Origin of the sequence: Luteibacter flocculans (assembly GCF_023612255.1) — a bacterium.
Lineage (GTDB): Bacteria > Pseudomonadota > Gammaproteobacteria > Xanthomonadales > Rhodanobacteraceae > Luteibacter > Luteibacter flocculans.
The window spans coordinates 3,317,933-3,433,275 of record NZ_CP063231.1; the positions used below are offsets into that span (position 1 = coordinate 3,317,933).

Consider the following 115,343-nt stretch of genomic DNA (forward strand, 5'->3'; position numbering starts at 1 on the left):
AGCGCTTCTGCCCAGCCGGCGTCTACGAGATCGTGCAGGACGACGCAGGCCGCCGCCTGCAGATCAACGCCGCGAACTGCGTGCACTGCAAGACGTGCGACATCAAGGACCCGTACCAGATCATCACCTGGGTCACGCCCGAGGGCGGGTCCGGGCCGAATTATCAGAACCTCTAAGCATGCGCGTTCGCCTGGGATGGCTTGGTTGGTGGGTTCTGGTTGCGGCATGTATCTGGTTGCCGTGGCACGCGCTGTACGAAGGTAGCGGTCCGTTCGTCCGCCAGCTATCGCGCTCGCTGGCGTGGAAGAGCATGGCGGAATGCCTGCTGCTGTTCGGCACGGTATATGGGAGCCTTCGCCTGCCGCGTGGCGGGGCCTGGCTAGCGGCAGTGTGCGCCGAGGTGTATGCGCGTCGGCATGGGATCGACATCACGCTTGTTCTGCTCGGCGCCTACCTTGCAGGCATTCACGGACTTGGCCGATGCTGCAATCGGCTCCTGGGTCTGCAAGCCGGCAACACGCTTACGCTACATCTGCGTCACACGCTGCTTGGTCTCCTGACGTGGTCGGCCATCATCTGGCTCGCTTCATTTGCCGGATGGGGCGATCTCTCGTCGCTACGCACGCTCGCCATCGTCGTCCTTGGTACCGCCCTCGTCGTTTCGGCATGGCGATGGCATTCGACGTGGGAACTGCCGGAACGACCCGGTACGCACGGCGGAGCAATGCTGTTGGCCGCTTTCGTCACGGTCACGCTGATGCTGGGCGCCAAGGCGGCCGCCTCGGCCGACAGCGATGCGCTCTGGTATGGATTGAACGCCGACCGCATGCTGTTCGGCAAAGGCAACCTGTTCGACGCGCAGGGCCTCATTGCCCACGTGCACTTCTACCCGAAGCTGGCCGAGGCGCTGCAGGCACCTTTTCTCGGCTTGGGTAGCGCCAGCCTTGTCACGGGATTCAGCCTGATCTGCTGGCTGCTGCTAGCTATGACGGTGCGAGAACTGCTTGGGAATCTTGGGGTGGCATCCCGTCACGCGTGGCTGGGCGCACTGCTTTGCTGCGCCGTGCCCGCCGTAGCGGCTTCAGCAGTGACGCCGAAAGGCGAACTGCTTGCCGCTTGGCTGTGTGCTTTCGGCATGCTGGCGGGGCTCAAGCTGAAAGACGACGCGACAAGCCGAGGATGGTTGGGCATTGGCGTTGCCGCGGTGGTGCTCGCGCCACTGGCTCGCCTGACCGTACTGCCATACGCAGCGGCCATTTTCCTCTTCCTGATGGCCTTCGCGTTCACACGGCCGAATCGACGCGCGTTGCGCACCGACATCGCACCGGTCGTTCTTGCCATGCTGACGGCTGGCCTCGTCTGCCTCCGAACCTTCGAACAAACCGGCGTCGCATTCGTGTCGCCCGACGTACTGCTGGATCTGCAAGCCTTGATCGGCTGGCATTTGCACGACGACATTGGTCGCTACGTACCCACCTTCCGCACGCCCTTTCCGGGTGGCTTGATCGACTCTCTGTTCGGACCCGCCGCGTACATCCACCAGGCGCTGTTCTGGATGGGCAATGGATGGCTACCACTGTTGGTGGCGGCGATAGCGATACGCGGCTGGCGCTGGATGCTCAAACCGGTCACCGTCTTCCTGTTGATCGTCGGCTTATCCATGTACGTGCTGCTCTACGCGTACCGGTACGGCAACGATGGCGCAGACGGCAATTACTTCATCGTGCCGATCGTGATGTTGCACATGGCGGTGTGGGTCGGCATCTTCGGAACCTCGCCGGCACCCTTCGTATCGAAGCCCGTGACGCGCGGGGCAATGGCTATTGTGGCCTTCTGCCTCTTCATGGTGCTCACCACCGCCAATTGGATGCCGGGCAACCGGCGACTCGATGCACGGTTCGATCGAACACCCTTTTCGGAGCTGCAGGCCCTCGCGGACGCGCGTTTCCGAATCAGCGGCATGGGACCGCTCGCCGATGCCTTGAGCCATTGGCCCAAGGGAACACGCATGCTCGGCGACATGCCTGTGCTGGACGGGGGTTATTTTCCCGTGCGCTACGAATCTCTGGCGACCATCGGGTGGTCGTGCCCATCCCTGCTTGCCGACGACACGGCCATCCGCGCCCTGCTCCGCAGCCACGGCATTCAATTGGTCGCCCTCGCCCACGACGAGACGGCAGGGGTCGATGACCGCGTACGCCCCGTGCTGGACGACCTCGTGCGCCAAGGGCTGGCGACCAAACTGAACGTCGATGGTGGCCCGGCCGACCTCTGGTTGCTCGATCGGGCGCCCATATCGGGCTCCAGCCGCTAACATTGGAGGCCGAACCCGGAGGTAGCGTACGTGTCGATCCCGTTTTCCTGGCGCTACAAGCGCCTGCTGAGCATGGCGCGGCGCGTGCGTGCGAGCATCGCGCTGCGTGGATGGCGCGGCACGATCGAGCGTATTTCCCAGGACCTAGCTCGCCGTCCCGACGTTGACGAATCGCTTAGCCTGCTTCCGCTGGAAGCTGCTTTTTCGCCCCTGTCGCTGCCCACATCCACGTCGCCTCGAATCAGCGTGATCATCCCGGTTTACGGGAAAATCGAGTACACGCTGGCTTGCCTTCGCTCCATCGCGACGTTCGAACCCGCGGATCCGTTCGAAGTCATCGTCGTGGACGATGCGTCACCGGACAACACCGCAACGATCCTGGCCGCGGTTTCGGGCCTCCGCGTTATCAACAACGAAAAGAACCTCGGCTTCGTGGGTAGTTGCAACGCGGGCGCCGCGGCGGCTCGTGGCGAATACCTCATCTTCCTCAATAACGACACACAGGTGACGCCCGGCTGGAGCGAAGCGCTGCTGCGGTGTTTCGAGCGCCATCCGGACGCTGGCATCGCCGGAAGTCAGCTCGTCTATCCCGACGGCCGCCTCCAGGAAGCGGGCGCCTGGGTGTTCGCCGATGCGTCGGCATGGAACATCGGACGCTTCACCTCGCGGAAGAATCCTGCGCTGCGCTACGCCCGCACGGTCGACTACGTCTCCGGCGCGTCGCTGGCCATCCCGCGTCATCTCTTCGAATCGCTGGGGGGGTTCGACACACGATTCGCACCCGGCTACTACGAAGACACCGACCTCGCCTTCGCCGCTCGCGCCGCTGGCCGGTCCGCCTGGTACGTGCCCGACAGCATAGTGGTGCACTCGGAAGGCATCAGCTCCGCCGGCCTTGCAGACACGGGGATGAAACGCTACCAGGCCATCAACCAGACCAAGTTTGCGGAAAAATGGCGCGATGCTTTGCGAAAGCAGCCGGCGCCCGGCACGCCGCTGACCGCTGTCGATCGCGCACGCCGTCGCGGAACGGTGCTGGTGGTGGACACCGTCATGCCCGATGCGTCGCGGGATTCGGGCTCGCTGCGTCTCGTTGGGATATTGAAACTGCTTTTGGCAGACGGCTGGCACGTGGTCTTCGCGCCCGATGACGGGCACGCCGAGGACGCCGCCATTCGCGAGCTTGGCGCAATCGGCGTCGAGGTGCTCGTGAGGCCATGGGTTAGCAGCGTGCCGTCGTGGCTCGCCGCGAATCACCGTGATCTGCACGCCGCCATTCTGTGTCGCCACACCGTAGCGGCGCAGTACGAAAGCCTGGTGCGTCGACACTCGCCAAGCGCCAAGCTGATCTTCGATACGGTGGACCTGCATTTCCTCAGGGAAGAACGCGCCGCCGAACGCAGCGGCAACAGCGCGCTCGCGAGACAGGCGGAAGCCAGCCGTCGGCAGGAGCTGGCGCTGATCCAGAAAGCCGACACGACCTTCGTCGTCAGCGAGTACGAGCGCGACATGCTCTCCCGGCTGATGCCGGACGCAAGAGTGGCGCTGCTCTCCAACATCCACGACGTCTACGGACGCGAGACAGGTTTCGCAGGACGGCGCGATCTTCTCTTCATCGGTGGCTATGGACACCCGCCGAATGCCGATGCGATGCATTGGATGGCGCAGGACATCCTGCCCGCACTCCGACAAGTCGCGCCCGACGCACGGATTTGGGTTGCCGGAGACGTACCCGACGCTGAGCGTCGCAGTCTCTCGGATGCCGGCCTGGACATGCTGGGTCGCGTTCCCGACCTGGCGCCGCTGATGAACTCGGTCCTCGCGTCCATCGCACCGCTGCGCTTCGGTGCTGGGGTCAAGGGCAAGGTCAACATGGCGATGAGTCATGGGTTGCCTGTCATTGGTACGCCCGTCGCGGTAGAGGGCATGCATCTGATCGATGGGCGCGATGTGCTGACCGCGGTCACTGCCGCCGACTTCGCTAACGCCTATGTTCGGCTCGCCGGGGATCCGGTGGGCTGGCAAAGGCTCTCGGATAGCTCAGTGGCCCACGTCGCCCGACATTTTTCCGCCCAGGCAGCGCATTCAGCCCTCTGCGAGGCGCTCGGCGACGAGGGACCTTCAGACTGACATAGCGGCTAGGTAGAGGCCCATCACGCCGCGTTCCTTTCCAGCCTCAGTGGATCGCCTTTGAGTCGCCCGGCGCCAGGAGTCTTCACACTCTCATGGCGCTTTTCCGTAAATCGTTACGCGATAACGGCATGACGACGAACGCTAGGGCAGCCTGACCTCGTCTCAGGCTGAGTCTCACCGAATCCTGCGCCGCGTCAAACTCCCGCAAGAAGATTCGTTAGAATGGCGAGTCAACTCCAAGGCGTCGCGAGTTCGCGCGAGCGCCCGCCCTAACGAAGCAGGAACCGCGAATGAAGATTCTGGTCGGCTACAAGCGCGTCGTGGACTACAACGTCCGCATTCAGGTCAAGCCCGACGGCACCGGCGTGGTCACGGACGGCGTCAAGCTCTCCGCCAACCCGTTCGACGATATTGCCCTCGAAGAGGCCTTGCGCCTGCGCGAGAAAGGCGTGGCTGACGAAGTGGTCGTCGTGGGCATCGGCCCGGCAGACCTGACCGCACACCTCCGCAACGGCCTGGCCATGGGCGCCAACCGTGCCATCCACGTGCAAACGGCGGACGCCGTGTCGCCGCTGACGGCTGCCCGAACGCTCCTCAAGCTGGTCGAAAAGGAGCAGCCGGGCCTCGTGATCCTCGGCAAGCAGGCCATCGATGACGACGCCAACCAGACCGGCCAGATGCTGGCCGCCCTCTGGGACCGCCCCCAGGCCACGTTCGCAGGCAAGGTAGAGATTGCGGATGGCAAGGCCAAGGTGACCCGCGAAGTCGACGCCGGCCTGGAAGTCATCGAAGCCGATCTGCCGGCCGTCATCACCACCGATCTCCGCCTCAACGAACCGCGCTTCATCAAGCTGCCGGACATCATGAAGGCCAAGTCCAAGCCGATCGACGTCATCGAGCTGGGCTCGCTGGGCGTCGAGACCGCTGACCACATCAAGACCACCCACTACGCCGCTCCGCCCAAGCGCAGCAAGGGCGTGATGGTGAAGGACGCCGCCGAGCTCGTCGCGGCCCTCAAGCAGAAGGGCCTGCTGTAAAAGCAGCCGACTGGAGAATCGACATGACCAAGATCCTCGTTATCGCCGAACACCTGGGCGGCAAGCTCAACGGCTCCACCGCACGAGCCGTCAGCGCGGCGGCCGCCGTGAAGCCGGATGCCATCGACGTCATCGTGCTGTCCGACGCCCCCGAGGCGGTGGCCGCCGAGGCCGCCAAGATCGACGGCGTCAGCAAGGTGCTGACCGTGGCACGCACCGAGAACGCACATAGTCTCGCGGCCATCTACGCACCGCAGATCGTCAAGGCCGCCGCGGGTTACACCCACGTCTTCGCACCGTCGACGACCTTCGGCAAGGACCTCGCCCCGCGCGTGGCCGCCCTGCTGGGCGTCTCGCAGGTCAGCGACGTCATGACCGTGGAAGGCCCTCATACCTTCAAGCGCCCGATCTACGCCGGCAACGCCATCGTTACGGTGGAAGTGGATGCTTCCTCGATCGTGGTCGCGACGATCCGCACCGCCTCCTGGCCGGCCGCCGCATCCAACGGCTCGGCCCCTATCGAAGCCATCAGCGTCGACGCCGCCCTGCCCTCGCACACCCGCTTCGTCGAACTGCAGCAGGGCAAGAGCGATCGCCCCGACCTCCAGGGTGCGCCCAAGGTCGTCTCCGGTGGCCGCGGCGTGGGCTCCAAGGAGAACTTCGAGATCATCTACAAGTTCGCCGACAAGATCGGTGCTGCCGTAGGTGCATCGCGTGCTGCGGTTGACGCGGGATACGTCCCGAACGAAATGCAGGTCGGCCAGACCGGCAAGATCATCGCGCCGGAGCTTTATATCGCCGTGGGTATCTCCGGTGCGATCCAGCACCTGACCGGCATCAAGGACGCCGGCACGATCGTCGCGATCAACAAGGACGGTGAGGCGCCCATTTTCGAGATCGCGGATATCGGCCTCGTAGGCGATCTGTTCAAGATTCTTCCGGACTTGGAAGCTTCTCTCGGTTAATCCATGCGGAGGCCGGACGGCCTCCGCGTCTGCCACGCTACGGACTCCCATGACCAACACCGTCCCCGTCAACGCCCTCGACCGCCACATTGCCCCGATCGCCAGCCAGCTCGATAAGGCCGCGGCGCAGGTGATCTCCAGCGGCTATTTCGTGCTCGGCCCGAACGTCAAGGCGTTTGAGAAGGAGTTTGCCGCATGGTGTGGTGCTGCCGAATGCGTCAGCGTCGCCAACGGCACCGAAGCGCTCGAACTCGGGCTTCGCAGCCTCGGCGTCACAAGCGGTAAGGCCGTGGCCGTGGTCGGTAATGCCGCCATGTATGGCACCACCGCGGTCCTCGCCTGCGGTGCAGAGCCCGTCTTCGTGGACGTCGATCCGATCACTTGCACCATGGATCCCAAGGCGCTCGAAGCCGTCCTTGCGAAGCGACGCATCGATGTCGTGATCGTCACGCACCTTTACGGCAAGCTAGCGGATATGGCTGCGCTCACCCTTCTCGCCGAAAAGCACGGCTTCGCCCTGTTCGAGGATTGCGCGCAGGCGCATGGAGCGAAGGATGCGCAAGGCCGCAAGGCCGGAACGTTCGGCGCAGCAGCCAGCTTCAGCTTTTACCCGACGAAGAACCTCGGAGCGCTCGGTGACGGCGGCGCGGTGGTGACGAACGATGCGCAAGTCGCTGACACCCTGCGCAAACTGCGCCAGTACGGCTGGACGGCCAAGTATCGCAACGAACTGGCCGGCGGCCGCAATAGCCGGCTGGATGAGATCCAGGCGGCCTTCCTCCGCGTCATGTTGCCGCTGCTGGATGGTTGGAACGAGAGGCGTCGGTCGATCGCAAATCGCTACTCGACCGAAATACGCAATGCCCGCATCGCAACGCCGCCGCCCAGCGGCGACGATTTCGTCGCCCATCTTTACGTGGTCCATACGGAAGATCGCTCCGGACTGCAAAGCCACCTTGCCAGCCACGGCGTAAACAGCGAAATCCACTACCCCGTACCCGACTATCGCCAGCCGCTGTTCTCCGACACGTTCGCCAGCACACAATTACCGGTCACGGATCGCTCGTGCACCTCGGTGTTGACGCTCCCCTGCTTCCCCGAACTGACTGATGCTGAGGTGACACAGGTGATCGAGGCCTGCAACGCGTGGTAAAGCCACGCTATTCCATCGTCATCCCCGTCTACAAGAACGAGGGATCGATACCGGCGCTACTCCAGGCACTGGACGAGCTGGCGGCCACGCTCGATGCCCCCATGGAAACCGTGTTCGTCGTGGACGGCAGCCCGGACGCCAGCTTTGCGCGTTTGGAAGAAGGGCTCAGTACGGTGCGTTTTCAGGCCCGGCTGATCCTTCTGTCGCGCAATTTCGGCGCTTTCGCGGCGATCCGTTGCGGACTGGGAGAGGCGTCGGGGGACTACATCGGCGTCATGGCAGCAGATCTGCAGGAACCGCCTTCGCTGATGCGCGATTTCTTCGCCGCACTCACGGAAAAACCCCTTGACGTTGTGTTTGGTAAGCGTCTGGGGCGAGAAGATCCGGGGATGAGCAAACTGTTTGCCAACGTCTTCTGGGGTCTTTATCGCCGACTCGTGCAACCCGACGTGCCGCCGGGTGGCGTGGATGTATTTGCGCTGACCTCCGCATTCAGGGACCGATTGGTCGCCATGAGCGAGGCCAACGGCAGCCTCTTGGGCCTGTTGTTCTGGATGGGCGGCAGACGCGAATTCGTCGGTTACACGCGCCAGGAGCGCGAGCATGGCAAAAGCGCCTGGACGCTGAAGAAGAAAGTCACGTACTTGATGGACAGCGTTTTCGCTTTTTCCGATCTGCCGGTACGTGTGCTCATGGCCGTAGGGCTCATCGGATTGGGCGTAGCGTTGCTTCTTGGCACGCTGGTCGTAGGGGCGCGACTGCTCGGGGCATTCGAGGTTCCCGGGTTCGCTGGCTCGATGTTGGCGATCCTGTTCTTCGGCGCGTTGAATACGTTCGGTATCGGCATCGTGGGCAACTATGCCTGGCGAGCTTATGAAAATACCAAGCAGCGCCCCCTCAGCATTGTGTCGCTACAGCTCGACTTTCCACCCAAGGCGTCTTAACACGCCTCTCGTCAGCCGTGTTTGCAACACCACTGACGACAATCCACTCAAGGGGTTTCAAGGGATGATCAGTCCACAGGCGAATATCAACTCAAACGCCACGATTGGCCAAGGAAGCCGTGTCGCCGAAGGCGCAACCCTTGGCCCAGGTGTTGCGCTGGGAAACGACGTGAACGTCGCGGAAGGCGCAATCCTCGTTCATGCCGTCATCGGCGACAACGTCGAGATCGGCCCAGGTGCGATGCTCTGCGGGAATGCCGGCGCCACTCTGCGCGTGGAACCCGGCGTCGTGATCATGGCCGGCGCCGTCGTGTCGGCACCCGTGGTCATCGCGACGGGTGCTCGCATCCAGCCTGGCGCTGTCGTGGTCCGCGACGTACCGCCGCACGCTATCGTCACCGGTAATCCCGCGCAAATCATTGGTTATACCGTCTCCTCAGACGGCGACGCGCCGGTAAGCGTCGACGCATCAGGATCGAACCGTGATGCCTCGGTAACACCCACCCTCGTGAGGGGCGTCACCCTGCATCGGTTTCCCAAGATCCTCGATCTACGCGGCAACCTGACCGTAGGGGAATTCGGGCGCACGGTGCCTTTCGAGCCGAAGCGTTACTTCATGGTGTTTGGCGTGCCCAACGCCGAGATCCGAGGAGAGCACGCCCATCGCGAATGCAAGCAGTTTCTGCTGTGCACGCAAGGACGCTGCAGCGTCGTCGCGGACGACGGTCACCACCGCGAAGAATTTCTTCTTGATGATCCATCGGTGGGCATCTATCTACCTCCGCTGACCTGGGGGGTGCAGTACAAGTACTCGCCTGACGCCGTGCTTCTTGTCTTCGCCTCGCACTATTACGACAGTGCCGAGTACATCAGGTCATACCAGGAATTCCGGACATTGACCGCCGGAATAAAGAACGAGGGCAACGCATGAAGAACGTCTTTGGAATCCATCCCACCGCGATCATTGGCGATAACGTGTCGATCGGCGCCAATGTGACGATCGGAGCTAACACGATCGTCTACGACAACGTTGTGCTAGGCGACAACACGATCGTCGGAGCCCAGTGCATCCTCGGCGAGCCCAATGTAGGCATCTATGGAAGCCCCGCCGAGTACACGAACCCTGAGCTGTCGATCGGCGCCCATTCGATCATTCGTTCCGGCACGATCATCTATGCCGGCTCGAAGCTCGGCGACCACTTCGAATGTGGTCACCGTGTCACGATCCGAGAACGGGCAGATATCGGGCACCATGTCCGAATCGGCACACTGTCGGACATCCAGGGCCACTGCACGATTGGCAACTACGTGCGATTCCACAGCAACGTGCATATCGGTCACAAGAGCGTGGTGAAAGACTACGTGTGGATCTTTCCATACGTAGTGCTCACAAACGACCCCCATCCGCCATCGGAGACGCTGCTGGGTGTCACCGTGGAAGAATTCGCGGTCATTGCGACGATGTCGGTTATCCTCCCTGGCGTTACCGTGGGCCGTGACTCGCTCGTCGGTGCATCGTCCATGGTTCGCAAGGATGTCGAGCCAGAGACGGTCGTTGCGGGTAACCCCGCAAAGCCCGTGGCGTCGGTGCACGACGTAAAGTCCAAGGCCGATGGTTCCAAGGTCTACCCTTGGCGCGAATCGTTCGATCGAGGCATGCCCTGGCAGGACATGGGCTATGCCGCTTGGCGCGCCAGTCTTACCGACCAGTAGCAAGCGGCAGTGGCAATCACGCTAACAAGGCTGCGCGGTCTGATCTCACGCTCCAGCTTTCTTCGGTTTCTCATTTCCGGTGGCGTCAATACTGGCGCCACCTACGGGATGTACCTGCTGTTGCTGCAGTTCATGGGGTACAAGCCCGCGTACACTGTTGCTTATATCTTCGGCATCGTACTGGGCTTCTTACTGAACCGACTGTTTGTGTTTCAGGCTCACCGCGGTTGGCGTTCACTCGTGCTGTACCCGTTCGTCTACCTTGCCCAGTACCTCGTGAGCCTGGCCGTCGTCTGGGCGTGGGTGGAGCGGCTCCACATGCCTGCGAGCATCGCCCCGCTTTTTGCCATCTTCATCACGATTCCGCTCACCTACGTGATGTCGCGTATCGTCTTCGGCAAGCGAGCTGGGTCAGCCTGATCCGACTGCCGATGTGTCGGGCGCGCGGAATATCAGATAGTTGGGATTTGGCGACGGAACACTCAAGAAGTGCTCCTGTACGTACTTGAACATCACGGGATGTGTCCGGCTGTAACGGAGTTCATCGCGGTTATCGAGCGGAAACTCGAGAATCAATACAAACCCTGGGTCAGCCGCCTTGAGTCTGGCAATTTCCTGACGCTGGAATGCTTCGGTTCTCGGTGGCGTCGCGTAGATCTCCCAGAGCGGTGAACGCTGATTCATCAGAGCGTACGCGCCAGGCCAATATGGCGTGGTGATGAATGCCCGTCCGCGCGGGGCGTAGTTACTTACCAGCTGGTGGATCAACCCGATATCGGAGGCGGTGGCGGGATCCAACATGAGGTGATCGTCGCCGATGGTCACGTCCTTGCAGAGCCCCGAGGTAATGCACGGCACAATAGGATGCGAAGGCCAGACGACCCACGCCGAAGCGAAGGACATGCAAGCGAGGCCAACGCCTCGCCTGACAAGTGGCGCACCCGAAAGAAACAGGATGCATCCGATCAGGCAAGGAAAAATAGCTTGGGCAAGATGCCCCACATCGGCGCGGGAAAATGCGTAATGCGCATAAGGCACCGCTAAACACACCGTCGCCACCAGAGCGCCATCGAACGATTCACCGCGCGCCCGGCGGCGCCACAGAACAAAAGCTGCCGCCACGGGGTAGAGCAGCAAGGCCACAAAGCAAATGCCAACGAGCAGATAGCGCACCTGAGCATCCAAAGGCAAGGCGCTACTGACCAGCCAAGGCCAGGGAATCGGCAGTGGCAGATTGGTCGTCTTCACCTCGAAAAGGAAAGCGATGCTTTCCCAGAAGGCGGTCGCAAAGCCACGAACGAACAGGCATGCGATCCATATAGGCGCAAAGCCAAGGCAAAGCCCCGCAATCCAGGCGGCGAAATGTGTCGTTGAGGGAAGACGCCGTGTCGCCACGGCCATCCAGGCAAAAGCAAGCAAACAACCGGCGAAACCATAGGCCCCGTGATTGCGCCCGAAGCAGGCGACCAAGCCCAGTGCGATGCCAAGCCCGAGATGCCTTCTCAAGTCTGGACACTCCCACCACCATGCCACCAAGCCAACCAACATGATGGATAGGGAAATATCGAACAGCTTGTGGCGGGGGAACATCCACATCCACAGCGTGATCGCTGCGATGACGACAAACAGCAGTTGCCGCCTTGTGGTGTTTCGAACCACCATCCATAGCGCTACCGCCAATCCCACCCATTGAAACAGCGCCACAGCAACGCGAATACCAAGAATCCCCTGCACGTTCAGGAGCTTGGTTAGCCCAGCGACCCAGTAATAACGCCCCGGATCGTAGGCCATAAAATCCCGAATCGGGACCTCGCCAGCCGTCACTCGCTGGGCGCCGTACCAGAGGAAGCCCTCATCCCAGATGTTGAGGCCGTAGCGGATTTCAAATAGTTGCCCTGCCGCCACGCACAGCAGCGAAAGCAGTAGCGCTGTAACAACAGGTGCCGAAGAGCCGCGCCGGAGGTCTGTTAGATGCATCATCTCAAATAACCTGCCTGTCGGAATCTTCAACGTCACCAGAACGGTAGCTAATTCGTGCCCCGGGGCGACGGGAGGAAGCAGCGCGGACCGTCAACCGCCCTTGACTCGCTCGGCGGCATCCACGAACACAGCGGCGCGCTCAATCGATGCAGCCTTCTCGTAGGCCTTAAATGCCTCGGAACTATGGCCCAGCGCCTCGCTCGCACGCCCCGTCCAATACCATACCCATTGGTTACCCGAACTCTCGCCCATCCGTTGACCGTAGGACTCCGCAGCAGCGTATTCGCCAAACTGATTAAGGCATTCAAGCGCCTGAGGCAGCTTCTGATCTTTCGAGTCCAATCCATCGCGGCAATAAAACAATAGAGCAATGTCGTAGTCTGGCATGGAAAGGAACTCAGAGGCCGGCCTCAACTCCGCCAGCTCGCCTCCTGCCCCGAAAATTGCGACACGATCGTAGGCCCGGAAGTCAACCGAAGCGCGGGGAATGTGCAGTGCTGAATCATGAGAGATTCGTACCAGGGCCTCTCTAGCCGGAGGATACGCAACATTCCACGAAAAGCGAACAGGTGTCGTGGTTGCAATGAAGCGATCGTTATTGAACGGACTGAACGGACCAAGCGTTCCGGTAACGAGAATGCGCTCTCGCGGAGTGATCCGACTCTGCAACGCTTCAAGACCTCGCAGAGTTGCGCTATTGAGCAAGTGATTACTAATAGTCCATTGAGCTTCCCTACCCTTTCGGTCGGCGCCCATCACGCCCGCAGCGAAACCAATCACAACCAAGACCGACGCAATCCACCTAACCCATTTCTGGCCACGGACCGAAAAAAGCGAAGCCAGGAGCACGCCCAAGACGGCAGTGCCGTACCAAGAATACATTTCGAGTAGGCGCGACGGAATAGCACACATTGGCAAAACAGCCAGAATCGGTGCCAAGAGAGTGACGCAAAACATCATCCTTCCATGGCGCCACGCACGCCACATTCCAAACGCGGCAATAGGAATCAATGGCCAGATAAAGATCTTTCGAACGTAAAACGATGCTGCCTCCAAGACAATAACCGGGCTTGTCCCGACTTTATAGGGACTAGCCCCGTCACTTACGTCAATGAAAGGCGATTTCAGCAGCACATCCTTTGCCACGGATAGAACAATGACCCCGGCGCAGGCCCCGCATACACCCATGATCTTGCGAGCGGAATATCTCTCGCACAGAACAATGGGAGCCAGAGGAATCAAAGCTGCGAACGTCGGCTTCGTCTCGAATGAGAGGTAGCCAAGCAAGGCACTACCAGCGACCAAAGCCCAGTATTTGAGGGGATCGCCATCGGTCGCCCGATCGCGGGCGTGACATAGCAGGAGAACCTCAAATGCGAAGAACACGCCTGAAAGCAATCCGCCATAGTCGAGCGGGTTGAGCTCGTAGAACGTAGGTGTTCCAAAAATCATGAGGCAGAGTAGAAAAAAAACTACGTGCGATGTCGCCAACCGGGTGAATCGCCCGGCGGCCATTGAAAGCGAAGCGACGAACAGGACCGCGGGCAAATTAAGCACAAAAAAGAATAGTCGAGGGCTCTCTATTACAGAGAGCACATGAAGTGCAACAACCATTAAGGGGCGCGGACTAACCACTGCTGTACGCAACGGCATGTCATGAGCAGTGGCGTAGTAACGCCACAGATCAGAATGACTGGGCACATCGAGTGCCAGAAATCCGGGGACGAGCACCCATTGCGCGAATACAAGCGCCACCAGCGCCGCGACGCAACGCAACGCAAAATTCACCCATTGACCAGTTTCCGGGCCCATCGAGGAAGCGGCTTCCCTGCTCACATGCCACTCCTCGCCACTGCGGGAGACTTTCGCGAAAACACTGTCTTTAATCGCAAACAAGGCTTCTCGACCAAATACCAGGATATATACCCAACGATCACCGCCGTCGCGGCCGATAGCACGAAGTTCGTCGCCGATACAGACTGAGGCATTGCCTCAACGTAGATCTGCTGTATGGGCCAGCCCCAAAGATAAATCGCGTATGACGGATCGCCATAGGCGTCCAGGCGAGGGATCTTTGGGATATAGGCAAACCAGAAGCAGAAGTATGTCAAAGCGAGCGCAAAAACGATTGGATAGACATCCAATCCGCGGCACAAATATGCGGCAAAGGCGATCGCAAGAAGCCCCGCGCTGCTTATCCTTATCTCGTCCTTGAACACAAAGACAAGAATACCGATGGAGAAGTAGCCGGCGAGACGCACCCAGTCGGGATGCAACGGGAGGTTCCACGGAGTGATCATTCCGATGACAACCAACCCGAACACGGCCGACGTTACCAACCTTCGATGGGACAGGATGCCTGTGGCGCCGAGTACGGCAACGAAGACGTACATTCTGAACTCAGCGGGCAATGTCCAAAGGCTGCCATTTACAACCGGGTGCGGGTTTGCCGCGAAGACTCCAGGCAAAAGGAAACGCATGTCTGAAGAGAACTTAAGATTATCCGTGACGTAGTGCCATACGTCGGGCTGGCGAAAATACTCTCCCAAAGGCATGGCCGTAAACATCGGACCAAGAACCAGCGCTGCAATAATGAGCCAAGCCAAGTAGCCCGGAACAATGCGGAGGATTCGCGCTTTCATGAACTCCCAGAGGTCCGGCTGCCGGATATAGCTTCCAGCGACCATGAACCCGCTGATGACGAAGAACATATCCACAGCGATGTCGCCGCTATAAATACCCCACCCCGACGCGATGAAAATCTCCGTCAATCCGCCCCGGGGAGCGAGATGAAAACTGTGCCCATAGATAACCAGCAATGCCGCGATGACGCGCAACAAGAGGAAGTTGTCTTCGCGTTTGGCCAAGCCTTCCGCGACCAGAATTGAACGCGCCATATCCCTGAACCTCAATCGTTACTGACGCTGATCGTGACTTCGTTGGAGGAAATCTTCCCGCCATCCGGTAGCGCAACTTGGACCACAACTTTTGCATTGGATGGCGAAGCGATCAGACTTGGCGGGACTATGGCCGTCACGACGCTCCCATCAACCGTCGTTTTGAGCTCGCGCCCGCTGAAGTTGACCACTGCGCTGCCACCGAGTAATGGCTGGTCCAACTTCAGCCAGATGGCTGATGACCCATCAGGTTGCGCATTGAACGGACGACCACGCAATACCGCGCGAGGGCCGTAATCGGTTATCAGCAGGGAGGTGGGCACTGGGCGAGCAACATCGACCTTAGAAGGTTCAGGCGCATTTTTAGCTGCGTATGCCTCCTTGCCGCCTTCCCTGCTACACCCGCAGAGAACAAGTGTGATCACTGCCAAGACCAACCCAAAACGGAGCTTGGTCATCTTGCTCCTCGTGTACTCTACGCCGCCCAGGCGCGCCGGGGTATGCATCACCGCAACGATCTTCACATCCCCCCCTCAATAGCGCGAAGCAGCACATCTTCCGAAAACGCCTTGAGCACGAACTCTTGCGACTGCGTCGATCGACGCTTCCATTCCTCGTCATCTGTCATCAAGATTGCGACAGCCTGAGAGAACCCGATGGCATCATCGCTCGAGAAAACAAAATCTTCCGCCTGAGCGAGCCCCTGCAGACCGGTGGAGGTCGTAACGAGGGGCAACCCATACCTCATTGCTTCGAGCACCTTCCCCTTCATCCCCCCACCGAACCGCAGAGGAGCAATCGCTACGCGTGAAGCACGATAAAGAGATGAAAGCACCTCATCGCTGACGAAGCCCGTCACGGTTACATCATCCGTCGCTAGAGACAGGACGTCCGGCGAAGGGTTTGATCCTGCCAGAGTCACTTTCACCCCAGGATGATACTGGCGTATGTGCGGCAGTACTTCCCGCACGAACCACATCGCGCCATCGACGTTCGGGGGATGCCCAAATCCTGCTACAAAGAGGATGCCGTCCCGCGAAACAAGATTATTGCTAATGTCCCTGGGTATATCTTGGTAGGCATAAAGGGGAATCGTTATCGCGTTGACGGAAAGACCACGCTCGTCAGCCCAACGCAACACAAATTCGGTTTCGAGAATGGAGGGGTAATAGACCGCATCCATACGCGTCCACAAAGACTCCTCCATCGACCGGAAACGACTCATCTCATCCCGGATGTGCTCAGCCGGACGCACCTTTAATTCTTCCGCCAGCCGCAAATGATGAATGTCGTGGCCGTAGTAAAGTCGCCGCGCCTTGCTATGCGCGGTTACGCTATCAATGAAATTGATGCTTACGTGGGGACGACTGAAAATGACCGCATCGATCAACCCCCCATTCTCCGTGATCCACCGATCGAACTGACCTACATATTCACCGCCATAGAGCACTTCTACACCAGCATCCTGCAACGAACGCGCATAGGCGGCGTCATGCCAGAGATTTTCGGGCCAGAACTTCACCGTGTAGCCATGCTTCACAAGAAGCATAAGTAATTGGTGTATCGCGCGCGATCCCGCATCCCTGTCCGGTTGTGGAATGTAATGATCGATGACGAGCACGACTTTCTTGAGTTGGCTGCGATCGCGTGCGAGGAACGGGCGATCGGCGTTGGCCAGATGGTCGCGTTCGAGAACGTCCTTCCAACGCTCGCGAAACTTCTTCTGGTTCTCGACCTGGTACGCCTTGATGCCCGTAGAGGTGTCGGTACCGTGCGAGACACCCTCGAAGTGAACCACGACGGACTTCGGCTCGAACACCACCTTCCGCCCGGCAGCACGAACCTTGAACGCCAGATCGGTGTCTTCGTAGTACGCAGGTAAATAAAGCTCGTCGAATCCGCCAAAGGACTCGAACAGACTCCGCTCGAGCAGGATCGACGCGCCCGAGATGTAATCGACCTCTCGCGTGTAATTGTAAATACTGCGCGAGGGATCATCGAGGCGACCGTAGTTCCACGCACTCGCATCCTTCCAGACGATACCGCCGGCTTCCTGCTGTCTTCCGTCAGGGTAGACCAGCTTCGACCCAACCATGCCGCAGTCCGGCCAGCGTTGCGCCGTTTCGACTAGCGCATCCAGCCAACCCTGTGTTACCTGTGTATCGTTGTTGAGGAGATAGATGTACTTGCCCCTCGCCTGCTTTGCCGCATGATTGCAGGAACGCAGAAAGCCAAGATTGGTCGGATTCTCGTAGTAGCGCAGCCCGGGCACGTTGGCCAATGCACCAATTTCTGGATCGCCCGATGCGTCCTCAGCGACGATGACCTCGATCGATGCTGACGGCAGATGCGCGTGGATCGATTTGATACAAGCGCCGGTATGGTCGAGGCGACCATAGGCCGGAATGATAATGCTTACGACTGGGTTCTCCACCGTCTCGAACGAGACGCCTGTCAGCAGTTCGTGTGCATCGATTCCGGTCGTACCAATGAGGTCCGGCGGCGGCGCTATGGTGACCGACCTGCGCATGAGAAACCGCTTTGCGGGCGCGCGGACGAATCCCAGCATCCGCGACTGCGTCCAGGACTTTCCGCGAAGCGACGCCGTCAATCCGTTCCAGTCACCCCGAAGAAGTCTCAAGCCGAAGCGCAGCGGTCGGGTAAGGCGCCACGATTGCGAGCGCACCAACAGGTCGAATTGAGCCGTGACCGCCGCAAGCTGCTGCTCCACCTCTCCGAGCCGTCGCCTTGCTGCGGCCAGCTCATCGGTCGCATGCGCCTCTCGTGCATGTGCTGCAGCACTCTCGGTCTTTGCTTGGGTCAGCTCGCTTTCCAACGCACGGTAGGGCTCGATGTGCATCTCGGTCGGGACGGTCTTTTCGCTTGCACCATCACTCCCCAGCGCGCGTCGAACACGCGCCAGTTCGCGCTCGAAGCCATGAGCGCGTTCGCGAGCCTCATTAAGCGATGCCTGCAAGACGTCATTCGCCTCTGCCAACTCGTGCACGCGCGCCTCAACGGCGCTCAGTTGCGCCCGCAGATCTTCCGCAGTGGCGGATTGAGCGCTCAAGGTACGCTCAAGCGTGGCCATATCGGCAGTAAGACGATCCGCACGACGCTTGGCCAAAGCGTAATTTCGGCGGAGAGTGGTCAGTTCGAGGAGATAGGCACCGAGCATGGCCGCCTCCAGATCGCCATCGTCTTCTGCGAGCTGCACCAAAGCGTCCAGGCGACTCATGGCTCCCTGGACCTGCTCATCAAGACCCTTTGCCCATGCCGCCACTTCCTCGTGTTCCCGCACGAGCTGGCTGTAACGCGAACGCAGGTCCAGAAGCTCCTTGTCCAGGCCATGGGCCCAGTCCGCTACCCGGGAGTGCTCGACAAGGAGGTCGTCGTGGTGACGTTGCAGACTGGCAAGATGGCCCTCCAGCTCACGTGCCTCGAAGCGTGCCGGAGATAGAGCGCCTTCGTGCTGGCTCGCGGTGGAAAGAGGCAGACGCGATGCACGGAACGATTCGAGCGACAACGCCGGCTCTCGGTTGGACACGGCGAATTGGAATCGACGTTCCATCTCGAGGTACCGCTCTATGTCGGTATCGAGGAGAAGCAAGTCGGCACCGCATTGGCGCATCGCACCGGCAATGAACTGCCCAACCTCGCCGTGCTCCGGATCGTACGGACGGGCCACGGAGACACACCCGCCGACGATTTCCAGGAGACCACGAAACGCGATGTAGCCCAGTGGAAGCTGCTGAGCGGCCCGCCACTCCAGATCGATGAAGCGGGGGTCGCCGTTGGCATCCTGTACGAGATTGTGCGGCACCAAATCGATGGCTTCGCCAGGGAGCATGATCTCAGCGCTATAGGACGAACGCTGGAGCGTCTCCAGATCGAGACCCACGTGCAAAGCGACGGCATCGAGCCACCGCCGCGTCCAGGCGCCCACGTCTTCGATGCGCCAGCCGTCGTACTGCAACAGTTCGTAGAGATCGGTGCTGATCGATCGGCCATGAACATAGGCCTCGTCAGCTGGTCGGCATTCAAATCCGCGGTTGGTACGGCTGGAAGCGTCTACGAGAAATCGACGACGCACCCGGCACCCGCGCTCGCTGTATTCGAAAGCCGCCTGCTTGGCGAACTGAGGCGCACGCTCCGTCGAGAAGTGATAAGCGGAAACGTGTGTATTGGCGTGACCGAATGGCGCCACCATGGGCGCCGTGTGTGCCACGACCAGGAAGGAATTGCTCACGTCGGTCAGCAGATTGTTCTGCGCAACAACATGCCAGGCACGATCCAGAGCGAACAAGGGCGGATGACCGATCTGCGGATCCTTCGTCACCGCTGCAGCTGCCAAGGCGGAGCCACCGTCGAACCCGGGCATGGCGTCGTCGCCACGCGCCAGAAGCACGGACGTCGGTAGCTTGTAGTCGGGGAACGGCAGGGCGAACGCCGCATCCGCAAATCCGGCGTCCTGCAGCATAGCCGTCAGGGCTGCGCGGCCGTAAGTCCGCGCGCCACTCGTACCGTACAGGTCGGCCAGCCCGAGCATCGGCCGCCCCAGATGATCTTCCGGTGCACCCGCAAAGTACTTGAGCCCGAGTTGGTTCTCGATGGCAACGAGCAGCACACCACCAGGCTTCAAAAAGCTTCGCGCGCATTGCAACCAATGAGCAGCCGCATCGGGCCGCTTGGCAAAGCGCTCGGCATACTCGAGCACGCCGATAAGCGTGACGACGTCGAATTTTTCCGACGTCTGGAAAGCTTCGAGGTTGTCGACGACGACGCTTACGCTGGACAGATCCTCACAACGCTTGGCAGCCACGCGTGCACGGCGAGGTGACGGCTCAATGGCTGTCACGCTACGAGCTGTCTCGCCAAGATAGCGCGTGATGGCACCGCAACCAGCACCAATTTCAAGCACACTGCCGCGCAGCATTTCTTCGAGCGGACGAAGCAGATTGGCCCGCCGGGAGCTGAAGTAGTAGCGAGTCGGCCAGTCGGTGATCTTGCCCGCGAGCTCTGCAGAAAGAACCGAACGGTCGGAACACTCTGCTATCAGGCGATATAGATTTTCCTCGACGGCTTCGCCATCGGAGTACGCCCATTCATGAACGGTATCGCGACGGAGCCAGCACAGAGCTTCGCCGTCGTAGCGATACGCGGCAAGCGCAGGATTTGATGAGTTGGTCATAGGAATTCCAGTCTGGCGCCCAGGTCCGCGAGGCCAACGAACGGCGTGTCGGGTTCCACGCACAGATGAATCGAGTCGTAGCGGCGGTCATGTGGGACCGCCTCGCCGGAGCCGTCGCGGCTCGCGATACCGACAGATAGGAAATAGTCGCCCGGCGCGCACTTCAACCGGAACTGACACAGTGCAATACCAGAGCGGCCGGCCTCGCCCGGTGGGAACGCCTGGTCCATCAGGGCCATTTCGGTGTTCGTACCGTAGACCGTCAGGCCCTCCTTGGTTTTCAGCGTGACGCCAAGGATAGGGCGGAGAATGCCCGACCGGAAGCGATAACGGACGTACAAGGCCAGCTCTTCCCCGGAGCGAAAAACCGCAGGAAAAGCCTGGTCACCTGCAAATACGGCGAAGTCCATGATCTCCGCGCCTCCGTCGCCCCACCGGTGCTCGTAGGGGTTGTACGCAGGCCGGCTTTCGAACATAGGTTCGTGACGCTCGCCGAACTGCGGATCGAAATGCTCGAGTTGGTCATTGACGGTCGCGTCGCCCGCATGCTCCCCCTCGCGAATCGGCGGCGTGATGCGCTGACGACCGTACAGGAGATCGAGATAGCGATTCACCACGGGCCGCGGATCGCCATCGTCAAGCTTCTGGCCCTGATCGATGAGTACGGCTCGATCGCAGTGCGTCACGACCTGCTCTGTAGAGTGCGTTACGAGCAGGATCGATGTTCCCCGCTCACGAAGCGTCTTCAGTCGTGCAAAGCACTTCGCCTGGAAGCGCGCGTCGCCGACAGCCAGAGCCTCGTCGACGATGAGTACGTCAGGATCGATTTGTGCCTGTACCGCGAATGCCAGTCGGACGGTCATGCCGCTTGAATAGGTCTTGACCGGTTGATTGACGAAATCTCCGATGTCCGCGAACGAGAGAATATCGTCGAGCCGGGCATCCACGTCTTCGCGGGAGAGGCCAAGCAGCGACGCGTTGAGATAGACATTCTCGATGCCGGTGAACTCGGGGTTGAACCCCGAGCCGAGTTCCAGCAAGGCGGCAACCCGCCCGTCGACGGAGGCAACACCTTCGGTAGGTGAGACGGTGCCAGCGATGATTTGCAGAAGAGTGGACTTGCCGGAGCCATTTCGCCCGATGAGCGCGACGCACTCACCGCGGCGCACGTGCAGGGATACCCCATGCAACGCCCAGAACTCGCGGAAGTAACGCACCTCGTCGCCCGGCAGGATACGACGTATGCCTGATGCCAGCATCTGCTTCAGCCGATCGGAAGGCTTCGCGTAGATCTCGTAGCGCTTGCTGACGCCCTGGACATCGATGACGATCTCTTCAGATGACATCGGCGAATCCCTTGCGCGTCGCATTGAATACCAACCAACCAAACCACGCCACGATCAACGAGGACGCCAGGTACGCCAGCGATGCGGCCATGTCCGGCAAGTGTCCCCACAGCACGAGATCACGCGCAGCTTCGACGATGTAGGTGAGCGGGTTGAGCGACAACAGCCAACGATACTGCCCAGGAAGACTACTGCGCGGATAGAAAATCGGCGCGAGAAAGACAAGGGATGTAGTCAATACCTGCATGATCTGCTGGGTATCGCGAAAATACACGCCAAGCGCCGAAAACAGCCAGGTCACACCCGCCACCATCGGCAGGAACATCAGCAGAAGCAGTGGAAACAGCGCGGCCGTCGGGGCCACCGCCGTACCCGTAGCGAGCAGCGCCGCCACCAGCACCAACGTACTGATGAGCGCATGAAACAACCCCGTTCCAACCGTCACCCATGACAGGGTCTCGAGTGGAAAGATGACCTTCTTCACGTAGTTCGGATTGGCCGTGATGAGAACAGGCGCGCGATTCAAGCACTCAGAAAAGAAATTACTGATGATGAGACCGATAAAGAGAATGATCGCGAAATTGACATTGCCGGACTCGACTGCTGTCCAACGCGATTTGAAGATGTAACCGAATACGAACGAATAGATCGCCAGCATCAACAGCGGGTTCAAAAAGGCCCATAACATGCCGCCCATCGAACCGCGATACCTACCGGAAACATCGCGCCTGCACAGTTCCCAGATCAGCCGGGCATTCCGGAACAGCGACACATACGGCCCGAATGGGTGTAGGGGGATGCGCAGCGCAGCCGCCCTTACTGGAAGACCCGTCATGCCAGGACGGACTCGAGTTCGCCGCGCAGATCGGCGAGATCTTCCACGCCGACCGAGAGCCTGATCAGGCCGTCCGAGATGCCGAGCTTCTTCCGCGTTGCAGGCGGAATCGACGCATGGGTCATGATTCCCGGGTGCTCGATGAGGCTCTCCACGCCACCAAGCGACTCGGCGAGGGCGAAGAGTTCGCACCGTTCGAGCACCCGCTTTGCCCGAGTCTTTCCGCCCTTGACCTCGACGGAGATGATGCCGCCGAAACCGTCCATCTGCTTGCGGGCCAGCGCGTGCTGTGGATGACTGTGCAGACCAGGATAGATGACACGTTCCACAGCCTTGTGCTTCTCCAGCCACGAGGCCAGCGCGAGAGCGCTCTCGCAATGCTGACGCATGCGCAAGTGTAGGGTTTTCAGGCCGCGCATCGCGAGGAACGCATCGAACGGCCCCGCCACGGCGCCGATGGAGTTCTGCAGGAACGCCATCTGCTCGGCCAAGGCCTCGTTCGCCGCAACCACGACGCCGCCAACGATGTCCGAATGACCATTCAGATACTTGGTGGCGGAATGCAGCACCAGGTCAGCCCCGTACTCGATGGGGCGCTGCAACATTGGCGAGCAGAACGTATTGTCCACGACGAGGATGAGGCCGTGCTTCTTCGCGAACGCCGACACCTTCGCGAGATCGACCAGTTGCAGCATCGGATTCGTCGGCGTTTCCGCCCAGATCATCCGCGTGTTCGGCTTCAGCGCCGCACGCAAGGCGGCAGGGTCGTTCAGATCGATGAAATCGAACTCGAGGTTGGCGGTGCGGCGGCGCACCCGTTCGAACAGGCGATAGGTGCCGCCATATAGATCGTTCATGGCGATCACATGGCTGCCGGCGTCGAGCAGTTCGAGAGTGGTCGATGCAGCGGCCAAGCCGGAAGCGAACGCAAAGCCCGCCACGCCGCCTTCCAGCGACGCGACACACGCCTCGTAAGCCATGCGCGTTGGATTTTGCGTGCGGGAATATTCGAAGCCCTGGTGCTTGCCCGGGCTTGCCTGAACGTATGTCGACGTCGCGTAAATGGGCGTCATGATGGCGCCAGTAGAGGGGTCAGGCGTCTGACCCGCATGGATTGCACGAGTACCAAGTCCATGGGCGGGACGAGCGTTCTTTACGTAACCGTTTGTCTTCACAGGACTTTATCTCTTGGATTCATGGGCCGTTTAAGCGCAACCCCTCGCAAACGGCGGTACATATTACACTTGGCGCCTATAACGCTGCGGGTATTACAGCCACGGTGCGCCTGGAGCGTCTCTGGCATGAATAAACGCGGTCGGAGGCGGTTTTCAGCGACCGCGACGCGCAAATATGGACGACAAGAGGCTCTATGAAAACACTGTTGGTAACGGGCGGTGCTGGCTTTATCGGCGCCAATTTCGTACTTCAGGCCGTTGCCGACGGGCTGCGGGTCGTGAACCTCGACAAGCTGACCTATGCGGGCAATCTGGGCACGCTCTCAACGCTCGAGGGCAACAGTGCACACGTCTTCGTCCAGGGCGACATCGGCGACCGCCCCCTGGTTCAGCGCCTGCTGGCTGAACATCGCCCGGACGCCATCGTTAATTTTGCGGCGGAGTCGCATGTCGACCGCTCCATCGATGGACCCGCTGCCTTCGTTGAGACGAATGTCGTTGGCACCCTCGGGCTGCTCGAAGAAGCGCGTGATTTCTGGCGCGCGCTCGAAGGCACCGCCAACAGCTTCCGTTTCCTGCACGTATCGACCGACGAGGTGTACGGCTCTCTCGGCGCGGACGGCAAGTTCACCGAAACGACGCCCTACGCACCTAACTCACCCTACTCCGCGAGCAAAGCGGCATCCGACCACCTTGTGCGCGCCTTCCACCATACGTATGGTCTGCCTGTCCTCACGACGAACTGCTCGAACAATTACGGTCCGTTCCAGTTCCCCGAAAAGCTCATACCTCTGACCATCCAGAAGGCGCTCAAGGGTGAGGCTCTTCCTGTCTATGGTGATGGCAAGAACATCCGTGACTGGCTGTACGTTGGCGACCATTGCTCGGCTATTCGTCGGGTGCTGGACGGCGGCCGCATCGGTGAGACCTACAACGTCGGGGGCAACGCGGAGCGTGAGAACATCCACGTCGTCAAAGCCATTTGCCGCATTCTCGACCAGCGCCAGCCTCTTTCCTCAGGTGAGCCGCGCGAGTCGTTGATCACCTTCGTGCGCGACCGACCGGGGCACGACCGCCGTTACGCTATCGATGCCACCAAGCTCGAAAGCGAACTGGGCTGGTCGCCGACGCAGACGTTCGAATCGGGCATCGAGGCGACGGTCAACTGGTACCTTGATAATCAGTCCTGGGTTGCGTCCATTCTTGACGGTAGCTACCGCATGGAGCGACTCGGCGCATGACCACCAAGGGCATCATCCTCGCCGGCGGCTCCGGCACCCGGCTGTATCCGATCACCCAGGCAGTCAGCAAGCAACTGCTGCCGGTGTATGACAAGCCAATGATCTACTACCCGCTGGCCACCTTGATGCTGGCGGGCATACGCGATGTCCTCATCATCAACACCCCGCACGAACAAGCGTTGTTTCAGCGCCTGCTCGGCGACGGTTCGCAATGGGGAATAAACATCTCTTACGCCGTACAGCCTTCGCCGGATGGACTGGCGCAAGCGTTTCTGATCGGCCGGGATTTTGTTGCAGGTCAGCCCAGCTGCCTCGTTCTCGGCGATAACATCTTCTACGGTGTCGGCCTGACGGAGCGGCTGAAGCGTGCGGCTGCCCGCTCGCACGGCGCCACGGTATTCGGGTACTGGGTAAAGGATCCGGAGCGCTATGGCGTGGCAGAGTTCGATAGCGAGGGACGCGTCGTCGGCCTGGAAGAGAAGCCGGCACAGCCAAGGTCCAACTACGCCGTCACCGGCCTTTACTTCTACGACAAGCGCGCCTGCGATTTCGCTGCCGAATTGAAACCTTCGCCGCGCGGCGAGCTTGAGATTACCGATCTCAATCGCTGCTACCTCGACGACGGTTCCCTGATGCTCGAGCAATTGGGGCGCGGATACGCGTGGCTGGACACGGGCACCCACACGTCGTTGATGGAAGCCGGCAACTACATCGAGACGATCGAAAACCGCCAGGGCCTGAAGGTCTGCTGCCCCGAAGAAATCGCGTTCAACCATAAGTGGATCGACGCCGAACAGGTTCTCAAACTCGCAAAGCCGCTGGCCAAGACGGGATATGGCGAATATCTGCACAGCCTCATCGGGCACGGTTTGGTTAAATGAAATCGACTCCGACGTCCCTCCCCGGCGTACTCGTCATCGAACCGAAGGTTTTCGGCGATTCGCGCGGATTCTTCTACGAAAGCTACAACGAGAAGGTCTTCCGAGAACTGGGCATCGAGCGCCGCTTCGTGCAGTCGAACGTATCCCGGTCGTCGCGAGGCGTCTTGCGCGGACTCCATTACCAGTGGCCGCGCCCCCAGGGCAAATTGGTCAGCGTGCTCGAGGGCGAGGTGTATGACGTCGCGGTGGACATCCGCACCGGCTCACCCACCTTTGGGCAATGGACAGCGACCATGCTTACCGCCGAAAACCATCGCCATTTCTGGATTCCGGAGGGGTTTGCGCATGGCTTCTGCGTCGTTTCCGACTACGCTACGTTCTCTTACCAGTGCACCGAACTTTACGAGCCCAGCGCCGACGCAGGCATTCGCTGGAATGATCCGGCACTTGGCATCGACTGGCCGGTCAGCGAACCCACCCTTTCGAACAAGGACATGAACGCCCCGCTGCTGGCTGACGTGCCGGCGGAGCGGCTACCGGAGTTCGCTGATTGAAGATTCTGCTACTCGGAGCCAATGGTCAGCTTGGCCAAGCCTTCCTCGCCGACAGCAACCTCGCTGAGCGTGGCACGCTGTTGGCGGCAAGCCGCAATGGCCAGCTTACCGACGGCCGGGCGGGCGTGGTGGCGGACCTGTCGACACCCGGGTCGCTGACTCAGATCCTCGACACCGAGCAGCCGGCTATCATCATCAACGCCGCAGCGTACACGGCCGTGGACAAGGCCGAACAGGACGAAGCGGCGGCCCACCGCATCAATGCCGAAGCGCTTGGCATCATTGGCGCATGGGCGGCGAAAAACCAGGCACTGGTGGTCCATTATTCGACCGACTACGTCTTCGACGGTCGCGGCACCACGCCCTATACCGAGGATGCCGTCACCGGCCCGGTGGGCGCCTACGGCCGCAGCAAGTTGGCCGGGGAGGAGGCACTCCGCCTGAGCGGCGCGCCGCACTACATCTTCCGGACAGCCTGGGTCTACTCGGCAGTGGGGCGGAATTTTCTTCGCACGATGCTCAGACTCGGCGCCGAACGTGACGAGTTGCGCGTCGTGGCGGACCAATACGGTACGCCCACCCATACCGCCCTGATCGTCGCTGCATCGGTTGTCGCTGTCGACGCCTGGCTTTCCGCGGGCCCTACCGATCGGGCACGTTTGCAGGGGACGTATCACGTCACAGCCAAGGGCGAAACGACCTGGCACGGCTTCGCCGATTACCTGCTGCGCGGTGCCGCGGTGCGCGGCCTGATCAAGCGGGCGCCGATCGTGACACCGATCGCCACGAACGAATTCCCAACGCCGGCCGAACGTCCCGCATATTCCGTACTGGACACGGCACGCTTCGAAAGCACGTTCGACTTCGCTTTTCCGATCTGGACCGCCGGCGTGGATGACGTACTCACCTATCTATCCGAACACGTGGAATAACCACCATGCTCATTCCCCTCATTCTGAGCGGCGGCAGCGGTACGCGCCTTTGGCCGATCTCCCGTCGTAACCTGCCCAAGCAATTCCTGGCACTGACGGGAGAGGGGACGCTCTTCCAGCAGACGATTCAACGCGCCCGCGGCCTCCCGGATACGGGAGCGCCCATCGTCGTGGCGAGCGATGACCATCGATTCCTCGCCGCCGAGCAATTGCAGGAAATCCAGGTGGAGGGTGCAAGCATCCTCCTCGAACCTACGGCGCGAAATACCGCGCCCGCCATTGCGGTCGGCGCTTTGCGTGCATTGGAGAAATCGCCGGACGCACTCATTCTGGTCTTGCCTGCGGACCATTTGATCGGAGACAACGCGTCGTTCTCCGAAGCAGTCGCTCAGGCCCGCCCTCTTGCAGAGCAAGGCTGGCTCGTCACGTTCGGTATCCGCCCCGAGCGCGCGGAGACCGGCTTTGGCTATATCCAGCGCGGCGACAGCATCGACTCGTTCGGGTTCAAGGTCAGCCAGTTCGTCGAAAAGCCCGAGCTCGAAGTAGCTCAAAGCTACTTGGCCAGCGGCAAGTACGACTGGAATTCGGGCATGTTCCTATTCCTGGCTTCCCGCTACCTGGATGAGCTCGCACAGCATGCGCCATCGATGCTCGAGGCGGCCAAGGCGGCTTACACAAAGGCCAATGTCGACCTTGACTTCGTGCGCCTCGACAGCGATTCGTTCGCCAGCTCGCCCAGCGATTCCATCGATTATGCGGTGATGGAAAAAACCGCGCGCGCTGCGGTCGTTCCCGTCAGTTGCGAGTGGAGCGACATCGGTTCGTGGGATGCTCTGTGGATGGCTGCCGCCAAGGATGAGCATGGCAATCACAGCGAAGGCGACGTCATTGCCATCAACACGACCGGATCATTGATCCATGCTCATGCGAGGCACGTGGTTGCGACGGTGGGTCTCGACGACGTCATCGTAGTCACTACGCCCGACGCGACCCTTGTGGCCAAGCGAGATGCGGCTCAGGACGTAAAGCTGGTCGTTGAGGAACTGAAGAAAGCAGGTCGGACTGAGCATGATCTGCACCGCGTGGTTCGCCGCCCCTGGGGCATGTACGACTCCCTGGAGAACGGCGAACGCTTTCAGGTGAAGCGCATCGTGGTGAAGCCCGGAGCCGCCCTGAGCCTGCAGATGCATCACCATCGGGCCGAGCACTGGATTGTCGTGAAAGGCGTGGCCGAGGTCACGTGCGACGACAAGGTGTTTCTGCTGGCCGAGAACCAGAGCACCTACCTCCCGCTCGGGAGCAAACACCGCCTGCGCAACCCGGGCAAGGTGCCGGTCGAACTCATCGAAGTGCAGTCCGGCAGCTACCTGGGTGAGGATGACATCGTGCGGTTCGACGACGTGTACGGGCGCGCTGGTACCGTCGGGTGAACAACCGCCGCCTCGGCGGCGGTCATCCCTTTCAACAAAATCTTCGGATCATCGTCAGCCGGCGATGATCCGTGACAACTCGTCAGTGCGCATCTGCATCAGCGACCGATCATGGCGCGCTTCCACGTTTAGGCGCAGCAGCGGTTCCGTATTTGATGAGCGTAGGTTGAAGCGCCATGTACCAAAATCGGCGCTCACGCCATCGACATGATCGAGCGATGGTGAATCATTGCGGTAATACGCCAGCACCCTAGCCACCGCAGCCTTTGCGTCATCGACGACAAAATTGATTTCACCACTGCACGGATATGCTGCCATGCGCTCCGCGAGCATGTCGGCAAGGCTGATGCCCGTCTTTGACAGACGTTCGGCAATGAGCAACCAGGGGATCATGCCGGAGTCGCAGTATGCGAACTCGCGGAAGTAATGGTGTGCGCTCATCTCGCCGCCATAAATGGCGTCTTCCGCTCGCATGCGCTCCTTGATGAAGGCATGGCCGGTCTTGCTCTCGATAGGAATGCCGCCAGCATGCTTCACCATATCGATGGTGTTCCACGTAAGGCGCGGGTCGTGGATGATCTTGGAGCCAGGATGTTTTTCGAGAAGCTGTGCTGCCAGAAGGCCCACGATGTAATAGCCCTCGATGAACTCACCCTCCGCGTCGAAGAGGAAGCACCGATCGAAGTCGCCATCCCAGGCAATACCGAAGTCGGCCCCGTGACGTCGGACGGCGTCAGCCGTAGCCGAACGGTTTTCGGGCAACAACGGATTGGGAATGCCGTTAGGGAAGCTGCCATCGGGCTCATGATTGATGCGCACGAACTCCAACGGGAGGTGCGCCTCAAGCAGGTCGACGATCTTCCCGGCGCCGCCATTACCTGCGTTTACGACGATTTTCAGCGAGCGAAACGAAGCCGCATCGACATAGCCAAGGAGATGCTCGATGTAAGCGGACTTGTCATGCTCGCTCAGCACCCTGCCCTTCTGACTGGCAACGGGACCGAAGTCGTTCTCTTCGACCATCCGCTCGATATCTCGCAGGCCCGTGTCGCCGCTGATCGGGCGCGCACCCTCGCGGACCAGCTTCATGCCGTTGTAATCGATGGGATTATGACTGGCTGTAACCATGACACCGCCGGCCACCTTCCTATGGAACGTCTGAAAATAGACCTCCTCGGTACCACAGAGCCCGATGTCGATAACGTCGCGACCCTCGTCACACAGGCCGCGTGCGACGGCCTCGGCGAAGGCCGGACTGTCGCGCCGAATGTCGTACCCCACAACAACGGCGCCCTCGCCTACTGCGCGAGCGAACGCCCTGCCGAGCCGATACGCGACATCCTCATTCAATTCGTCTGGCACACGGCCACGAATGTCGTAGGCTTTGAAACACTTCATGGAAGATCATCCGGCGGATTCAACGGCTTATTCTCTACGGACGGCTTGGCATCCTCAAGGCGAGACGCATTCACGGCGAAAACACCACGAAGCCAGTGGAACACGGCAATACCGTCTCTCGCCGCGAAAGTGCGGTGTTCAATCACCCGCAATCCGCTGGCCTGCAGGGTGCTACGAAAGCGCTGCTCGTCGCTCGCATTCCAGTAAACGAGGCGGATCTCGGTGACACCGTCCCGCTTCATGCGCTCCATGGTCCGGGCTTCCGCATCAACGCCGTACCGGACGCGGTTTTCGGTCAAGAAGCAGAACGAAGTGAAGAACCCCCAATCGGGAAAGAGGTACGCGACGTTCGCTGGTACCGATCGCGCCTCGACAGCTAGCTGGGTAAGCGCCTCGGTGCTGCGCCCCCGGCCGCCCGTCTTGACCAGCGATTCATGGAACCCTGTCTGCTGGAAGAGATTTCCCCCGAGTACGACCAGGGCCACCACGGCAAGCGTAACGTTTTCGACACGCCCATCCACGCGCGTAAAGGCATACCGCAAGCACTGGGCGAGCACCAGCACCGGGAGCAAGTAGACAAACGGCACCAGGACGCTGAAATGATGCGACCAAAGCCTCGGACCAAACAGCGAGGCCACGGCGAAGAAGGACACCGGCATAAAGGCCAGCACGGCGTATGGCACACCCGGTCGTCCCCGAAGCCTCTCAATCCCCCCGAACGACAAAAGACCCAATGCACCGCCGGCGAGCCACCAGACTTTCGAGGCACTCCAGACGCTGGGAAGCGGCTGGGCGAAGATCATCACTTCGTTGCCAGCATCGCTCGCAGCCAGGCGTACAAGATCCCACGCGTAGTAGAGATGATTGCCCGACGCTCCGCTGGTGTCGAAGGGCTTCAATTGCCCCAGCATCCCACGAATGAACTCGAGCGTCGGCTCCAGCCCGTGCTTCTTCGCCAGAAGCGACAGGAACCCCAGTGCGAACGGGGAGACGCCCACCAGCGCCCCCACGATCCACTGCCCCCATTGGCGCCGAGGCACCCACATCGCCACGAGGACCACCATCGCCGGCGCAAAGAACGCCAGTACGAAATAGCCGTAACTCGCAAGGCCGAAGAACACGCCCGACCAGAACACCCGTCGCTTGACGATCCAGGACTCACGCTCCGCTGGCAGCGCAAGCAGCAGCGAGACGAACAGCCATGCCGCACCGCCGAGCACGATGTAGAACTGCGTACGGAACGAGGCAGTGAACGCGAGTTCTGTCGCAAGCCCCACGCTGGCGAGCAAGGCCAAGGGGATGGACGCTGTAAGACGCCGGGTCAGGTGATACAGCGCAATCAGGAGGATGACGCCGAAGACCGCCTGCTCCAGGCGCAGCGACGTCACGCTGAAGCCGGCTATGGCGAAGAACGGAACACCGAGGTAGGCGTTCTGCAGCCCATGATAGAAGCTGCCGAGGATAGGAAAGATCTTCGAGGGGATGCCTGCACCGGGATTATGTCCACGGTGCAGCCATTGCGCGGCAAGGAAGTCCGGGTTTGCCGCATCCATGTAAATACCCGGCAGGTCGGAATGGACCAGCACGAGGGCGATGAAGACGATGACCGGCAACGTCCAGGCCAATCGCTCCTTCGATATATCCTTCCAATCGATCACCGAATGCCCTCGTCCGTCGCTTCCCCCGGCGGCGGTGCCGGCTCGCAAGATTATACAATCGCCGTATGGTGCGCCGTTCGCTGGGGAGTTGGGGCGACGCAGGAACGATCAGGGGAAGGGAGCGCATGCCGACAGACGCCACACATCCGGATCCACGGGTCGCCGTGTTGATTCCTTGCTTCAATGAAGCGCTGGCGATCGCCCAAGTCGTGCGTGACTTTCGCGCCGCGCTTCCGCAGGCAACCGTCTACGTATTCGATAACGCGTCGACAGATCGCACCGCCGAGGTCGCCGAAACCGCCGGTGCGCTCGTGCGAACGGTAGGTCTACGCGGCAAAGGCAACGTCGTACGTCGCATGTTCGCCGATGTCGACGCCGACCTCTACGTGCTGGTCGATGGCGACGCGACCTATCACGCCGCCAGCGCCCCGGCCATGATCGCACGCCTGCTCGGTGAAGGCGCCGATATGGTGGTTGGAGCACGCAAGGACGAGAGCGTCCACGCATACCGGAGCGGCCATCGGCTGGGCAACCGCTTGCTGACGGGCTGCGTCGCCGCAATCTTCGGCGGCACGTTCACCGACATGTTGTCGGGATATCGGGTCTTTACCCGCCGCTACGTCAAGTCCTTCCCCGCCCTATCCGCAGGTTTCGAAACGGAAACCGAACTGACCGTGCATGCACTCGAACTACGTATGCCGTGGTGCGAGATGGACACGCCGTACACGACCCGGCCCGAAGGCTCGGAAAGCAAGTTGTCCACATACAAGGATGGCCTGCGCATCCTGCGCATGATTCTCCGGTTGTTCGTCGCCGAACGTCCACTGCATTTTTTCGGTTTGGTGGGCGTGTTTTCCATGCTCGTAAGCGTGGCCATCGCGATACCACTGCTCACAACCTATCTCGCCACGCATGAAGTGCCGCGTCTGCCTACGGCTCTGCTTTCGACGGGCTTGGCGCTTGTGGCGACAATATCGATTGTCTGCGGCCTGATCATGGACGCGGTGACGCGGGGGCGCCGGGAGATGAAACGGTTGTTCTACCTGGGAATCGCGGGGCCCATGCGGCACGACACCGGCAAACCTCAAGCCACTCAGTCCGCCTCGTAGGCCTTCGAACCCTCTACCTGACCGATGACACGAGCCGGGTTGCCGACGACGATGGCTCGTGCAGGCACGCTACGCGTCACCACTGCCCCCGCCCCCACCATCGCTCGCTCGCCGATCTCCACGCTGGGCAAAATCGTCGCGCCACCTCCAATCGAGGCACCGCGACGAACGACTGTCTGTTGGAACGCCACGGAATGATCGCGTGACCGCGGAAACCGGTCGTTCGTAAACGTAACGTTGGGCCCGACGAAGACGTCGTCTTCCAGCCGCAGCCCATCCCACAACTGCACGCCGCTTTTCACGGTAACGCGGTCGCCCACGATCACGTCGTTTTCGACGAAGCAGTGCGAACAGATGTTGCAATCCTCGCCGATGGTGGCTCCCGGGAGAATCACCACGAACTGCCATACCCGCGTGCGGGGGCCGATGCGCAGGGTCTGCACATCGGCCAGGGGGTGGACGTAGGGCGCCTCGTCGGTCATTCCACCGTAACCGACTTCGCCAGGTTGCGCGGTTGATCCACGTCCGTGCCGCGCTGCACCGCCACGTGATAGGCAAGCAGTTGCATTGGGATGGTGAACACTGCCGGGGCGATCAGGTCGCCACCGCCGTCCACGCGAACCATGGCGACGTGCTCCGTGCCGTCTTCCATCTCCGCACGCTCGTCCGCAAACACGATGAGTTCACCACCGCGCGCGCGCACCTCCTGCAGGTTCGACTTCAGCTTGTCGAGCAACGGACCGTTCGGTGCCACGGCCACGATGGGCATGTTCTCGTCCACCAGCGCCAGCGGCCCATGCTTCAGCTCGCCTGCCGGGTAGGCTTCGGCGTGGATGTACGAGATTTCCTTGAGCTTCAACGAGCCTTCGAGGGCCACGGGGAACTGCGCGCCTCGACCTAGGAACAAGGCGTGCTGCTTCGCGATGAAGTGATCGGCGATCGCCAGGATCTGGGGTTCGGTCTTCAACGCGTTTTCGATGTAGCGCGGCAGTGACTGCAGTTCCTTGCAGTGCTGCAGGTAATCCGCTTCGTTCAAACCACGACGACGTCCGAGGTCCAGCGCCAGCAGCGCGAACGCCGTGAGCTGCGTCGTGAAGGCCTTGGTCGAGGCCACGCCGATTTCCGGGCCCGCGCGCGTCATCAGGCGCAGATCCGACTCGCGCACCACCGACGACTCGGGCACGTTACAGATGGCGAAGGTGGCGAGGTAGCCACGGCGGCGAGATTCGCGCATGGCGGCGAGCGTATCGGCGGTCTCACCAGACTGGGAAACCGCAACGAACAAGGTATCTTCCGGCACCACCACATCGCGATAGCGGTACTCGCTGGCAACTTCCACCACGACGGGGATGCGCGCCAACTGCTCGATCCAGTACTTGGCGACCATGCCCGCGTGATAGCTCGTGCCGCAGGCGACGACGTGAATGCCGCGCGTCTTGTCGAGGATCGGGTCGGCATCGATGCCGAAGATATTCGGCAGCACGCCATGCGGGCCGATGCGCCCTTCGAGCGTATCGGCCACGGCGCGCGGCTGCTCGAAGATTTCCTTCTGCATGTAGTGGCGATACTCGCCCCGCTCTACCGAATCTGCACTGATCTCGCTTTCATGCGCGGTACGGTCGACAGGCGTGCCGTCCAAACCGAAGACCTGGACGGTGTCGCGCGTGATCTCCACGACGTCGTCTTCTTCCAGGTACATCATCCGGTTGGTGACCTTGATCAGCGCCTGGGCATCCGAGCCCAGGAAGTGTTCGCCGATACCGATGCCAACCAGCAAGGGGCAACCACGCCGGGCACCCACGATGCGCTCCGGTTCGTCGAGGCTCATCACGGCGATGGCGTAAGCACCTTCGAGTTCTCGCACCGCGGCGGTGACGGCCTGGCGCAGCGATTTACCCGACTGCACATGCTCGTCGATCACCGCACCCATGACTTCGGTGTCGGTCTCCGAGAGAAAGGTGCGTCCCTTGGCCTTCAAGGCCTCACGCAGCGTGGCGTGGTTTTCGATAATGCCGTTATGCACGATGGCAATGCGCCCCTGCACATGCGGATGCGCGTTCTTTTCGCTGGGCACACCGTGGGTCGCCCACCGCGTATGCGCGATACCCGTGCCGCCGGGCACCGGATCGGCGTCGTAGAGCGCTTCCATCTCGCGGACTTTGCCCTTCGCTCGCACGCGGCGAATCTCGCCACCATCGGCGATAGCCATGCCCGCCGAATCGTAGCCGCGGTACTCCAGCGCTTTCAGGCCTGCGATGAGGATGGGCGCGATATCGCGCTGCGCAACAGCGGCAACGATTCCACACATGGCGTTCTTCCTGTTCCTTAATTGACTTTGCGACGCAGGTAATTGAGCAGGTCGATCCGGGTGATCAATCCAAGGAACTGCTCGCCGTTGACGACGATGGCGACATGGCCTTTCTCGAAGACCGGCAGCAGGGCGTCGATCGGCGCGGTGACCTGCAGCATCTCGGGCGACGCCATCATGGCGGTGGACACCGGATCGCGGAATTTCGCGCTATCGGCATGCACGTGCAGCAGTACATCGGACTCGTCGAGGATGCCGACGATACGATCGTCTTCCATCACCGGGAGCTGCGACACGTCGTACAGCTTCATACGGTTGTAGGCGGTGATGAGCATGTCCTGCGGCTTGATCACCACCGTGTCACGCTGGGCGTACGGGCGCAGGATGAGGTCGCGCAGGTCGCCGTACTGTTCGCGCTCGAGAAAGCCGTTGTCGAGCATCCAATAGTCGTTGTACATCTTCGACAGGTACTTGTTGCCCGTATCGCAGACGAGGGTCACGACGCGCTTGGGCTCGGTCTGCTCACGGCAGAATTTCAAAGCCGCAGCGAGCAACGTACCCGTGGACGACCCGCCAAGCACACCCTCCTTCGACAGGAGTTCGCGAGCGGCAAGGAAACTCTCCTTGTCGCTGATCGCATAGGCCTTCTTCACCATCGAGAAATCGCTGATCGAGGGGAGGAAATCCTCGCCGATGCCTTCCACCATCCAACTGCCCGACTTCTCCGAGAGCGTGCCCTCGTTGATGTACTGGGCAAGGATCGAGCCCACGGGATCGGCAAGGACGATCTCCGTGTTCGGCGAGTGCTCGCGCAGATAGGCCGTAAGGCCGCTCATCGTGCCGGACGAACCGCAGCCGACGACGATGGCATCGACCTTGCCGTCGAGCTGCTCGAGGATCTCGGGCCCGGTGGTCTGCACGTGCGCCAATGGATTGTCCGGATTACCGAACTGGTTGATGAAATAGGCTCCAGGCGTTTCACGCGCGATGCGCTCGGCCATGTCCTGGTAGTACTCCGGGTGACCCTTGGCGACATCCGACCGCGTGAGCACCACCTCGGCGCCCATCGCCTTGAGGTTGAAGATCTTTTCGCGACTCATCTTGTCCGGCACGACGAGCACCAACCGATAACCCTTCTGCTGCGCTACAAGCGCAAGACCCAGGCCAGTATTGCCGGCGGTACCTTCCACCAGGGTGTCGCCTGGCTTGATCTTGCCGGCGCGTTCGGCGCCTTCGATCATCGAACGGCCGATACGATCCTTGACCGAACCGCCCGGATTGGCGCTTTCCAGCTTCAAGAACAGTTCGCAACAGCCCGTATCCAGGCGCTGAGCGCGCACCATCGGGGTGCGGCCGATCAGTTCGAGGACGCTGTCATGAACACTCATTGGGACTCCATGGTTGATCCGGCGCAGCCCCTTCGACCGCGCCCGTGGGACGACATGATAAAGGGTGCGCCACTGAATCGATGCCGGCTTCTCGGCCGAGCCAAAACGGTGTATGGACCACATCGGCTGATCCACGTTCCCCTCGGGACCAAAAAAACGGGCGCCTCGCGGCGCCCGTCTTGGTTATGCATGACCCGGCCAGGTCAGTGTCGCGACTTCTGCCAGGTCTCCCACATTCGTTGGAGTTGTTCCTTCGCCTGCAGCTTTTCCCGTTTCATCTGGGTCAGGGCCTCGTCGCCGAGCGCCAGGCATCCTCGGCCGGCGTCTTCGAGCTTGGAATCGAGTTCCTTGTGACGGAAGTAGAGACGACGAATCTCGGCATCGGCATGGATGAACTTTTCGACGTCGTCACGCTGCTGGTTTTCGAACATATCGATCTCCTCGCGGTGGGATCGGTCCGCGGCGCGGACCGGTCGTGAGGGGAGCCATGCGGGCACGATCCGCGCATCGACGAGATGGATGGAACGCGATGCCATGTGCCTGGGTGAACGTACGCATGCTCCGGCAGGGCCGCCACGTGTTTTTTCCGTGACGGGAGACCGAAGCTACTCCGCTGCATCGGGGGGTGCAAGAGCCACATGCCGAAAAAACAGTTGCTGCCGCAACGATTTACGAAGCAGCTTCCGAATACGAAAAAGCCGCGCAGGATAGCCCTGCGCGGCTCTGTGGCTGGCTCCCACGGGGGCGGCAGCTTTGCTGGCGGCCTCCCCTGCGGCGGCGTGGCCCGCAGGGGCTCGGGCTCAGTTACCGCCCTTCTTCGGCTTCTTCGTCGCCGGGGTGGTGGATGCCGGCGCGCCGCCGTCGGTCGAGTTCATGTCGCGCATGGCCCGCGCGGCAGCCTCGGCCAGCGCGGCCTGCTTCTTCGCCGCATTGGCCACCTTGGCCTGGGCGGCGGCAACCTGACGGGCCTTCTCGCCTTCGGCCTTGGCCTGATCCAGCGCCTGCGAGTATTCAAGGCCCTGCTGCTGCAGACGCGCGGCTTCCTCTTGGATCATCTGATTCTGCATGCGCTGCTGTTCGAGCTGGCGGCGCGCCATCTCGGCATCGAGCCGGCTGGCCTCGAGCAGGATGGCGTCGTGCTCGCGGTCAAGCTGGGCGCTTTTGGCCTGGGCGTCCTGGTACTGCGCCATGGCCTTGGCGATGTCCACCCGGCGCTCGGCGATGTACAGGTAGTGCGCGTGTTGCTTGTCCTTGGGCTTGAACTGAGCCATCTGGTTGATGGCTTCGCGGGCCCGGGCCTGCTCGGCCTGGGCGTAGCCGCCCAAGGTCGGGTCGGACGAGAGCTGGTCGAGGCTCGAATTCAGGCGCCGGACATCGAGATCGTCGGTGGCGGCCATGGCCGAACTCGCGGCCACGGCAAGCACCAGCGCGGAAAGGAAGGTGGTGTAGCGCTTCATCACTGGCCTCCCTGGTGGTCGTTCAAGGGCTGGGTCTCACCGCCGACGGGCGGTGGCGTGGCGTCGGTGGGCTCGGGCAGCACGGTCTCCGATTCCTGCACGTTGTTCGGAATGGGCACCGTGTCGTTGGCGTGGTTGTCGATCATCTCCACGCGCATGCGCGAGTTTTCCTTGCTCTTGGCGGAGTTCTGCGCACGGGCAGCGCCAAGACGGGCCTTCGCCCGCGCCAGTTCGCTGTCGGCCCGAGACTCGTCGGCGAGCAGGGCCGCCTCTTCGTACTTGCGGCTCGCCATGGCCGCCTGGGCCTGGCGGAACTTGCTCTGGGCGTAATCGAGATCGACCGGCGCATAATCGGCCGCTCCGGCGTCTCGCGCGGCCTGTAGCTGGGCGAGGGCCTGGTTCATGGTGCCGTCGGGCGGGGGCACGCTGGCGCAGCCAGCGAGAGTGGCAATAGCCAGGGCCAATGTAGCCAGGCCGATGAGCCGGCGGCCCCGGGAAAGGGCTTTCGACGGCAAGTTGTGCACCATCACTCGTTCCTCTTACAGATTTGCGAGATATTGTCGATATACAGGTCAGGTGAGACCGTCTTCTCGATTGTAATGCGAACGCCCGGGGGTTTAGGTGGATATCGGTTATTTCCTCAAGCTGATGGTGGACAAGGGGGCGTCGGACATGTTCCTGACGACCGGTGCCCCGGTGAACATCAAGGTGGAGGGCAAGCTTTACCCGCTCGGAAATACCGGCCTGCCCAGCGGCATGGTCAAGAAAATCGCCTATTCCCTGATGGATGAGGGTCAAGTGCCGCAGTTCGAGCGCGACCTCGAACTGAACATGGCTCTGGCGGTGAAGGAGGCGGGCCGCTTCCGCATCAACGTGTTCAAGCAGCGCGGCGAGATCGGCATGGTCATCCGCGCCATCAAGAGCGAGATCCCGTCGCTGGAAGAACTGCGGCTGCCGACGATCTTCCGCGACCTGATCATGGAGCCGCGCGGCCTGATTCTCGTCGTGGGCGCCACCGGCTCGGGCAAGTCCACCACCCTGGCGGCGATGCTCGACCACCGCAACAGCAACAGCTCGGGTCACATCCTCACCATCGAGGACCCGATCGAATACCTGCACCGGCATAAGCGGTCCATCGTGAACCAGCGCGAGGTGGGGCTGGATACCCACAGCTATCACGAGGCGCTGAAGAACGCGATGCGCGAGGCGCCGGACGTCATCATGATCGGCGAGATCCGCGACACGGACACCATGGAGGCGGCGATCTCCTTCTCGGAAACCGGCCATCTCTGCCTGGCGACCCTGCACTCGAACAACGCCGACCAGACGCTGGAGCGCATCCTCAACTTCTTCCCCGAGTCGGCGCACAAGAACGTGCTGATGAACCTCGCCCTGAACCTGCGCGCGGTCATCAGCCAGCGCCTGGTCATCGGCAAGGACGGGCGCCGCATGCCGGCGACCGAGGTGCTGCTCAATACGCCGCTGATCCGCGACATGATCCGCCGCGGCCAGATCCACGAGGTGAAGGACGCCATGGACCGCAGCCTGCAGGAAGGCATGCAGACCTTCGACCAGTCGCTCTATCGCCTCTACAAGGACGGCCTGATCACGCTGGACGAGTGCCTCAACAAGGCCGACTCCCGCGATGGCCTGGCGCTCAAGATCCGTCTTTCCGAGGGTTCCTCGGGTAACGAGTTCGCGTCGAGCGATCCGTACGGCATCGGGGTCTGATCGCCGGTGCGGGGGCCCCGGTGCGAAACCCACGAAGCAAAGGTAGGAGCCAACCTGGTGGCGAAAAGCCAATGAAGCGGTGTAGCCGCGAGGCAAGCTCCCATCGCCAGCAGGCTGGCTCCCACCGGCAAGTTCCCTCGCCGCCATGGCGGCTCCCACACAGTGGTGTGGCAGGGTCTACATGCTCTTCGGCGCGTCGGGCTGGGCTTCGGGTGCGGCCTTGCGAAAGGCATCCAGCGTCTGGCACGCCTCGACCACCCGCCGAATCGTCGGATACGGGGCCAGATCGACGCCCCAACGCACGGCGTTGTAGAACTGTGGCACCAGACAGGCATCCGCCAGCGTCGGCGTGTCGCCGTAGCTGAAGCGGCCAGATGTCCCGTCGCTCATGACTTGCTCGATCCCGTCGAAGCCATGCTTGATCCAGCGCCGCGACCAGGCTTCCTTGGCCGCCGGATCGGCCCCGAACTCGGTTTCGATTGCCTTCAAGACGCGCAAGTTGCCCAAGGGATGGATGTCCGCGCCCACGGCCTGCATCAGCTCCCGGACCTTCGCCCTGCCCGCCGGGTCGACTGGCATCAGAGCCGGCGTCGGCCGGGTCTCGTCCAGGTACTCCATGATCGCCATGGACTGGCGCACCACGCGGTCCCCGTCGAGCAGAGTCGGAAGCTGTGCCTGCGGTGACACCGCTCGATAGGCCGGCTTCAGGTGCTCTCCACCCTCGTTGACGAGGTGCACAGGCCGGGCTTCATAGTCGAGCCCCTTCAGGTTCAGCACGATGCGCACACGGTACGCGGCGCTGGAGCGCCAGTAGGTGTAGAGAACGAGGGACATGCTCACCTTCCTTCCGAGTCGCCGCGAATTCTAGCGGGACGCACGCTACAAGCCTTGCCGCACCGCCGCGTGGCGTACCTGCCGATTTGCACGGATCCACCCGACCCAAGGACAATCGCTCATTCGCCATCCCACGAGCTGGAGCCCAACGTGTCCGTCATCCGCATGCAAGACCTCGACCTGCGCGGCAAGCGCGTGCTGATCCGCGAGGACCTCAACGTCCCCGTGGAAAACGGAAAGATCACCTCCACCCAGCGCCTCGACGCATCGCTGCCGACCATCGTCGCCGCACGCGACGCCGGCGCGAAGGTGATGGTGATGTCTCACCTCGGCCGACCGAAGGAAGGCCAGTTCGATGAGGCGTCATCGCTCAAGCCGGTGGCCGAATGGCTGGGCAAGAAGCTGGGTAAGGACGTGCGGCTTGTCCGCGATTACCTCGGTGGCGTCGACGTCGCCGATGGCGAGGTCGTGGTGCTCGAAAACTGCCGTATGAACGTCGGCGAAGGCAAAGACGACGAAGCGCTCGCCAAGCAGTACGCTGCGCTGTGCGATGTGTTCGTCATGGATGCCTTCGGCACGGCTCATCGTGCGCAGGCATCCACCCATGGCGTCATCCGCTTTGCTCCGATCGCGGCCGCCGGTCCGCTGCTGGCGAAGGAATTGGACGCGCTCGGCAAGGCACTCGAGAATCCCGATCACCCACTGCTGGCGATCGTCGCGGGTTCCAAGGTCTCCACCAAACTCGAACTGCTGCAGAACCTCGTCGGCCGCGTCGATCAGCTCATCGTGGGTGGCGGCATCGCCAACACGTTCATCCTCGCAGCGGGTCACAAGGTCGGCAAGTCGCTCGTCGAAGCCGATCTCCTGGACACGGCGAAGCGCATCATGGCCGACGCGACCTCGCGCGGTGCCGACGTGCCCGTGCCCACCGACGTCGTAGTGGCGACCGAGTTCTCCGCCACGGCCAAGGCCACGGTCAAACCCGTGGACCAGGTCGGTGACGACGAAATGATCCTCGACATTGGCCCCGATACCGCAAAGCGCTATGCCGACCTGATCGCAAAGGCCGGTACGGTGGTGTGGAATGGTCCGGTCGGCGTGTTCGAATTCGATGCCTTCGGCAAGGGCACGGAAACGCTGGCCCGCGCCATCGCCGCGTCGAAGGCCTTCTCGATCGCTGGCGGCGGCGACACCCTTGCCGCGGTCGACAAGTACGGCATCGAAGACGGCGTCTCCTACATCTCCACCGGCGGCGGCGCGTTCCTGGAATTCCTCGAAGGCAAGGAGCTTCCGGCCGTAGCAGCGCTCAAGGCGCGGGCGGAATCGGTCTGATGCTCATCCTCTTCGACCTCGATGGCACGCTCATCGATTCGGAACTTGGCATCCTTGCCGGCGTTCGGCACTCGCTGGCGAGCGTCGGCGCGGAGGCACCCGACGACGCGGTGCTCCGTTCGTGGATCGGGCCACCACTGCGCGTCAGTTTCGGCCAGGTGCTCGACGGCGATAGCGAGCGTGTGGAAGCCGCGGTCGCCGCGTACTCGCAGCGCTTCCGCGAGGTGGGCTGGTCCGAGCACACCGTCTATGACGGCGTGCCCGAGCTGATCGCGACGCTCGCCGATGCCGGACACCGGCTGGCGGTGGTGACGAGCAAGGTGCGCGCTCATGCCGAACCGATCCTCGCCCACCTTCCGTTTGGTGCGGCCTTCGAGCGGATCTACGCGCCGGGTCCGGCATCGGCCCATAGCGAGAAGGCCGAAATGATCGCCGCCGCCCTCGCCGACTTCGGCCATCCCACCGAAGAGACGATCATGGTCGGCGATCGCCGCTTCGACATGGAAGGCGCCGTCGCCAATGACGTGAGAGGCATCGGTGTGCTTTGGGGCTTCGGCGATCGCGAGGAACTCGAAGCCTCGGGTGCATGGAAGCTGGTGCAGGCGCCGGAAGAAATCGCCTTGCTCGCTGCAGAGGTATTGGCGGGCTGATCTGCGTCCCGCGCCTGCATTGACCGACAGAGACATTCGGTCACCGGCGATACCTACCGAAAATGAGCGCGACTACCGTCCAGGGTCGCGCTCACTACTCGGAAGCTCGCTGATGCGTCTACGCTACGTCGCCCTCGCCCTGGCCGGCTATGCCCTCGGCATGGCCCTCGCTCCGTCGGCCAAGGCCGACCACACGCCCTCCTCCTGGACCCCGCCGCTGGCGCGCGAGCTGCACGAGACCCAGCGTCACAGCGAACCCAGCACCCGCCCTCGCTTCGATGGCGTGCGGCGCCCTGGTGCCGCCGCGCGATGGATCACAGAGGCGGCACTGATGACGCTGCAAGCGACCGGCATCATCAGCGGTGGTGGGCGCGACGACACGGCGGACGTCGGGCGGATTCCTCCGCGTTTCCCAAACGACCCGCAAAGAAATCCGAACTGGATCCAGGGACACATCCGTTAGCGTCACTCACTCGCGACCGCACGCTTCATCGCCGCCGTGAAATGAGGCATCAGCACCTCGTTGCCGTAGGCACTGAGGTGGTCACCGTCGAAGAACAACGGGCGGCCGTTCAAGAAAGCTGAGCATTCCTTTGCCGGTGGACAAAGCGCTTCCCCGGGATCGAAGAGGGTGACGCCGTCGTCGCCCTCTGCCAGCTCCTTCAACGCCTGAACGACAGGCGCGCGCAGTGCAAGAAATTCGTCCCGATCGATCCCCATGCCACCAGCGCATATTTCGTTGGACTGCGTCCACCAGTCGACGCAACGGAACGGCGGCGCTTTCAATATCGGCGTCGGCAATGGGAGGACCACTTTTGCGCCGGTCGATCGGATGCGCCTGATGACTGCGCGAGCCTCATCCCTGGTCTCGTCAGCAGTTCGGTCAGAGGCAACCTGGCCGTCTGCCATGGGCAGCGTTGCCCATTGGTCTACGAATCTGGGAAGGCGCAACGACGGAAGAAACACCACATCGCCTCGTCCTAAGCCTGCCTCGAGGCTGGATAGCGAGGCATTAGACTGTGCTCGGCAGGTCTCCGCGGCTTCGCGCCATGGCTGCAGGCTCACTAGGGGACATCCTGCATGGGTATATACCACGACCTCCGCACCGGTATGCAGCGCATAGGCGGCGAAGGCCGGACCGTAAGCGCGCGCATGAGAGTCACCGGCGGCAAAGACACGAGGACCGCGCGCTACGCCCTCACAACTGGCGCGATAAACGATGTGCTTTCCTGCGTCGCCGCCCAAGTATTCGGGCGCCACTGTGCATCCACGATCATTCACCAACCGCTGCCTCTTTGACGGGTACCAGTCATCCTGATGACGGGAAACGGTGCTGAATGAAAAGCTCGCCCGATAAAGCTCCATTCCACGAACCAACGTCGCTCCTGTGAGCGCCATGACAAACGTCGCAGCGATCGCATGCACTCCTCGCTCGTTTGCAAACGACCCCGCGCGGAACGGTCGTTCCACCCACCGGAACGACAACCAGGCCAGGGCGAACGACAATCCCACGGCGCCAACGCATGCTCCGATCCCAGACAAGCCGACCGTCCATCTAAACAAGACAAACACGGGCCAGTGCCATAAATATAGCGAGTAGGACATTCGTCCGAGATAGATCAGGGGGCGAACGAGCACGGGGAGCGTATCAGTCGCAGAAGGCGCTCGCTGATGGAAAGCGGCAATAAGTATGGCGGTGGCAATAGCAGAGATCACAGAAGCATGAAACGCTGACTCAGTCGACCCCGACCATGTAAACGTCCAGACAAGTAGAGCGAATGCGACGGCCGAGCCACCCCACCTCACGGTGACGCCAGAGAACCTACCGACCGTGCTGACGTCGGCCTCATGCCTCAGCGCCAACGACAAGAAGACGCCTACCCCAAGCTCCCAGAAGCGGGTGGCTAGAAGGTAATAACCTTCCGGCCGACCCTTTGCATGCATCGATAGAGCGAAGGCAAACGATGCAGCGGACGTGGCCACGAGAAGTGCGAGACAAAGAACGCGTGCACGGCCACCGAGAAGCCAGAGCCACAACAAGAGCGGAAAGAGCAGATAGAACTGCTCCTCCACGCCCAGGGACCACGTGTGTGTAAACGGATTGAATTCCGCCCGCGGTGAGAAATAGCCGTTATCGCCCTTCGCCAGCAGGACGTTGCCAACGCCGAAGAAGGCGTATCGGCCCGTGCGGGGAATGTCGTCGCTCAACCAGGACGGCGGAATCCATAACGCCGAGGCTAAGGAGACCACCGTGAGGCACACGAACAGCGGCGGTGCAATACGCCGAAGGCGCCGGGCAACGAACGCCACGGCAAGCGCCTTGAAAGAGCCACTCGCCCGGGCGAGCACGGAATGACAGACCACGAATCCGGAGATAACAAAGAAGACGTCTACGCCAGCAAATCCACCCGGCAGCGCGCGAGCATCGAGGTGATATGTGAGCACTGCTAAGACCGCTAGTGCTCGAAGAACGTCGACGTGTGGGAAATACGCGACTGGCGATGATGGCGTCGTCATGACGTAAAGCTCCTTGGATTAGGGAAGCGTAGCAGCTACGTGCTCAGCGACGAAGCGCGATGCATCGCGTTGCATGGTGTCGTAACGACCTACCCGCGTAAGCGGCCGTCGCGCATCTTGCCCACTGCAAAGACCTATTCGTAGTTCCGCGAATGCTTCGTAAGTTGCCATGACTTCATCCGAAGTCCTGAAACGAGGAGAACGCATTGAACTTGGACAAGCGAGCCGCATGGGCCGTCATTTTCCTGGTGTTCGGCCTGCTGGATACCGGCGCCGCTGAGGCAGCAACGCTACGCACCGGTGAGTCAATGAGCCCCGGACAGAAGCTGTACTCAGATACCGGACGTTATTTCGCCACGCTCCAGACGGATGGAAATTTCATCGTCTATCGCGATGACGGGCACGTCATATGGGCAACCTATACCCATGGCCGCGGCGTGGTCAGGGCAACGATGCAGACGGACGGCAATTTCGTCCTCTACGACAGCAACAACCACCCCGTGTGGTCCACGGGAACACGCGGCGCCTGGCACATGTTCAGCGTCAGCGAGTACGGGCAAGCGATGGTACTGACCGTGCAGGACTGGTGGCAGACAAGAACGGGCAACCCGCGTCTGGCCCAGGGCAATCCTCTGATCTTCCCTTATCAGTTCGTTTTCCAACCCGGGCAGATGCACAGTACCGGTGGACCACATTCAGTGACGTTCCAGACGGACGGCAACCTGGTGGTATCACGGTTTGGTCAACCTATCTGGAGTTCCCATACGCCACGGGCCACGCAAGCAAGCGTCGCCTATGGTTTATACATTTCCGACGGTGGCATCACGCGCTTTCAAGCACCAGCACGATATAAACCTGTCCCGTCGCCCGGTACGGCGCTCGAATTCACGCTTGGCTACGTTGCCCTTTTCCCTGATGGCAACCTTGTTGCCTACCGAGCGGTGCCGGTCTGGACCGCAGCACATGACCACATTCCCCTCCGTGAACGGCCGAAGATCCCCCACTGTGTCGGCGACCCGATAAAGTGCGGGACGAACAGCATTCGGCGCGGCTGGAAGTAACGCAAAAAACGAGGCCCCCTTCGGGGGCCTCATCACATCACTTACTTGATCACGCTCTTCACCGCGTCCACCACCGCCGTGGTGGTGATGCCGAAGTGTTCGTAGAGCTTGTCGATCGGGGCCGAAGCACCATAGGTGCTCATGCCGATGGCCTTGCCATCGAGGCCGATGTACTTGAACCAGAAGTCCACGCTGGCGGCTTCCACAGCCACGCGAGCGCGGCACCAGGACGGCAGCACACCTTCGCGATATTCGACCGGCTGTGCGTCGAATTCTTCCGTGCAAGGCATCGACACGACGCGGACCGGAATGCCCTGGTCATTGAGCGCCTGTGCCGCTTCGACCGCCATGCCCACTTCCGAGCCCGTCGCGATGATGATCGCCTTGAACGTGTCGGCAGCTTCCCAGAGCACGTAGCCGCCCTTCTCGATGTCGGCGACCTGCTGTTCCGTACGCGGATTGTGCTTGAGGTTCTGGCGCGAAAAGATCAGGCACGACGGATTGCCTGCGCGCTCGATCGCCTTCTTCCACGACACCGCCGATTCCACGGCGTCGGCGGGACGCCACACGCGGTTGTTCGGGATGAGGCGCAGCGAACCCAGGTGCTCCACCGGCTGATGCGTCGGGCCATCTTCACCCAGGCCGATCGAATCATGCGTGTAGACGTGAATCGCATGGGCAGGAATCAGCGCGGACATGCGCACGGCGTTGCGCGCGTAATCCGAGAAGGTGAGGAACGTGGCGTCGTACGGAATGAAGCCGCCGTGCAGCGCCAGGCCGTTCGAGATCGCGCTCATGCCGAACTCGCGCACGCCGTAGTGAATGTAGTTGCCTTCCGCGCCCGCCGTGGCGACGTTCTTCGAGCCCTTCCAGATGGTGAGGTTGGACGGAGCAAGGTCAGCCGAACCACCGATGAGTTCCGGCAGCAGCGGGCCGAAGGCATCAAGAGCCATCTGCGACGCCTTACGCGACGCGACGACCGGGCCTTCGGCCTGCATCTTGCGCACATAGGCTTCGGCGCCTTCCTTCCAGTTCGCAGGCAGTTCGCCGGACGTGCGACGCTTGAATTCGTCGGCGAGTTCCGGGAACGCCTTGGCATAGGCAGCGAACTGCTCGTTCCAGGCGCCTTCGAGCTTTGCGCCCGTTTCCTTCGCGCTCCACGATGCGTAGATCTCTTCGGGAATCTCGAACGGGCCGTACTTCCAGCCGAGCTTCTCGCGCGCGGCCTTGACTTCGTCCGGACCCAGCGGCGCACCGTGCGACGACTCCTTGCCTTCCTTGTTGGGCGCACCGAAACCGATCACCGTCTTGCAGATGACCAGCGTGGGCTTCTCGCTCTGCGAGGTAGCTGCCGTGATCGCCTTCTTGATGGCTTCCGCGTCATGACCGTCGACCGGCTTGCCGTCGTCGCCCAGCACCACGTTCCAACCGTAGGCGCGAAAACGTGCCGGCGTGTCGTCGGTAAACCAGTCGTGGACTTCGCCGTCGATCGAGATGCCGTTGTCGTCGTAGATCGCCACGAGCTTGCCGAGCTTCAACGTGCCGGCGAGCGAGCAGGCCTCGTGCGAGATGCCTTCCATGAGGCAACCGTCACCCACGAACACAAAGGTGTGGTGATCGACGATGTCGTGGCCAGGGCGATTGAAGCGCGCAGCCAGGACCTTCTCGGCCAGCGCGAAGCCGACGGCGTTGGCGAGGCCCTGGCCCAGCGGGCCGGTGGTCGTCTCGACGCCAGGCGTGTGGTGGTATTCCGGATGACCGGCGGTGCGATAACCCAGCTGGCGGAAGTGCTTGAGATCCTCGATGCCGAGGTCGTAGCCGGTCAGGTGCAGAAGCGCGTACTGGAGCATCGAACCGTGACCGTTCGACAGAATGAAGCGGTCGCGATTGGGCCAGTGCGGGTTGGTCGGATTGTGGTGCAGGAAATCCCCCCACAGAACCTCGGCGATATCGGCCATGCCCATGGGCATGCCGGGGTGGCCGGACTTGGCGGCTTCCACACCATCCATGGCCAGGGCGCGGATCGCGTTTGCGCGTTCGCGGCGTGTCGTCATCGGCATTCTCCAGTTAGCAGGCTCGGAAAAACCCCGATTGTCGCGCATTGCTGCCCGGCTGTCGTGGACGTTCACGCTGTGTCGTGGAAGTTAACCAGCCCTTAATCTTTCAACACCGTTTTTTGAATTTCTTCAGGTAAGGGCGGTTCTAATCGACCACGGTCATCGTCCTTCCCCCTCCCCACACGGGCGGTGGCCGCCCCGAAAAGAAGAGGAACATCCCCATGAAAAAGGCAGCTCTTGCCCTTGCGGTTTCTTGCGTCTCGTTTGCGGCCATTCCGGCCTTTGCACAGGACAACACCGCCGTCTCCGGCAATTACCAGCCCAGCCAGTCGGTCGGCAGCGGCAACTGGTTCATCGGCGCCAACGTGGGTCGTACCAACGGTAGCGACACCGGCGGTTTCGGCAGCAACACCAGCGGATTCAACTTCCTCCACGGCGAAAAGGGCCGTCGCACCGGTTACGGTCTGCTTGGCGGTTATCGCTGGAAGGTCGGTCCGGATCTCGGCCTCGGCGTCGAGGCGGGCTATGCCGATCTCGGCAACTATCGCGTGAAGAACGCCTTCGAGTCGGATCAGGACGTGAACCAGAAGTCGACGCGCAATGCGCTGCGCGGCTGGATGGTCGGCGTCAACGGCAAGATCAACCTCGTGCCGCAGTGGTACATCAGCGCGCACGGCGGCTACTTCCGCGCCAACGACAACAACCAGAACTACAACAACAGCGTCGGTCAGGACCTCGGCTTCTCCAGCGGCGGCCGTGCCGATCGCGGTAGCTGGTACGCCGGCCTGGGTACCGGTTGGGACGTCAACGAGCACTTCGGCGTGGGCGTGAGCTACGACTACTTCCATGCCGACGCGGGCAAGGTGCGCAACAACGCCACCGGCGAGGTGTCGCGCGGCCTGAAGCGCTCCACGGGCATCGTCTCGCTCGCTGGCGAATACCGCTTCTAATTCAAAACTTTACAACCTTCAACGATTAAGCCACGGCGCCACCCCCGCCGTGGCTTAATCGTTTCTTAATACTGAACTCATCGGTATTGAATCCCTGCGGACGCGCCCAATCTAAGGGAGACGCTCGGCACCCCGGCCGCGCGTCAGCGCTGGCGGCGTCCCCCATGGCCCCGCGCCGAACAAGAACAAGCAGGAGAGATCCACCATGAAGAAGACCCTTATTGCCCTCGCCCTCGTTGCGGCCGGCATGGCTGCGGCGCCCGCTTTCGCGCAGGACGCGAACGGTGCCGGCGGTTGGTTTGTCAACGGCAACGTCGGCCGTACCTCGGTCGACAAGGGCCGTTACGACGGCCACGACACGGGTTACGCCTTGAACGGCGGCTACCGCTGGGCCGTGAGCCCGTGGGCGGCGCTCGGCGTCGAAGCCGGCTACAACGACCTTGGCAACATCAACGCGAAAAACTTCTTCAACGGCGACCGCGTCGTCGACCGCCGCAAGTCGGAACTGCACGGCTGGACGGCTGGCTTGAACGGCCACTTCAACATCGACCCGCAGTGGTACATCAGCGCGCGAGCCGGTATCTATGGCTGGAAGGGTCATGGCACGAGCAACGACGACATCACGCGTCGCGACATCGACAAGACGAGCTGGTACGCCGGTGCGGGCGTGGGCTACGACTTCAGCAACAACTGGAGCCTCGGCATCAACTACGACCACTACGATGCGAAGAAGGACGGCCTGGACCTGTCGACCAACATGACCTCGATCTCGGCGGAATATCGCTTCTGATCGACGGCACACAAAGATGTGGGAGCCGCTATAGCGGCGAGAAGCCCACATAGCAGTGAAGCGGCGAGGCATAGACCTCGCCGTTTTTTATGTGTAGATGGAACCACCAGCGGCGAGGCAAGCTGGCCTCGCCGCTGTAGCGGCTCCTACTACAGCGCGATCACAGCGCGATGCTCAGCGCTTCTTCCACTGGCCCAGCGCGGCAGCGCCATTTTCCTGGGCGCGGGAGTACACGGCCTTCTGGGCTTCTGCCCAGTTCTTTTCCTTGTCCTTCGACCAGATGTTGAGCGCTTCGGCCACGAGCGCACGGCCGTAGGAGAAGCTGACCGGCCACGGGTGCGGGCCCATCTGATTGATGAGGTTGAGGTGCTCGGTGGCCTGCGTGTCGCTCTGACCGCCGGAGAGGAACACGATGCCCGGCAGCGTTGCCGGCACGCAGCTCTTCAGCACGCGAACGGTGGCTTCGGCGACCTCTTCCGGCGTGGCCTGGGCATCCTTGGGCGCGTGCTTGCCCGGGATCACCATGCTCACCTTGAGGATCGTGCCTTCCAGCATGACGTTCTGCTCATAGAGTGCGTTGAACAGGCTGCGCAGCACGGCCTCGTGCACTTCGTAGCTGACGTCGATGTCGTGCTTGCTGTCCGGGCCGTCCATCAGGATTTCCGGCTCGACCATCGGCACAAGACCCGCTTCCTGGCACAGCGCGGCATAACGCGCCAGCGCGTGCATGTTGGCTTCGATGGCGGTGGAGCTGGGGTTATCGTCGGTGATGTTGATCACCGCGCGCCACTTCGCGAACTGCGCACCGAGCTGAGCGTATTCCTTGAGGCGATCACGCAGGCCGTCGAGGCCTTCCGTGACCACGTCACCCGGAAAGCCGGCCAGCGGGACCGGACCCTTGTCGACCTTGATGCCCGCAATGATGCCGGCCTTCTTCATGGCCTCGACCATCGGCACGCCGTCCTTGGTCTTCTGGCGAATGGTCTCGTCGAACAGGATGGCGCCGGAGATGTGCTCGCCCAGATTGGGGGCGGTCAGCAGCAGTTCGCGATAAGCACGGCGGTTTTCCTCGGTATTTTCCACACCGGCGGCGTCGAACCGCTTCTTGATCGTGCCGGTCGACTCGTCGACCGCGATGATGCCCTTGCCCGTGGCCACCATCGCCTGTGCGATCTCTTCGAGGTTTTCGATGCTCATGACAACTCCGTGAAAGTAAAAGGTTTGGCCCCAAGGATCGTGCGGGGCAAGTACAAAAAGCCGGCGGAGTATAGGTGACCCGTCCGCCGAAGCCGTTGTGCGCCGCGATCAGTTGGGCTGCGTGTATCCGGGCAGTTCGCACTGCTTCATGATCGCGGCCTTGCGGGCGGGGTCTTCAGGCAGGTTGAAGCCCACCACGTAATACGTGGACACCGGTTCCCCGGTGCGATTCACACCGGACGGCGCGTAACGGAAGTCCTTCACCGCGCTGACGCCGACCTGGGCGAGATCGCCCTCGGGCACTGTCTTGGCAGCCACCACGTTCTGCGGCAAGCCGTTGGAACCGATGAGATAGGTGACCGCGACGCAACCGGGCTGGTTGAGGTTCTTGCCCGTGTTGGGCACGTCGGCGTTGACCGAGGTGTTGGTCAGGGTCCAGTAGTTCGGGAGCCGGTCGGGCGCGACGCGGCGGGTGGTCTGCGCTGCCGCGGTGCCGGCGGCGAGGAGGAGGACGGCGGCCATAGCGCCGGTACGGAAGCTGATGCGAATCATGACGCCCCTCTTTGAATGACCAGGACGCCGAGTTTACCCCCGCCCGGGGATGCGGTGCGTGTGAAATCCTGCCATTGCTGTGTGGCGGCGCCTGACGAATCGCAGGAGCCGCCACACAAGGCGCTTTAAAGATCGCGCAGGCTGTCCGCGATGCCGTCGTCGCCGATCACCAGCAGCTTCAGCGTGTTGGTACCGCCGCCCCGGCCGATGTGGTCGCCGTGGGTAAGGATCACGCGGTCGCCCTTGGTCAACTTGCCCAGCGCGAACAGGTGCTGGAGCGCGGCGCGGGCCGTGTGCGCCGGATCGAGGTTGTTCTGGGCAAAGTCCACGGGCTGCACGTCGCGCAGCACCAGCATGCGGCGGCGTGCCACGTCCGACGGCGACATCGCGTAGATCGGCACGGCGAAACGGTAGCGCGAGAGCCACTGCGCGGTGGCGCCGGATTCGGTCAGGGCGACGATGGCGCGCACGCCGACCTGAGCCGCCAGCAGCATCGCCGCGAGCGCAATGGCCTGATCGGAGCGATCGAGCGAGTGGGTGCCCGGACGCAGGTCGTCGCGCGGCTCGAACTGGCGCTCGGCACCGAGGCAGATACGGCGCATGGCCGCCACCGCCTTGTCCGGATGCGCGCCGGCTGCACTTTCCTGCGAAAGCATCACGGCGTCGGTGCCGTCGATCACCGCATTGGCGACGTCGAGCACTTCGGCGCGAGTGGGAATGGGGGCCGACACCATCGACTGCAGCATCTGCGTCGCCGTGATCACCGAGCGGTTGCGCATGACCGATTCGCGAATGATCTTCTTCTGCAGGCCCGGAAGCTCGGCATCGCCGATCTCCACGCCGAGATCGCCGCGGGCTACCATCACCACGTCCGACGCGTCGATGATCTCGCCGAGCACAGGAATCGCATCGGCACGCTCGATCTTGGAGACGATGGCGGCGTCGCCGCCCGCTTCGCGCAGGAGGCGGCGCGCCTCGTGCAGGTCTTCGGCCGAACGGACGAACGACACGGCAAGGAAATCCGCGCCCATCTCGGCGGCGAGCTTGATGTCGCTGCGGTCCTTGTCGGAGAGCGCGGCCACGCTGAGGCCGCCACCCTGGCGGTTGAGGCCCTTGCGGTCCGACAGACGGCCACCGATCGCGACCCGGCAACGGATCTCGCTGCCCACCACTTCGACCACCGCCATGGCGACGAGGCCATCATCCAGCAGCAGGATGTCGCCGGCCTTCACGTCCTTTGGCAGGTCGTAGTAGCTGACACCCACGCGATGCTGGTCGCCCGGAGGGGCGTCGGGCCGGCAATCGAGCACGAAGTCGTCACCGGTCATGAGGTCGACCGGACCGCCGGCAAACTTCTCGATGCGGATCTTCGGGCCCTGCAGGTCGGCGAGGATGCCGACTTCGCGACCCACGGCATCTGCCGCGGCGCGCACCGCGTTGGCGCGCGCGCGGTGATCGTCCGGCTTGCCGTGCGACAGGTTGAGGCGAACGATATCCACGCCCTCCTCGAGAATCTTTTCGAGCATGCCCGGCGCATCGGTGGCAGGGCCGAGGGTGGCGACGATCTTGGTGCGGCGTACCTGGATATCGGTCATCGATAATTACCTTGTCGTGAATGCGAAGGCGCGGGTCAGTCCAGCGTCTTGTTCAATAGATCGGCGAGACGCTTTGCGGCCTCGCGCAGCCGCGTCTCGGCCACCGGCAGTTGCTTCGCCACATAGGCGTCGTCGATGCGGTGGGTGGCGGGGTAGAAACCGTTCGTTGCCACGATGTCGCAGGACTCTTCTGCCCACTGCGCATAGGGCGACTCGGAAGCGTTCGTGCGCGGCAGCTTCACGGGGCCCTCGGCCGCGAGTCGATCTGCGTAGGCTTGCCACTTGAGATCGCGGGTGTAGAGCATCTGCGAGTCCCACACACGATGCAGGTTCGTGCCCTTGCCATCGAACTGCACCTGGTACTCGTTGCCGCCCTTGTCGTCGCGGTTACCCGCGTGCAGCGGCTGATGCACGTCGCCCACGAAATGAACCACGAATTTCAGGGCCTCCGCACGCTCGGCATCGGAGCGATGCCGGTCGCCGAGCACGGCGACGTACTTCTCCAGCCCGCCGACCACGCAGCGGCCATCGGCGCAGTCACGCGGCGGCACGTAGTGGCACTTGTCGTCGCGGATATCGACGTAATGCAGCGGCCCGGTCGCCTTGCCGAGGTCTTCCTTGCCAGGCATGTCGCGCAGGCGATCCGGCCAGCTCGCGATATCGGGAAGGGAGTCGTCACCGTCGGCCTTCAGCAGGCGACTGACCTCGGCGCGCGCGGCCGGGTCCAGTTGCCTCCAGGCCAGTTCGGCCACGATCCGGTGACCGAGATCGCCCCAGGCATGGACGGTGGCAGCGAAAGGAGCGATGAGAAACAGCAGGACGGCGATGCTGCGGCGCTTCAGGGCGGGATTCATGGGGACGGTAAACGTTTCCGGGCCGGACGAACGGCCAAGTGTGCCACAGCCTGACTGAGACACGGATGACATCTCGCGGCGGCGCAGCAAGCCCGGCCCCGCGACGTTCCGCTACCATGGGCGTCTGTGCCACCCGCTCCCCTTCTCGTCCGCCCATCCTTCCGGAGGCTAGCAATGACCATCAAGGTCGCCATCAACGGTTACGGTCGCATCGGTCGCAACATCCTGCGTTCGCTCTACGAGTCGAAGAAGAACGGCCAGGATATCCAGATTGTCGCCGTCAACGACCTCGGCAACGCCGAGACCAACGCCCACCTCACCCAGTACGACACGGCGCACGGCCGTTTCCCCGGTGACGTCTCGGTCGACGGTGGCGATCTGATCGTCAACGGCGATCGCATCAAGGTCTTTGCCGAGCGCGATCCGTCCAAGCTGCCGTGGGGCGAGCACGACGTCGACGTCGTCATGGAGTCCACCGGCTTCTTCACCTCCAAGGCCAAGGCCAGTGCGCACATTGCCGGTGGCGCCAAGAAGGTCATCATCTCGGCGCCTGGCGACAAGGACGTGGACGGTACCTTCGTCATGGGCGTCAACCACGACAAGCTGACCGCCCAGCACCAGGTGATCTCGAACGCGTCGTGCACCACCAACTGCCTCGCGCCGCTGGCCAAGGTCCTGCACGAGAAGATCGGTATCGTGCACGGTCTGATGACCACGATTCACGCGTACACCAACGACCAGGTGCTGACCGACGTCTACCACTCGGACCTGCGCCGCGCCCGTAGCGCTACGCACAGCCAGATCCCGACCAAGACCGGCGCTGCCGCTGCGGTCGGTCTCGTGCTGCCGGAGCTCAACGGCAAGCTCGACGGCTTCGCCATGCGCGTGCCGACGATCAACGTCTCGGTGGTCGATCTCACCTTCACGGCCGCACGCGCGACCACGAAGGAAGAAATCGACGCGGCCATCAACGAAGCCGCCAACGGCGCGCTCAAGGGCATCCTCTCGGTCAACACGCAGCCGCTGGTGTCGATCGACTTCAACCACAACCCGCACTCGTCGATCTACGACGCCACGCAGACGCGCGTCATGGAAGGCACGCTGGTGAAGGTGCTGTCGTGGTACGACAACGAGTGGGGCTTCTCGAACCGCATGCTCGACATGGCCAAGGCGCTCATGAGCGCCAAGTAAGCCGCGCTTACAACCGAATAGGTACGGCCTCGGGGGGCCCGCAGCGATGCGGGCCCCTTTTTGTTTGCTCGGAGAACCCTTCATGCGTCATCGCCTTTCTTCCGCCGCATGGCTCTGGCTTCTTCTGCCCTTGCCCGCCATGGCAACACCATGCACGTCGTCCAGCCCCACCACCGCGGAAATCATCTCTCAGGGACTGGGAGCGCCTTCCGTTCCGATCGAACGACGCCGCGAGCTGACCGACAAGCTGCTCTGCTCCGCCCTGGCAGGTAACGTGGAAAGCCAGGAAGTGGCAGGTCTCCTTTACTACGCCGGACCCGCAAGGCACGGCAACGTGCTACCCCGCGATCTCTCCCGCGCCCGCCGTCTGCTGACTGCGGCAGCCAACCGCGGACGGCGCCATGCGATGCACGTACTGGCGGAGCTGGAACTGCTCGACGGCCACGCCTACGAGGCCGCACTGTGGACGCGCGTGGAGCACGAACTGCACGGGTCCGGCCACTCACCCGCGAACACGCTGCAGCGCCGGATCGAAGCAGGCGTGTCCCCCGACCAGCGACTCGATCGGGATGTGGCACTGAAGGTGCAAACCATCCGCGAGGCGATGCTGACCGACATCACGCCATCGTCGTAGACGAGCGACACTGGCATCATGAAGGCCCGCACGTGCGGGCCTTCTTCGTCTCCGGATGACTCGAATGTTCAGACGCTCGATCGCGATCGTTTGCCTGCTGCTCGCCGCCCCTATCGGGGTTCTCGCCGCCGATTGCCCCACGACTCTCCCTCGCACGGGAGAACTGATCGGTCGCGGGCTACTGGATGCCGCCACGCCGGATGCCGGGCGCGAACGGCTCGGCAAGCTGCTGCTCTGTTCCGCCGTGGCGGGCAACGCAGTCAGCCAGGAAATCGCCGGATCGCTCTACCGCTGGGGCCCACGACATCCTGCGCACGTGTTTGCGGAAGATCACGACCGGGCACGCGACCTCCTTACGGCCGCAGCCGGACACGGGCGCACCAGCGCCATGCTCAAGCTCGCGGAACTCGAACTGGCCGACGGCCACGCGCACGAAGCGCTGGTCTGGACACAAGTGGAAGGCGTGTTCTATCGCCGGCTGACTAACCGCGACGATGACGGCGACTCGTTGGTAGGTGCCGGCTATTACACGATGCTGTTGAAGCGCGCGATGGACGCCGTGAGTTCTTACGATGCGAACGCGCTGCAAACCGAGGTCGATGCGCGCGTGGCGGCATTGGACAGGCAAATAGCCGCGCAGCCTGCTTCCACAAAGAACGCTGGCCGCCTGGGCACACCGAAGATTCCGCCACAGCAGCATGTCAGGAACGCTTCGCCGACCGAGCTGAATCAGGGCGCGTATGCGCAGTATTTCGTGGAGATCGGCCCCGATGGGCGCGCGCGACGCAGTTGGATGATCGACGCCTATCCTGATCCTGGCAGCGGCCTACGCATCGGACGGGTAGTGCCGCAGATCCGCTGGAGCGAAGCTCCCGCGGGCGACCAGGACATGCGCTATGCCCTGGTGCCGGTAAGCATGGGAAGCCTGCGCAAGACGGTTCACCTGCAATAGGGACCGTCAGCGTCGGTCAGCCCTGCACGATCGCCTGTTCGATCGCGCCGAAGATCGACGCACCGCTCGCATCCGTAACGTCGATGCGCACGGTGTCGCCGAACGAAAGGAACGGCGTAGACGCCTTGCCGTCGCGCAAGGTTTCCACGGTGCGTTGCTCGGCGAGGCAGGAGGCGCCCTTGGAGGTGTCCTCGTTGGCGATCGTGCCGGAGCCCACCAGCGTGCCCGCCGTGAGCGGGCGGGTCTTGGCAACGTGGGCCACGAGCTGCGCGAAGTCGAACTGCATGTCCACGCCGCACTCGGCTTCGCCGAACCACTTGCCATTGATCCATGTGCGCATCGGCAGGTGCAGTTTCTCGTCGCGCCACGCATCGCCGAGTTCGTCGGGCGTAACGAAGACCGGTGACAACGCCGAGCGCGGCTTCGACTGCAGGAAACCGAAGCCCTTCGCCAGTTCGGCGGGGATGAGGCCGCGCAGCGAGACGTCGTTGACCAGACCCACGAGCTGGATGTGCTCAGCGGCCTGCGCCGGCGTGACGCCCATGGGGACGTCATCGGTGACGACGAGCACTTCGGCTTCCAGGTCGATGCCGAACGCTTCGCTCGACACCACGACCGGGTCGCGCGGCCCGAGGAAACCTGCGCTCGTCGCCTGGTACATCAGCGGGTCGGTGTAGAACGACGCCGGCACCTCTGCGCCACGCGCACGGCGCACGCGTTCGACGTGCGGAAGATACGCACTGCCGTCCACGAATTCGTACGCACGCGGCAGCGGCGCGGCGAGTTTGGTCACGTCGAGGTCGAAGGCGCCTTCTGCCCTGCCCTCGGCCAGGTCTTCCGACAAGGCGTTGAGTCGCGGGGCCACCGAACGCCAGTCGTCCAAGGCCGCCTGCAGCGTCGGCGCGATGTCGCCCGCCTTCACGGCGCGCGTGAGATCGCGGTTGACGACGATGAGCGTGCCGTCGCGGCCGCCCTCCTTCAGCGAAGCGAGTTTCATGCAGTTCCTTTTCGTCAGTCGGCTGACGGATCGAAGTGTTTCGCGAGATCGCGCCAGCACTCGTAGTAATCGCCTTGCAGGCCCGGCGAAGCGAGTGCCTGCCGCACCGGTCGGATCACCTTGCGCGTCTCGAACATGAAGGCCATGGTGCCTACGATGTGGTCGGGATGCGAGGTGTCGGCGCCGGACGCCTTCTCGAAGCTGGCCGCATCCGGACCGTGCCCGCTCATGCAGTTGTGCAGGCTCGATCCGCCCGGCACGAAGCCACCGGCCTTGGCATCGTACGCGCCGTCGATCAGCCCCATGAATTCGCTGGCGACGTTGCGATGGAAATACGGCGGCCGGAACGTGTGCTCCGCCACCAGCCAGCGCGGCGGGAAGATCACGAAGTCCATGTTCGCCACGCCGGGCGTATCGCTCGCCGAGGTCAGCACGGTGAAGATCGACGGGTCCGGATGGTCCACGGCGATCGAACCGATCGTGTTGAAGCGGCGCAGGTCGTATTTGTACGGCGCGTAGTTGCCATGCCAAGCAACGACATCGAGCGGCGAATGATCGATCGTCGCCTGCCATAGCTCGCCCTGAAACTTCGCCACCAGAGCGAAATCGCCATCGAGGTCTTCGTACGCCGCCACGGGCGTGAGGAAGTCGCGCGGGTGAGCAAGCCCGTTCGCGCCGATGGGACCGAGGTCGGGCAGATACAGCGGCGCACCGAAATTCTCTGCCACGTAACCGCGTGCGTGCCCGTCCGGCAGCTCCACGAGGAACCGGATACCGCGCGGCACGACCGCGATTTCCAGCGGCTCGACGTCGAGCACGCCGAGTTCGGTGCGAATCCGCAGCCGCCCCTGTTGCGGCACGATCAATAGCTCGCCGTCGGCATCGTAGAAATAACGCCCGCTCATCGAGCGGTTGGCGGCGTACAGATGGATACCGACACCGGCCTGTTCTGCCGCGCCGCCATTGCCTGCCATGGTGAACAGACCATCGAGGAAATCGACCGGCTGCACCGGCATCGCGAGCGGATCCCAGCGCAACTGGTTGGGTGTGGCGGGCGCTTCGTCGAAGCGATTGTGGAATGTGCCCGGCGCCAGTTCGGTAAACGGCGAATGCTGTGCTGCGGGTCGGATGCGGTACAGCCAACTGCGCCGATTGCGGTGGCGCGGCGCAGTAAACGCGCTGCCGGACAGCTGCTCGGCGTAAAGACCCTTCGCGACGCGCTGCGGCGAATTCTGGCCGGTCGGCAGCACGCCTGCTACCGCCTCGGTGGCGAACTCGTTACCGAAGCCGCTCTGGTAACCACGGGTATCGTCGGTGTGGCTCATCGGGGTGATCCTTGAGATGAACGCATCGCGGCGCGGCCCTTCGTGGGTCCGCGCCGCGCTTATCCTAGCGTTGCCGGTACGGTCAGAGCACGCCGCGGCGCATCTGATCGCGTTCGATGGACTCGAACAGGGCCTTGAAGTTGCCGTTGCCGAAGCCTTCATTGCCCTTGCGCTGGATGATCTCGAAGAAGATCGGGCCGACGTTGTTCTGGGTGAAGATCTGCAGCAGCAGCTTCGTCTTGGTTTCGTCGTCCGCGTCGATCAGCAGCTTGTTCTCGCGCAGGCGCGGCACGTCCTCGCCATGGTTCGGCACGCGCTCGTCGATCACTTCGTAATAGGTATCCGGCGTGTCGAGAAACGCGACGTTCTGCGCGCGCATGGCTTCCACCGAGTCGTAGATATTGTCGGTGAACAGCGCGATGTGCTGGATGCCCTCGCCCTTGTACTCGCGGAGATACTCGTTGATCTGCGACTTCTCATCCGACGACTCATTGAGCGGAATGCGCACGAGGCCGTCCGGTGCGGTCATGGCCTTGGAAACCAGGCCCGTCTTCGCGCCCTTGATGTCGAAGTAGCGGATCTCGCGGAAATTGAAGAGGCGCTCGTAGTACTCCGACCACTTCTCCATGTTGCCGAACTCGAGGTTGTGCGTGAGGTGGTCGATGAAGGTCAGCCCGAAGCCCTTGGGACGACGATCCACGCCCGGCAGCCACTCGAACTCGGCCTCGTACGCCTCGCCCTTGGCGCCATAAGTGTCGATCAGATAAAGCGCCGCGCCACCGATGCCTTCGATCGTCGGCACCTGCAGGGCCAGCGTTTCGGGCTTGTGCGCGATCTTCGTCGCGCCATTGGACAGCGCCGTCGCCTGCACGTCCGTCGCCGGGCGATTGAAACGGATGGCGAAGCCACACGCCGACGGGCCGTGCTTGGCTGCGAAGTCCGCGGCGAAGGAACCGGATTCCTCGTTCACCAGGAAATTGCAGTCGCCCTGGCGGTACAGGGTGATCTTCTTCGTCTTGTGCCGCGCCACGGCCGTGAAGCCCAGGCGCGGGAACAGGTTGTGCAGGAGAGCCGCATCCGGCGCAGCGAATTCGACGAATTCGAAGCCATCGACGCCTTGAGGGTTCTCGAAGGTGGTGACTTCCATACCGATATTGGGCTGGGCGCTCATGGGCGATACTCCTGGGGTCGGGGGCGGCTTGCGCCGTTTACCCGCCCCTTATAGTTTCAGTTGTAACCATTTGCAAGGATTCGCGCAGCATGATCACCGACACCGTCCCCGCCCATGCCCCGCTGGAGTTGGAGCGCTTCCTGCCCTATCGCCTGTCGATCCTGTCGAATACGGTCAGCCAGTCGATCGCCACGGAATATCAGGACCGATTCGAACTCAGCATGACGGAATGGCGCGTGATGACGATCCTCGCCCGCTTTCCGGAGGTTTCGGCGCGGGAAGTGGTCGAGCGCACGGCCATGGACAAGGTGGCGGTGAGCCGCGCCGTGGCGCGGCTGGTCGAAGCGGGACGAGTGGATCGCAGCACGCACGGCGGCGACAAGCGCCGCTCCGTGCTGAAACTGTCCGAGGCGGGCTGGGCTATCCACGACGAGGTGGCGCCCCTGGCACGAGCCCACGAGCGCGATCTGCTGGCAAAGCTGGACGAAGCGGAACGCGTGCAGCTCGACCGCATCCTGGACAAGCTGCTGGGGCCATGAGATCGCCAGCAGGCTGGCTCCCACCACCTTGCCAGCCCTCCATGCAATCGCCAGCAGGCCGGCTCCCACCGCCTTGCCGGCCCACATGAAATCGCCAGCAGGCCGGCTCCCACCACCTTGCCAGCCCTCCATGCAATCGCCAGCAGGCCGGCTCCCACCGCCTTGCCGGCCCACATGAAATCGCCAGCGAACTGGCTCCCACTACCTTGCCGGGCGGCCATGAAGTCGCCAGCAAGCTGACCCCGCCGGTGGGAGCCAGCCTGCTGGCGATCGGGCTTACTTCACGCCGTGCATCAACCGGTTGATCAGCGGGGCTATCAGGAACAGCACGATACCCGCGCCCACGAGCAGTTCGAAGCTGAAGGTGAACCCGGACAGCGCCGAGCCGACCGTCATGCCCGTCTCGCCGCTGATGTGGCCCGCAAGCAGGCCGGACAGGTTGTTGCCGATCGCGGTGGAAAGGAACCAGCCGCCCATCGCCAGACCCACGACGCGAACCGGCGCGAGCTTGGTCACCATCGACAACCCGATCGGCGACAGGCACAGCTCACCGATGGTCTGCAGCACATAGCAAGCCGCAAGCGGCCAGAACGGAATGAGGCCGTTACCGCCGACGAGGCTCTTCAGCGCATACATCAGCACCAGGAAGCCCAGCGCGTTGAAGATGAGGCCCAGGCCGAACTTGCGCGGAATCGACGGCTCCTTGCGGAAGCGTGCGGACCAGCCCCAGGCAAGTGCGACGATCGGCGCAAACACGAGGATCGCCGCGGAATTCACCGACTGGAACCAGCCGGTCGGGAATTCCCAGCCGAACATCTGCCGATCGACGATGTTCTGCGCAAGGAAGTTGAACGAGCTGCCGGCCTGCTCGAAGAACATCCAGAACAGCACGTTGAAGGTAAACAGCAGAAGCATCGCAATCACGCGGTGGATCTGAATGCGATCGTGGCGCACCGCCTCGATCACCAGCATCGCCGCCACGCCGATGAACAGCACGCCGAGCAGCCATGCGATGAAGATCGCGCCCGCCTTCGCCATGAGCAGGTAGACGAGCGGAATGGCGACGATAACCCCGCCGATGACCGCGAGCAGGTTCTTACCTTCGTGACGCTCCGGCGGCGGTACGCCCACGCCCTTCAATTGACGCTTGCCCAGCAGGAACCAGATGAAGCAGATCACCATGCCGACGCCGGTGGCCGCGAACACCACCTTGTAGTTCTGCTGCAGCGGCGTGTCGGTGATGACGGAGGCCAGCCAACCGGTGAACAGCGGCGCAAGGAACCCGCCGAGGTTGATGCCCATGTAGAAGATGGTAAAGCCGCGATCGCGTCGATCGTCCCCGACCGGATAGATCTGCCCCACCAGCGACGAGATGTTCGGCTTGAACAGTCCGTTGCCCACGATCACCGTGGCGAGACCGGCCAGGAACACCTGCTGATTCGGCACCATCACCATGAACAGGCCTGCGCCCATCACGGCAGCGCCCAACAGAATCGAGCGCTGGTAGCCGAGGATGCGGTCGGCCACCCATCCACCGAAGATCGCGGAGGCATAGACCAGCGCCAGGTATGCACCGTAGGTGCGGCTGGCATAGCCCTGGCCGGAGGCATCGCCGTTGAAGAACTCGGCGACGATGTACAGGGTGAGCGCCCAGCGCATGCCGTAGAAGGCGAAGCGCTCCCAGAACTCGGTCATGAACAGCATCCATAAAGGACGCGGGTGACCCATGGTCTGCGGGTAGTCGGGCACGGCCCGGGCAGTGGCGGGGGCGGTCGGTGTCATGGCTTCCCTTGAAGACGGTTCGTGCAAGGTGTTTAGCCGGACCGGCCGAAGGCGTCAAATCTTGCGCATCCGTGGGAGCCCCGATGGCGGATGTGAATCTGAAGGTGGGAGCTTGCCGGTGGGAGCTTGCCGGTGGGAGCCAGCCTGCTGGCGATGGGCGCTTGCCTCGTGGCTACACCGCTTCGTTGGCTTATCGCCACCAGGGTGGCTCCCACCTGTCTTTATCTACGAGCCGAGGATCGTCCTTACTTCGATCAATTCGGGGAAGAAACTCTGCTCCAAGGCTTTGCGCAGAAAGGCCACGCCGGACGAGCCGCCCGTGCCGGGGCGGAAGCCGATGATGCGTTCCACGGTCTTCATGTGGCGGAACCGCCAGAGCTGGAACGCCTCCTCGATGTCCACCAGTTGCTCGCTGAGGTGATATTCCGGCCAATGCTGGGCGGTGTCCTCGTAGATGCGCTTGAACACGGGCAGCAGCGCAGGCTGGCTGCGCCAGGGCTGGGTGAAGTCACGCTGCAGAAGCTCTGGCGGTACCGGATGGCCGCGCCGGGCGAGATAGCGCAGAAACTCGTCGTACAACCCGGGTGCCTCGAAGACCTGGCGCAGGCGCTCATGCGCGACCGGGTCGTGCTCGAAGACGCGCAGCATGTCCGCGTGCTTGTTGCCGAGCAGAAACTCCACCATGCGGTATTGCAGGGACTGGAAGCCCGACGAAGGGCCCAGCACCTCGCGGAACTGAAGGTATTCGGCTGGCGTGAGCGTTTCCAGCACGCCCCACTGTTCGTAAAGCTGTCGCTGCACTTGCTTGACCCGGGCAAGGATCTTCAAGGTGCCGTCCACATCGTCCGCGCGCAGGTGGGCCAACGCTGCGCCGAGCTCGTGGATCATCAGCTTCAACCACAGTTCCGAGGTCTGGTGCTGGATGATGAACAGCATCTCGTCGTGGTGTGCCGGCTCGCTGCGCGGATGCTGGGCCGAGAGCACCTGGTCGAGTTGCAGGTAAGCCCCATACGTGAGGCGCCCGTCGAGATCGGTTTGAATGCCGGGTTCGAGGTCGCGTTGCGGATTGGCCATGGGACGCTTTCACATTGAGGGGTTGACAAGGCCTGGAAGCCGCGCCGCAAAGCCATTGCCGAAGCCATGACACGGATAGTCATGCTGCGCCGTACCTTGCCGGGTGATAATACCCCTGATATCTAGTCCGGCTCGCAAGAACTCAAAAGCCGTGTCGTGCCCCGCTGGATGGGCCTGGCCGCTTCCCCACTCGTGCGTGTCGTTTCTAACCTTCCCCTGGGAGCGAGTCGTGTCCATCGCCGCCAAGTTCGAAATCGAATACCTGCAATACCTTGACCAGGACGGCAAGGAAACCGGTAAGGAACTCCCGGAATTCGCCAAAGACCTCGACCACATGGTCGAGCTCTACAAGCTCATGGTGTCCACTCGCGTGTTCGACGCGAAGTCGATCGCGCTCCAGCGCACCGGCAAGCTGGGCACCTATGCGTCGTGCCTGGGTCACGAAGCCGCGCACGTCGGCATCGGCAGCGCGATGCGCCGTGAAGACTCGCTCGCGGTGTCGTACCGCGAATACGGCGCGCAGCTCTACCGCGGGGTGAAGCCGCGTGAGGTCTACACCTATTGGGGTGGCGACGAGCGCGGCAATGACTTCGCCGACGCACCCGCGCACGACTTCGCCTGGTGCGTGCCCATCGGTACGCAGTGCCTGCACGCCGCGGGTTCCGCGCTGGCCTTCAAGATTCGCAAGGAGCCACGCGTCGCCGTCTGCACGATCGGTGACGGTGGTTCGTCCAAGGGCGACTTCTACGGCGCGATCAACGTCGCGGGCGCGCAGCAGTTGCCGCTGGTCGCGGTCATCGTCAACAACCAGTGGGCGATCTCGGTGCCGCGTCGCATCCAGAGCGGTTCCGGCACGCTGGCCCAGAAGGGTATCGCGGCCGGCCTGCACTGCATCCAGGTGGACGGCAACGACATCATCGCCGTGCGCAAGGCGATGGAAGACGCGCTCGAGCGCGCGCGCTCCGGCAACGGCGGCAGCGTGATCGAAGCGGTGACCTACCGCCTCGGCGACCACACCACCGCCGACGATGCACGCCGTTATCGCGGCGAGCAGGAAGTGAAGGACGCCTGGCAGCGCGATCCCGTGCCGCGCCTGCGCAAGTGGCTCGAAGCGAAGGGCAAGTGGGACGACGCGAAGGAAGAAGCCTGGAAGGCGGAATGCGACGACTGGATGGACAACGAGGTCAACGCGTACCTCGAATCGAAGGTGCAGCCGGCAACGGCCATGTTCGACTACCTGTACGCCGAACTCCCGGCCGACCTCGAAAAGCAGCGTGAACTCGCCGCTTCCCTCGATCGCAAGTAAGGACTTCTTCCCATGGCACAAATCACTCTCATCGAAGCGGTGACCCAGGCGCTCGCGTACGAAATGCGCAACGACGATCGCGTCGTCGTGCTGGGCGAAGACGTTGGCGTCAACGGCGGTGTCTTCCGCGCCACCCAGGGTCTGCAGGAACAGTTCGGCGAAGAGCGCGTCATCGACACGCCGCTGGACGAAACCACCATCGCCGGCATCACCGTCGGCCTCGCCGCGCAGGGCATGCGCCCCGTAGCCGAGGCGCAGTTCGAAGGCTTCATCTACGCGATGATGGAACACATCGCCTGCCATGCTGCGCGCATGCGCAATCGTACGCGCGGTCGCATGACCGTGCCGGCCGTGTGGCGCGCCCCCTGGGGCGGCGGCATTCGCGCACCGGAGCATCACTCCGAGGCCAACGAACACCTGTTCACCAACATCCCCGGCCTGCGCGTCGTGATGCCGTCGTCGCCTGCGCGTGCCTACGGCCTGCTGCTCGCCGCCATCCGCGATCCGGACCCGGTGATCTTCTTCGAGCCGAAGCGCATCTACCGCCAGTACAAGGAAGAAGTGCCCGACGACGGCGAGGCGCTGCCGCTCGACGTGTGCTTCGTGCTGCGCGACGGCACCGACGTGACCCTGGTGACCTGGGGCGCGCAGGTGAAGGAATGCCTCGAAGCCGCCGACGAACTCGCGGCGAAGGGCATCAGCGCCGAGGTGATCGACGTAGCGACGCTCACGCCGCTCGACTTCGACACCATCGCGGAATCGGTGACCAAGACCGGTCGCTGCGTCATCGTGCACGAGGCGCCGAAGACGGCCGGCTTCGGTGCGGAGATCGCCGCTCGCCTGTCCGAGGAATGCCTTTACAGCCTGCTCGCGCCGGTGGAACGCGTGACCGGCTTCGATACGCACATTCCGCTGTTCCGCCTGGAAATGAAGTATCTGCCCAGCGTCGAACGCATCGTCGAAGCCGCCGAACGCACGCTCGCCGCCTCCTGAGGAATCGATAGACATGGCCGACATCAAGACCTTTTTCCTGCCGGACCTCGGCGAGGGCCTTCCCGACGCGACCGTCGTCGAGTGGCACGTCAAGGAAGGCGACACCATCAAGCTCGACGCCCCGCTGGTGTCGATGGAAACCGCGAAGGCCGTCGTCGACGTGCCGTCGCCGTACTCGGGCACCGTGAAGAAGTTGCACGGCGCGGCCGGCGACATCATCGAGACCGGCTCCCCCCTCGCCGACTTCGAAATCGACCCGAACGCGCGCCAGCGTGCGGAGGCGGAATCGACCGGTCACCACCACGGCCCGAAGAAGGGCGTGGGTAGCCAGGCGCCGGACGACGCCTCCAAGGTCATCGCCTCGGACGATGGCGGCGAGATCGATTCCGGTAACGGCGGCGATCGCGAAGACGAAGGTACCGTCGTCGGCGCCATGGTCAGCGGCAACGCCGTGCACACCGAGCAGGTCAGCAGCGCGGGTGGCGTCAAGGCTGTGCCGGCCGTCCGCGCCGCCGCCAAGAAGCTCAAGGTCGATCTCACCCGCGTGCAGCCGACCGGCGCGGGCGGCGTGATCACCATGGCCGACGTGAAGAACGCCGCCGCCAACGGCAGTGCCGCACTGGGCAGCGCGCCCGCGCGTCCCGCCGCTGCGCAGCACCTCGCCCCCACCCTGCCCGAACCGGGTCCGGCGCCGCAGCGCACGGCCGTGTCGCAGGCGGGCAAGGCCGTGCGTACCGCGCCTCCGGGCAAGGACGCCATGGGCCAGCCCGAGCAGTTGAAGGGCGTACGTCGCAACATGGCGCGCGTCATGGCCGAGGCACATGCCAACGTCGTCCCGACCACCATCGTCGACGATGCAGACCTCCATGCCTGGATCGGCAAGCAGGACATCACCGCCCGCCTCGTGCGCGCGATCGTGGTCGCCTGCAAGACCGTGCCGGCACTGAACGCCTGGTTCGACGGAAAGAACCTCAGCCGCACGCTGCATCCGCACGTGGATATCGGCATCGCGGTGGATACCGAGGACGGCCTGTTCGTGCCGGCCCTGCGCAATGCCGATGTGCTCGACGGCGCCGGCATCCGCGCCGCGATCAAGCGTCTGCGCACGTCGGTGGAAGACCGCAGCATCCCGGCGTCGGAACTCGCTGGCTATACGATCAGCCTGTCCAACTTCGGCATGTTCGCCGGCCGTTACGCCACCCCGGTGGTCGTGCCGCCGACCGTCGCGATCATCGGCGCGGGCAAGCTCAGCCACGACGTGGTGGCGGTCATGGGTGGCATCGAGGTGCACCGCCGCATGCCGCTGTCGCTCACCTTCGACCACCGCGCCGCCACGGGCGGGGAAGCCGCGCGCTTCCTGAAGGCGATGATCGACGATCTAGGCCTGCCGAACTAAGTCGTTCGCTGTCGGGTGGGAGCCAGCCTGCTGGCGATGGGTGCTTGCCGCGAGCACCCATCGCCAGCAGGCTGGCTCCCACCTCGGTATCCTGTGCACCATGCTCAATAACGACACCCTCCGCAGCATCCGCTACATGCTCGATCTTGGCGACGTCCACGTCGTCGACATCATGAAACTCGCCGGCTTTCCCGCCACGCGCGAGCAGGTCGAGCCTTGGCTTCGCAAGGAAGACGAACCCGGTTTCGCCGAGATGCCGGACGCCGCCATGGCGCATTTCCTCGACGGCCTCATCATCCATCGCCGTGGCCGCGACGAAAGCCAGCCGCCGCGTCCCGTGGAAACGCGGGTCAACAACAACGTGGTGCTGAAGAAGTTGCGCGTCGCCTTCGAACTCAAGGAAGACGACATCCTCGCGATCATGACCGAGGCCGGCTTCCGCGTGTCGCGTGGCGAGATCAACGCCCTCTTCCGCCAGCCCAAGCACACCAACTTCCGCCTCTGTGGCGATCAGTTCCTGCGCAACTTCCTGAAGGGTCTGACGCAGCGCCTGCGCGGCCGCTGAAGCTGTAGCGGCGACACCACGCGGCTCGGTCCGTTACAGCGGACGCTTCTTCCAGACGAGCTGGCGGACCACCAGCGCAATGAGCAGCACCGCGAGGAACGCACCGTAGCCGTATAGCGCCGGCACAACCTGCTGCCAGATGGCGCCGCTCTTCGGCCCGAACTGATCGGCGACTGGCAGCTCCACGGCGTCGAAGGCCAGCAGGGCCGACTGGATGGCGGCCACCGTGGCCGCCACGAGCGCCAGCACGTCGAACGCTCGCCGGGTCATGTTCCGCAGCAACGACTTGGGATACGCCCAGTACGCCCAGCCCAGCACGACCAGCCAAGGCGCCAGCAGCATGAGGGCCAGGTAACGCATGTCAGGCGCCCTGGCGAGGCGCGGCGGCCTTCGCGGCGGCTTCTTCCGCCGTGGCGACAGCCAGCGCATCGAGCGCACTGCGCAGGCGCAGTACGCCAGCCGCCCGCGCTACCTCGTCGGGATAGGACGCGCCATTCGCCGCGACGACGCCGTCCAGCAGCAGCGCCACGTGGTCGCCCTGCGACACGATGGTGGCGTGCGCGCCACCCAGGGTCGATAACGTCTGACGCAGCACGCCGGCGGCTTTCGGATCGGCAAACGGAACCGAGAGCAGCAACTCTTCACCGTCCGCACCGAAGAGACGGAAACGGAAGCTGCCGTCGGTGTCGCGGAAGCTCGCGAAGCGCGGTGGCTTGACCTTCGGCACCGGGGCGACCTCGGCCGGCTCGTCCAACGTCTTGGGCGTGTGTCGCGCACTGCGCAAGCCGACGGCATCGCGCAGCGTTTCCAGCAACGGACCGGCGATCGAGCGCGCCTTGGCCGCGCCGGCCAGCAGTACGTCTTCCATGTCGTCGGGCCGCGCCATCAGCGTGTCGTAGCGCTCGCGCATGGGCGCCACTTCAGCTTCGATGCGCTCGAACAACACCTGCTTCGCTTCGCCCCAGCCGATACCCTCGTGCAACGCATCCGCAAAGGCGGCCGTTTCCGCAGGCGATGCAAACGCCTTGAAGATCGTGAACAGCGCGGAGTCCTCGGTGTCCTTCGGCTCGCCCGGTGCGCGCGAGTCGGTCACGATCTTCATGATCGCGTCGCGCAAGCCCTTCGGACCGCCTTCGAACAACGGAATGGTGTTGTCGTAGCTCTTGGACATCTTGCGACCGTCGAGCCCGGGCAACGTGGCCACCTGCTCTTCGATCAACGCCTCCGGCATCACGAAGAACTCGCGACCGTAGGTGTGATTGAACCGCTGGGCGATATCGCGCGCCATCTCGATGTGCTGGATCTGGTCGCGGCCGACCGGCACCTTGTTGGCGTTGAAGGCGAGGATGTCGGCGGCCATCAGTACGGGATACATGTAGAGGCCCGCGGTGACGCCTGCGTCCTCGTCTTCCTTGTTCTCGAGGTTGCGATCCACCGCCGCCTTGTACGCGTGGGCGCGGTTGAGCAAGCCCTTGCCCGTGACGCAGGTCAGCAGCCACATCAGTTCGGGGACTTCCGGGATATCCGACTGCCGGTAGAACGTGGCTTTGCTCGGGTCCAGGCCGGCGGCCAGCCAGGTCGCAGCGATCTTCAGACGGGAGGCCTCCACGCGATCGGCGTCGTCGCTCTTGATCAGCGCGTGGTAGTCGGCCATGAAATAGAACGCGTCGACGTTCGGATCGCGGCTCGCCAGGACGGCGGGCCGGATGGCACCGACGTAGTTGCCGAGGTGCGGCGTGCCGGTGGTGGTAATGCCGGTAAGGACGCGGGTATGCATGGGGGACCTGAAGCCTGGGCGGACGAAATCCGTCCGAGTGTAGCCCGCACGGCCGCCGGTCGGCGACCCGGCCATGCGGCAGGTTGCCGCGCGCCGGGCGTCAGCGCATCAGGGTCGACTTGCCGAACAGCGACTCCACGAGGTCCACGGCCAGCTTCGCCGTCTGGTTGCGCTTGTCGTAGGCGGGATTGAGCTCGACGATGTCCAGCGACCCCACCCGGCCCGTGTCGGCGATCATTTCCATCACGAGCTGCGCCTCGCGGTAGTTCGGGCCGCCGCGCACCGTGGTGCCCACACCGGGGGCGATGGACGGGTCCAGGAAATCGACGTCGAAGCTCACGTGCAGGTGGGTGGTCTCGTCCACGCCAGCCAGCGCCTCTTCCATCGCCGCCTTGATCCCGATCTCATCGATGTAGCGCATGTCGTAGATATCGACGCCCACTTCATGGACGAAGCGCTTTTCGCCCTCGTCCACCGAGCGGATGCCGATCTGGCGGAACACGTCGGGCGTGGTGGCCGGTACGGTCCCGCCGATATGCGTAAGCACGTCGGGGCCGTAGCCGCACAGGCAGGCCACGGGCATACCGTGGATGTTGCCCGAGGGCGTGATCTGGCTGGTGTTGAAGTCCGCGTGAGCATCGAGCCAGAGCACGCGGAGCTTCTTCCCGGTGTCGCGGCAATGCCGCGCCACCGCCGAGATCGAACCGATCGCAAGGCAATGATCGCCACCGAGCACGATCGGGAGGCGGCCCTCGGTCAGTTCGGCGTGCACGGCCTCATGCAGCGAGGTGTTCCACTGGGCGGCCTCCGGCAGGTGACGGTAACCGTCGGTCGGCGGCTGCCACGGGTTCAACGGACCGCTGAGGTTGCCGCGATCGACCACGTGCATGCCGCGCTTCGCCAGGCGTTCGCCCAGCCGGGCCACGCGCAGCGCCTCGGGTCCCATGGAACTGCCACGGTGACCGGCGCCGATATCGGTAGGGACGCCGATGAGGGCGACCGAGCGGGTGATTGGACTCATGGGGAAGACTCAGGGAGAGGGATGTTCGTGCACCAGCGTGCGGCCGTCGGCACGCCAGGCATCGGCGCTGCCTTCGAGCAGCCGCACGTGGGTGTAACCAAGGGATTGGAGCGTGTCCCGGGCGCGGGCTGCGCGCTTGCCCGACTTGCAGTAAACGACCAGTTCGCGATCGTGCGGAATGCCCAGCACACCGTGGCGCGCTGCGACCTCGTCAACCGGCACGTTGAGTGCGCCCGCAATGTGCCCATCGCGGTATTCGGCGGGGGTGCGCACGTCCAGCAGCGCCGGCGGGTCGTGCGCCGCCATGCGCGCGGCAAGGCCATCACGCGACAGCGCCTGGCCCCAACTGACGGCAGGCAACAGCACGAGGGCGAGCAACACGGACAGGCGAATGGGGATCATGTCCGAAGTTTACACCGCCCCCTGAAACAGCCACGTTGCAGCGCGACAGACCCCTCGTTCGAGCACGGGGGAAGCCGATGGCCTCCGGGCAGTCACAACGTGCCTTTGGTGCTCGCCCCCGCGTTGGGCACCACGTGATTATTCGCCCCCGCCTGCCAGACAGCTTTCTGGTCGCTGCGGACGAGACATTTCCATTCCACATCGAAGGCGGCCGTCAGCGTGATGTTGCCGGTCCAGGTAGGGTAGGCCGAGGGTTCCAGTTTCACCGCGCGCGCCGGATCCCATTGGCCCAGCTCCTTACTGGAGCCCACGGCGTACACGCTTTCGCCGGCTACGGTGTTGCCGTTGTCGCAACGAAACGCCACGATGAAGGATGACGCGGTACCGCTGTGCCAGAGACGGACCTTGCCCCCGTCGTCCTCCAGCGCCGGTACAAAGCTGTCGTCTACGAGATCGCGTGGCTCGAGAAGCGTTGAATTCAGCGCGAGGACGAGGCGCTGCGAATCGCCAGTGACGACCGCCACCAGGCCGCCGTCCCCGACCTTGAACGTTACTGCCGATTGCGCACGCACTCCGGCGTCACGACGCAGGCGAATCAGACGACGCAGGTAATCGTGCAGCTGTGTGGAAGGATCGTCACCATACATATCGGGCCAATAGACGGTGGGCGTACCTGGCGTGGAAAGGATGTAGGCATACGCCATGCGTCGCAGGTCCGCTCGCAGCGGCCAATGGTGCTGACCACCGTATTGGCCGGGCGACGGACCCGTGTCGTGGTTGTCCACGAAGGTGACCGCCACCTCGCGCCAGCGAGGATCCGGATTGCCATTGAGACCGAAGCGCCAGTCGGCCACCCCTCCGTTCTGCATGCGCTCTTTCAGAGCAAAATCGAACACCGTGCAGTGCGATTCGTCGGACCACGCTTTGAGCAGGTCCTGCCAGGATTTCGAGTGACGGGGATCGTCTACGGGGAACTCCGAGGGACCCTTCCAGTACTCGCCCACGCAGAACCCGGCGTCGTCGGTGTCGCGCATCCACTGGTCCACGTGGCTACCTGCATATCCGCGCACGAAGTCGAAGCGGAAACCCTCCGCACCATACTCAGTTCGCAGCGAACGCAACTCACCGTCGAACAGGGCGAGGTTCGCCGCGTTCGCCAGGTTGAGATCGGCGGAGCCGTCGAGAAAGGGGTCGCCGTCGTCGCAGGTCGCGCAGTCGCTGCGTAGACGGTTCTCGCCCTTCGGTATCGATACGCCCGCACCATCCACCCCGGGACGATGGTGATTCGGCACGATGTCGTAGATCGGCTTCACATTCGCCGCCTTCAGCGCCGCCGCGACGGTGCGTAGTTCGGCTTCCGTGCCGTAGCCACCGTTCTTGTCGAAGTCGTGCCAGAAATAGCCTTCTCCACCGCCACTCGTGCCGGCGTCCTTGTTTTCCCAATGCGACGTGTCCCGCCACGGCGGCGGCATCCACACCGCCGAGAACCCATCGTCCGCAATGCGCGCAGCGCGCTCCTTCATGACCGTATACCAATGCTCCGGCGACCTTACGGAATTCCAATGAAATCCTTGAAGAAGGATTTCGTCGCCGCCGTGGTAGCGCACACCTGCGGGCGTTTTTCCCGATTGGTCGACCGCCAGCGCCATCGAGGCACACGCGAGCTGAAACGCGATGATGATTCCGAGCGTACGGTATTTCATGGCTGGCCCCTCCATGGACACGGCAACGACCATCCTCCGTCAGAACTCGGCATGCCATCCGCCATAGGATGTAGTAGGCGCTACAGAACCGGCACGGAAGCCGATGGGCTGCGGATAGCAAAGGACAAATACGACGAGCCGATGTATCGCCTGACAGATGAACAAGGCACCATAGCCGCCAACTTCAACGACCCGCGAACCATGATCCGACTGGACGACGTGCAGGTTTTCGTACTGGCGGCCGATGCCGGAAGCTTCTCGGCGGCCGCCCGCCTTGCGGATAGCACGCCCGCCATGGTGAGCCACGCTGTGCAACGTCTGGAGCGGGAACTCGGTGCGCGGCTGTTCGTGCGCTCCACGCGCAGCATGCGGCTATCCGACGATGGCGAGCGCTATCTGCCGCATGCGAGGGCGCTGCTCGACGCGCTCACGAGCGGTTCGCGCGCCTTGGCCGAAGGACGTGGCGACATCGCGGGACCGTTGCGGCTCGCCGTGCCGTCCGACCTGGGGCGCCATCTCCTGCTGCCCTGGCTGGATGCGTTTCAAGCCGAACACCCGGGCATTTCCCTGCAATTGCGCATCAGCGATCGTTCGGCCGACCTGCATCGGCATCCGCTGGACGCCGCCGTGCGCTACGGCACCCTCGACGATTCCGGCCTCGTGGCCTTGCCGCTCGCGCCCGACAACCTTCGCGTGCTCTGCGCCGCACCCGAGTACATCGCGCGCCACGGCGCACCCACGCATCCCGACGAACTGCGCGATCACAATTGTCTCTGCTTCGTCTGGGGCGACCAGATCCACGACCGCTGGACCTTCGCACTGCCACGCGGTCCGCACACGGTGAAGGTGACCGGCAACCGGATCAGCGACGACGCCGAAGTCGTCCGTCGATGGGGTCTGGCGGGCCACGGCATCATGTACAAGTCGCACGTCGACGTCGTCGGCGATCTCGCCGCCGGACGCCTGGTCGATCTCCTCCCCGGCATGGGCGAACGCGCGCCGCTGAATCTCGTGAGCGCACACCGCTCGCAACTGACGCCCGCCGTGCAGCGACTCAAGGACTTCCTGCGCGCACGACTGGACGAACTGCTTCGCTGATCGAAGCCCGCATCGTTTCGTTGCCTAGATCATGGCGACGAGCATGGCGCGAAACGTCCGCGTGTCCGTTCAGGCGATGTCCGCGGACGCAAGGTCGCCGCTCGAAAGCTCTTGCGACTCGCATTGAAGCGCACTGCGAATCGGCCCTATCGCGATGGCATCACCGTTGGCACGAGCGTTGCTCCCTTCTCTTCAAGAAAGAGAATCGCCACGTGATCACATCGGCAGACCTGAAGACAGCGCCCCGCGCCTTCCAGCGCCTTCCTTGGAAGGTGCAGATGTTCGTCGTGTTCTACCTGCGGGCGAACCGTTACGCGTGCACGGAAGGAGAACGCGACCTGGCCGCCGAACTTGTGGAAGAGCGCATCGCCGAACATCCCGTCGAACACCGCGATCTCACGGCGATACTCGATCGGCACTTTCCGCGGGAACGGCTTTAGTCGCGTACGCCTAAGGGAATGCTGTCGAATCTGGCCATCTCACCAACGATGAGACGGCAACAACCGGTGGGTATCGTACCGGCCAGAAGAATCATTCAGCCAGATCAAATACTTATCGCATAAAGCAAAAAGCCGGCTATCGCCGGCTTTTGAGAACTCAGCGGGAAGCTGACTAGCCGCCCTGCGTATCGTTGTCGCGGAACATGGTCGTACTCCCTCTGGTGTGGGTGGACTATAGCTCAAAATTTGGCGCGGAAGGTGACTGGTACCGAAGGCTTCAGATTCACTGTGGCAAATACTTCCGCCGAATCACCGGACGCCAAGGTGTGCTGGCCCGTGATGTTGACGAACTTCGGTCGCTTTGGGTCGGGATGAGGTTCGATACTCAAGATCTGGCCCACAAGGTTGGTCACAACAATGCTGAATTTCTCAGCGAATCGATTCGTACCTGTCCAGAAGTTGTCGACCGCCTTCACCCATCCTTCGTATTCGTACTCATACCTGAGTTCCCCATGCGGCGGGATTTCAAGCTGGACGGAGCCGTCATACCTATGTCCACCGACAAGTGGCACGGGATGTGCGAGGTGGGATTTCTTTGGCCCATGATGACCGAAGCTGTCACAAGCGACCGTCTCGACTCGGATCAAGTTGCCTACATGGGAAGAATGACCGGGCACCGGATCGAACAGGACCCGTACCGGCATCGTCTGCCGATACTCATCCCATTTCATCATGTTCACGATGGTCATTGAGATAAGTACGTTTACCCTGACCACGCCGTTGACTGTGTCAAACTCGACGAAACTGTACTGAGACTCCGCGCTGCGGATCACGGAACCGAGAAGCATCAACTCTTCAGTGAGATAGTCTCGCGTCGCCTCGTTGTCCTCCAGGCGCGCTGAGTACAAATAAGCGATACGGTCACCGATCGCATCTTCATCTGGCTTCCGCAACGAACCTAGATAGGCGAATGCACCGAGCAGCGCAAACCCTACGACGCCTGCCAGCAGCGAATCCACGAACGATGAGACTCGAGCCGCCGAGAAGTGGGCAGCTTCCGGGTACAGTTTCCAAACAGCCCCGTAGCAAACGAGGACCGCGCCCAGCGAAAGAAGCATTGCCCACGCAACACTTTTCAATCCCCGGCGGACCGCGGGGGATACCCCGGCGAAGAAGCGAATTCGAAGTCCCATGCCCGAGCATCCGTTGCCTAGTTCTTGACTGCTCCAAGCAGCTCAACTGATTGCTCAAGCGCAGACTAATAATGTTGCTGGTGCCGGCACCCGGATTCGAACTGGGGACCTACCGCTTACAAGGCGGTTGCTCTACCAACTGAGCTATGCCGGCGAAGGTGGGGAGTTTATCAGAAGCACCCGGTGGTTCGCGCCGTTATGCCTGGGGTGCGGATGCCACGGCGGATGTCGGCGCTGGCTTCATCGGGGACGACCACGTCGAGCCACCAGACCGGGGTGGTTTCGGTGCGTTCGCTCATACGGGCAGGAAAGCCGGCGGCGACCACCTCGTCGCGCCGTTTGCGCGCATTGGCGGGGTCGTGGAAGAGGCCGAGCGCGACCGAGTTCTGCAGTTCGCCCTGCGCGGTGACCACGAAGTAATCCTTGATGCCCTTGGCGTCGAGGCGGCGTGCCTGGGCCAGCGCCTGCTCGCGCGTCGCCAGCGCAGGGAGGAACACGCGCCAGCCGCGCGATTCGCTGGTCTGTTCCTGGCGCTGCCGGCTGCGCACAGTGCGCGGCGCGAGTGCGCTGCGGGCCGCACGCAGGTCGACCTGATTCGCGAAAGGCCCCAGCGCCAGGCAGCGATAGCTGCGGCGCGCGCTGGTGGGTGCTGCCGACGTGGCGGCGGCCAGGGGATCCGACGGTGCGGCGATATTCTTCGCTGGCGGCTTGGCTGCGGGAGCGGAAGCCGTGGCAGCGGGTGTCGGCGCGAACGGCTGACCGGGCGTGCTTGCCGCAGGGGACGGTTTACCCTCCGACGTGGCGGTCGCGACAGCCGCCGTGACAGCAGGCGCCGGCGACGCGGTGCTGCCTGGCGGCACGGGCAGTTCGGTCAGCAGTTTCAGTTTCGGCACGCCGCCGTCGGTGGGATCGACCGCGTGCGTACCGGAATCGCCCAGCAGCAGCCATGCGGCTACCGCGATGTTGAGGGCAATCAGCAGAACGAACAGCAAACGCAGCAGCATGGGGGCCTTGGAAGTCCGGTTGGGCCTGCGCGCGTTCCCCTGTAAGAACCGGCGGCTTCGGGATTCTAGGGGATATTCTTCTCGGTCTGGGCATGGGTGGTCGCCCAGACGGCCAAACCGCGCAAGACGGCATCCGGCACGAGCGTCACCTCGTGGTCGAGCAATGGCGCAAGCAGATTGGCGTCCCCGCCACCGAGCGTTACCGCAGGGCGTCCGCCGAGCAGCGGGGTCGCACGATCCACGAAACGCTCCACCAGGGCAGCACAGGCCTGCCAGCAACCGGACGCGAGGCCATCTGCGGTGTTGTCGGCGAGATCGCGCACCGTGCCTGCGCCATCCGGGCGCACCTGCACGGTGGCACCGAGTACGGATTGCTGCATCAGCAGTGGCCCCGGCGCGATCCACCCACCCAGATGCCGGCCATCGGCCGACAGCGCGTCGAGCGTGAGTGCCGTGCCGACGCTGGCGAGTACGCACGGTGCACGGCCAGCGGCGAAGGCATCGACCATCGCCAGGAAGCGATCGACGCCCAGGCGATGGGGCTCCGCGTAGGCGTTGGTGACGCCATTGGCCAAGGCAGGGGTACGCACCCAGAACGGGCTGTGACCGAACGCCTTGCCGGCCGCCACGGCGACGGCCGTCTCACGCGCGCCATCCACCACCGAGGCGCCGACGATCCGTTCGGGCGTGGGCCAATCGGCCCACAGCGTGGCGAGCTCGTGCGCGATGTCGGCATCCCAGCCGAATGCGCCGCGATGAGTGAACTCGCCCTCGTGCAGCAAGGCGAACTTGAGTCGGGTATTGCCCAGGTCGAGCAGCAGGATCATGGGGCGTTCCGGCGCACGGAAACCTCGGCGCTGTCGACGGTGACCCGCACGCCGTCGGGGCGACGCACGCACAAGGCGCCGCGATCGTCGACGCCTTCGCCCACGGCTTCGTACTCACCCCGCGGATCGAGAATGCGCAGCGGCTCGCCACGAAGCAGGTCGCTCGCTGCGTACTCGTCGGCGAAGGCGGCGAAACCGTGGCGGTCGAAAGTACGCAGGCCTTCGGTCAACTCGGTCACCACCGCAGCGGCGATCCGGTTGCGACCGGGCGGATCGCCGCCGAGCAAGGCGGCGAGGTCGGTAATCGGTTGCCCCGCACGCTCGTGCAAGGTATCCGGCAGGCGAATGTTGAGGCCGACGCCGATCACGGCAGCGCACGGACCCGAGTATTCGCCGGACAGTTCCACCAGGATGCCGCCGAGTTTCGCGTTGCCGGCCAACAGGTCATTCGGCCATTTGAGGCCCGCGGTGCGGATGCCCAATTCGCCAAGCGCGCGGACCAGCATCACGCCCACGGCGAGAGACAATCCGGACAAGGCCGCGAAACCGCCATCGAAACGCTTCAGCGCCGAGAGGTAGAGATTCATGCCCGGTGGCGACAACCAGGTGCGGCCCCGACGTCCGCGCCCCGCGGATTGCGCCTCGGCGATCACGAACGACAGATCGTCGAGCACCGGGATACGCCGCGCCAATTCGCTCGACGTGGAATCGATGTCCCAATGCACTTCGAGCATGCCAACGTGGGCGGCTATGCCAGGATCGAGGGCAGCACGGATGCGCATGCTCTCCAGCAGCTCGGTGGTCCAGGGCAGACGATAACCGCCGCCGACCTTCGCCTCGATCGGCACGCCCTTAAGGCGCAAGGCTTCGATCTGCTTCCAGACGGCGGCGCGGGTGACGCCCGCCTTCCTGGCCAGGGCCGCGCCGGACACGGCTTCGCCACCGGCGAGGGCTTCGAGAAGATCGCGTGCAAGCATGGGCGCCGGGCCGTCAGGCGGCCGCTGTCGAGGGAGGGGAAGGCCGAAACATCCGGCGATTCTAGGGGATTTCGCCTCGCATGGCGCCGGGGCTTGCGCCGACACACCTCCAGCACTGGCACCGTCGTGAATTTTCTGCGAGGATCGGTCGTCCCCCTCCACGTCCCGAGGGGCCTCAGGGTAGACCGATGAACGCCAGACCCTACATCCTCGGATGTCTGTGCCTCGTCGGTGCCGCCGGCACCGCCGCCGCTTCCGACATCGACCCGACAAGTGGTCTGCTCTCCATGGGCGGATCGTCGACGTCGTCGTCGTTCGAAGGCAGTTCGCGGTCGTCGCAGGGCAGCCATGATGGCGTTGGTTATTCCATCTCAATCCGCCCGGCCGCCGGCCCGCAGCGAACCGCGCCACCCGCCCCGGTGTCGTCGCCAGCAGATGCAGGCGATGCAGCCGATAGTGTGCGTGACGACGCCCTGCCCCTTCGTGGCAGCGCGCCGAGCTGGCAGTCCCTGCTTCCCGGCTCCATGCTCTGATCTCGTCCGGCTGTCCTTCGTGGGTTTCGTTCAGTCGTTGATCGCGCGTTTTCGCGCGCCCGTGCCACCGATCGACGATGCCTCCTGGCGCCAGGCCGTGGAACGTGTGCCGCTGGCCCGCGCCCTGGATGCGCCGCGACAGCACTACCTGCGCCAACTCGCAGCCATCTTCCTGCACACGAAGCGCTTCCACGCGATGGGCGACGCCGTACTGGACGATTTCTGGCGCCTGGCCATCGCCATCCAGGCAAGCCTCCCCGCCCTGCCGCACGGCCCGAAAGCCTTCAAAGGCTGGACGAACGTGCTGATCTATCCGGGCGAGTTCAACGTGCGGCGCAGCCACTACGACGCACCGAGCGGCGTGGTGACCGACAGCGACGACACGCTGATCGGCGAAGCGTGGGAGCGCGGCCCGATGATCCTCTCGCTGGCCGACGTAGCGCTCGACCTCGAGGCGCCGTGGGACGGCTACAACGTCGTGATCCACGAAATGGCACACAAGCTCGACATGCTGGCAGGGACCGCGAGCGGTGTGCCGCCGCTGCCGGCGTCCATGAATCGGCGGCAGTGGATCGAGACGATGCAGCGTGCGTTCGACCGGCTTACCAAGTCGGTGGAGCGCGGTCGGCACACCGCCATCGACCCGTATGCGGCCGAGGCGCCGGAGGAATACTTTGCAGTGACGAGCGAGCTGCACTTTTCAAAGCCAGCGCTCTTACGCGAAGCCGAACCGGATGTAGCGACGTTGCTGGATGCGTTCTACGGCCCGTCGCCCGCGCCTGGTGCCTAGGGCGGAGGCAGCTTCACGCAGAAACGTGCGCCGCCGAGTTCTTCCGAACGATCCACATTGAGTTCGCCCTGATACGCCTTGACGATGTCCTGCACGATCGACAGGCCGATGCCGTGGCCCTGCACGCGTTCGTCGCCGCGCACGCCGCGCTGGAGAATCTTCTCGACCTTGTCCTCGGGGATGCCGGGACCGTCATCCTCCACGATCAGTTCGAGGCCGCTGCGACCGCCCATCTTGCCCACTGAGCGCGCCGTAAGCAGCACGCGATGCGACGCCCACTTGAACGCGTTCTCGACGAGGTTGCCCATGAGCTCGAGCAAGTCGCCCTGCTCGCCGGGAAAGGTCACACCTTCTTCGATCTCGAACTCGCACAGCACGTTCTTCGCCGCGTAGACCTTTTCCAGGCTTTGCACGAGGTCTTCCGCGTGTCCGGCAATCGGTTCCACCGACGCGATGGTGCGACGCCCGGATGTAGCGGCACGCGACAGCTGGTACGCCACGAGCTCGTCCATCCGGCGCACCTGATCGAGAATGTCACCGCGCAGGTTCGTCGCATCGCCACCGGTTTCCAGCTGCGAACGAATCACCGCCAGCGGCGTCTTGAGGCTGTGCGCGAGATCGGCAAGCGTGTCGCGATAGCGCGATCGCTGCTCGCGTTCGCTGTCGATGAAGGCATTGAGGCGCCGCGTGAGCACTGTCAGTTCCACTGGATAAGGACCATCCAGATGGTCACGCGTGCCGCGCTCGATATGTGCCAGATCGCTGGACACACGACGCAGCGGCAGCAGACTCCAGCGCAGCAGGAATAACTGCAGCAGCATGAGCATCATGCCGAGCATGGCCAGCCACAGGAACTGCGTGCGCCGGTAGGTCGCAACCTGGCGTTCGAACTGGTCCTCGGTCTGCGCGACCGCGAAGGTCAATGGCACGCTGCGTTTTTCGGTACTGTCGAGCGACACACCGTAGCTGAAGACGTAGAGCTTGCCACTGCGGGTTTCGACCGGCTCGAACGCCGTCTCGCCCGGCGAGAGCATGCGCACGAAGTCGAAGTCACGACCCAGTGCAGAAGAGGACTCCCAACGAAACCCATCGTTGCCCACGATGATCGCGTAGAGCCCCGAGCCCGGGCGCGAAAAGTCGGGATTGGGCTGACTGTCGGGCGTGGTGACCTTGCCGGCGCGCGTGATGTCCGTGCCGGTGATGTACGCAATGGCGTAGTTGTGCAGCCGGTCGTGCATGGCCGACAGCTCGGACGCGTAGTTGGCCTTGTTCTGCGCCAGACCGGTCAGACCAAGAAATGCGGCAAGTGCGAAGCCCGTAGCGAGGGCCGCACGTGCGGCCAGCGAGAGGGGGCGCCGTTTCGTTGAAGCGTTGTCCATGCTTCGAGCCTACCTCACGGGCGGCGTGCCTCGACGGCCCGCCGCCCGCCGGGGGTCAGTCCTCGTCCGCTTCGTTGCGGGGGATGGCGAAGCGATAGCCGCGACCGCGAACGGTCTCGATCGGCTTCAACGCGCTTTCCGGATCGAGCTTGCGGCGCAGGCGGCCGATGAAGACCTCCAGCACGTTCGAGTCGCGATCGAAATCCTGCTGATAGATGTGCTCGGTGAGGTCAGCCTTGGAGACCAGCTCGCCCGCGTGCAGCATCAGGTATTCCAGCACCTTGTATTCGTAGCTGGTGAGGTCGACCTGGCGGCCTTCCACGGTCACGGTCTGTGCCGTGGTGTCGAGCTTGATCGGGCCGCACGCAAGCACCGGCTTGGACCAGCCGCTGGCGCGACGGACCAGCGCGTTGATGCGCGCCAGCAGTTCCTCGACATGGAACGGCTTGACCAGGTAATCGTCGGCACCGTACTTCAGGCCTTCGACCTTGTCCTGCCAACTGCCGCGCGCGGTGAGGATGAGGATCGGGTAACGCTGGCCGTGCTCACGCAGGGCCTTTACCAGATCCATACCGGACAGCTTGGGCAGACCCAGGTCGATGATCGCCAGGTCGAAGGGCACCTCGCGGCCGAGGTACAGGCCCTCTTCGCCGTCCTGGGCGGCATCGACAGCGAAGCCATCACGCTTCAGGCGCGCCGCGAGAGTCTCGCGCAGCGGGGCTTCGTCCTCTACGAGCAGGATTCGCATCAATGTTTCTCCTTGTTGTCCCCGGCACTCATGTCCAGGGGCTTGGCGGTCTCGGTACGCACCGGCACGACCTTTACGTGGCCGTCCAGGGTGAGCACCTTGACCCGGTATTCGGTGATCCGGCCTCGTTCGACCAGCCGTGTGTCCGCTGACAGCACTTTCCCCCCGGTCTCCTTCTGCACCTTGCTCACCGCCTGCTCGAGCGTGAGCGACTGATCCGCCAGGGCGGCGACGGGCAAGGCGAGGCAAAGCGCGGCGAAAAATAGCGGACGAAACGTGATTTTCATGTGGGGCACGGAGCGGCCGGTATGGCTAGTCGGGCGATCATGCCGAGCCCCGCCCCGCCCGAAGCTGAACGAAAACCGGATTGGAGACCATCCTGCGGCCCGGCCAGCTGCCGGCTTTGCCCTCCCGCGCTCCGGCGACCGTCCGCTCCCGCAGGAAGGAAGGCCCCGATCAGGGAGCGCGCTCGAAGAGCGTCATCGGCTTATCGCGATAAGTTGCCTGGCGGAACGGGCGGTAGCCGAGTCGCTCGCCCATCCGCACCGACGGCCGGTTCTCCGGATCGATGAGGCACACGGTCCGACCCTTTCCACGCTGCGCGAAGAACCAGGCATGCACCGCCTCGAGGGCTTCGGTGCCGTAACCCTTGCCGTGTGCCGCGCTCGCCAGGGCCCACGCGCCCTCCGGAAAATCGTCGAAGTCGTTGCCGAGCCCACGCCGGAAGTGAGCCAGCCCACCCTCGCCGACAAAGCGGCCGCCGTCCTTTTCCCGAAGGGTGAAGAGTCCATAGCCGAACGCCGTCCAATGACCGACGTTGCGCAGAAGCCGGATCCAGGTGTCCTCTGCCGAGGCGACGCCGCCGATGAAATGCATGACCTCAGGGTCGGTCCTCATGGCGTTGCAGTCGTCGAAGTCCGAGATGGCGCTCGGGGTGAGGACCAGACGCTCGGTCACGATCATGCAGTACCTCGTTCTTCGAACCGATGGGGATCAGGCGGCGTGGCGAAAGGCGGACAATGCGCTTTCGATGAGGCGCCAGTCTGCGCCGGGAAGGTGAGCGCCCTCCGACAACTGGCGGCGGAAACCCCGAGCGCCGGGCTCGCCCTGGTAGAGACCGAGGATATGCCGGGTGATGTGCTTCAACTGCGTGCCTCGCGCCAGTTCCGCGTCGATATAGATGCGCATCCGTTCCAGCACGTCGGCGCGCTCGGGCAATGCGGTGCCGTAAAGCTCGGCTTCGATGCGCGCGAGCACGTAGGGATCGTGATACGCCGCGCGGCCCAGCATCACGCCATCCACCCGGGCGAGATGCTCACGCACGGCATCGACCGTGGTGATGCCACCGTTGATCACCACGACAAGCTCGGGGAACTCGCGCTTCAGCCGGTAGACGCGCTCGTAGTCGAGCGGCGGAATCTCACGGTTTTCCTTCGGGCTCAGCCCTTCGAGCCAGGCCTTGCGCGCATGGACGATGAGGATACGCACGCCGGCTTCCAGCATCGTCGTGGTGAAGCGCTGCAGGTCGGCGTATTCGTCTTGGTCGTCGACACCGATGCGGCACTTCACGGTCACCGGCACATCGACGGCATCGGCCATCGCACGAACGCATTCGCCCACCAGATCTGGCTCGCGCATGAGACAGGCGCCGAACTTGCCCGACTGCACCCGATCCGAGGGGCAGCCCACGTTGAGGTTGATCTCGTCGTAACCGGCCTGCGCCCCCAGTACCGCCGCCTTCGCCAATTCGACGGGATCGCTGCCGCCGAGTTGGAGCACTACCGGATGCTCCTCGTGGCTATGTTCCAGAAGCCGCAGCTGATTCCCCCTCACCAGCGCCGCGCTGGTCACCATCTCGGTATAGAGCCGGGCATGGGGCGACAACAGTCGGTGGAAATACCGGCAGTGACGGTCCGTCCAGTCCATCATGGGGGCGACGGTGAGGCGGAAGGCGGCGGGATCTACGAGGGTCATCGGGCGATTTTAGCAACCCGGATGGCGGTGCGCTTGCGTTGCAGCCCGCAGCCGACGATGGCGCGGGCCCCTGCTGGCCTCACCCGACCGGCAGGGGCAGCCGCTGTGAATCCAACCACGCATGCAGTTCCGGCCGTGGCATCGGCGGGGCGAACAGATAGCCCTGGAAATGATCGCAGCCGAGGCCGATCAACAGTTCGCGCTGATCGGGTGTCTCCACACCCTCGGCCAGGGCCGTCATGCCCATGACGTGCGATATCTCGATGATCTTGCCAAGAAGCTGCTGTGCGCTCTCTTGCCTTGTCGCTTCGGCCAAGAACCGCCGATCGATCTTCAGCTTGCGCACGGGAAGCGTACGCAGCGTTGCCAAGGAGGAATAGCCGGTTCCAAAGTCATCGAGCGCCCAGGAAACGCCGGTGGATTCCAGCACTTCCATCCGCTCGATCATCGCCGCAGCATCGGCGGCCAGCGCGGATTCCGTAAGCTCGAACTCGAGCAAAGTCGGGTCGATGCCTGCCTCACGGATGATCGAAGACACCGAGGACACCAACGAACCGTCCAGCAGTTGCACCGGACTGATATTCACGGCCAGGCGAAGCGCCCGCGTCCGTGGGACGGAGGACCAGTGATTCAAGGTTTCGCAGGCTTGGCGAAGCACTTCCAATCCAATCTCGCCGATCAGGGCACTTTCTTCCGCCAGATCGATGAACACATCGGGCGCCAACAACTTGCCGGACGGATGCCGCCAACGCACGAGTGCCTCGGCGCCGCTGACGATGCCGCTGTCACGCACCTGAGGTTGATAGTGCACTTCGATCTCACCATTGCGAACAGCCCTGCCCAGCTCGCGCTCCATTCGCAGGCGCCTTCCGCTATCGATACGGTAGATCGCGAAGATCCCGGCCACGAGCAGCATCGCCGTTGCCGCGTTCAGCCTCGCGCCCCAGGCGCGCACCTCCAGGGGCGGCGACATGTTGGGCGCGAGCGCATCCAGAGCGCCCATCGCGAACACTGCAAAAGCGGCAAGGCAAATCAATGGAAAAATGAGCGTTCCATACCGATCGCGCCGCTCGAAAGTAAACGCCGCACCGGCAGCGAGTGGCAGCAGAAACAGATGGACGGAGCGCGGCACCGCGGCGATAGGCGCGTCGATCAGCGAGATCGCACAGATGACGGCAAGAATGCCGTGCGCCACGAGAAGGAGCGATGCGCCGTCGCTCCGCTTGCTGCGATACAGGGCGAGCACGCCCACGCCCGCCAAGCCGACGAAGACCACCGACAACTCGTAGCGCCCGAAGTAGATGTAGCAGAACATCCACGCCAGTCCCTGGGTGAGGCATGCCAGGCCGGTCAGCTTCAGGACGAACGCCACATCCCGTCTTCGCGACTCGCGCTGCAATCTCATCCGAACCGGGTGCGAGTCCGTCGGCTCACGATCATCGGCCCTTCTCGTCATGTGTAGAGCACCCCTTGCCAGTTCAGGCGTGCTCGTCTTTTCGCGCGCCTACAGACATGACAATGCCTAAGATTCTCGTAAGGATCAAAGGTCGGCTCCCGTGCCGCCGATTGGTCACGCCTTGTGATGCCCTGTCAGGGGGATGACAACCGGGTGAAATAATGCATGCGCATCGCCGGCTTACCGTCGTTGGCATAGAACGACACCACCTCCGTCATGGTCTTGCCATCGGGCGCCACGGCGTACACACGTGTGGACGCCGGTACGCCGCCCATGCTGAGGCCCAGGACAAGCACATTCGGCTGCGGATGCTCCATGGCCGCGGCATCCGCCTCGGGGCTGCCGACGACCGGGACCGACCTGCCATCGGTCGGATTGGTACCTACGGTGTGAACCTTCTTGCCATCGGCAAAAGCGATATCCACCACCATGCCGACCTTGCCGTTGCCTGCGTCATTGAATCCGAGGATCACGCTTTTCGGCCGTGCTTCCGGCGGCATATCCATGCGACTGGTATCGACGGACCAGCGGCCGAACAGCGGCGACGGCGAGGAGGTCGACGAGGACGCCTGTGCACTGCCGGCGACCAACGTAGCGACGAAGATCGTAGGGAAGAAACCCATCTTCATACGCGCTTTCCTAAAGGCCCTGCCCGGCGAGGGCGTCGGGCCGATCATACGACCGACATGATCGGCCATGGTGGCTTGGCCTTATTTGCTTCCCAGCAGTTCGGATCGTCCGATCACGGCACGACCGGAGGTGACTCGCTCAGGATCGGAGAACCCGCGGAACGCCTCGCCAAGCTCGCGAGCACCCAGGGCATACACACGCTTATCGCGAAGGCCGCCCATGCCCTCCTGCCACGCTAACAACATGCGCTTACCGATATCGTTGAACCCCGGATGCTCCCGCATGGCTTCGCGCACGAATGGACCGACGTCAGCCAGCGCGTCCGCAATGCGTTCGACCGTGGCTTTCTGATCCACGGCGGAGACGCCAAAATTTGCCGTGATGAATTGCTGAAGCTGCTTTCCGGGCGACCAGGTCTTCCTCCCACCGAAGCCTATCCCTGGGGGATTGTTCTTGTATTCGGGGTATGCCGCCGTCGTGATCATGTCGTACGCCGGGGCAAGGTGGACGTCATGATGGCCGGTATAGAGAAGTGCGACGTTCTTTGCGTGGCAGTCGGCATTTCGTAGCGCATAGGTCAGCAGCAGCATGGTCGCCATCTGCCGGAACACATCATGACGGTGACCGACCGGCACATGGTCGCGCACAGCTTTGGCTATGCGCTCCCACGTCGTTTCATATTTGGCCGATGGACGTAGTCCGAGCAACGCGCAGAAATCCTCCATGCCCCAATAAGGAACACCGCGCTCGTCTACATCGAAGCGATGAACGATCAGTGCCTGACCGTCAAGCGAGATGTCGGTTCTGGCGGACGGCATCACCTTTGCTGCGACCTGCATGCACAAATGCTCGTTGAGCGTAACAAACGGCAGCAGCCTGGAAGCGCCCTTGATGATGTGTCGGTGCGTGAAAAGCGTAGTCTTCTTATGGCGACCTGCCGCCACCTTCTCCGTCTCAGCGTCTAGGAATTTCGGAACAACACCGGATACACCGCTGGTGGCGTGCTGACGCACCAATTCTGCGAAGGCTTCCTCGGAGTTGTCGCCGCGCAGCAAGGCCGCGACATCCACCGGTTTAGGCGGCTCGTTCAGATCCGCCCCCGGAGCCGCGACCTGAATACGCCCGATCATGTTGCGACCGATGACCGAGAGCAGCGCCATGGGACTGGCACCAATGTGTGGACCGAACTGTTCCTGCAACACTTGAAGCAGATAGCCTTCTGGCAGGTTCATCTGGAAGATGGGATGCAGCACGTCGTCCCAGACATAGGGATCCCTGCGAACCCGCATGGTCAGCGAGACAAGGTCGTTCGGCGCCACGCCGTCGTGATAGACCATGGAACTCTTGAAGTCGCCAATGGACTCCAGCCTGGCGACCTCGCGACCGAGCAGGTAAACCGAGAGGTTCATGCGCCGCCCCGCTCGCGGCGCAGTTCATCCAGCGATCCGGACGCGCCCAGTTCAACGAATTGCAACTCCATCCCCAGCACGGCAAGTACCGCGAGGAGTTTCCGCGAGCCGAACTCTGCTGCTTTCCCTCGCTCGAAACGGGATAGCGCCTCTTGGGTGAGCCCAGCTTGCGTTGCCACATCGCCCTGCTTCAGGCCCAGCGACCGACGCCTGCTCGCTACGACTTCGCCTAGTTCCGTGAGAGTTTGCATTTTTGACGTATTTGGTAAAATTTCCAGTCCGAAGGCCAATATTTACCAAATAGATCAAAAATGCAAGCGTGATGGGCGCCCCAATCTCCAACGTGCCGAGGCGCAGACACCAAGCCAGGAACGAACGGCCTTGCGGCCGTTCGTCGAAGGTGAACGCTGCCGGCTCTTACGGCATCAGCACCTTGTCCACCACATGGATCACGCCGTTGGATTGCAGCACGTCGGCGATGGTTACGTGCGCGACATTGCCCTTTGCGTCCGTGATGGCGACACCGTTGGCATCCTTGCGTGCGGTAAGCGATTCGCCCTGCACCGTCTTCAGTTCTGCACTGCCGCCGCCTGCGGCGATCTTGGCGAGCAAGTCCTTCGCCGTAACGCGACCGGAAACGACGTGATAGGTGAGGATCTTGGTGAGGTCTGCTTTGTTTTCCGGCTTGAGCAGCGTGTCCACCGTGCCGGCAGGCAAGGCCGCAAAGGCTTCATTGGTCGGCGCGAAGACTGTGAACGGTCCCGGCCCGGAGAGCGTATCGACGAGACCCGCCGCCTTTACGGCGGCAACCAAAGTGGTGTGGTCTTTCGAGTTCACCGCGTTCTGAACGATGTTCTTGGTCGGATACATCGCCGCACCGCCCACCATGACCGATGCGGGCGCGCTCATGCTGCCAGCCAATGCAACGGGCGAGAGCGCCGCCGCACCGAGCAAGACCATGCCGGCCAGGAGGGAACGCGCAAGAGGATTGATCTTCATAACCTTCTCCGTAGTGATCGACTTCCGGCTGGAAGCAGAAACACATACGGAGGATCGGGTACGGATGGATGCAGGGGCGGCGTAGAAAATCACCCTGCGCTGTAAACGTGATGTCTACGCCATGGACGAGCGGATTATCGCAGCGTATCGGCGTCCGCGGCGCTGGCGAGCCCGGGATACAGATACGTCCAGAGCCGCGTATAGGTGGCGCCGTTATGCACGACCGCCACCACTTCCCGACCAGCAAAGGCGGGAACGGGCTGATCGTTCAGAACGACCGATCCGCCGCTGCTTCCAAAGTAGCTGCGGCAATTCGGTAGTTGCAGGCCTGTGCCTGAGAAATTGTTCTGGGTGGTACTTGCGCACCAGTACTGCGAGCCGCCCCCGTAGGCTCCCCCGGGATACGCGACAAGATTGACGAGGGGAAACAGATCGTCCGCCGTGGATGTGCGTGGCACCAACGCATCGCCCAGTACGCCCTCGATCGGTTGACCCAATTGATCGTAGGTATCGGCGACGACAAGGTCCCAGTCGGTTTTCAGGATGTTGGTGGGATCGTCTTCGATGGCCTGTGCCGCGAATGTGCGACGAATGGGCCACAGGCCATAGGGCGCTCGCTGTTCGTCGGTCGCCGGCCGCGTGGCATCGTACGCGGGGACGAACATCGGGTGCTCCACCCACACCAGGCGCCCGCGTTCCGAGCCGTCGTTTTCAATGATCGCAAGACAGTGGGCTGCCGTGACGATCAGGCGCCGACTCTGCGAGGTGATAACGGATGCCGAGCAATAACCGTCCTTGTTCTGCAACGGATCGACGAAGAAGAGCTTGCCCGCCACGCGAGAGATCGAGTGATCCCCATACGGCGTAGCGACCCTCGCCTGACCGCTCTCGTCGCCTCCTGGTGTGATGACGTCGAGCCGCGGGGCTCCGCCGTCATTAACCTGCGCCACGGCTCGTTCCATCCGTACCATGGTCCAGTACCTGAGTGTAGCGAGCTTGTCGTTGACCGGGCTGGCGACAACACCCGGCTCCTGTCGGTGGATGCGAACGGGCTCCCGTGACTGCGCTGGAAGGCATGCTGCGACGGAAAACAAGAGAACGAACGCAGCGACTCGCTGCGACATGCCAAAAGTGCGGAAAGACATGACGATTCCTCCATGAACTCGCAGCTCCGACTCATACCGAGCCGGCGGTAGGCGCAAACGACACCGCGGGCGGCCACCTTACGTCAAATGCCACACTGGATCGAGACCCGCGTGCACACGACGTGCCGCCACGCGTACACGCGCGAGACTCAAGTGGATTTTTTCGAACGTGCTTTCTTCGTGCCATTCAACGCCACGGCAGCACGCACCAGCGCCTTGAAGGCGGTGGCGTCGAGAGCATCGCCTTCCGCGATATCTATCGCTCGACGTACATTGCCATCCAGGCTTGCGTTGAACAGCTTGTCTGGGTCCGCCAACGCCGCACCTTTTGCAAAGGTCAACTTCACCTTCGCGTTGTACGTCTCGCCAGTGCAGATGATCCCGTCATGCGACCAGACAGGCGTGCCCCTCCACTTCCACTCCTCGACGACGTGCGGGTCGGCGGCGTGGATCAACTCGCGCACGCGCGCCAATGCTGCACCGCGCCAATCGTCGAGATCGGCGATGCGCTTGTCGATCAGCTGCGCGGCGGAGTCGCCTGCAACGGCATTCGCTTTGCTCATGATTCATCCTCGCCCTGTCGCTCCGCGACGATAGTACCTATGCCATCGACCTGTGCAAGACGTTGAGCGCAACCCATGCCCATACCTTCGCCGTGATGAGATCGTTCTTATCTGGCGCGACGGTGTGGTCGTGACGACGCCACGAGAGAATGCGGATCAGCGCGACGTCGTTTGACAGCGTTTTTTACCGATGCAAGGTTGCGGGCTCCCCCACCCCAGGAAGCGATACCGTGCGCCATCATCAAGGACGACAGTCATCCCATACCGCTACCACACGTCGCCAACGACGCCATCTTTCATGCCTCGCCTTGGCTTTTACTCTGTTCGCGGGCACCGCCCAGGCCGAGGTGGCCTATTTCTCGTTCGTGCCGACTACCGGCGCCCAGTTCGGTGACTGGACCCGCTACACGATCAATCCGCACGAGTTCGTCTTCGGCGTGACCGACCCCGAGACGATCGACCGCCTGCGCGGCGTCGTGACCGGTGCCTCCGGCACACGCGGCAGCGAACGTGTCACAGGAACGATCGTTCGTGGTCGCGAGTGGTACAACGCGGAATGGCCGTACCATTTCGAGCCGTCCACCGTACGGCTGTCCAAAGATGTGGACATCGAAGTCTGCGATGCCACGCCGTTCTACATCGAGGAGAACCTGCATCTGGTCGGCGGCGACTTTCTTCCCGCTGGCTTCTGGTGCCCCTGGTCGGTTCGCCTCGTGAGGGAGGTATCCATCGCACCGCCCCCGGACACGCCCATGCGCTGAGGCGCCGTTGACAAGGCGGCCCCGCATCCCGGGGCCGCGGTATCAGAGCCTGTTCACATTATTCGCGTGGCCCGCGGCGTGAACAGGCCCTAGAATGCCGGCCCGCCCGCTCCACCGTGATCCGCGCATGCACATCGTCGTCAACGAAGAACTCAAGGCCTACATCGACCCCCTCACCCCCGACGAATACGAGTCGCTGGAGCGCAGCCTGCTCGCCGAAGGCTGCCGCGAAGCCCTGGTGCTCTGGGGCGACACCCTGGTCGATGGGCACAACCGCTACGGCATCTGCCGCAAGCACGACATCCCATTCCGCACGGTACAGAACGATCGCTTCCAGTCGCTGGACGACGTACACCTCTGGATGATCGAGCAGCATCTGGGGCGGCGCAGCGTGTCCGACTTCCAGCGCGGGGTGCTGGCCCTGCGCAAGCGCGAGATCCTGGCCGCGCGTCGCGCCCGCGAGGCAGCGACCGAAGGCGGGGAAGCCGTCCCCGACCTTCCCTTCGACGCGACGGGCGCCCAGCCCGCCCCGGCGAAGACGGCCCGCCCCGCGCCCGCGGAATCGCGCAAGGAGATTGCCCGCGAAGCCCGGATCAGCAGCAACCAGGTCGGCATGATCGAAAAGATCCGCAAGGAAGCGGCGCCGGAGGTGGTGGCGGCGGTCAAGGCAGGCGCCCTTTCGATCAGCGCCGCGGCCGCGGTCGCCAGCCTCCCAGAGGAGGAACAGCGCGCGGCGGCCTCAGCCGGCGACGCGGAGCTCAAGGAAGCCGCCAAGCGCGTGCGGGAGTCCAAGCGGAAGCCTCGCGAGAAGCCGACCGATGAGGTCAAGGCCCTGCGCGATCAGGTCGCCGAGCTGGAAGCCGAAAATCGCAACCTGCGCCGCGAAATCGATGCGCTGCGCGCCCGCCTGGGCGAGGCTGTTCCCGGTGATGAAGAGCAGGACGAGGCACTGGCGGAGGAGTAAGGTGACAAGCGGCCGGGAACTCGAACGCCTGTCGGGCGTTCCAAGCGCGGTACACCGGACGCGCCTTTGAGCGTTCGAAGGCCAAACCCGGAGCGTCCCATGAAAGCTATCCTCGCCCTCGCCGTCACCAGCCTCCTCGCCACCGCCGCTGTGGCGCAGGAAAAACCCTTGAATCTCAAGTTGCCACCGGACTACGTGCCCGCCTCCGCCAGCACGGCGGCAGCGCCTGCCCAGCCGGCCGATGATGGCAACGCCGCCGTGACCAAGAGCGGCGAGAGCGTGGCCGTGACACGTTCACGGCCACTGGACCCGCCCGGCACCTACTACGGCGACACCAGCGGCCGCATGACCCATGCCGACGTCGCCGACGACGTACCCCGCTGCGACGACGCCACCTATAACCAGCCCCAGGTCCATGGCAGCGTCAGTACCGGCGTGGTCAGCGCCAGCCGCGGCGGCAGCGGCAGCTACCAGGCCGGCACGGTCAGCCTCAGCCAGGCCTTCGGAAGCTGCGACCATCCTACGGGCGGCGTCAGCATTTCGGTCGGTGGCGGCACGGGACACTTCGACCGCGGTCGCTGGTAAGTCCACGCACCGCCGGCACCTGCCAGCCGACACTGCCAACCCGTTCGCATCGGCGTTTCGCGGTCCTCGATAGCATCGGGGTGCCGATTCGGACGACGCCATGCCGATCTCTTCCGCACTCTCCCAGCGGGGCCAGTTCCGCGCGATGTACATGGGCCTGAAGGCCCAACACCGGCTGGACCGTACGCCGGTGATGCTCTGCGAGGGCGACTCCTGGTTCTCCACGCCGTTGTCGATGAATCTTCTCGACTGGATCGTCTCGGCCGCGCCTGGGGACGAGGAGCGCGGAGTGCCTCAGTTCGGCCAGGGCGGCCTGTTCTTTCGAGTGGAACGCAGCGGCGATCACGCCGCGCCGCAAGGGGCGGCCCCGGGCCGCGCCATGTTCGCGAAAGACAACATCGACGACCTGCTGGGCTGGTTCACGCGATACGACTTCGACGCGGTGCTGCTGAGTGCCGGTGGCAACGATTTCGTCGACACCTGGCTGCACGGGGCCCTGGCTGGCAGAGCGCACCTCGATCCGGCCGAGGCGTTCGAGGTCATCGTCTCGACCGGACGTTACGAGCAGGTACGCACTGCCTACGAGATGTTCCTGCGCACATTCCACACGGCGCGCCCCGGCGTGCCCATCCTGGCGCACAGCTACGACTATCCGAGGCGTATCGGTAGTGCCGCGGAGCTGGGCCTGGGCAACCTAGGCGTGGCCGCGCTGTTGAAGAAAAGCGAGGGCCCGTGGATTGGTCCGAATGTCGAAGGGGTGATCGACGGCGGCATCGATGCCTGGCGGGACTTCGTGCGACGCATGATCGACGGCTTCGTCGAGCGGGTACTCGAACCGCTCAAGCACGACGCGAGCCTGGGCGGCATGTTCGATTACGTGGACCTGCGTGGGCAGTTGACCCAGGACACCCAGTGGAACGACGAGATGCATCCCACGGAGGCCGGCTTTCATCAATTGGCCGGCATTTTCCGCGGCCGATTGATCGAAAAACTACCGGCCACCAAGCGCTGAGCGAAACACCACGATCCGGTCGGACGCTTCCGGATCGGGATCGTCGCTGTGCAACCACGGCATGCGTGCGAACGTGCGCGAACAGGGGCCCAACGTCACGACCCGAATCGGTCGCCGACGCGCCTCGTGCTCGATGCGCGCCATCACGTCGCGCAGCACCGTGCCAATGAAGGGCGTGAACAGATAGAACACGGTCACGTCAGTGAACTCGGCATCGCGCGCGTCACCCACGCGCATCGTGACGCCAGCCAGCTGCAACGCGCGTGCGGCCTCGCAGGCACGCGTCACGTACGCAGGTTCGCGCTCGACGCCGCGCGCGGTGGCGCCGGTGAGCACGTGAACAAGGATGGGCACGTGACCCAAACCGCTCCCGAGGTCCAACACCACGTCGTCGGCGGCGATAGCGGCCCGAAGCACCCCATCGACGATGTGTCGCGCGGGCGTTGGCTGATAGAAGACCATCTCGGGCGGCAACCGCGACAGCGGTGTATCGGGCTCCTCGATGGCGAGCACGCCTGCGATCACATGGTCCAGCACATCGTAGTGCTGCCCGGTCGGAAAGCCGACGTCGAGCCATGGTGCCAGCGCCTCGCGACCTTCTCCGCGCTGGATCGCCGCACGCAGCAGCGCGAACGCGTCGCGATCCACCGCTTCCATCGCCTCCAACAGGGCCACCGCGCGTTCGCGCTCTGCGGGATCGGCTTCTCCCAGCAACAGCAGTTCGAGCGTGTCACTCGCTTCGGCGCGCCAGAGGAATGCACGCAGGTCGCGCCAACCCGCTTCCTGTTCAAGCAACGATACGGTGGATGCAAGGGATGCCATGGCGCCGCATGGTAACCGCAGCGCGTGTCCCTGAGTCCCTAAGGATGTATGAAAACCTTCGCGGCGGTACTCTCGTGGCTCGCCACCGCGCTCCTCCCGCCTGTACAGGAATCACTGGATGAAGCACGCACGCCGTTCGCCCGCTCGTCGCCGTCTCGCCGTCGCACTTGCGGCGTTCATCTGCCTTCCCGCGTTCGCAGCGCCGCCCCTTGTCACCCTCGTCTTCCGCGATGGCGGGAAGCCCGTCCTCAACGTGACCGACGCCCATGGCCTCACGTTGGTGGACGAGACACTGGGACTACGTACGGCCGATGCCGACCTCAGCGACGACCTCCGTCTGATGGCCACGAGCCAACGGCCGATCACGGAACGCTACCGAATGACCGTCGGCAAGCGTCTGGATCGCAGCGCGAACCTTAGCGAGACCCGCTACGCGTTGCAGAACGGCAAGGGGCAGAAGCTCGATGTCGTCGTTCGGGTCGCCAACGACGGCGTCGCATTCCGCTACGAACTTCCCGGCGTGACGCAGGCCACCGTCACGGGCGAGTCGACGAGCTTCACGGTACCCGCTGACGCACCGGCATGGTTGCTGCCGTACGGCCCGCAATACGAGAACGAACGCATCCAGACAACCGCGGCGGGCGCTGCGCCCGGCGACTACGGCTACCCGTCGCTGTTCCGCGTGGGCGGCAGCTATGTACTGATCACCGAGGCCAATGCAGACGGCCGCTACGACGGCAGCCGCCTTTCGCATGTGGCGGGCACGGGCACCTACGGCCTCACGCTGGCCGACCCGCGCGTCGAGAGTACGGGGGTCACGCCTTGGCGTACCGTCATCACCGGCGATCTCGCCACCGTCACTGAATCCACCCTCGTGGACGATCTCGCGGATCCCGCACGGTTTGCCGACACGTCCTGGATCAAGCCCGGCAAGGTGGCATGGTCGTGGCTGAGCGAACACGACAGCCCGTCGAACGTCGAGCGCCAGCGCGCCTACGTGGACTTCGCCGCGCGCAACCGCATTCCCTACGTGCTCGTCGACGAAGGATGGAGCGATGCCTGGGTGCCCGACCTCGTGCGCTATGCGAATGCAAAGCACGTCGACATCCTGCTCTGGTTTCACTGGTCCAAGTTGGATACCCCGGCCAAGCGCATGGCCGAACTGGAGAAGGTCAAGAGCTGGGGGGTGAAGGGTGTGAAGGTGGACTTCATGGAGTCCGACTCGCAGGCCCGCTATCGCTGGTACGACGACACGCTTGCCGACACGGCAAAGCTGCATCTCATGCTTAATTTTCATGGGGCGACGATCCCGCACGGCCTCGCACGTACCTGGCCGCATCTCATGACCATGGAAGGCGTTCGCGGCGCGGAGAACGACCCGCCCGCTGTGGGCAACACCATCCAGCCCTACACGCGCAATGTCGTTGGCTCCATGGATTACACACCGGTCGCCTTCGATGCCGGGCGTCGGGAGGCGACGATCGCGCACGAGGTGGCCTTGCCGATCGTGTTCGAATCCGGTTGGACGCACCTGGCCGACAAACCCGAAGCCTACGAGCGACGTCCACACGCGCTGGCCTTTCTCGATCAGATACCGACGGTGTGGGACGAAACGAAGTTCATCGCGGGCACGCCAGGTCAGGACGCTGTGTTTGCGCGGCGCAGCGGGGACCGCTGGTTTATCGGCGCGATCGCCGCAGGTCCGGCGCGCCGACTGACCGTGCCGCTCGCATCCCTCGGCGTGGGTCCGTGGCATGCCGACGTGGTACGCGATGGCAGCGGCCGTGGCGACGTCGTGCGCTCTGCGCAGAACGTGACGGCCGACAGTTCGTTGTCGTTCGATGTACCGGTCAATGGCGGCTTCGCGGCCATTCTCTGCCCACTGGCGAAGGGCCAGTTCGCGAACGGCTGCTTCCGCTAGCGAAGGGCGCTGCGCAGGCGGCGCCACCAGCGCCGTAGTGGGGTGTGATATCCCGGAAATGCGCGCTCCACCGGAACGCGCACGGCGACTTCCGTGCCGCCATCCAGGCGCGACGAAATGGCGGCGACGCCGCCCACCACGTGCGCGCGTTCGCGGATGCCGCGCAGCCCCCAGTGGCCATCCCGCCCATCCCGCAATACCCCCTCGTCGATGCCGCGCCCGTCATCGCGCACACTCAACACAAGATCGCGCGCTTCCAGCCGCAGTTCCACATCGATGCGGCTCGCATCGGCGTGAGTGGTCGCGTTGTGCACAGCCTCGCGCGCAACGCCATACAACTCGTCGCACACCAGCCCGTCCAGGCCGCGAAGGTCGGCATGCACAGTGACGACGACAGGGACGGTGTGCTCCGCGGCATAGACCGCGGCGAGCGCGCGCAAGGCGACGTCCAACGGCCCGGATTCACTGCCATGCGAGCGGAGGTCGCGTACCCTGTCACGCGCTTCCACCAGGGCTTCGTCAGCGCGATCCAGCGCGCCTTCCATGGCCACCCGCAGCGGCTCGTCCGGCGGCACGCGATTGGCGATTGCCTGAAAGCGCATGCTCAGGCCTTGAATGCTCTGCAACAAGGTGTCGTGCAGCTCGCGTGCGATGCGCTCACGTTCCGCATGGCGTTCCTGCAGGCGCGCGCGCAACTGCGAGGCAATACGGCGCAGGCGGATCAGGAACGCGATCCAGATCAGCAGGGCCACGATCACCGCGCAGACAGCGAAGAACCAAGGCATCTGGTAGAACGCGTGCTCCACCGTGATCGCGATCGACGCGCCGTCGTCATTGGTCACACCATCTTCGTTCGCCGCGATGACACGGAACACGTGGCGCCCAGGCGGCGGATCGGTATAGATGGCCTCGCGTTCGCTGCCGGCCTCACGCCATCGCGTATCGACCCCGTCCATGCGATAGCGGAAATTGACGCGCTCCGGCATCGTGAGGCTGGTGGCGGTGAACGCGATGCGCAGACGCTCCGTACCGGCAGGCAGTTCGACGTTCCCGCCCGCAGGCCACGTGCCGGCATCGGTGGCAATCGAGCGAATGGACACCGGTGGTGCCAGGGGATTGCGCGGTATGTTGGCAGGATCGATGGAAACGATGCCGCTGGTCGTGGCGAACCACAACCGACCGTCGTCGGCGACGACAGCGGTCGGCAACGGGCGGAACTGCGCCGGGGTGCCGGGCAATCCATCGAGCGAGTCGAACACGGTCACGGGCGCGGCATAGTTCGCATCTTCCAGCGCACGGGCCATCTCGGTTCCGCTGATGCGCACCACGCCTTGCGCGGCGTTTGCCCAGTAATCGCCGCGATGGTCGCGCACGAATCCCGACACGCCACGCAGCGGCTCGCCCTTTGTCGCGATCATGTGCGCCCGGCCGTCGACGACCGCCCCGATGCCGTTTTCGCCGCCGATCCAGACGGTGCCGCGATCCTCCAGCAACGCGGTGACGTTGCCGACGGCGAGCCCCTGCTCCGCACCGATGTGCGTGTCACGGCCGTTCTTGCGGATCAACACCATGTCGCGCGCAAAGCCCATCCATAGCTGGCCATCGCGGTCGTTCATCAGCACCAGCGGCGCCGGATCGTTCGGGAAGGCCGGCAAGGGATCGTGTTCCCAGCCACCTTCGGTGAAATGAAAAATCCCCGGACGGTTGATGGAGACCCAGACCCCACCCTTGCCGTCGCCCACCACCGCCTGCACCCCGGAATAGTCCGGGAAGGGAAGAGGCGCATAGGGTTCGGCCTTGCCGTCGCGCAGCCGCCAGATGCCACCGGGCCCGCCGAGCCAGGTGTTCTCGGCGTCGCGACTCGCCGCCGTGACCGCCTGATTCATGTGCGCGGTGGCAACGCCGGATGCATCGACCCAACTCAACGGCCGGTTCTTCGTGCCCACCCATATGCCATGGTCCGCGGCGGCCACCATGGCAAAGTCCGTCGCGCCCGGTGGCAGCATCGCCGGCAGCAAGCGACTGGTACGGAAGCGATCGAGACCACGGCTTCCTCCCACCCAGATGTTGCCTTCGCGATCCTGGATCACGCTGCTCGCGTAATCGGAACTCAGGCCCTGGTTCTCCACGAAGCGCTGCGCCTCACCACTTTCCGCACCGATCGTCCTGCCCGCGAGCACATGCACCCAGGGCACGCGACGGATGCCATCGCCAAGGGTCGGCATCCACAGCGCGCCGTCACGGTCGAACAACAGCCCCGCGGACGACAACCGCAATACCGGCCCCGCCTCTTCCACCCTGCCCTTCGCCACCCACGCCGGCCGGACGCCGCCATCGGCCTCGGCAACCCAGATGGCACCATCGGGCGCTTCCGCGATCCGGTTGACCCGACCCACGGCATGCGTCGCGACGACAAAGCGATGCCCGCCAGGCGGCAACCAGGCCAGCGCATCTTCCGTCGCGACCCACAATCGCCCGCCGCTATCGACCGTAAGGTTGCGCGCTCGCGCGCCCGGTAAGCCCAGCGCGGGACCGACCTGCTTCCACATACCGTGATCGAGCGACACGAGGCCGTTGAAAGTCGCGGCCCAGATGCGGCCATCGGCCGTGCCGGCAATCGCATAGAGCGTGCCCGTGGGCAGACCCGAAGCGGCGGCGTAGTGCGTCGCGCGGTCGTCCTTGACGAAGCTGGCGACGCCGTAGCGAAACCCGACCCACAGGCCACCCGACGCGGGCGCGTAAAGCGAGGCAACGCTGGAGGCCGGAAAATCCCCGCCCTCCCGCGGACGATAACGCTCAAAACGAACGCCATCGAACCGATAGAGCCCCGTCTGTGTCCCGACCCACAGATAGCCGTCCTGGGTCTGCGCCAGCGCCGTGACCTGGCCGGGCGCGCCTTCGCGCACCGTCCAGGCCGTGTGATAGAACTGCGCGATGTCGCGATCGCGGCTGTCCGTCGCATCCGCCGCAAAGGCACACGCCACCCAGCCGGCAAGCACCAGCCAGACATAAAGGCATGCGGCGAGAGCGCGTTTCAGACGCAATGGTGGATCGCTCGGTTAGGACAGGCGCAACGATAGCGGAAGCTGCGTGGCTTAGGCGTCCCCTTGAGCCGCCGCCGCCCAACCTCGCTAACGTTCGCTGCCGTCAACGACTCACGGTACCTCGGAGACTTGAGCCGGCCCCGTAGGGACGATCCAGGCGGCGCCGCATCGCAGCGCATATGAACCAACGCACGAATCACGCCCGCGCCTCAGAGAACCCGAACGAAAGGAAATTCGACTAGCTCGGCAACAAGGCCTCCGCGACCACAACAGCAATCGCTGAAAGGCAGCTTATGCGCCCAATGACATAAAGCACTCGGATACATCGGACGACGCAGGTCTCGGAATCAGCCAGCGTACCCGGGGGTACAGCGCCAAGTGACCTAATGAGGTCAGGGCGATTCCCCGGCAACCACGACGCAAAGAACGCCGGCGAGCCCAATTGAACATACAGAGTTGGATGCCTCGTCATCAGGATATGTACCAACCAGGCTCTCTGGCAGATCGAGATGAGAAGACATGCGACGGCAACGACCCAGCTGAGCCAGAACCAAGTCTCTGTGGAGTCATGCATGTAACGACTTCTCAACAATGCAGACATCGATCCGCGCTGCGTCCGGTTTCATCGATGTGTCACTCCCGCTGCAGCCAGACTTGAATTGCCACAGGATGTGACTAGCTACGATCTAAAGTTTCGTCCAGCCACGAGAAACGTCAAAAATCCTAACTGCGCCACAGCAAATCCCCCGAGAAACAGCAGCGCTGCCCGCGTATGCATCAGTTCAAACAAAATCTTATCCGAAGAAGAAAACAACATGCCGGATTGAATTCCCCAGTACATGTTGTAACAGCCGAACAAGAACCCCGCTAACGCGACAATCGTAGCGAATATCTTCACGCACCTACTCCAAGGGGCGCGCACAAAGCGCCGCCAGAATGCAACCGCTCAGTATCTTCTTCATGCGCCCGTTTCATCGTCATCAAGGTACGACGAAGGCTAGGTACGCTGTCGGACGATGGACATAAGACGAGTCTGAAAATACGCGATATCGCACTCGAACGATGTACCGCATCACACTTTTACTTCTTGCGGTTATATCGCGCCAAATTCTCATGACGCATCGCAATTAAACTGCTAAGCGCATCGATCAGCGAGCGAACCCCATGTCGCGCAGGAAGGTCAGCGAATCGGCCAGCACCACAGACGCGACGGGCGAGCGTTCCGGAGAGGCGAGCACGTGCGCGGCGCGTGTATACGCGACCAGTCGGCGTTGCGACGGCGGCGTGCCCAACGCGTCGAAGGCGTCGCGCATGGCGACGGTCGAGGTCAGCGTGTCTCGGTTGTCGGCACCGCCGTCCCACAGGCCGAAGAACACCGGACAGTTGATCTTGGCGAAGCGTTCCGGCCGCATCCATTCGTCGAACACGCGCGCGATGGCGCGATAAGCGTCCGAGTGAACCATCGACGACCAGTAGCGGCGCTGGAACGGCGTTCGCTCACCCGGCGGCGACACGGCGCCTTGCAGGCGCGTCGCCATGAGCAGTTGGTCGCGATCATGCGCCCGTATGCCCGGCGACCACGCGACGATCGCTGCCACGTCGTGCGGGCGGCGTATCGCGAGATCGAGCGCGAGCGATGCGCCCATGGACGTGGCAACAAGCACGACACGCTCTCCCAGGCACAGGCCAATATCCAATGCGTCATCGGCATCGAGGCGCCAATGGTCGGGCGTGATGCCGGCCATGGCGTCTGGCAGATCGCTGCCGTGCCCGCTGAGCCGGTGGAGAAACAGGTGCGCTGTGCATGCGTCCGCCATGGCACGATGAGCCGGCGCCCCCTCCGCCTGGCTGGCGGTGAAGCCGTGGAGATACACCACGGCGACGGGCTTTCGGGTGTGCGCGCCGTGCGCGTGGAAGACGATGCGCGCCTGATTGTCGGGCTTTAGCCCAGGCACAGCCCTTTCCTGGCGCTCGATGCGCGCTGCTAGCTCGTCGAGCACCCTCACGCGCCGGCCGATGCCCCGGAGCGCTCGCGCTGTGCGTCGACGAAACGCCGCATCGACTGCGCCAAGCCTTCCACATCGGGCAGCGCGGCATGCATGTCGCCGCCGGCCTGGACGATCACGGCCACGTCGTCGCAGACGCGGTCGCCTCCCGGCAGGCCAAGATTTCCCAGCACGTTGCGCAGTGCATGCACGGCCTCCGAAGCTGCCGCCACGTCGCGCGCGACGATCGCGGCGCGCAAGGCATCGAAATGATGAGCGGCGGTGCGCGCGCAAAGGTCCACGAAGCCCGCGAATTCCTCGTGACTCGTCAAGGCCCGCATGTCGTCCAGCGGCGTGTTGCCGTCCCACTCCGCGCCCGGCTCGATCATCGGCTGCCAGTGCTGCGCGGCATGTTCCAGGCGGCGCTCATCCGCGATCGATTCGATCATGTCGAGCAGACGCTGGGTCGCGATCGGTTTGGTGAGATAGGCCCGCGCGCCCGCCTTGAACGCGATGCGCACGGCATCGTGGCTGGAATCGGCGCTCAGCATCACGATGGGCGGAACCGCACGCGTGCGCCGCGCCACCTCGATGCGGCCCAGCACATCCCATCCGGAGCTGCCGGGCATGTGCAGGTCCATGAAGATCAGATCGAACGGCTCGCGTGCCAGCCGGGCCAGCGCTTCGTCGCCATCGGCACTGAAGACCGGCATGTGACCGGCGCGCTCCAGGATACGTCCGAGGATCTCGCGATTGGCCGCGTTGTCGTCCACCACGAGGCAGCGCTGCGACGCCACGCGACCGCGATGGTCCTCGAGCAGGTCGACCAAGGGCGTCTCGCTGACGCTGCGCGCACCCGCGGCGGCGCGTGGCAGGGAGAAGCGCCAACTGAAGATCGAACCACCTGCGGGATTGTCCACGACGTCGAGGCTGCCGCGCATCTGCTCCGACACGTTGCGAACAATGTACAAGCCCAGCCCCACGCCTTCCTGCCGCCGGCTTTCGCCCACGCTCAGTTGATGGAACGGATCGAAGATGCGCTGCTTGTCATGGTCGGGGATGCCGATGCCCGTGTCGCTGACGGTGCACGCAATGGTCGGATCGCGACCGCTGAAGCCCTCGATCAGGGTCACGCGCACCTCGACCACCCCGCCCGGCGGCGTGAACTTCACCGCGTTGGACGCGAGATTGGACAGTACCTGTTCGATGCGGCCCGGATCGCCCGCGAAAACACCCTCGACCGACGGGTCGCGCGACAGGCTGAAGGCAATGCGCTTCTCGGCCGCCTGCGGACGGCAGACCGCACCGACCGTCGCCAGCACTTCGTCAAACGTGAACGCCTGGTGGCGCAGCGTGAAGCTGCCGCCTGCGAACGACGCGACGTCCAGCACCGCATTCACCCGGTGCAGCAAGGCATTGGCATTGGCGGACAACAAGGCCACCAGGCGGCGCTGGTCGTCGGCCATGGCCGCCGTATCGATGAGCGAAGCAGCGTGAATGACCGTACCGAGCGGGGTGCGCATCTCGTGGCTCATCATGGAGATGAAGCGATGCTGCGCTTCGCGCGAAGCGATGGCTTCCGCCGAGACCTCGCGCAGCGCGTCGATCATGCGGTACAGCGTCATGGGCAGCACGATCACCAGCGCCAGCGCGTACAACGCATACGCGGGACGCGAAGCCCAGTAACCGGGCGGCGCCACCACTGCAAGTATGGTGAGCGAGGCGAGGATGCCGGCTGCGCAAGCCTTCCTGCTGTAACGCACACCGAGCGCCACGGAGAGAAAGGGCAGCACGGCGGCGAGGCTGATAAGCAGCATGAAGCCGGACTTCAGCAGGATCGCTACCATAAGGAAGTTGGCAGCGTTGCCGACGGCCTCGAGCGTCACGTTCTGGCGTAGCGAACCGGCGCGTACGCCCAGCATCCAGAACACACTGAGCACGAAGAGACCGATTGCAACGGGAAGGGTACGTTGCGCCTCTACCGCCATGGGCACCGGCCCATGCAGCCAGGCGGCGGTCCATACGACCACGAGGCCGAGCAGCACGGTGCGCAGCAGCGAGACGCGGTGTTCGCGAAAACTCGCCACGATACGGTCGATGCGCGGATTGCGCAGCCGTTCGGCGACCTCGCTGAGCATCACCGGTTCGGCGCGCTTGCCGACACCGCCATCGATCTTCATGCCCGCCTGGTCCAGCGTCCCCAATAGTCGCCTAGTCTATGAACTCTGTCGCTGGTGGCAAGTGCAAGGCTCAAGGCCTTGGGGCGCGCGGCTTTGCGGGCTTCCTTGGCGAGACGGCCTTGGCAACCGGGAGTTTTCCTGCCGCCTCCTTGCGGGTGGCAGTCCTCTTCGCGGCTGTCTTCTTCGCCGCGGGCTTTTTCGCCACCGTCTTCTTCGCGGCGGCTTTCCTGGCCGGTGCCTTCAGCTCGATCCACACCGGGGCATGGTCGCTGGCCTTGGGGCGATCGCGTACCCAGCGATCCACACCGGCTCGCTTGAGCCGCGGCGCGAGGTCAGGCGACACCAGCAGATGATCGATACGCAGGCCGCGGTCGCGGGGCCAATGCTGGCGGAAATAGTCCCAGAACGTATAGATGCGTTCGTCCGGATGCGTGGCGCGCAGCGCGTCGGTCCAGCCCTGCGCCAGCAGGCGTGCGTACGCATCGCGACTCTCCGGTTGCAACAGCGCGTCGCGTCGCCAGTGCTTTGGATCGTAGATGTCCTCGTCTGTGGGCACGACGTTGTAATCGCCCGCGAGAACCACGGGGTGCCCCGTATCGAGCAGAACTTGGGCATGACGCAACAGACGCTCGAACCAGGCGAGCTTGTAGTCGAACTTGGGGCCCGGCCATGGATTACCGTTGGGCAGATACAGGCAGCCGACGAGCACCCCATGCGCCGCTGCTTCCAGATAGCGGCTTTGAAGGTCTTTCGTATCGCCGGGCAGGCCGCGCCGGCTTTCCAGGGGCGTGGCACCTCTGGCAAGGATGGCCACGCCATTCCAAGAGGACTGGCCAATCCACAACGCACCATACCCGGCGGCTTCGATCTCGCGGATCGGGAACCCCGCGTCGGTTGCCTTCAGTTCCTGCAGACAGACCACGTCGGGTGCCTCGCGCCCCAGCCATTCGAGCAGATGGGGGAGCCGCGAGCGGATGCCGTTGACGTTGTAGGTGGCGATTTTCATCGGCCGACTGTTCGACAGCGCGGGTGGATGCGAAGTGATGTGCCGCTCAACGGCGGCCCTGCGCCGGCCGGCCATCCCGGATTGGCATGACATTTGCCTCGATCCAAACATGGACGTCCAGACGTCCGCCACGGCTCGTCGCCGCGCGATTTTTTACGATCGCTTTCACGGAAGCCCCAAGGCACTTTTTCGGCAACAAACGGGTGGATGAATCCCCATAAAAGCCTGTAGTTACGGCGTTTTCTGCTGCGCCGCGGCAAGGGGCGGAGCAGACCAAAAGGGAGTCGAATGACGCCTGTAACGGGCTGGACATCGCAGGATACCTCCTGTAAATCATCGGCGGAGTCCATTTGGATCGAGACAAATGGACGGCTAGGCGATGGAGCGCGGGAGGGGTCGTCTTGGCTCCAGAGCAGAGCGTTCGGGCGGGGGCCCGTTGCCGCTTTCCCGTGCTGCCGTCTTTTTTCTGGGGCACCAATTCGGGGAAGTCATGAACAAGCAGTTTCTCTCTCGCAGGCGCGCTCTCGCACTGGCGGTATGCACGTGCCTGGGCAGCGTTTCGAGCGTGTATGCGCAGTCCACCACCGGCGCTCTCAACGGTTCGGTTCCCGCGGGCGGCAACCAGACGGTGGTCGTCGAAAGCGGCGCCGGTTTCCGGCGCGAGGTCGCCGTGGACGAACGCGGCCGCTACAGCGCAAACCAACTGCCGCTGGGCACCTATACCGTCACGCTGATGCGCGACGGCGCACCGGTCGATACGCGCAAGGACGTGACCCTGCGTGTCGGCGCCAGCACCGACGTGTCCTTCAATGCGCCTGCGACGGCCAGCGCCAGCAACGCAGCCAGCCTCGAAGGCGTGACGGTCACCGGGACGGCCCTGCCGAACATCGACGTGACCGCGGTCGACTCGCGCACCGTCATCACGTCCGAACAGCTCGCGAAGCTACCGCTGGGCCGTTCCGCCGAAGCCATCGCGCGCCTCGCGCCGGGCGTGGTCAACAACGGCGGAGGCTTCACCAGCGATACCGGCCGCTCGGTTGCCAGCTTCGGCGGCGCCGCGGCCAATGAGAACGCCTATTACGTCAACGGCTTCAACACCACCGATCCGTTGAACGCACTGGGTGGCCTGCAGCTTCCCTACGGTGCGGTGGACCAGCAGGAGGTCTATACCGGCGGCTACAGCGCGCAGTACGGTCGTTCCGATGGCGGCGTGATCAGTCAGGTCGGCAAGCGCGGTACCAATGAATGGCATTTCGGCGCACAGATCCTGTGGGAGCCGAACTGGGCCCGCGCGTCGGGCCCGAACCTGCATTACGCGAACACGCCCAACTCCGCGCCGGCCGGTGACCTGTATCAGCCGAAGAGCCAGAACGACAAGTGGAGCACCACGGTCAGCGCTTACGCGGGCGGCCCGCTGATCAAGGACAAACTGTTCTTCTTCCTGGCTGGCGAATTCGAGAAGCAGGGCTACCGCAACGTGAACTCGGTCGGCAGCAGCACGCCCGCCTCGACGAACAACTACGACAACCCGCGCTGGTACGGCAAGCTCGACTGGAACATCAACGACAGCAACATCCTCGAGTTGACCAGTGCAGGCGACAAGCGCGAAGGCTCCGGCACCCGCTACAGCTACGACTACGCCAACCTCTCGCGTACCGCACGGATCGGTGACGTCAACGACACCAAGACCGGCGGCGACCTGTGGGTAGCCAAGTACACGGGCTACATCACGGAGAACCTGACCGTGAGCGCCATGTTCGGCAAGATGTCGAGCAAGAACTACGACCAGCCGACCGAATACGACCCGGCGCTCATCCGCGTGGATAATCCGGTACGCCAGAACCCGGCATTGAACGGCGGCCACCCGATCCAGAACAACCAGGTGGCTGACATCAGCTCACCGGGCCGTGGCAACAAGTCGACCAACTTCCGCTTCGACGTCGCCTACGTGCTGGGCGATCACACGATCGCCGTCGGTATCGACAACGTGCGTTCGCGTGTGGAGGACTTCGGCACGCAGAGCCCGGGCCCCGGCTACGTGTGGAGCTACGGCCATTCCGACGATCCGACCGAAGCCATCGACAACACGCCCGGACGCAACTTCGTTCCCGCCCCTGCCCTGTTCCCCAACGGCGCGGGCGGTTACTGGGTCAGCCGCAACGTGGTGAATAACCTCGTCAACGTCCGCTCCGACCAGAAAGCCCAGTACATCGAAGACAAGTGGCAGGTCAGCGACCGCTGGCTGCTCTCGCTCGGCCTGCGCAACGACCAGTTCACCGACTACAACCAGTTCGGCGAGCCGTTCATCAAGCAGACGCGTCCGCAATGGGCGCCGCGTCTTGGCGCGTCGTGGGACGTGAACGGTGACGGCAGCTTCAAGGTCTACGCCAACGCCGGTCGCTACTATCTCGGCCTGCCGCTCAATCCGGCCACGGGTGCGGCTGCCGGCTACACCGCCACGCAGCAGTACTTCACCTATTCCGGCATCAACCCGGTGGATGGCACGCCGACCGGTCTCACGCAGTTCAGCGGCGTGGTATCGGGCAACAACTCGTACGGTATTCCGCCCGACCCACGCACCGTTGCCGCGAAGGATCTGAAGTCCGAGAACCAGGACGAGTTCATCCTGGGCTTCGACAAGACGTTCGGCGAACACTGGACGTATGGCGTGAAACTGATGCAGCGCAAACTCAATGCCGTCATCGACGATTTCTGCGACCTCGACGTCGTCACCAACAAAGCCACCGCCCTTGGTTATACGGTCGGCTCGACGAACAGTTGCTACCTCGTCAACGGCGGCCATTCGAACAAGTTCACCCTGATCGACAGCGCGGGCAATCCGTTCGTCGTGCCGCTCAGCCGCGAAGAAATGGGCATGCCGAAGACGAAACGCCGCTACCTCAGCGCCGAGTTCTACACCGAGCACCAGTTCGATGGCACCTGGTACGGCAAGTTCGATTACGTGTGGTCGCACTCGTACGGCAACACTGAGGGCCAGGCGCGCACCGACACGCGTCAGGCGGGTGCCGCAGGCAGCGTGGACTGGGACAACCACTACGTGATGGATTACGCCAATGGTCCGCTCGGCAACGATCACACGCACGTGTTCAAGGCCTACGGTTACTGGCAGTTCGCACCCGAGTGGCAGTTGTCCGGCAACCTGCAGGCAACCTCCGGCGCGCCGGAAGTCTGCCTTGGCTATTGGGGTCCGAACGAGGAAGACCCGGCGCACTACGGTAGCTCGTATCACTGGTGCGACGGTCAGCCATCGCCCCCGGGAGACAAGGGCCGCCTGCCGTGGACCTTCCAGTTGGATCTCGGCGTGACCTATCGCCCCGGCTGGGCGGACTCGAAGCTGGCGTTCTCGGCGAACGTCTTCAACGTGCTCAACCAGCAGCGCGCCACGTTCCGCTACCCGACCGAGTACGAAAACCGCGGCTCGCCGCATCCGATCTACCGCGTTCCGCTGATCACTCAGGATCCGCGCTACGCGCGCCTCGCCGTCACGTACGACTTCTAAGCGTCTTCAACACCCGCAAGATCCCTGTGTGAGACTTGCGCCCCTCCACGGACACCGGCTCATCCCCAACCGGTGTCCGTGGATCGGGCGCTCTTTTTTTGTCTGGATGTCGGCCACCGTTATTACAGGCTCATGCCATGGCTTCGCTGCTGTCGCTGCATCGCGATGTGTTCCGCCTGTTGGCGCAGGTCGTTGGCGAAGGCCTGATCGAGTTGCCGGGCCTGGTCGATGCTTTGGTCCTTCGGCGGCGGCGTGCTGTCGCATTCGATCGACGCGACCTTGCCGGTATATCGCGCGCTGCAGAGGATGCGATCGTCCGCGACGTCGACCGCGCCCAGGTCCTGCGCATGATGGATACCGATGCGACGGGCCTTCAGGGCCACCTCGGCAGCCTTGGCATCGGAGATGTCCATCGGCAGACGGTGGCGCACAGCGGCGTAGAGTGGATCGTCGTCCGGACGCGGCAGCGTGGCACGCGGCTTTGTATGCGTCAGCGGGTGCGCCGATTCCACGAGGCGACCGGCGTCGTCGGGATGGAATGCCTCGCGCGCCGCGGCACGGTGCAGGCGCAGGTCACGCGTGTCTTCCAGCGTTCGGCGTTGTGGTTCGGTCACGTCGTCGAGCTGGTCGTGGCGGATGCCCATGACGGGTTCCGCGTGGCGGATCTCCATCCATTCGCCGTGGCGATCGCGCATGTAGTAGTGGTCGTTGCGACCGATGACGTTGGGCGAATCGTGCGGGCGCTCGTTCAATGCGCCGACATACGCCGCGCCCATGTCGCGCGCGTATGCGGCACGGTCGGCCAACGACATGTCCTGCGCGGCGACGAGGCCGAGCAAGGTGTCCTTGCCCCGGTGCAGGCCGAGCGCCTGGTCGTTGAGCATGATGGACCAGATGCGTTCGGCGGGGGCTTCGATAATCCTGTCTAACGTTGCTCCGGGCAGCACCTCGCCGCGCTCTGTGGCGCACGTCTGCTCGCGCTGTGCATCGCGCTCGCCTTCACGGCGTGCCGCTTCGAGCAATTTGCGCGGGGTCCAGGCGTTGACGTCCACACGGAGTTGACGGAACGACTGGTCGTGAGCGTCCTGCACCTGTTTGACGGGTAGGTTCAATGCAAGTCGCGTTTCGCCCTCGCCCATCCGCTGCTCGCGATAGGCCAGATCGCGCCTCATAAGGTCGATGCCAAAGTTGTCCCATTCGCGCTCGCTGAAGACCTTGCCGTTGTGTTCGCGCGCGTAGTTCTGTGCGTAGAGATTCGCTATCTTGCCCGGCATGTTGTCGTGACGGACAACGCCCAGGGCAAGACGTCCGTAGCCGTCGTTGCCGGGCAATTGCGCCAGATAGTTCCAGTACAGCTCGCGGTTTTCCGTGTTGGCGTAGTGGCGAAGCACACCGAGGTTGGTCGGGGTAAGGCCAGGCGCGCTCACGGCTTAACCTCCCCGTCGCGAAGAAGTTGCCGGATGCGATCCTCGATCCGCCGCCAATCGGCCATGACGATACGCTGGTAGGACAGCGAAACGCGGGCGCGGTACTCGGGGAGGAAGAAATGGTGATCGCACATAGCGCGGCGGAAGACATCCGGTTTCACGGCCAGCCCGTTTGGCGTCGCGGTGACGCCATCCGGAATGGATGCGGGTGAACACTTGAGTACGGTGCGCGGTATCCCCTCAGAGCCCATGTCGACAAACCAATCCTCGTTCCCATAGCCCCACGGCTCAGCAGCCGGTGTGTCGGGTCCGTAAAGACGCGCGTAGTAGCGCTCCAGCGCCGGGAAGTCGGTGTAGTACGGCGTCAAGCCATGCACCGGCTCGCCCTTGATCCGCAGGTGCAGGTTTTCGGAAGGGTTGTCCCGACCGAATTCACCTTCGGGATCGAAGGGCTCAATGAAACGTTGCATGCGACGACGTACTTGTTCGTCGGACAGCCGTTCGAGGTACCTGACGGAGATAGGCAACGAAGACAGAAACGTCTCCTCATCGCGATACATGTAAACGTCCTCGGGCCAAGGCTCCAGCGACGGCCAGCGCAGCACGAAACTGACCTCCGAACCGTTCGAGGTCGGGCGGTAATGCGCCTTGAACACGTTCTCCGGAAACGCGAACGCATGCGGACCGAGCATGGCGCCACGCATGCCGGGCGGAACGATCACGCCGCCGATGCTGTGCGGGTAGGCGATCGGCTTCGGCTCCGGCGTTGAGCCCGTGGTCATCAGCGAGGTGAGCAACACGGCGAGCGGTCGGGGGAAGGACATGGCCTCTCCTTGGGCTTCATGAGGGGGATGAGGGGCGTGGCGGTGCGGCGTGACCACCGCGCAGCGCACGGGACGCGGCAACGCGGCGCCGAGCAGCCATTGCTCGCCGGAGCGGAGTGCGAGCGCATCCTCCGTAGACGGCTCGCTGGGCATGCGACGCCCCTGGCGCCGATGTGCGTCGAGGAAATGCTTGATGCCCTGCGCTTCGCGTTCGGCACGCAATCGATCGACCGGCGCGTGGGAGGCCAGCACGCCGAAGCGTGCGGCGAGCGCGTCGCAGTATTCGCGGAACAGCGCCGTGGCGCTGCGCGCCGAAGCGAGACACCGCAGCGTGTCGGCGTGCTCGAGCAGGCACGGTAACGGCGGCAGCAGGTCGAGGCCATGAATCGCCACCGTGGGCGCGTGGTGGTTCGCCCCGGCCCTCCACTGCGTTACGCACGCCTCGATCAACGGCACCGCCGCGTCGCGATGCCCATAGGGCACGTCCAGATAGATCGTGGCGCGCTCGGGTGCCGCGGGGACAAAGGCAGGGCCACGCGTGGCCGCGTCCACCGTTGCTGAGGCGAACACGGCCAAGGGCACGCGCAGGCGGTCGATCAGGCGTAGCAGCCCTTCGTCGTCGATGTCCGCACATGCGAGCAATGCCGACTTGGTCGCGGGCCGCAGCGCCGGCAGCGCGGCCAGCGCATGGAGCCATCGCCGTACGCTGTCGGCGTCGGCGAGCGGCTCAAGCAAACGCCACAGGTCGCCCGGCGCCGGTGGCACGGCTTCTTGCGCGACACGCAGCACCGCGTCCACGGTCTCCACCAGCGTTACGAACAGGCGGCGCACCTGGCTGACCCGTGCGCGTTGCTCGATGCGCCGCTCCGGGTACCAGGCTTGTGCCAGCGCATCGAGTTCGGGGCGGCGAAGCCGTTCAGGAGTGCAGGCAATCGCCAAGGGATTCCAAGGCCGGCCACCGCCGAACGGCGCGAGCCGATGCACTTCGCCGTGCCCGACACGCCAACCGGCGGTGGCAGCGTGCATGGTGCCATCCAGATCGATGACCAGAAGCGGCCCGGTCAGATCGCGTAGCGCGCCGCGCAGCACCTCGTGCGTGATCGGATAGCCCGGGGCGACGACCAGCAGCGACTCGCCGGGCGGCAAGGTAAGCGTGCGCAGGCCATGGCGCGAGAGCGGCGGCTGTTTGGGCCGGGTCCACGCAGGGAGCCGGCGCAGCACGCGCGCCGTATCGACGGGCGACACGGACGGCGAAGGTTCCAGCGCCCGGGTACGTCGCACCAGGCAGACCACGCCGAGCGCCCACAGCATCGGCGCCAGTGCCAGGCCGATCAGCCCAGCCACGCGAATGCGCCCGGCGTAAGGAAGGTACTCGGGCAGTTCCAGCGATTGCCAATACGCCAGCGCCAACCCGTAGTGGAGTTCCGCCAGCGGCACGCCGAGCACCAGCACGATGCAGGCGCCCGATAGATAAGGAGCGATCGCACATGCGCCCAGGCCTCCAAGGCCTGCTCCAAGGCGCCACCATCCAGGCATCATGCCGTGTCCGTGCTTGTCCAAAGCGCGGATGCTGCCACGCGCCGCACGCCTCACGGACTCGGGGCTTGGCAACTCAAAGGTTTAGATGCCGGTTAAAACGCAACCCAGGCGTGACAGCCCTGAGGGCTTTCGTAAGGCGGGAAGGTGCGGCGAATCAGCGCGCCTCGCCGGAGGCGGCCACCACCATCTCGATGTATCCCAGCACGTCGGCCAGCGGCAGGTCGAAAACCCCCGCATCGCCGTTGTCGTAGGCCTGCCGCCAGACCGCGTATCCATCCCGCCACGATTCATCGGCATCGGCGTCGCCAGCACGAGCCAGCAGGCTCGCATCCAGCGACGCGCGCGACACGGCGGCATGCTGCATGGCCGGCTGCAGACCGCCGGGCAACCGGTGGTTGCGCAGCTTCACGTCGAGGATGGAGACGTGGAAGACGTCGCCGTCTTCCGGTTCGCGATCGAGATGGCGGATGGCAACACGCGAGGCTTCCTCGCCTGGGCGGGTGCGATAGGTCCAGGCCTGGCCCACGGCGTAATCCGGTCGGGTCATTGGCGTCTCTCCTTCCTGCGAACGGCCCCGCATCATAGGGCCTGTTACCGAATTCGCGTTGTCCTAGTGCAGCCGGGTGCGGCGACCCGGATCGATATGGCTTAAACTTGCGCCCCATGAGCGCGCACCTACGCGGTGCGCATCGACGCGCGAGGCAGCGCGGCCCCACCGGCCGCTTCCCCAGCCGATCCCAGGCCACCGCGCGCGGCGCGTTGGCCCGCCCTTTTCGTCTTTGAGGTTCAGCACACCATGGTGGCACTGGCGACCGAGCACGTGATCGACGTGCATCACTGGAACGACAGCCTCTTCAGTTTCCGCACCACCCGCGACCCGGGATTCCGGTTCGAAAGCGGGCATTTCGTGATGATCGGGCTGGAAGTGGACGGCAAGCCGCTGATGCGTGCCTATTCGATTGCCAGTGCGAATTACGAAGAACACCTGGAATTCTTCAGCATCAAGGTCCAGGACGGCCCGCTCACCTCGCGCCTGCAACACCTGAAGCCGGGCGATCCGGTCATCGTGAGCCGCAAGCCCACCGGCACCCTGGTCCTCAATGATCTGAAGCCCGGCAAGCGCCTCTATCTGCTGGGTACCGGCACGGGTCTGGCGCCGTTCCTGTCGATCATCCGCGATCCGGAAACCTACGAGCGTTTCGACAAAATCGTGCTCGCCCATGGCGTTCGCCACGTCAACGATCTTGCCTACTCCGAGTACATCGAGAACGAACTGCCGAACCACGAGTACCTGGGCGAGCTGGTCCGCCAGAAGCTCATCTACTACCCGACGGTGACCCGCGAGGCATTCCGCAACCGGGGCCGGATCACCGATGCCATCGCCGACGGCGAGCTGGCCCGCGCGACGGGCCTGCCGCAACTCAACCCCGCTGAGGATCGCGTCATGCTTTGCGGCAGCCCGTCGATGCTGGAAGACGTCTGCGTGCTGCTCGATGGCGAAGGTTTCCAGGCCTCACCGCGCACGCGTGAGCCGGGCGATTACGTGATCGAGCGCGCGTTCGTCGAGAAATGACGCGCCTGGCCGGCCGGATACCCGCTCAGCGGCGTACCCGGCCCTGCCCTTCGTTGTCCCAGTAGCCAAAGATCCGCCGCGCCACGAGTTTGTAGAGGCGCTTTCCGGTCGCGCGCCACAGCCGTGAATGCGGCGCCGGCTGAGCGAGGATGCGCTGCTGCCGCGCAGAGAGACGCTCGGGCGCATACGTGCGCTTGTGTTTGAGCAGGTGACGAAGGTCTTCCCGCGCCAGCAGGCGGAACAGCGCGCCGCGGCGTCCACGTGTCCAGGCGATCTGAAAATCCACCAGGCCCGGCGAGCCGTCCTCGCGCACAAGCCAGTTCGGTTCCTTGGCGAGGTCGTTGTGCACGATGCCGCGCCGGTGCAGCACGGCGAGCAGGCGCAATGCATCGCGATAGTAAGCAGCATCGAGCGGACGCCCTACCTGCATCGGCTCGCCTGCCATGTAGCTGCGTTCGAGCACGCTGCCATTCCACGCCAGCAGGCGGGGCACGCCGTCCACGCCCTCCAGACGACGCAGGGCACGCGCCTCGCGCGCCGCGGCACGACGCGCGAACCAGCGCGCCCACCAGCGCGCCGCACCGATGTCGCGGCGAATCAGCCGCACGCCATCACGATCCACGCGCTCGATGCGGCCCAGTTCGTCGGCCTTCAGCAGGGTCACCGATTCCGTCGTCGCCGTATGCACGTGGTTCCTTCATTCATTGACGCGCTGTCCGCCATGCGGAAGCTACGCTAGGGGTATTCTGATCTAGTATTTCCGGTTGCGAGCCACGCGAAGGAGAACACGCAAGATGCCGGTGCGACACATCCTGCCGCTTTTCATCGCCGTGGCCGGGCTCGCTGCCTGCCGCGACGATACCGATCGCGCGAAGAGCGGCACCACGCCGCCTCCCGCGCAGGCAGGGTCGAACAAGGATACCCAATCCGGGCGCGAAGGCCTGTATACGATGGAGCTGAAGCTGCCCGATCTGCCACCCGAGGCGGCGCCGCTGCGCCAGGCGATCGATCACTACGTGGCGCGCCAGAAGCGGGATTTCCTCGCCACCCTCGATGCGCCCGATGCGCAGGCAAGCGCGCGCGAGCTTCCCTGGGATCTGAATCTCGACGTCGCTATCGCCTCGCGTACCGACCGCTTCATCAATGTGCAGGTGGACGGCTCCTCGTTTACCGGCGGGGCCCACCCCGCGCCCATCGTCGACAGCTTCACCTACGACGTGCGCGAGCGCCGCGTGGTGGGCATCGACGAACTCTTCACCGATCCCAAGGCGGCCGAGCGGGCCTTCGCCGCCGAAGCACGCCGCCAGTTGCTCACCGCGCTGGACGACCAGGACGAACCGCTCGCCTCCGATGCCACGCAGATCGACGAAGGCACGGCGCCGGACGCGGACCACTACCGCGTTTTCAGCCTGCTCACAGGCCCCGACGACAAGGTCCACGGCCTCACCTTCATCTTCCCGCCCTACCAGGTGGCGTCGTACGCCGCCGGTCCGCAGGCCATCGACGTGCCGAGCGAAGCGTTCTCCGCGCTTCTCAAGCCCGAGTATCGCGAGGCCTTCCGTTGATGGAGCTGTTTCTCTACCTGCTCGCTGCCGCGCTCATCGTCGGTGGCGTGGCAGGCGCGATCCTGCCCGTGCTGCCGGGCATTCCGATGATCTTCGGTGGCATCTGGCTTGCCGCGGCCGTGGACGAGTATCGCCACCTCGGCTGGGGCTGGCTGCTGGCGATCGGCATCGTCGGCGCGGTGGGCGTGGCGCTGGACTTTATTTCCGCATCGCTCGGTGCGAAACGCATCGGTGCCAGTTCACGCGCCCTTTGGGGGGCAGGCGTAGGCACCACCATCGGCATGTTTTTCGGCATACCCGGCCTGCTGATCGGCCCCTTTGCCGGCGCGGTCGCAGGCGAGCTGTGGTCGGGTCAAAGCGTGCTGCGCTCCGCGCACGTGGGCATGAGTACCTGGGTCGGCATGCTGGTGGGCATCCTCGCCAAGGTGGTGATCTCGTTTTTGATGATCGGCATGGCGGGGCT

At 63.4% G+C, this 115,343-nt stretch carries 103 protein-coding genes and 1 tRNA gene (2 of these 104 running past the window's edge); 44 read left to right on the forward strand and 60 right to left on the reverse strand.

Annotation, left to right across the window (positions count from 1 at the left end; translation table 11 throughout):
• The 10 genes from IM816_RS14430 to IM816_RS14485 form a co-directional block, all read left to right on the forward strand.
• A protein-coding gene (locus IM816_RS14430) for an electron transfer flavoprotein-ubiquinone oxidoreductase (protein WP_250338606.1) crosses the window boundary here: on the forward strand, nt 1-176 show its final stretch. It extends 1,429 nt beyond the left edge of the window; only the last 176 of its 1,605 coding nucleotides appear in the window; its start codon lies beyond the left edge, outside the window; it ends in the stop codon at nt 174-176.
• Nucleotides 95-2,314 carry a hypothetical protein gene (locus IM816_RS14435; RefSeq protein ID WP_250338607.1) on the forward strand — a complete coding sequence of 740 codons (2,220 nt, stop codon included), beginning with the start codon at nt 95-97 and terminating at the stop codon, nt 2,312-2,314. The genes IM816_RS14430 and IM816_RS14435 overlap by 82 nt, the downstream gene beginning before the upstream one ends.
• 30 nt (nt 2,315-2,344) lie before the next feature.
• Nucleotides 2,345-4,444: a glycosyltransferase gene (locus IM816_RS14440; protein WP_250338608.1), complete on the forward strand. Its 2,100-nt coding sequence runs from the start codon at nt 2,345-2,347 to the stop codon at nt 4,442-4,444.
• A gap of 293 nt (nt 4,445-4,737) precedes the next feature.
• Nucleotides 4,738-5,484, forward strand: coding sequence for an electron transfer flavoprotein subunit beta/FixA family protein (locus IM816_RS14445; protein ID WP_250338609.1), 747 nt, complete (start codon nt 4,738-4,740; stop codon nt 5,482-5,484).
• A gap of 23 nt (nt 5,485-5,507) precedes the next feature.
• A complete protein-coding gene (locus IM816_RS14450) occupies nt 5,508-6,449 on the forward strand; it encodes an electron transfer flavoprotein subunit alpha/FixB family protein (RefSeq protein WP_250338610.1) in 942 nt (313 codons plus the stop codon).
• 130 nt (nt 6,450-6,579) lie between these two features.
• Nucleotides 6,580-7,602, forward strand: a complete 1,023-nt coding sequence (locus IM816_RS14455; RefSeq protein WP_250338611.1) for a DegT/DnrJ/EryC1/StrS family aminotransferase — start codon at nt 6,580-6,582, stop codon at nt 7,600-7,602.
• On the forward strand, nt 7,596-8,546 hold the full coding sequence (locus IM816_RS14460) for a glycosyltransferase family 2 protein (protein ID WP_250338612.1): 951 nt from the start codon (nt 7,596-7,598) through the stop codon (nt 8,544-8,546). Before IM816_RS14455 ends, IM816_RS14460 begins: the two co-directional genes overlap by 7 nt.
• Nucleotides 8,547-8,610: 64 nt before the next feature.
• Nucleotides 8,611-9,477 (forward strand): WxcM-like domain-containing protein, encoded by an 867-nt coding sequence (locus tag IM816_RS18770; RefSeq protein ID WP_072321899.1) that lies wholly within the window; start codon nt 8,611-8,613, stop codon nt 9,475-9,477.
• Nucleotides 9,474-10,259: an acyltransferase gene (locus tag IM816_RS14480; RefSeq protein ID WP_250338613.1), complete on the forward strand. Its 786-nt coding sequence runs from the start codon at nt 9,474-9,476 to the stop codon at nt 10,257-10,259. Before IM816_RS18770 ends, IM816_RS14480 begins: the two co-directional genes overlap by 4 nt.
• Before the next feature lie 9 nt (nt 10,260-10,268).
• Entirely contained in the window at nt 10,269-10,679 is a 411-nt protein-coding gene (locus IM816_RS14485) for a GtrA family protein (RefSeq protein ID WP_250338614.1), read from the forward strand.
• Here the strand turns inward: IM816_RS14485 and IM816_RS14490 are convergent.
• The 8 genes from IM816_RS14490 to IM816_RS14525 form a co-directional block, all read right to left on the reverse strand.
• Nucleotides 10,671-12,239 (reverse strand): hypothetical protein, encoded by a 1,569-nt coding sequence (locus IM816_RS14490; protein ID WP_250338615.1) that lies wholly within the window; start codon nt 12,237-12,239, stop codon nt 10,671-10,673. The two genes, IM816_RS14485 and IM816_RS14490, sit on opposite strands and share 9 nt — an antisense overlap.
• A 90-nt stretch (nt 12,240-12,329) precedes the next feature.
• Nucleotides 12,330-14,075, reverse strand: coding sequence for a hypothetical protein (locus IM816_RS14495; RefSeq protein WP_250338616.1), 1,746 nt, complete (start codon nt 14,073-14,075; stop codon nt 12,330-12,332).
• Nucleotides 14,072-15,136: an acyltransferase family protein gene (locus IM816_RS14500; RefSeq protein WP_250338617.1), complete on the reverse strand. Its 1,065-nt coding sequence runs from the start codon at nt 15,134-15,136 to the stop codon at nt 14,072-14,074. The genes IM816_RS14495 and IM816_RS14500 overlap by 4 nt, the downstream gene beginning before the upstream one ends.
• An 11-nt stretch (nt 15,137-15,147) precedes the next feature.
• The gene (locus tag IM816_RS14505) at nt 15,148-15,594 is read right to left on the reverse strand and encodes a hypothetical protein (protein ID WP_250338618.1); all 447 of its coding nucleotides are present in this window, start codon (nt 15,592-15,594) and stop codon (nt 15,148-15,150) included.
• Between the two features lie 62 nt (nt 15,595-15,656).
• Nucleotides 15,657-20,327, reverse strand: a complete 4,671-nt coding sequence (locus IM816_RS14510; RefSeq protein ID WP_250338619.1) for a glycosyltransferase — start codon at nt 20,325-20,327, stop codon at nt 15,657-15,659.
• A complete protein-coding gene (locus IM816_RS14515; RefSeq protein ID WP_250338620.1) occupies nt 20,324-21,673 on the reverse strand; it encodes an ABC transporter ATP-binding protein in 1,350 nt (449 codons plus the stop codon). Before IM816_RS14515 ends, IM816_RS14510 begins: the two co-directional genes overlap by 4 nt.
• Entirely contained in the window at nt 21,663-22,508 is an 846-nt protein-coding gene (locus tag IM816_RS14520; protein ID WP_250338621.1) for an ABC transporter permease, read from the reverse strand. Before IM816_RS14520 ends, IM816_RS14515 begins: the two co-directional genes overlap by 11 nt.
• Nucleotides 22,505-23,683 (reverse strand): trans-sulfuration enzyme family protein, encoded by a 1,179-nt coding sequence (locus IM816_RS14525; protein WP_256470183.1) that lies wholly within the window; start codon nt 23,681-23,683, stop codon nt 22,505-22,507. The genes IM816_RS14520 and IM816_RS14525 overlap by 4 nt, the downstream gene beginning before the upstream one ends.
• Nucleotides 23,684-23,877: 194 nt before the next feature.
• Between IM816_RS14525 and rfbB the strand changes: the two genes are divergently transcribed.
• From rfbB to IM816_RS14550, 5 genes are read left to right on the forward strand one after another with little or no spacing between them, the layout of a single operon-like run.
• Complete coding sequence (rfbB, locus tag IM816_RS14530) at nt 23,878-24,924, forward strand: dTDP-glucose 4,6-dehydratase (RefSeq protein ID WP_250338623.1); 1,047 nt, start codon at nt 23,878-23,880, stop codon at nt 24,922-24,924.
• Nucleotides 24,921-25,805 (forward strand): glucose-1-phosphate thymidylyltransferase RfbA, encoded by an 885-nt coding sequence (gene rfbA / locus IM816_RS14535; RefSeq protein WP_250338624.1) that lies wholly within the window; start codon nt 24,921-24,923, stop codon nt 25,803-25,805. The genes rfbB and rfbA overlap by 4 nt, the downstream gene beginning before the upstream one ends.
• Nucleotides 25,802-26,359 (forward strand): dTDP-4-dehydrorhamnose 3,5-epimerase, encoded by a 558-nt coding sequence (gene rfbC, locus IM816_RS14540; RefSeq protein ID WP_250338625.1) that lies wholly within the window; start codon nt 25,802-25,804, stop codon nt 26,357-26,359. Before rfbA ends, rfbC begins: the two co-directional genes overlap by 4 nt.
• Nucleotides 26,356-27,291: a dTDP-4-dehydrorhamnose reductase gene (rfbD, locus tag IM816_RS14545; protein WP_250338626.1), complete on the forward strand. Its 936-nt coding sequence runs from the start codon at nt 26,356-26,358 to the stop codon at nt 27,289-27,291. Before rfbC ends, rfbD begins: the two co-directional genes overlap by 4 nt.
• Before the next feature lie 5 nt (nt 27,292-27,296).
• Nucleotides 27,297-28,721: a mannose-1-phosphate guanylyltransferase/mannose-6-phosphate isomerase gene (locus tag IM816_RS14550; protein WP_250338627.1), complete on the forward strand. Its 1,425-nt coding sequence runs from the start codon at nt 27,297-27,299 to the stop codon at nt 28,719-28,721.
• Nucleotides 28,722-28,775: 54 nt separating this feature from the next.
• On the opposite strand, the gene IM816_RS14555 is transcribed toward IM816_RS14550, so the two are convergent.
• Complete coding sequence (locus tag IM816_RS14555; RefSeq protein WP_250338628.1) at nt 28,776-30,119, reverse strand: phosphohexomutase domain-containing protein; 1,344 nt, start codon at nt 30,117-30,119, stop codon at nt 28,776-28,778.
• Nucleotides 30,116-31,744: a glycosyltransferase family 39 protein gene (locus IM816_RS14560; RefSeq protein WP_250338629.1), complete on the reverse strand. Its 1,629-nt coding sequence runs from the start codon at nt 31,742-31,744 to the stop codon at nt 30,116-30,118. Before IM816_RS14560 ends, IM816_RS14555 begins: the two co-directional genes overlap by 4 nt.
• Before the next feature lie 158 nt (nt 31,745-31,902).
• Here IM816_RS14560 and IM816_RS14565 point away from each other — a divergent pair, with 158 nt between their 5' ends.
• Complete coding sequence (locus tag IM816_RS14565) at nt 31,903-32,886, forward strand: glycosyltransferase family 2 protein (protein WP_250338630.1); 984 nt, start codon at nt 31,903-31,905, stop codon at nt 32,884-32,886.
• Here IM816_RS14565 and IM816_RS18725 read toward each other — a convergent pair.
• The 6 genes from IM816_RS18725 to IM816_RS14600 all read right to left on the reverse strand — a co-directional run bounded on the left by IM816_RS18725 (nt 32,871) and on the right by IM816_RS14600 (nt 38,566).
• Nucleotides 32,871-33,368 carry an acyltransferase gene (locus tag IM816_RS18725; protein ID WP_425602584.1) on the reverse strand — a complete coding sequence of 166 codons (498 nt, stop codon included), beginning with the start codon at nt 33,366-33,368 and terminating at the stop codon, nt 32,871-32,873. The two genes, IM816_RS14565 and IM816_RS18725, sit on opposite strands and share 16 nt — an antisense overlap.
• Nucleotides 33,365-35,194 carry a glutamine--fructose-6-phosphate transaminase (isomerizing) gene (gene glmS / locus IM816_RS14580; protein WP_250338631.1) on the reverse strand — a complete coding sequence of 610 codons (1,830 nt, stop codon included), beginning with the start codon at nt 35,192-35,194 and terminating at the stop codon, nt 33,365-33,367. Before glmS ends, IM816_RS18725 begins: the two co-directional genes overlap by 4 nt.
• Nucleotides 35,195-35,211: 17 nt before the next feature.
• Nucleotides 35,212-36,582: a pyridoxal-phosphate dependent enzyme gene (locus IM816_RS14585; RefSeq protein ID WP_072321915.1), complete on the reverse strand. Its 1,371-nt coding sequence runs from the start codon at nt 36,580-36,582 to the stop codon at nt 35,212-35,214.
• 203 nt (nt 36,583-36,785) lie between these two features.
• A complete protein-coding gene (locus IM816_RS14590) occupies nt 36,786-37,118 on the reverse strand; it encodes an HP1242/YdcH family protein (RefSeq protein ID WP_343124045.1) in 333 nt (110 codons plus the stop codon).
• A gap of 264 nt (nt 37,119-37,382) precedes the next feature.
• Complete coding sequence (locus tag IM816_RS14595; protein ID WP_345779950.1) at nt 37,383-37,979, reverse strand: DUF4398 domain-containing protein; 597 nt, start codon at nt 37,977-37,979, stop codon at nt 37,383-37,385.
• Nucleotides 37,980-38,038: 59 nt separating this feature from the next.
• Complete coding sequence (locus IM816_RS14600; RefSeq protein ID WP_083527348.1) at nt 38,039-38,566, reverse strand: DUF4398 domain-containing protein; 528 nt, start codon at nt 38,564-38,566, stop codon at nt 38,039-38,041.
• Between the two features lie 94 nt (nt 38,567-38,660).
• On the opposite strand from IM816_RS14600, the gene IM816_RS14605 reads away from it, so the two are divergent.
• On the forward strand, nt 38,661-39,770 hold the full coding sequence (locus tag IM816_RS14605; RefSeq protein ID WP_250338633.1) for a PilT/PilU family type 4a pilus ATPase: 1,110 nt from the start codon (nt 38,661-38,663) through the stop codon (nt 39,768-39,770).
• A gap of 177 nt (nt 39,771-39,947) precedes the next feature.
• On the opposite strand, the gene maiA is transcribed toward IM816_RS14605, so the two are convergent.
• A complete protein-coding gene (maiA, locus tag IM816_RS14610; protein ID WP_345779951.1) occupies nt 39,948-40,604 on the reverse strand; it encodes a maleylacetoacetate isomerase in 657 nt (218 codons plus the stop codon).
• 150 nt (nt 40,605-40,754) lie between these two features.
• Between maiA and IM816_RS14615 the strand changes: the two genes are divergently transcribed.
• From IM816_RS14615 to IM816_RS14625, 3 genes are all read left to right on the forward strand, one after another.
• Nucleotides 40,755-41,936, forward strand: coding sequence for a phosphoglycerate kinase (locus IM816_RS14615; RefSeq protein ID WP_250338635.1), 1,182 nt, complete (start codon nt 40,755-40,757; stop codon nt 41,934-41,936).
• On the forward strand, nt 41,936-42,586 hold the full coding sequence (locus tag IM816_RS14620; protein WP_250338636.1) for an HAD hydrolase-like protein: 651 nt from the start codon (nt 41,936-41,938) through the stop codon (nt 42,584-42,586). The genes IM816_RS14615 and IM816_RS14620 overlap by 1 nt, the downstream gene beginning before the upstream one ends.
• A 112-nt stretch (nt 42,587-42,698) precedes the next feature.
• On the forward strand, nt 42,699-43,049 hold the full coding sequence (locus IM816_RS14625; protein WP_250338637.1) for a hypothetical protein: 351 nt from the start codon (nt 42,699-42,701) through the stop codon (nt 43,047-43,049).
• 2 nt (nt 43,050-43,051) lie between these two features.
• Here IM816_RS14625 and IM816_RS14630 read toward each other — a convergent pair whose 3' ends face one another.
• Nucleotides 43,052-45,103 (reverse strand): acyltransferase family protein, encoded by a 2,052-nt coding sequence (locus tag IM816_RS14630; RefSeq protein ID WP_250338638.1) that lies wholly within the window; start codon nt 45,101-45,103, stop codon nt 43,052-43,054.
• A 206-nt stretch (nt 45,104-45,309) separates the two neighbouring features.
• Here IM816_RS14630 and IM816_RS14635 point away from each other — a divergent pair, with 206 nt between their 5' ends.
• Nucleotides 45,310-46,164: a hypothetical protein gene (locus tag IM816_RS14635; protein ID WP_250338639.1), complete on the forward strand. Its 855-nt coding sequence runs from the start codon at nt 45,310-45,312 to the stop codon at nt 46,162-46,164.
• A gap of 41 nt (nt 46,165-46,205) precedes the next feature.
• On the opposite strand, the gene tkt is transcribed toward IM816_RS14635, so the two are convergent.
• A complete protein-coding gene (gene tkt, locus IM816_RS14640) occupies nt 46,206-48,218 on the reverse strand; it encodes a transketolase (RefSeq protein ID WP_250338640.1) in 2,013 nt (670 codons plus the stop codon).
• Nucleotides 48,219-48,442: 224 nt separating this feature from the next.
• Here tkt and IM816_RS14645 point away from each other — a divergent pair, with 224 nt between their 5' ends.
• Both IM816_RS14645 and IM816_RS14650 read left to right on the forward strand, forming a co-directional pair.
• Nucleotides 48,443-49,171, forward strand: coding sequence for an outer membrane protein (locus IM816_RS14645; protein ID WP_072321925.1), 729 nt, complete (start codon nt 48,443-48,445; stop codon nt 49,169-49,171).
• 205 nt (nt 49,172-49,376) lie between these two features.
• Nucleotides 49,377-49,961 (forward strand): porin family protein, encoded by a 585-nt coding sequence (locus tag IM816_RS14650; protein ID WP_250338641.1) that lies wholly within the window; start codon nt 49,377-49,379, stop codon nt 49,959-49,961.
• A gap of 174 nt (nt 49,962-50,135) precedes the next feature.
• Here the strand turns inward: IM816_RS14650 and IM816_RS14655 are convergent, their stop codons facing one another.
• The 4 genes from IM816_RS14655 to IM816_RS14670 all read right to left on the reverse strand — a co-directional run bounded on the left by IM816_RS14655 (nt 50,136) and on the right by IM816_RS14670 (nt 54,159).
• Nucleotides 50,136-51,158, reverse strand: a complete 1,023-nt coding sequence (locus IM816_RS14655) for a class I fructose-bisphosphate aldolase (RefSeq protein WP_250338642.1) — start codon at nt 51,156-51,158, stop codon at nt 50,136-50,138.
• A gap of 108 nt (nt 51,159-51,266) precedes the next feature.
• The gene (locus IM816_RS14660) at nt 51,267-51,710 is read right to left on the reverse strand and encodes an energy transducer TonB (RefSeq protein WP_250338643.1); all 444 of its coding nucleotides are present in this window, start codon (nt 51,708-51,710) and stop codon (nt 51,267-51,269) included.
• Between the two features lie 125 nt (nt 51,711-51,835).
• Nucleotides 51,836-53,305: a pyruvate kinase gene (gene pyk / locus IM816_RS14665; protein WP_072321929.1), complete on the reverse strand. Its 1,470-nt coding sequence runs from the start codon at nt 53,303-53,305 to the stop codon at nt 51,836-51,838.
• A 35-nt stretch (nt 53,306-53,340) separates the two neighbouring features.
• Nucleotides 53,341-54,159: a S1/P1 nuclease gene (locus tag IM816_RS14670; protein ID WP_250338644.1), complete on the reverse strand. Its 819-nt coding sequence runs from the start codon at nt 54,157-54,159 to the stop codon at nt 53,341-53,343.
• 174 nt (nt 54,160-54,333) lie between these two features.
• Here IM816_RS14670 and gap point away from each other — a divergent pair, with 174 nt between their 5' ends.
• The 3 genes from gap (at nt 54,334) to IM816_RS14685 (ending at nt 56,936) form a co-directional block, all read left to right on the forward strand.
• Nucleotides 54,334-55,350, forward strand: a complete 1,017-nt coding sequence (gene gap / locus IM816_RS14675) for a type I glyceraldehyde-3-phosphate dehydrogenase (RefSeq protein ID WP_072321931.1) — start codon at nt 54,334-54,336, stop codon at nt 55,348-55,350.
• Between the two features lie 82 nt (nt 55,351-55,432).
• Nucleotides 55,433-55,984, forward strand: a complete 552-nt coding sequence (locus IM816_RS14680) for an SEL1-like repeat protein (protein WP_250338645.1) — start codon at nt 55,433-55,435, stop codon at nt 55,982-55,984.
• Between the two features lie 64 nt (nt 55,985-56,048).
• Nucleotides 56,049-56,936 (forward strand): hypothetical protein, encoded by an 888-nt coding sequence (locus IM816_RS14685; protein WP_250338646.1) that lies wholly within the window; start codon nt 56,049-56,051, stop codon nt 56,934-56,936.
• Between the two features lie 16 nt (nt 56,937-56,952).
• Here IM816_RS14685 and IM816_RS14690 read toward each other — a convergent pair whose 3' ends face one another.
• From IM816_RS14690 to hppD, 3 genes are all read right to left on the reverse strand, one after another.
• On the reverse strand, nt 56,953-57,933 hold the full coding sequence (locus tag IM816_RS14690) for a fumarylacetoacetate hydrolase family protein (RefSeq protein ID WP_250338647.1): 981 nt from the start codon (nt 57,931-57,933) through the stop codon (nt 56,953-56,955).
• Between the two features lie 14 nt (nt 57,934-57,947).
• Nucleotides 57,948-59,258, reverse strand: a complete 1,311-nt coding sequence (gene hmgA, locus IM816_RS14695; protein ID WP_072321935.1) for a homogentisate 1,2-dioxygenase — start codon at nt 59,256-59,258, stop codon at nt 57,948-57,950.
• Nucleotides 59,259-59,340: 82 nt separating this feature from the next.
• The gene (hppD, locus tag IM816_RS14700) at nt 59,341-60,405 is read right to left on the reverse strand and encodes a 4-hydroxyphenylpyruvate dioxygenase (protein ID WP_250340779.1); all 1,065 of its coding nucleotides are present in this window, start codon (nt 60,403-60,405) and stop codon (nt 59,341-59,343) included.
• A gap of 113 nt (nt 60,406-60,518) precedes the next feature.
• Between hppD and IM816_RS14705 the strand changes: the two genes are divergently transcribed.
• Nucleotides 60,519-60,968, forward strand: coding sequence for a MarR family winged helix-turn-helix transcriptional regulator (locus IM816_RS14705; RefSeq protein WP_072321937.1), 450 nt, complete (start codon nt 60,519-60,521; stop codon nt 60,966-60,968).
• 276 nt (nt 60,969-61,244) lie between these two features.
• On the opposite strand, the gene IM816_RS14710 is transcribed toward IM816_RS14705, so the two are convergent.
• Nucleotides 61,245-62,750, reverse strand: coding sequence for a peptide MFS transporter (locus IM816_RS14710; RefSeq protein ID WP_072321938.1), 1,506 nt, complete (start codon nt 62,748-62,750; stop codon nt 61,245-61,247).
• Nucleotides 62,751-62,975: 225 nt separating this feature from the next.
• On the reverse strand, nt 62,976-63,824 hold the full coding sequence (locus IM816_RS14715; protein ID WP_250338648.1) for a tryptophan 2,3-dioxygenase: 849 nt from the start codon (nt 63,822-63,824) through the stop codon (nt 62,976-62,978).
• A gap of 229 nt (nt 63,825-64,053) precedes the next feature.
• Between IM816_RS14715 and pdhA the strand changes: the two genes are divergently transcribed.
• The 4 genes from pdhA (at nt 64,054) to IM816_RS14735 (ending at nt 68,084) form a co-directional block, all read left to right on the forward strand.
• Complete coding sequence (gene pdhA / locus IM816_RS14720) at nt 64,054-65,130, forward strand: pyruvate dehydrogenase (acetyl-transferring) E1 component subunit alpha (protein ID WP_072321940.1); 1,077 nt, start codon at nt 64,054-64,056, stop codon at nt 65,128-65,130.
• 12 nt (nt 65,131-65,142) lie between these two features.
• Nucleotides 65,143-66,123: an alpha-ketoacid dehydrogenase subunit beta gene (locus IM816_RS14725; protein ID WP_072321941.1), complete on the forward strand. Its 981-nt coding sequence runs from the start codon at nt 65,143-65,145 to the stop codon at nt 66,121-66,123.
• 13 nt (nt 66,124-66,136) lie between these two features.
• Complete coding sequence (locus tag IM816_RS14730; protein WP_250338649.1) at nt 66,137-67,519, forward strand: dihydrolipoamide acetyltransferase family protein; 1,383 nt, start codon at nt 66,137-66,139, stop codon at nt 67,517-67,519.
• 100 nt (nt 67,520-67,619) lie between these two features.
• Nucleotides 67,620-68,084 (forward strand): YehS family protein, encoded by a 465-nt coding sequence (locus IM816_RS14735; protein WP_072322321.1) that lies wholly within the window; start codon nt 67,620-67,622, stop codon nt 68,082-68,084.
• A gap of 33 nt (nt 68,085-68,117) precedes the next feature.
• Here the strand turns inward: IM816_RS14735 and IM816_RS14740 are convergent, their stop codons facing one another.
• From IM816_RS14740 to IM816_RS14760, 5 genes are all read right to left on the reverse strand, one after another.
• The gene (locus tag IM816_RS14740) at nt 68,118-68,444 is read right to left on the reverse strand and encodes a hypothetical protein (protein ID WP_250338650.1); all 327 of its coding nucleotides are present in this window, start codon (nt 68,442-68,444) and stop codon (nt 68,118-68,120) included.
• A 1-nt stretch (nt 68,445) separates the two neighbouring features.
• Nucleotides 68,446-69,861 (reverse strand): tryptophan--tRNA ligase, encoded by a 1,416-nt coding sequence (locus IM816_RS14745; protein ID WP_250338651.1) that lies wholly within the window; start codon nt 69,859-69,861, stop codon nt 68,446-68,448.
• A gap of 100 nt (nt 69,862-69,961) precedes the next feature.
• Nucleotides 69,962-70,882: an arginase gene (gene rocF / locus IM816_RS14750; RefSeq protein WP_250338652.1), complete on the reverse strand. Its 921-nt coding sequence runs from the start codon at nt 70,880-70,882 to the stop codon at nt 69,962-69,964.
• Between the two features lie 9 nt (nt 70,883-70,891).
• Complete coding sequence (locus tag IM816_RS14755; protein WP_250338653.1) at nt 70,892-71,284, reverse strand: rhodanese-like domain-containing protein; 393 nt, start codon at nt 71,282-71,284, stop codon at nt 70,892-70,894.
• A 92-nt stretch (nt 71,285-71,376) separates the two neighbouring features.
• Nucleotides 71,377-72,987 (reverse strand): glucan 1,4-alpha-maltotetraohydrolase domain-containing protein, encoded by a 1,611-nt coding sequence (locus IM816_RS14760; protein ID WP_250338654.1) that lies wholly within the window; start codon nt 72,985-72,987, stop codon nt 71,377-71,379.
• Between the two features lie 201 nt (nt 72,988-73,188).
• Between IM816_RS14760 and IM816_RS14765 the strand changes: the two genes are divergently transcribed.
• Together IM816_RS14765 and IM816_RS14770 are read left to right on the forward strand one after the other, a co-directional pair.
• A complete protein-coding gene (locus IM816_RS14765) occupies nt 73,189-74,085 on the forward strand; it encodes a LysR family transcriptional regulator (RefSeq protein WP_250338655.1) in 897 nt (298 codons plus the stop codon).
• Between the two features lie 212 nt (nt 74,086-74,297).
• Nucleotides 74,298-74,525: a hypothetical protein gene (locus tag IM816_RS14770; RefSeq protein WP_250338656.1), complete on the forward strand. Its 228-nt coding sequence runs from the start codon at nt 74,298-74,300 to the stop codon at nt 74,523-74,525.
• A gap of 239 nt (nt 74,526-74,764) precedes the next feature.
• On the opposite strand, the gene IM816_RS14775 is transcribed toward IM816_RS14770, so the two are convergent.
• From IM816_RS14775 to IM816_RS14795, 5 genes are all read right to left on the reverse strand, one after another.
• On the reverse strand, nt 74,765-75,718 hold the full coding sequence (locus tag IM816_RS14775; protein WP_250338657.1) for a hypothetical protein: 954 nt from the start codon (nt 75,716-75,718) through the stop codon (nt 74,765-74,767).
• 78 nt (nt 75,719-75,796) lie between these two features.
• Nucleotides 75,797-75,872: transfer RNA gene (locus IM816_RS14780), tRNA-Thr, on the reverse strand.
• Nucleotides 75,873-75,888: 16 nt separating this feature from the next.
• Entirely contained in the window at nt 75,889-76,722 is an 834-nt protein-coding gene (locus IM816_RS14785) for an SPOR domain-containing protein (RefSeq protein WP_250338658.1), read from the reverse strand.
• Between the two features lie 65 nt (nt 76,723-76,787).
• Nucleotides 76,788-77,549 carry a type III pantothenate kinase gene (locus tag IM816_RS14790; RefSeq protein WP_250338659.1) on the reverse strand — a complete coding sequence of 254 codons (762 nt, stop codon included), beginning with the start codon at nt 77,547-77,549 and terminating at the stop codon, nt 76,788-76,790.
• On the reverse strand, nt 77,546-78,526 hold the full coding sequence (locus IM816_RS14795) for a biotin--[acetyl-CoA-carboxylase] ligase (protein ID WP_250338660.1): 981 nt from the start codon (nt 78,524-78,526) through the stop codon (nt 77,546-77,548). The genes IM816_RS14790 and IM816_RS14795 overlap by 4 nt, the downstream gene beginning before the upstream one ends.
• Nucleotides 78,527-78,714: 188 nt before the next feature.
• On the opposite strand from IM816_RS14795, the gene IM816_RS14800 reads away from it, so the two are divergent.
• Together IM816_RS14800 and IM816_RS14805 are read left to right on the forward strand one after the other, a co-directional pair.
• Nucleotides 78,715-79,059, forward strand: a complete 345-nt coding sequence (locus IM816_RS14800; RefSeq protein WP_250338661.1) for a hypothetical protein — start codon at nt 78,715-78,717, stop codon at nt 79,057-79,059.
• Between the two features lie 19 nt (nt 79,060-79,078).
• On the forward strand, nt 79,079-79,849 hold the full coding sequence (locus IM816_RS14805; protein ID WP_250338662.1) for a M90 family metallopeptidase: 771 nt from the start codon (nt 79,079-79,081) through the stop codon (nt 79,847-79,849).
• Here IM816_RS14805 and IM816_RS14810 read toward each other — a convergent pair.
• From IM816_RS14810 to IM816_RS14865, 12 genes are all read right to left on the reverse strand, one after another.
• The gene (locus IM816_RS14810; protein ID WP_072321954.1) at nt 79,846-81,228 is read right to left on the reverse strand and encodes an ATP-binding protein; all 1,383 of its coding nucleotides are present in this window, start codon (nt 81,226-81,228) and stop codon (nt 79,846-79,848) included. The two genes, IM816_RS14805 and IM816_RS14810, sit on opposite strands and share 4 nt — an antisense overlap.
• 55 nt (nt 81,229-81,283) lie before the next feature.
• Nucleotides 81,284-81,976 carry a response regulator transcription factor gene (locus tag IM816_RS14815; RefSeq protein WP_072321955.1) on the reverse strand — a complete coding sequence of 231 codons (693 nt, stop codon included), beginning with the start codon at nt 81,974-81,976 and terminating at the stop codon, nt 81,284-81,286.
• A complete protein-coding gene (locus IM816_RS14820) occupies nt 81,976-82,263 on the reverse strand; it encodes a PepSY domain-containing protein (RefSeq protein WP_072321956.1) in 288 nt (95 codons plus the stop codon). The genes IM816_RS14815 and IM816_RS14820 overlap by 1 nt, the downstream gene beginning before the upstream one ends.
• Before the next feature lie 169 nt (nt 82,264-82,432).
• Nucleotides 82,433-82,939 carry a GNAT family N-acetyltransferase gene (locus IM816_RS14825; protein WP_250338663.1) on the reverse strand — a complete coding sequence of 169 codons (507 nt, stop codon included), beginning with the start codon at nt 82,937-82,939 and terminating at the stop codon, nt 82,433-82,435.
• Nucleotides 82,940-82,969: 30 nt separating this feature from the next.
• Nucleotides 82,970-83,950, reverse strand: a complete 981-nt coding sequence (dusA, locus tag IM816_RS14830; RefSeq protein ID WP_250338664.1) for a tRNA dihydrouridine(20/20a) synthase DusA — start codon at nt 83,948-83,950, stop codon at nt 82,970-82,972.
• A gap of 79 nt (nt 83,951-84,029) precedes the next feature.
• Entirely contained in the window at nt 84,030-85,322 is a 1,293-nt protein-coding gene (locus tag IM816_RS14835) for an EAL domain-containing protein (RefSeq protein ID WP_250338665.1), read from the reverse strand.
• A gap of 218 nt (nt 85,323-85,540) precedes the next feature.
• Nucleotides 85,541-86,035 (reverse strand): hypothetical protein, encoded by a 495-nt coding sequence (locus IM816_RS14840; RefSeq protein ID WP_250338666.1) that lies wholly within the window; start codon nt 86,033-86,035, stop codon nt 85,541-85,543.
• A gap of 81 nt (nt 86,036-86,116) precedes the next feature.
• On the reverse strand, nt 86,117-87,445 hold the full coding sequence (locus IM816_RS14845; protein WP_250338667.1) for a type II toxin-antitoxin system HipA family toxin: 1,329 nt from the start codon (nt 87,443-87,445) through the stop codon (nt 86,117-86,119).
• A complete protein-coding gene (locus IM816_RS14850; protein WP_250338668.1) occupies nt 87,442-87,735 on the reverse strand; it encodes an XRE family transcriptional regulator in 294 nt (97 codons plus the stop codon). The genes IM816_RS14845 and IM816_RS14850 overlap by 4 nt, the downstream gene beginning before the upstream one ends.
• Before the next feature lie 127 nt (nt 87,736-87,862).
• On the reverse strand, nt 87,863-88,354 hold the full coding sequence (locus IM816_RS14855; RefSeq protein ID WP_425602647.1) for a fasciclin domain-containing protein: 492 nt from the start codon (nt 88,352-88,354) through the stop codon (nt 87,863-87,865).
• Nucleotides 88,355-88,578: 224 nt separating this feature from the next.
• Nucleotides 88,579-89,394, reverse strand: coding sequence for a trypsin-like serine peptidase (locus IM816_RS14860; protein WP_250338670.1), 816 nt, complete (start codon nt 89,392-89,394; stop codon nt 88,579-88,581).
• A 344-nt stretch (nt 89,395-89,738) separates the two neighbouring features.
• Nucleotides 89,739-90,152: a DUF1801 domain-containing protein gene (locus IM816_RS14865; protein ID WP_250338671.1), complete on the reverse strand. Its 414-nt coding sequence runs from the start codon at nt 90,150-90,152 to the stop codon at nt 89,739-89,741.
• Between the two features lie 308 nt (nt 90,153-90,460).
• Between IM816_RS14865 and IM816_RS14870 the strand changes: the two genes are divergently transcribed.
• From IM816_RS14870 to IM816_RS14885, 4 genes are all read left to right on the forward strand, one after another.
• Nucleotides 90,461-90,913 (forward strand): BP74-related protein, encoded by a 453-nt coding sequence (locus tag IM816_RS14870; RefSeq protein ID WP_250338672.1) that lies wholly within the window; start codon nt 90,461-90,463, stop codon nt 90,911-90,913.
• A gap of 127 nt (nt 90,914-91,040) precedes the next feature.
• Nucleotides 91,041-91,877: a ParB N-terminal domain-containing protein gene (locus IM816_RS14875; RefSeq protein ID WP_250338673.1), complete on the forward strand. Its 837-nt coding sequence runs from the start codon at nt 91,041-91,043 to the stop codon at nt 91,875-91,877.
• 99 nt (nt 91,878-91,976) lie between these two features.
• A complete protein-coding gene (locus IM816_RS14880) occupies nt 91,977-92,462 on the forward strand; it encodes a hypothetical protein (protein WP_250338674.1) in 486 nt (161 codons plus the stop codon).
• A gap of 100 nt (nt 92,463-92,562) precedes the next feature.
• The gene (locus tag IM816_RS14885) at nt 92,563-93,474 is read left to right on the forward strand and encodes a hypothetical protein (RefSeq protein ID WP_250338675.1); all 912 of its coding nucleotides are present in this window, start codon (nt 92,563-92,565) and stop codon (nt 93,472-93,474) included.
• On the opposite strand, the gene IM816_RS14890 is transcribed toward IM816_RS14885, so the two are convergent.
• Nucleotides 93,454-94,296: a class I SAM-dependent methyltransferase gene (locus IM816_RS14890; RefSeq protein ID WP_250338676.1), complete on the reverse strand. Its 843-nt coding sequence runs from the start codon at nt 94,294-94,296 to the stop codon at nt 93,454-93,456. The genes IM816_RS14885 and IM816_RS14890 overlap by 21 nt on opposite strands.
• 118 nt (nt 94,297-94,414) lie before the next feature.
• Here IM816_RS14890 and IM816_RS14895 point away from each other — a divergent pair, with 118 nt between their 5' ends.
• Nucleotides 94,415-96,217: a glycoside hydrolase family 97 protein gene (locus IM816_RS14895; protein WP_250338677.1), complete on the forward strand. Its 1,803-nt coding sequence runs from the start codon at nt 94,415-94,417 to the stop codon at nt 96,215-96,217.
• Here the strand turns inward: IM816_RS14895 and IM816_RS14900 are convergent.
• The 5 genes from IM816_RS14900 to IM816_RS14920 all read right to left on the reverse strand — a co-directional run bounded on the left by IM816_RS14900 (nt 96,214) and on the right by IM816_RS14920 (nt 104,432).
• Nucleotides 96,214-99,261: a sensor histidine kinase gene (locus IM816_RS14900; protein ID WP_250338678.1), complete on the reverse strand. Its 3,048-nt coding sequence runs from the start codon at nt 99,259-99,261 to the stop codon at nt 96,214-96,216. The two genes, IM816_RS14895 and IM816_RS14900, sit on opposite strands and share 4 nt — an antisense overlap.
• 679 nt (nt 99,262-99,940) lie before the next feature.
• The gene (locus tag IM816_RS14905; protein WP_250338679.1) at nt 99,941-100,159 is read right to left on the reverse strand and encodes a hypothetical protein; all 219 of its coding nucleotides are present in this window, start codon (nt 100,157-100,159) and stop codon (nt 99,941-99,943) included.
• A 250-nt stretch (nt 100,160-100,409) separates the two neighbouring features.
• Nucleotides 100,410-101,216 (reverse strand): alpha/beta hydrolase, encoded by an 807-nt coding sequence (locus IM816_RS14910; RefSeq protein ID WP_250338680.1) that lies wholly within the window; start codon nt 101,214-101,216, stop codon nt 100,410-100,412.
• Nucleotides 101,217-101,263: 47 nt separating this feature from the next.
• On the reverse strand, nt 101,264-103,426 hold the full coding sequence (locus IM816_RS14915) for a hybrid sensor histidine kinase/response regulator (protein ID WP_250338681.1): 2,163 nt from the start codon (nt 103,424-103,426) through the stop codon (nt 101,264-101,266).
• 70 nt (nt 103,427-103,496) lie between these two features.
• Nucleotides 103,497-104,432: an exodeoxyribonuclease III gene (locus IM816_RS14920; protein WP_250338682.1), complete on the reverse strand. Its 936-nt coding sequence runs from the start codon at nt 104,430-104,432 to the stop codon at nt 103,497-103,499.
• Nucleotides 104,433-104,922: 490 nt separating this feature from the next.
• Between IM816_RS14920 and IM816_RS14925 the strand changes: the two genes are divergently transcribed.
• Nucleotides 104,923-107,952: a TonB-dependent receptor gene (locus tag IM816_RS14925; protein WP_250338683.1), complete on the forward strand. Its 3,030-nt coding sequence runs from the start codon at nt 104,923-104,925 to the stop codon at nt 107,950-107,952.
• Between the two features lie 122 nt (nt 107,953-108,074).
• Here IM816_RS14925 and IM816_RS14930 read toward each other — a convergent pair whose 3' ends face one another.
• From IM816_RS14930 to IM816_RS14940, 3 genes are all read right to left on the reverse strand, one after another.
• Nucleotides 108,075-109,379 (reverse strand): hypothetical protein, encoded by a 1,305-nt coding sequence (locus tag IM816_RS14930; RefSeq protein WP_250338684.1) that lies wholly within the window; start codon nt 109,377-109,379, stop codon nt 108,075-108,077.
• Nucleotides 109,376-111,742: a hypothetical protein gene (locus IM816_RS14935; RefSeq protein ID WP_250338685.1), complete on the reverse strand. Its 2,367-nt coding sequence runs from the start codon at nt 111,740-111,742 to the stop codon at nt 109,376-109,378. The genes IM816_RS14930 and IM816_RS14935 overlap by 4 nt, the downstream gene beginning before the upstream one ends.
• A 154-nt stretch (nt 111,743-111,896) precedes the next feature.
• The gene (locus tag IM816_RS14940) at nt 111,897-112,289 is read right to left on the reverse strand and encodes a hypothetical protein (protein WP_072321976.1); all 393 of its coding nucleotides are present in this window, start codon (nt 112,287-112,289) and stop codon (nt 111,897-111,899) included.
• A 249-nt stretch (nt 112,290-112,538) separates the two neighbouring features.
• On the opposite strand from IM816_RS14940, the gene IM816_RS14945 reads away from it, so the two are divergent.
• Nucleotides 112,539-113,315, forward strand: a complete 777-nt coding sequence (locus IM816_RS14945; protein ID WP_250338686.1) for a ferredoxin--NADP reductase — start codon at nt 112,539-112,541, stop codon at nt 113,313-113,315.
• Between the two features lie 25 nt (nt 113,316-113,340).
• On the opposite strand, the gene IM816_RS14950 is transcribed toward IM816_RS14945, so the two are convergent.
• On the reverse strand, nt 113,341-114,003 hold the full coding sequence (locus IM816_RS14950) for an RIO1 family regulatory kinase/ATPase domain-containing protein (RefSeq protein WP_250338687.1): 663 nt from the start codon (nt 114,001-114,003) through the stop codon (nt 113,341-113,343).
• Nucleotides 114,004-114,109: 106 nt separating this feature from the next.
• Here IM816_RS14950 and IM816_RS14955 point away from each other — a divergent pair, with 106 nt between their 5' ends.
• The gene (locus tag IM816_RS14955; RefSeq protein WP_250338688.1) at nt 114,110-114,880 is read left to right on the forward strand and encodes a DUF3298 and DUF4163 domain-containing protein; all 771 of its coding nucleotides are present in this window, start codon (nt 114,110-114,112) and stop codon (nt 114,878-114,880) included.
• Nucleotides 114,880-115,343 carry the 5' portion of a DUF456 domain-containing protein gene (locus tag IM816_RS14960; RefSeq protein WP_250338689.1) on the forward strand. The gene runs 19 nt beyond the window's last position, so 464 of the gene's 483 nt are visible here — the first part of the coding sequence; it begins with the start codon at nt 114,880-114,882; its stop codon lies off the right edge, out of view. Before IM816_RS14955 ends, IM816_RS14960 begins: the two co-directional genes overlap by 1 nt.

What these genes read in the sequence shown, in the direction of transcription:
- IM816_RS14445 (WP_250338609.1), top strand. Translation starts at nt 4,738, where the DNA reads ATGAAGATTCTGGTCGGCTACAAGCGCGTCGTGGACTACAACGTCCGC.
- IM816_RS14450 (WP_250338610.1), top strand. Translation starts at nt 5,508, where the DNA reads ATGACCAAGATCCTCGTTATCGCCGAACACCTGGGCGGCAAGCTCAAC.
- IM816_RS18770 (WP_072321899.1), top strand. Translation starts at nt 8,611, where the DNA reads ATGATCAGTCCACAGGCGAATATCAACTCAAACGCCACGATTGGCCAA.
- IM816_RS14480 (WP_250338613.1), top strand. Translation starts at nt 9,474, where the DNA reads ATGAAGAACGTCTTTGGAATCCATCCCACCGCGATCATTGGCGATAAC.
- IM816_RS14490 (WP_250338615.1), bottom strand. Translation starts at nt 12,239, where the DNA reads ATGATGCATCTAACAGACCTCCGGCGCGGCTCTTCGGCACCTGTTGTT.
- IM816_RS14500 (WP_250338617.1), bottom strand. Translation starts at nt 15,136, where the DNA reads ATGGCGCGTTCAATTCTGGTCGCGGAAGGCTTGGCCAAACGCGAAGAC.
- IM816_RS14505 (WP_250338618.1), bottom strand. Translation starts at nt 15,594, where the DNA reads ATGACCAAGCTCCGTTTTGGGTTGGTCTTGGCAGTGATCACACTTGTT.
- IM816_RS14510 (WP_250338619.1), bottom strand. Translation starts at nt 20,327, where the DNA reads ATGACCAACTCATCAAATCCTGCGCTTGCCGCGTATCGCTACGACGGC.
- IM816_RS14515 (WP_250338620.1), bottom strand. Translation starts at nt 21,673, where the DNA reads ATGTCATCTGAAGAGATCGTCATCGATGTCCAGGGCGTCAGCAAGCGC.
- IM816_RS14520 (WP_250338621.1), bottom strand. Translation starts at nt 22,508, where the DNA reads ATGACGGGTCTTCCAGTAAGGGCGGCTGCGCTGCGCATCCCCCTACAC.
- rfbB (WP_250338623.1), top strand. Translation starts at nt 23,878, where the DNA reads ATGAAAACACTGTTGGTAACGGGCGGTGCTGGCTTTATCGGCGCCAAT.
- rfbA (WP_250338624.1), top strand. Translation starts at nt 24,921, where the DNA reads ATGACCACCAAGGGCATCATCCTCGCCGGCGGCTCCGGCACCCGGCTG.
- rfbC (WP_250338625.1), top strand. Translation starts at nt 25,802, where the DNA reads ATGAAATCGACTCCGACGTCCCTCCCCGGCGTACTCGTCATCGAACCG.
- IM816_RS14550 (WP_250338627.1), top strand. Translation starts at nt 27,297, where the DNA reads ATGCTCATTCCCCTCATTCTGAGCGGCGGCAGCGGTACGCGCCTTTGG.
- IM816_RS14555 (WP_250338628.1), bottom strand. Translation starts at nt 30,119, where the DNA reads ATGAAGTGTTTCAAAGCCTACGACATTCGTGGCCGTGTGCCAGACGAA.
- IM816_RS14565 (WP_250338630.1), top strand. Translation starts at nt 31,903, where the DNA reads ATGCCGACAGACGCCACACATCCGGATCCACGGGTCGCCGTGTTGATT.
- IM816_RS18725 (WP_425602584.1), bottom strand. Translation starts at nt 33,368, where the DNA reads ATGACCGACGAGGCGCCCTACGTCCACCCCCTGGCCGATGTGCAGACC.
- glmS (WP_250338631.1), bottom strand. Translation starts at nt 35,194, where the DNA reads ATGTGTGGAATCGTTGCCGCTGTTGCGCAGCGCGATATCGCGCCCATC.
- IM816_RS14585 (WP_072321915.1), bottom strand. Translation starts at nt 36,582, where the DNA reads ATGAGTGTTCATGACAGCGTCCTCGAACTGATCGGCCGCACCCCGATG.
- IM816_RS14590 (WP_343124045.1), bottom strand. Translation starts at nt 37,118, where the DNA reads ATGGCATCGCGTTCCATCCATCTCGTCGATGCGCGGATCGTGCCCGCA.
- IM816_RS14595 (WP_345779950.1), bottom strand. Translation starts at nt 37,979, where the DNA reads ATGGCCGCCACCGACGATCTCGATGTCCGGCGCCTGAATTCGAGCCTC.
- IM816_RS14600 (WP_083527348.1), bottom strand. Translation starts at nt 38,566, where the DNA reads ATGGTGCACAACTTGCCGTCGAAAGCCCTTTCCCGGGGCCGCCGGCTC.
- maiA (WP_345779951.1), bottom strand. Translation starts at nt 40,604, where the DNA reads ATGTCCCTCGTTCTCTACACCTACTGGCGCTCCAGCGCCGCGTACCGT.
- IM816_RS14620 (WP_250338636.1), top strand. Translation starts at nt 41,936, where the DNA reads ATGCTCATCCTCTTCGACCTCGATGGCACGCTCATCGATTCGGAACTT.
- IM816_RS14625 (WP_250338637.1), top strand. Translation starts at nt 42,699, where the DNA reads ATGCGTCTACGCTACGTCGCCCTCGCCCTGGCCGGCTATGCCCTCGGC.
- IM816_RS14630 (WP_250338638.1), bottom strand. Translation starts at nt 45,103, where the DNA reads ATGACGACGCCATCATCGCCAGTCGCGTATTTCCCACACGTCGACGTT.
- tkt (WP_250338640.1), bottom strand. Translation starts at nt 48,218, where the DNA reads ATGACGACACGCCGCGAACGCGCAAACGCGATCCGCGCCCTGGCCATG.
- IM816_RS14645 (WP_072321925.1), top strand. Translation starts at nt 48,443, where the DNA reads ATGAAAAAGGCAGCTCTTGCCCTTGCGGTTTCTTGCGTCTCGTTTGCG.
- IM816_RS14650 (WP_250338641.1), top strand. Translation starts at nt 49,377, where the DNA reads ATGAAGAAGACCCTTATTGCCCTCGCCCTCGTTGCGGCCGGCATGGCT.
- IM816_RS14655 (WP_250338642.1), bottom strand. Translation starts at nt 51,158, where the DNA reads ATGAGCATCGAAAACCTCGAAGAGATCGCACAGGCGATGGTGGCCACG.
- IM816_RS14660 (WP_250338643.1), bottom strand. Translation starts at nt 51,710, where the DNA reads ATGATTCGCATCAGCTTCCGTACCGGCGCTATGGCCGCCGTCCTCCTC.
- pyk (WP_072321929.1), bottom strand. Translation starts at nt 53,305, where the DNA reads ATGACCGATATCCAGGTACGCCGCACCAAGATCGTCGCCACCCTCGGC.
- IM816_RS14670 (WP_250338644.1), bottom strand. Translation starts at nt 54,159, where the DNA reads ATGAATCCCGCCCTGAAGCGCCGCAGCATCGCCGTCCTGCTGTTTCTC.
- gap (WP_072321931.1), top strand. Translation starts at nt 54,334, where the DNA reads ATGACCATCAAGGTCGCCATCAACGGTTACGGTCGCATCGGTCGCAAC.
- IM816_RS14680 (WP_250338645.1), top strand. Translation starts at nt 55,433, where the DNA reads ATGCGTCATCGCCTTTCTTCCGCCGCATGGCTCTGGCTTCTTCTGCCC.
- IM816_RS14685 (WP_250338646.1), top strand. Translation starts at nt 56,049, where the DNA reads ATGTTCAGACGCTCGATCGCGATCGTTTGCCTGCTGCTCGCCGCCCCT.
- IM816_RS14690 (WP_250338647.1), bottom strand. Translation starts at nt 57,933, where the DNA reads ATGAAACTCGCTTCGCTGAAGGAGGGCGGCCGCGACGGCACGCTCATC.
- hmgA (WP_072321935.1), bottom strand. Translation starts at nt 59,258, where the DNA reads ATGAGCCACACCGACGATACCCGTGGTTACCAGAGCGGCTTCGGTAAC.
- hppD (WP_250340779.1), bottom strand. Translation starts at nt 60,405, where the DNA reads ATGGAAGTCACCACCTTCGAGAACCCTCAAGGCGTCGATGGCTTCGAA.
- IM816_RS14705 (WP_072321937.1), top strand. Translation starts at nt 60,519, where the DNA reads ATGATCACCGACACCGTCCCCGCCCATGCCCCGCTGGAGTTGGAGCGC.
- IM816_RS14710 (WP_072321938.1), bottom strand. Translation starts at nt 62,750, where the DNA reads ATGACACCGACCGCCCCCGCCACTGCCCGGGCCGTGCCCGACTACCCG.
- IM816_RS14715 (WP_250338648.1), bottom strand. Translation starts at nt 63,824, where the DNA reads ATGGCCAATCCGCAACGCGACCTCGAACCCGGCATTCAAACCGATCTC.
- IM816_RS14725 (WP_072321941.1), top strand. Translation starts at nt 65,143, where the DNA reads ATGGCACAAATCACTCTCATCGAAGCGGTGACCCAGGCGCTCGCGTAC.
- IM816_RS14730 (WP_250338649.1), top strand. Translation starts at nt 66,137, where the DNA reads ATGGCCGACATCAAGACCTTTTTCCTGCCGGACCTCGGCGAGGGCCTT.
- IM816_RS14735 (WP_072322321.1), top strand. Translation starts at nt 67,620, where the DNA reads ATGCTCAATAACGACACCCTCCGCAGCATCCGCTACATGCTCGATCTT.
- IM816_RS14740 (WP_250338650.1), bottom strand. Translation starts at nt 68,444, where the DNA reads ATGCGTTACCTGGCCCTCATGCTGCTGGCGCCTTGGCTGGTCGTGCTG.
- IM816_RS14745 (WP_250338651.1), bottom strand. Translation starts at nt 69,861, where the DNA reads ATGCATACCCGCGTCCTTACCGGCATTACCACCACCGGCACGCCGCAC.
- rocF (WP_250338652.1), bottom strand. Translation starts at nt 70,882, where the DNA reads ATGAGTCCAATCACCCGCTCGGTCGCCCTCATCGGCGTCCCTACCGAT.
- IM816_RS14755 (WP_250338653.1), bottom strand. Translation starts at nt 71,284, where the DNA reads ATGATCCCCATTCGCCTGTCCGTGTTGCTCGCCCTCGTGCTGTTGCCT.
- IM816_RS14760 (WP_250338654.1), bottom strand. Translation starts at nt 72,987, where the DNA reads ATGAAATACCGTACGCTCGGAATCATCATCGCGTTTCAGCTCGCGTGT.
- IM816_RS14765 (WP_250338655.1), top strand. Translation starts at nt 73,189, where the DNA reads ATGATCCGACTGGACGACGTGCAGGTTTTCGTACTGGCGGCCGATGCC.
- IM816_RS14775 (WP_250338657.1), bottom strand. Translation starts at nt 75,718, where the DNA reads ATGGGACTTCGAATTCGCTTCTTCGCCGGGGTATCCCCCGCGGTCCGC.
- IM816_RS14785 (WP_250338658.1), bottom strand. Translation starts at nt 76,722, where the DNA reads ATGCTGCTGCGTTTGCTGTTCGTTCTGCTGATTGCCCTCAACATCGCG.
- IM816_RS14790 (WP_250338659.1), bottom strand. Translation starts at nt 77,549, where the DNA reads ATGATCCTGCTGCTCGACCTGGGCAATACCCGACTCAAGTTCGCCTTG.
- IM816_RS14795 (WP_250338660.1), bottom strand. Translation starts at nt 78,526, where the DNA reads ATGCTTGCACGCGATCTTCTCGAAGCCCTCGCCGGTGGCGAAGCCGTG.
- IM816_RS14800 (WP_250338661.1), top strand. Translation starts at nt 78,715, where the DNA reads ATGAACGCCAGACCCTACATCCTCGGATGTCTGTGCCTCGTCGGTGCC.
- IM816_RS14810 (WP_072321954.1), bottom strand. Translation starts at nt 81,228, where the DNA reads ATGGACAACGCTTCAACGAAACGGCGCCCCCTCTCGCTGGCCGCACGT.
- IM816_RS14815 (WP_072321955.1), bottom strand. Translation starts at nt 81,976, where the DNA reads ATGCGAATCCTGCTCGTAGAGGACGAAGCCCCGCTGCGCGAGACTCTC.
- IM816_RS14820 (WP_072321956.1), bottom strand. Translation starts at nt 82,263, where the DNA reads ATGAAAATCACGTTTCGTCCGCTATTTTTCGCCGCGCTTTGCCTCGCC.
- IM816_RS14825 (WP_250338663.1), bottom strand. Translation starts at nt 82,939, where the DNA reads ATGATCGTGACCGAGCGTCTGGTCCTCACCCCGAGCGCCATCTCGGAC.
- dusA (WP_250338664.1), bottom strand. Translation starts at nt 83,950, where the DNA reads ATGACCCTCGTAGATCCCGCCGCCTTCCGCCTCACCGTCGCCCCCATG.
- IM816_RS14840 (WP_250338666.1), bottom strand. Translation starts at nt 86,035, where the DNA reads ATGAAGATGGGTTTCTTCCCTACGATCTTCGTCGCTACGTTGGTCGCC.
- IM816_RS14845 (WP_250338667.1), bottom strand. Translation starts at nt 87,445, where the DNA reads ATGAACCTCTCGGTTTACCTGCTCGGTCGCGAGGTCGCCAGGCTGGAG.
- IM816_RS14855 (WP_425602647.1), bottom strand. Translation starts at nt 88,354, where the DNA reads ATGAGCGCGCCCGCATCGGTCATGGTGGGCGGTGCGGCGATGTATCCG.
- IM816_RS14865 (WP_250338671.1), bottom strand. Translation starts at nt 90,152, where the DNA reads ATGAGCAAAGCGAATGCCGTTGCAGGCGACTCCGCCGCGCAGCTGATC.
- IM816_RS14875 (WP_250338673.1), top strand. Translation starts at nt 91,041, where the DNA reads ATGCACATCGTCGTCAACGAAGAACTCAAGGCCTACATCGACCCCCTC.
- IM816_RS14880 (WP_250338674.1), top strand. Translation starts at nt 91,977, where the DNA reads ATGAAAGCTATCCTCGCCCTCGCCGTCACCAGCCTCCTCGCCACCGCC.
- IM816_RS14885 (WP_250338675.1), top strand. Translation starts at nt 92,563, where the DNA reads ATGCCGATCTCTTCCGCACTCTCCCAGCGGGGCCAGTTCCGCGCGATG.
- IM816_RS14890 (WP_250338676.1), bottom strand. Translation starts at nt 94,296, where the DNA reads ATGGCATCCCTTGCATCCACCGTATCGTTGCTTGAACAGGAAGCGGGT.
- IM816_RS14895 (WP_250338677.1), top strand. Translation starts at nt 94,415, where the DNA reads ATGAAGCACGCACGCCGTTCGCCCGCTCGTCGCCGTCTCGCCGTCGCA.
- IM816_RS14915 (WP_250338681.1), bottom strand. Translation starts at nt 103,426, where the DNA reads ATGAAGATCGATGGCGGTGTCGGCAAGCGCGCCGAACCGGTGATGCTC.
- IM816_RS14920 (WP_250338682.1), bottom strand. Translation starts at nt 104,432, where the DNA reads ATGAAAATCGCCACCTACAACGTCAACGGCATCCGCTCGCGGCTCCCC.
- IM816_RS14925 (WP_250338683.1), top strand. Translation starts at nt 104,923, where the DNA reads ATGAACAAGCAGTTTCTCTCTCGCAGGCGCGCTCTCGCACTGGCGGTA.
- IM816_RS14935 (WP_250338685.1), bottom strand. Translation starts at nt 111,742, where the DNA reads ATGATGCCTGGATGGTGGCGCCTTGGAGCAGGCCTTGGAGGCCTGGGC.
- IM816_RS14940 (WP_072321976.1), bottom strand. Translation starts at nt 112,289, where the DNA reads ATGACCCGACCGGATTACGCCGTGGGCCAGGCCTGGACCTATCGCACC.
- IM816_RS14945 (WP_250338686.1), top strand. Translation starts at nt 112,539, where the DNA reads ATGGTGGCACTGGCGACCGAGCACGTGATCGACGTGCATCACTGGAAC.
- IM816_RS14955 (WP_250338688.1), top strand. Translation starts at nt 114,110, where the DNA reads ATGCCGGTGCGACACATCCTGCCGCTTTTCATCGCCGTGGCCGGGCTC.